Source organism: Acetobacter fabarum, assembly GCF_029069195.1.
Classification (GTDB): domain Bacteria; phylum Pseudomonadota; class Alphaproteobacteria; order Acetobacterales; family Acetobacteraceae; genus Acetobacter; species Acetobacter fabarum_A.
The window spans coordinates 115,344-230,686 of the sequence record NZ_JARDYK010000002.1 but is presented as its reverse complement, the minus strand read 5'-3'; the positions used below and the strand labels follow the sequence as shown (position 1 = coordinate 230,686).

Genomic DNA, 115,343 nt, shown 5'->3' with positions numbered 1-115,343 from the left:
GCAGTTGGGAAGCATGCTGGAAGACGTGCATGCGCGCCTAAGCCGCGTGGTGGTGGAATGCCTAACATGGCAGGAAGTGTTGCGACGCTATGATAGCGACAACACCCTGTTTTATCTGGACCCGCCGTATTGGGGATGCGAGCGGGATTATAATGCCCCGTTCTCTCGAGATCAGTTCATTGAGATGGCTGACCGCCTGGCACAGATCAAAGGACGCTTCATTCTGTCGTTGAATGATCGGCCTGAAGTGAGGGAAGTGTTTGCTGCCTTTGATGTTGAAGCAGTGACTGTCAACTACTCGGTAAGCTCCAAGGGCTCAGGACGAGGGGGACGAGGAGAAGTTTTAATCAGCAATTAAGAGCCATTTTAGGGGGCCTTTGTTGACCATTTTCCCGGCGTCGGGGAAATGGTTTTAGGGTTCCAAATTATGTGGCTGTTGGTTCCAAATCATTCGGCCCGCTACACCTCAGACTCTGAAACCGTGATAAAATCAAGGAACGATTGAAAACTTGCAGCCGCGGCACGTTTGAGGGTGCTATCGGGTGCGGCTGCTGGTAGCAGACACTCTTCCATCTTCCGCGGGCAAAGACGACCAGAAGGTTTCAAAACACCCGCAGCAAACGCCGATACGCATCAAGGGCAGCCTCTCTGCCTTTGAGACGTATCGGCCTGACTGACTAAAGGATTGGACGCATCAGACCATTCTGAGAGCCCGGAAGTTTTTTATAAACCACGTCACGAATTTCTGGTGGTGCATCCGCAGGGTTTCCCGCATGAAACGGTGGTTGCGGATCGTACTGGACGAGAAGCTGCACTTCCTGCGCGGCCTGCGCTCCACGAAGTTCAGCCGCGATCGCCAGGCCGAAATCAATACCGGCCGTCACCCCGCCGCCACTCATGAAGCGGCCATCTTTCACGATACGTGCCGGGTCCGGAATGGCTCCATAGTCCTTGAGCACATTCAGAAATGCCCAATGGCAAGCACTCCGCCGCCCCTTCAGCACGCCTGAAGCCGCAAGGATGATCGAGCCGGTACAAACCGAAGTCACATATTTTGCAGTCGCGGACAAACGCCGCACATGCCCCAGCATTTCAGGCTTCATCATGGCTGAAAGATTCAGGGCACCAGGCACGCAAATGACATCGACCCTGTCAATATCGGAGAGTTTTTCCGTTGGCCCAAAGACAATACCTTTTTCCAGCGTGACGAAACCACCCTCAGGACTGGCAAAACGAACGTTCGTGCCGGGAATACGTGAAAGGATTTCGTTAGGCCCCGCAAAGTCGAGAAGTGTCCCGTTCGGATAAATCGCAAACAGAAAATCAATCGGCTTTTCGGCGGTACCCAGCTCTGCTGCTCGTACGCTGTCTGGCAGAAGATGCGTTGCCGCCGTTGTGGCAATCGCAGCGCCCCCCATGAGCATCACGCGCCGCCGCGTGCTCCCTGCCTCGCTCAACTCTTTCTGGACCGTCTTATCGAAAATTTCAGGCATCTCCGCCTCCTCATCTCTCCTGCCCCATAGGGCTGATTGCTGGACAGTCTTGAGACGTAGTGCCCTCCAAAGATTTCCTAAAGGACCAAATTCCCTTGTTTTACGCCACGCCCTGAGCGTCAAGCCACCTATGTCTTTAAAAGAGGGAAATACGTCCTTTAGGTCATGACCCGTTTTGCTAGGATCAGTGGGAACCGTGATCACGTCCGGGATGGCGGTCACGTTTTTCTAAGATGAGGATATGATATGAGACTTTTGGGAAAAACCGCCCTTATCACGGGTGGTACGAGCGGTATCGGCCTTGCGACCGCAAAGCGATTTATCGAAGAAGGTGCCCGCGTTGCCGTTACAGGCCGTGACGAAACCCGGTTTGCCGATGTGCATGCAGAACTGGGCGGCGAGGCGCTGGTGCTTGCTGCCGATGTCCGGTCTGCTGACGCCATGCAATCCGTTACCGACAAGGTTCAGAAATCTTTTGGCGGCCTCGACATTCTGTTTGTGAATGCAGGCTATGTCATTCCGACACCATTACAGTCAATTGATGAGCGTCAATACGATGATGTCATGGATGTCAGCGTCAAGGGTGCGGTGTTTACGATGCAGGCGGCACTCCCTGTACTGCGGGAGGGATCATCCGTTATTCTGACAACCTCGTTTATCGACCAGACCGGCAGGCATGGTCTGTCACTGGTCGCAGCAGCCAAAGCAGCAGTCCGCTCATTCGCACGAAGCTGGTCCTATGAACTGCTTGATCGCAAAATCCGCGTTAACGCGGTCGCCCCCGGCGGGATCGAAACGCCACTCCTGAACAAGATCGGTCTTTCTGAAACCGAAGTGGAAAATTTTAAAACACAGTTCGCTGCGAGCGTCCCTCTGGGGCGCATGGGCCGGGCTGAAGAAATTGCTGCCGCCGTTCTTTACCTGGCAAGCGACGAATCCCGATACGTCGTCGGCACAGAACTGGTCGTCGATGGTGGTTGTTCACAGCTCTGAAACACGGATCCGATTGCCTCCACGGCCATTTACTACCGGGACAACCGTCATGACATTTACAAAATCACTCTCCTCTTTTCTGGGCGTCTCAATGGCTCTCGCTTTGCAATGCTCCCCTGTCCTGGCGGCTGTTACGCAATCGCCGGATGTGGCGGCAGTGAAGGCTGTGACCGAGCAGTTTGCTGCTGATCTCGCCAAAGGCGATCTCAAGGCCATTTCACGCCTCTACACCGATGATGCTAAATTGCTACCACCCGATGAAGACGCAGTTTCCGGTCGCGCTGCAATCCTCGCCTATTTCGAAAAAACCCTGCGACCGGATATTATCGGAGGCGCTCAATTTGATCATTACGAGGTTTATGGTGGTGGCGAGGCCGCAGTCAGCGTCTCTCAGATCAGGATGATGAACAGTAAAGGTCAGATTGTCGAACGCGGCAAACAAACCATTGTCCTGCTCAAGCAACGCGGTGAGTGGAAAATTCATCGGGATATGTGGTCAGACAATTCTCCTGAAAGTACTGCTAAATAACAACTACCGAAGATCGACAACCGGAGCCAAGAGCACGAAAAACTCCCAGCCCGTTGCTGGCTGCCCGCTATCTGGACGCCAAATTATTGGACTTAAGGGCTGATACGTAAGCGATTACCGCCTGTCTGCTGGATGTCCACTGAACAGACAGGCAGCTAAAGGGGAGAGCGGAAGGTCGGCTTTATGTTTGCATGCTGTTTGCTATAATGGCTCCATGAAACGTAAGAAGTATACAAAGGGTGCATCAACCGGACAAATGTCTCTTTTCAGACAGCAGGAGTGGAAAAAAATATTTCCTCTGCTTGGTATCCTCTTGTTTCTGTTTTCTGGGGCTGCGGGTCTGAGACTACTTCTGGCATCGCAGCAGCATACACGGATCGGCGGGCCTTACACTTTAGTGAATAGTCAGGGGCAGACCATCACTCAGGCAGCTTTTAAGGGGCGTCATACGCTTCTGTATTTTGGCTACACGCACTGTGTGGACGTCTGCCCGTTAACACTTGCGACTGTATCAGCCGCTCTTGATGAACTTGGCTCGCAGGGACAAAGCATTATTCCCGTCTTTATTTCAGTTGATCCCGAACGTGATACTCCTAAAGTTTTACAGGAATACGTTGAGCGTTTTTCCCCCCGTATTGTCGGCCTGACTGGCTCCGAAGTGCAGCTTCAGCCGGTTGTGAAGGCCTTTCATGTCTCGGCACGACGCCATGCCCCCAATGGTTCCGGCTATCTCGTCGATCATAGTTCGCTTCTTTATCTCATGGACGGACAAAACCATCTGGTTGGCATGATCCCCGTTGATTCCAGCGCCCACCAGATTGCAAGCGAACTCAGACGGCTTTTACCACCATCCTGATATCAGGTGGGACATAATTTCGTAAAAATCCTGTTGGTAAAAGCCAGAATAAGTAATGCGGACCCCAGTTCTGGTAGCAGAATCCCCAGAATGACGAGGATCGCAATACCGGCAATCCCATATTTCTGGGAGTGCAAGGCAGGCGGAGCACCCAAGGATCCCGCAGGTTTGCGTTTAAACCACAATACAGTTGCTGCACTGCTCATAACCAGTAAGCCTGTTGCCACGAATAGATTGATGACCTGATTTATCCATCCAAAAAGCTGGCCCTCATGCGCCGCAACGCCGTAGCCAATCACCCGGTCCATAAGGCCTTTCCCGGCGAACGTTGTCTGTGTCCTCACATGGCCGTCTGGGGTCACCGTCACACTTTCTCGCAAAGGGCGGTTTTGCGTGTCGGAACGCACGGTCCATAGAGAGCCAGACGGTGTAATGATCACCGGAGCTGGCAGGGAAAGGGTGCTCGCAGTGTGCGTAACAGTATCCAGACTGCTTAATAAGTCTCCTTCAGGAAAAGAAGTGGATACGGCTGGCATGTCCATACCGGGCATATCCATACCGCCTTTTACGGGAAGATTCTGTGGTTGCCCGAGCGGGTGCCCGGCAATGACTGTGGCGGCTGGAACCGCGCCAATTTCCCAGTCCTTGACAGAGATCAGGCGGCCAAGCGTGTTTTCAACCGATTGTAAACTGTGCCCCCAGACAAAGGACCACGGAAGACCTGAGACCAGAAACAGCACCAGAAACACAGATATCCAGACACCGGTGACAGCATGCATATCCCGCCAGCGGGTTCGCCCATGCCTTGTAAGGCGTGGATAAACGGCACCCGCCAGCCCTTGAGGATGGCGTGGCCACCAGAGCAGCAGACCTGTCACAACGAGCACAATGGTCCATGAAGCAACCATTTCCATAATGACAGAACCCACATTGCCCAGCAGCAACTGACCATGCAGCCGAAAAACCAGCCGCTCAAATCTGTCTTCTTCCAGAATGGTTTTCAGAACGGCGTGGGTGTTCCTGTCCACATAAACACGCACGGCCTCTCCGTCCGGCCTGCTGACAAGAACACGCGCAGCACTCTGCAAAGTCCGGGGGAGTTCATAAGCCAGAAAAGCCCCCTGCGGCACTGCTGATAAGGCTGCCTGAACGTCACGCTCGGGAGAGGGCGACAGGGCTGTGGGCAGATGATCGTATCGCCAGTCAATCCAGTCATCAATCTGGGGTTTGAAGAGATAAACCGCTCCGGTCAGAGAGAGAAAAGCCACAAAAGGCAGGCAGAAAATCCCTGCGAAAAAGTGCCAGCGCCAGAGCGTGCGACGGTCTGGCCAGAGAGTAGCAATGTGTATGGTCATGGCACTATCCCTCAGAACCTGATCCGTACGCCGCCGAAATACGCGCGGGGCGAACCTGCGTAGATGGAGCCTGTACTGTTCACGAGTGTGGCAGCACCTGCCTGCTGTCCATCTGATTGCAGCTTGTCGCTGATGTTTGTGGCACCCGCGATATAGGTCTGGTTTGCCACGTTTTGTACCTCAAAATACCAGTGCAGACGATGTGCCCAGCCATACCGGGCGGGCGGATCATAATGCATTTCCAGATTAAGCAGCGCATACCCCGGCGCTTTCAGGCGATTGGCGTTATCCAGCCAGTAAGAATCCCGCCACGTGACTTCCGCGTATCCACCCAGCCCTTCCAGTGGGCCATCAGGCTGGTCGTAGAGAAAGCGGGCATTGAGGAAATTGGGAATGACCCCGGGGATATAATGCCCTTTACGGCTGAAGCTGCGTGAGAGCACACTATTGGAAAGAACCTCGGTATAATTGGTATAAATCTGATTATCGTAGGTGTAACTCAGTTTAACCCGGCCACCGGGAAGCATTTTTGGCAACGGTTTCCACTCCACACCCAGAACAACACCCCGATGTTCAGACGCAGGCGCGTTGAAAGTGTAGGAACCAACCGTGTTAACGCCAGCAGACTGGCTGACCAGTTCGTTTTTATAAAACTCGTAAAAACCCGTTGCCTGGATGTTGATCGTCGAGGAGGGATGCCAGTCGGCGCCCAGATCAATGCCGACACTTGTCTGGCTGTTCAGTTGTGTGTTGTTTCCGTATTCCCCCTGCGGGGTAATGAAAAGATTGGAAGAGGATGGGGTGCCATAGGCTGTGCCAACACGGGTATGGAGTGTCCAGTCTTTTGATGGCGTGTAAATCAGTGCCCCTTCTGGCGCGAGATTGAAATAGAAACGATTGGCTGTGATGGCACGCTGGGTGCTGGCCGTCGCGGAGTAGCCATAAAGTGTTTCGGTTGCGCCGATATCGGAATATGTACCGCCAAGCCCGGCGACGATGTGCCAGTCAGGTGCAAAATGCCAGTCTTCCTGAAAGCGCGCACCAAGATTCCACTGGTGTCCATAGCTTTCGGAACTCATGGCCCCCCGTGTTGCACCGCCAAGAGGCATGATGTTGTAAGTCTGCGCACCAAAATCGAGATAATCGAAACTGATACCAGCAAATGTTTCCAACGCTCTGCCCGCGAGCCGGGCATGATTGGTAATGTCGCTACTGACATTATAGGAATTATAAGGACCGACATATCCCATAGGGGACGTCGGTTGGTCGATATGGCGCTGATCGTATGTAAACTGGTTTCGCCACGTTGTATGACTGTTAAAATCATGCTCCCAGCGCAGGCCAACCACGGTACGCCGATCAAAGCGCCCCAGACCTGCGGCTTCAGGGCTCATGGCAACCTTCGCACCATAGCGGCCATTGACCAGCAGACTGACAGACGCACAGCCAACTGCCGCGCTGGACGCATTGGCGCATCCCTGCTGGTAGGGGTTGGCGCGATACTGGTTGAGTGACAATCTTGCAGGCAGAAAAGCATCCGTAACGTTGTTGACAAATTTCAGGACAAGACGATCTGATGACGTCAGATTGACACGAAGACGCATATTTTCTGTCGAGGTATTATAACGGCTGTTGGCAATAAAGCCGTTCCCACGCACATCGCTGCCGAAGATCATCAGGTCGTAGCGCCTGTTGCCAAAGCCGAGGGTTGCATAGTTATTGAACATCCCGAAACTACCAAAATCGGAGCCCAGTTCCAGCCCGTGGACATCCGCTCCCTTCCGGGTACGGAAATTGATGGCGCCATTAATGGCGTAATTGCCATACAGGGTTGAGGCTGGCCCCTCGAAAACATCAACACCCTGATAAGCGTGGGGGTCAATCAGGTCGGCCCGGGCTGTCCCATCGGGTTGGGTCATGGGGAACCCATCTTCCAGAACCTGAATATTTTTAAGCCCCCATGATTGACGATCACCTGATCCACGAATGGAAACATTCGTATCACGAGGGCCATTCCCCTGCGTAAAGCTGACGCCGGGAATGGTCACCACCATATCCGCAACGCTCTGGCCAATCTGGTTCGCAAAATTACCTCTGTCGGAACTATAAGTCGTCTGGCCTGCCGGACGCGTAAGGGCAGAAGATCGGCTTGATCCCGTTACAAGAATCTGTTCGGTCTTGACGGGAGGTTTTTTTGGTTCTGGGGGCCGGGGCTTCTCCGCACCGATGGCAGCGTGCGCAGTGGTGACCGAGAAAATGGTGGCAGCCGTCAGTATCCCGTAAGACGGGCGTGAAAAACAAGCAGTCCGAAACATGTGAGGAACCCTGAAGAGATAGCACAAAAAGCTCACATGCATGGCAGGTGAGCAGCTCTTTCAATTCAGGTCAGGCAGGAGGTCCCTGAGGGCAGAGAGAAGTCCGTTTCGGTGTTGGCGGGCCCCGGATGGACGTGAACATCCATGCCTGACGCATGTTAGCAACACGCAATCCCACAAAAAGGCAGAAAACGATGCTTACAATAAGTAGGTCAAATACCTCGGACAGAAGAAAGCCGTCATCATCGGGAGCGGTTGAGCGATGGTGTTGTCCGTCTGGACCGGGCAACCTGCTCTGATCGTCGCAAAGAATACTCAGCTTTGTAAGCGTTTTGAGAGGATCGTCGATCAGCCCCGCTGGGGAAGCAATTCCGCCAAATGTCAGGCGTGCAATCAGTACAAGCAATACGAGAGGCCAGAAGGCCAGCAGGTAAGTTGAACTGTGAGCCCGCGGAGTCATGTATCACCGTTACATCAAGTTCTTTCTATTAACTAGGTGGACGGTTCTAAAACCCCCCGTGGTTTTGCATGTGTGTCCGTAATTCCATGCCTCCTGTGGTAATTGGGAGGATCAGCTTGAAGCTTTGACCCGGACTGTGGATTTTGAGATATTCTGCTCTGGTCCGGACAAGGCTCTGGCCTACTCCGATGGGAGCAAAGGCGGGCATCCGCCGTTTAATCCGGCGTTGATGTTTAAAATCCTGATGACCCAGACGCTCAACAATCTCTCTGATGAACGGACGGAATACCTGATCAACGACCGCCTGTCGTGCATGCGTTTCCTTGGTCTGGGCCAGTCGGATAGGCTCCGCCTCACACAAAAACAGGAATTAAAAACTTCAATCAATGCTTCTTCGACCCCTCCATGTCCGGGGTCAGCAGGAACCCTTAACCGGAGATGCCAGTTTGGTGCCTTCGAAGCCTGTTAAGAAGTAGCCAGAATCTTGGTCGCCTCTGTAACACAGGACTGTATCACACAGCGGGAAGCTAAAAATTTTGTGCTGTAAAATCAATCACTTATGTGGTGTGGCGGAGAGGGAGGGATTCGAACCCTCGGAACTATTGCTAGCTCAACGGTTTTCGAGACCGAAAATGAACCCCTTTCCTATCAAAGGGTTATCGAATTATGTTGTTGTTTTACAACGATTTTATCTACCCCTAGATGTATGATGATGGATAGAAATACCCTCAAATAGAAAGTCGATTGTCGCAAATTGTCGCAAGATTTGCCCCGTAATGTTCCTTTTCTGTTCCTAATAAATATTTCCTTAATCACGTATTTGTTATCAGACTCCCCTAAATACCCCTAGCTACCTCTAAATGCCCTAGCACTAGACTTCCTAACCCCTAGCGCGTCGCAACACCCTAACGCCTGAATCTTCGTCTGAGAGATGCCCTGAAACGCTGTGGAATGAGCAAAACTCAAATTTATGGACGTTTTTTAATAATTGAATTTGCAGTTCATAACAAAAAAGCAAAGAAAAACATTACAACAGAAGTCATCTATGCTTGGTCGCGATCAATTATCGCACTTTCTTATTACCCCCTTATTATAAAATGAATTTCCTTAAAAAGGAATTCGATACGAAAAGCATAATTGTACAAAATCAGTTATTTTTTTGACCGTTTTTGCACAATAAGATTGTCACTTTTTGCACAATCAACCTAAAGCAATTTGCTCTTTACTTATTCCACAAATTTGCATCATGCTTGTTTCAAGCGCCAAGGCAAAAAGCCCAGCCGCAACCTAAATAAATCATGAAATATAAAAGGAACACTAGCCATGAATCTTCCGAAAGACGATTCACGTCTGCTTCTCACTGAAGACCAGGCCGCCGCTATGTTGGGGGTCTCTCCTTCGATGCTGATCAAATTGCGTGCCGCGTGCCGTCACAATACCAACGGGCGGCAAGGCCCCGCGTATGTAAAGCTAGGAAAATCTGTCCGGTATCGAATTGCTGACCTGGAAGCATGGGTTGAGAACAGTATCGTCCGCCCAGCGACATCACCAACCCGTCCGACAAGGGGGCGTCCACGCAAAACAGAACCCAGTGATGCTGTTGCAGCGTAAAGGGTCAGCGCGATGATAATAAAAAGAAAACGCTGACCACTCCCGCCACAGGAGCGCTTGTCGTCGATGGCAAAACGAGAAAAGCGAGATTGGGTGGACGGGGAATAACGCAAAAAAGTCGCGGAGGGGTCGTCTTCAACAAATCTCTTTTGCCTGATGCAAACATAAGAAATATGAGCCTGCTGCACGAGACACACCGCAGGCAGTTGTGGAGACGTAAAATGGACATAGATTTTAATTATGACGACATTCGTAACCTTCGTCGTGGAGGCGAAGACTGTCCGCTCTGGACTCAGGCTCAAGCAGCAGACATCGCTGGGGTCAATGTTTCGACATGGCGGCGATGGGAATCAGGGCGTCACCAGATGCCCAAAAAAGTATTCAACGAGATGCGTGAGCAAGCGGCTATCGAAGATTTGGCCGTCATGGCTGATGCAAGTCGTTTTATTGTCGAAGCGATCATCAGCATCCTGCCGCCTTCTGATGCCCAGATTTGGGCGGATGATGCTTGGTGGCGTGTTTACGGAGAGGAGTATGATGCGGGCGTAGCGCTCCATGACGATTGTGTCTGGCCCTCTCATCCCAGTTGTGTCATTCGCCGCGCGATTTACGCCGATGAGTCAGCAGATTTGAGCGCAGTGAGAAATGTCCCTTCCGCCTCCGACCCAATTTGGGGCGGAGCATGGAGGACAATCGAGAATTACGCAAAACTATATGATTCAGCGTCAAAAATCGATATTTACGGATGTTGGCCGCCGCATCCGCGTTATGTGATCGCACTGGGGATATGCTACACTCAGCCTACCAACCTGAAGCAGACGATCAACATGATAGCCAAGGCGCGAGCAGAACGATGGATGATCGCTACCCCAGGCCGTGAGATGCCCGTCATGAGCGGTGGACGATACGATCTCTGGTCTATCCTTCGAGATCGCCACATGTTGGAAAGAGAATTAAAATCCTTGATTCGCGCCTGCCACATAACCTTGCGGTTATCCAAAACAGAAGGCGATCTACTATATAGAAGGCCGCCTTTTTCTTTCACGCAAAAACCAGAACCAATTCAAAGAGACAACAAGTAGAAATAGAAATTATTCTATTTTTATTCGTTTTTTTCTTAATTTTTAGGATACTTTGTCCTACTTAAAAAAGGCAGAGAGACGCAAAATGGATACAAAAACGACTTCGATGCTTGTGTTGCTACCGCGATCGAATACATGCGCCGCGAGACCATTTGCCAGGCATATTTGGTTACGCAGACCGCTGATATGCCGATGAGCTCACAAGCGCTACTTGATCATGCCGATTCCCGTCTCGGGCCTGACCATTCAGAGAAATGAAGATAGCACCGACAGCCACAGAAGTATTTGAATTACTAGTAGGTTTTCTCTGCAAGGAAATCGCCATCCAGAAGGTTGGCTACACTATCAGACTGGTGGTGGCTACCAATTATCATCTTGTGGCGACGGGTGCGCACGACCTGGAGGGTTCGAAAAACCCTCGGGTTATGAGGCTCTGTCTGTGACTCCATGTCTTCTGAGTTGATTGGAAGGATAGATGATGAAGCAGACGGGATTTTTTGATGTTGAAGAGCGGCTTGCTCGGCTGAGCGGGCTTGGTGATCAACTCGAAGCCTTTTCCCGGACTGGGGATTTTGAGGTATTCCGCCCGGAGCTGGACAAGGCACTGGCCTATTCAGACGGGAGCAAAGGCGGGCGCCCGCCGTTTGATCCGGTGCTGATGTTCAAGATCCTGGTGATCCAGACACTCAACAATCTGTCCGATGAACGGACAGAATACCTGATCAACGACCGTCTCTCCTTCATGCGCTTCCTTGGTCTGGGGGTGTCTGACCGTGTGCCTGAAACGGTGTGGCTGTTTCGCGAGCGTCTGACCCAGGCTGGTTCGATTGGTGGTCTGTTCAATCGCTTTGACGCAACCCTGCGTAACGCTGGTTATCTGCCGATGTCAGGCCAGATCCTGAATCCAACGCTGGTAGCGGCTCCGAAGCAGCGCAATACCAATGCGGAGAAGGCGGATCTGCGTGAAGGACGGATCCCACAGGACTGGCAGGACAAGCCGTCAAAGCTGTCCCACAAGGACAGGAATGCGCGCTGGCCCCTGAAGTTCACGAAAGCAAAGCGACAGGAAGATAGGACCATGCCGGCAACAGATCTGGCCATCCCGTTCTTCGGCTATAAATCGGACATCTCCATCGACCGGAAATTTCGGCTGATCCGCAAATGGAAGACGACAGATGCGGCCGCCAGTGATGGCGCGCGATTGAGAGAGGGAGCTGCTTGATAAAAGCAATACAGCCTCAACAGTCTGGGCAGACACAGCCTACCGCTCAAAAGCCAATGAGGACTTCATGGGAAAGAAGGGCTTTGTCTCCAAGGTTCACAGGAAAAAGCCGCACCTCAAGCCTATGCCCCGCCATATCCAGAGATCCAACGCTGGAAAGTCCGTTATCCGGTCGCGTGTCGAGCATGTCTTTGCCGATCAGAAATCACAGACGGGACTGTTCGTCCGAACCGTAGGCATAACGCGGGCCACCATGAGGATCGGCCTGGCCAATATCGTCTATAATATGCGTCGCTTTCTCCTTCTGCAGCGGATTAACGCCGCCGCGTAGCAACCCAGAGCACGAAACCCTCGCTCTGCTCAAATCGCAGAGCGAAAACCAGGATAAGAAAGCAGAAATCAACATGTCAAAAACCTAAAATCAGGCACAAGAGCAGTCAGTTAAAGGTTTTTCGAACCCTCCACCTGTTTCCGCCTCCAATCTCAGTGTACTGACCGGCCATGGGAGTCTCGTCATGGCCCATTTATCTGCCCCAGACAGGATCCTGGCAACGTGATGCACAGATACTTCTCATCTTCTATGCAGCTAATCGGCATTATCCTAAAAATTAGCGTGACAGTTCCATGGAATGAAGAAGTGCTTCTGCATGAATTACGAGCGTATCGAGACATGGTATCGAGAGTGTGACACCGTCAAACAGAAGCGGCAGTTCTGTACATCCCAGAACAACAGCATCTATGTCGGATTCAACGGTCATTCTCTGAATGATGTTCAGAAACTCGGTCTGCGTCGCCGATTTGACTATTCCATGTTCCAGTTCAGTCGATATTTTCTCCACCACGAAATCGAAGTCATGTCCTGTGGGGATTACCACGTCTATTCCGACTTCCCTGAAAGGCTTCTTGAAGAAATCCTCTTCCATGGTGAAACGGGTGCCCAGCAGGCCTAACTTTTTCAAACCCTGCTTTTTTGCTTCATCGCGGGTTGTTTCGATAATGCTGACAAGCGGCACAGACGAGTGTTCGCGCAAGGCATCAAAAACAATATGAGGCGTATTGCCCGTAAGCGACACGATCTCGCAGCCCGCTGCTACCAGATTATTGATGCCGCCCACGAGATAACGCGTTAACCCATCATAATCTCTGTCCGAGCAATATTTGAGAACATTGAAAACATTCAGGCTTTCTATCGTCAGATTAGGAAAAAACTCCTTTCCAACCCGCTTATTGGCTCCATAAACAATTTTCTTGTAATAAATGAGCGTGGATTCTGGACCTGTTCCACCAATTAAGCCAAGTTTTTTCATATCCACCTCTCCCAATACCCAGATTTCCGCATCAGAATGCAGAATGTCAGCCCGTTATCGTAACGCGTGGCTTTCGGTCACTCAAGATTGACCTGTGTCGGCATAAACACAAAACACTCTGGGCCACCCGATCAAAAATCATGCCGCTTTTTCGAAATAGGATGTTTTTACGCCTCGCATTGTACCTTCAGTCCCTGGAAGTGTTTATCTGTGGGTAAGTAATATGGCGGCTGCTATCAATAATCGCAGATTCAGTGAGGTGCGCGGGAACGGCATCCGTCATGGACATGATATGAAAGACTGCCACCCCGTGGGCTAGGAGATAGTCTGTAACGATGCGCCTGTGACAGCGCCACCAGAGCACTTCCGCGCACATGATCGCAACAGTCGCCTGCTGTCCCGCTTCGATAAGCCGGATGAGACCTCGGTGAAAATCTTCCCCAAGCGCATAATCAGCATAATTATGAAAACTCTGGACACGCCAGAATGCGTTGGTCTCCGCAGGCACCGTCTTCGACCGTGGCCGTCGTCCACCAAGCTCTGGAAAATGACTATATCCGATCCCCTGTGTCGCCAGTTCCGGCTGGAGACTGGCGCCATCATAGTCGCGATTACGTCGGGAATACGGAAAAGCCCTCACATCCGCGATCAGTGTCACGCCATAATGACGCAAAAGCGCTATAAAATCAGATAGCGCAAGCGTGGAATGCCCAATGGTGTAGAATGGATGGCAAGAAGATGATCTTGCCTCCCCTGCGAGGTTCACATTGGATACGGAGTTTTCCATGCCGTCACAAACTTTCCAGATCGGAGATATCGTATCCTGGAACTCGGAAGCGGGATACGTCAGTGGACGGATCAGAGCCATTCATACGGAGCCCTTTCTGGTCAACGGCTATCAGCATCACGCGACGGCAGAACACCCTCAATATGAAATAGAAAGCCTTAAAACCAGCCATATCGCCTTTCACAAAGGCACGGCCCTGACCCTTGCAGAGTAACTGGATCACCTCCTGAGTCAGCATGATGACTGCGCCGCAATATCCATCAACGCAGAGACAGCCGGATTAGCTGAGGCAATCGGAGCGCAGAGCACCACATCCAGCGTCGGGGCGGTCCTTAAAGGTTTGGAGACAAGGTTCTCATCAAGCATACTGCACAGGGATTCCGGAATAAGTGCGACCCCCAGTCCCTCGGCGACAAGTTTTATGATCGTATGTTGCAGTCTGGGTTCCAGGACAAAATTGGGGGAAATCCCACCAGCCGCAAAATAACTGGCAATCGCTGACCGCAGGGTCGGGGCGACAGACGTGGGTGTCGCAATAAGCCTCTCATGACACAGATCGTCCGGCCCAATCACTCTTTTATTGGCGCACGCATGATCTGCTCTCAGGATCATTCGTAATTTTTCTCTTGCCAGATGGATTGTCCGTAAATGCGGAGAATAGCCGGGGGCGAACGTCACTGCGGCATCCAGTTTTCCTGCCATCAGCATGTCATCGATTTCCGTAGGTGTCCGTTCTTCCAGAACAAGCCGCACGTCAGGTCTGATCTCCGAATAGCGCTGCACAAGTCGCGGTACGACGCTATGGGCCGCGTGCATCATAAATCCAAACCGCAACTCGCCCTTCATGCCGCTCGCCACCAGCCTGACATCCCGACAGGCGCCATCAAACTGTGCAATGACAGTGCGACAATCGTCCAGAAAGTGTTTTCCGGCTGGCGTGAGCGTGACGTGTCGCGAATTTCTTTCAAACAGCTTAACACCCAGTTTCTGTTCGATCAGGGCGATCTGACGACTGAACGGCGGCTGGGTCATATGCAACAATTTAGCCGCCCGACCAAAATGGAGCGTTTCCGCGAGCGCCATGAAATAATGCATATGCCGCGTGTCCATCTGATACCTTCAAAGTATTATTTGAGCCAGAACTGCGCATTGGATTATATCAATAAGGTCGCATAGTGTCACACGCTCTTAAGACCTTCAGAGCCTCCTGATGTTCACGAATATTCTGATCGTTCTGCCAATTTTCGCGCTTATCCTGACCGGATGGATCGCCCGCAAGACCGGAGCGCTTGGTCCCAACGCCACACGGGAAGTCAATCGCCTGGTGGTCTATCTAGCACTGCCTGCAGTGCTGTTTGACATCGTGGCCAATGCGAAACTGGCCGACATCTGGGAGCCCGGGTTTACCCTGGCGTTTGCAGGCGGCTGTTTCATCATATTCGGCGCGACCCTTTGGTGGAGGGTCTCTTCTGGTCATGCTCTTGCTGACGCCGCAATTGATGGCCTCAACGCCAGCTATGCCAATACGGGATTTGTCGGGTTTCCTCTTGTTCTATCCCTCGTTGGTGACAGAGGCATAGCGCCAAACCGTGCTGACACCGACAGAATGCCGAAAGAATGTGAACATGGGTGCATCATTCGTTGAATCACCCGTGTAAAGCACCGCGTCAGGATCGGTGCTGATATCGAGGTCATAATGTTCCAGAAGAATGCGTCGTGACATCGACAGTTTATCGTACTCGCCGATCCATCCGAGAACCCACAAATTATTGACCGTTATATTCAGGGGGGCCGCCTTCAATGCTGCAAGAATGGCGTCTCTTTCTGCGGGATCGTGCGGCTGTGAAAACGCAGAACGAAAATCACCTAGAGCGGTTCCACTTTAATCTGGCTCATATCCGGCGGCTGTAAAGAAACTGGCGCATTGGCTGAGAGTGAAAGCCGGAAGCAGCGCGCCAACGGTATCCCACAGAGCACCGACAGTCCGTTCGGCTCTGGCGCACAGCAAGGCCTTGAGTTTTGAGAAGGCCATCTCGATGGGATTAAAGTCCGGGCTGTATGGCGGCAGGAACATCAGTTCCGCCCCTGCCTGCTCAATGGCCTTCTGTATCGCCGGCAGCTTATGCGCCGGAAGATTGTCCATCACGACGATATCGCCCGATTTCAGTGTCGGGATGAGAACCCGTTCGACATAGACCTGAAAGATCCTGCCGTTCATGGGACCATCATGCACGAAGGGCGCGGTCAGGCCTGTCAGACGCAGCCCCCCGGTGAAAGTCGTGGTTTTCCAGTGCCCATGCGGCACACCGGCGCGGCAGCGTTCCCCGCGCAAGGCACGTCCGCGCAGACGGGTCATCTTCGTGGAGAGGCCGGTTTCGTCAATGAACACCAGACGCTTCGGATCGAGGTCAGGCTGGAGATCAAACCACTCCTGTCGTCGCTTCAGGACGTCTTCACGCTCCTGCTCCAATGCATGAGCGGTCTTTTTTTGAATGTCCATCCGTGTTGCCGCAGCCAGCGACTGAGCATGCTGCGACCGATCCCGACGGCCCGTTCGCTTTCCAGACGCGCCATCATTTCGTGAAGCGTGATGTCTTTCTGCGCTTCAATCATGCCGGCAATGAACGCTTCATGCGCGTCCAGCCGTGATCCGCGTGGTTTGTCCTGGCGACGGGGCGTCCGCTCGCCGCTCTCACGTTCCCGACGCAGCCAGCGGATCGCCGTCGAAATCCCAACACCGAACCGTGCCGCAAGCGAGCGAGCTGACGCTCCCCCAACTCCAGCTTCCAGAACCCGCTTCCGAAGATCATCACTCAATGCTCGTGCCATCACCGTCTCCATCAAGGAAAATGGTGAATCACATCGCGCCTTCACTGTCACCTCTCGATTCAGGGTTCAGTGGAACTGCTCTAGATAAGCTTCGATCAACATACTCAAGCTCTGAAATCAAAAGCTGAGCGCAGCAACAAAAGGCTCTTCAATCCTTCCTGTTCCGCCTCCCTTCTAAAATCATTTTGACATCGGATTGTTTCACTTATACTGTCCAAATTCTAATCTCCTCTCTGTCAATGGCGGCGGACTGGGCACGCACCCCTTGGGGTAGAGATAGCACACAGAGCGGATCAACGGCGGTTCGCTGGCTCTGAAGAGCAATGGTTTTTGTGTTTGACGCACAGACCATTTGAAAGTTGTTCTGTGGATAAAGGTTTTCTGAAAGCCGGTCACGCGCCAACACTGGTCGCGGCATTTCTCTACTTTGATGTTTCTTTCATGATCTGGGTGCTGCTTGGACCATTGGGCATTTCAATTGCCCATGATCTCCACCTGAACGCTGGCCAGAAAGGCCTTCTGGTTGCCACACCTGTTCTGGCTGGTGCAGGCCTGCGTGTTCTGGCTGGCGGGCTGGTGGATGTGTTTGGGCCACGCCGCGTGGCCATTGGTGCGCAAATCAGTGTTATTCTGGGTCTGCTGCTCACATGGTTTCTGGCCCCTCATACGTATCTCAGCATGTTCTGGGTAGCGCTTGTGCTTGGCATTGCGGGAGCATCCTTCGCGATTGCTCTACCGTTGGCCTCCATGTGGTATCCCCCCCGTTATCAGGGCACTGCGCTCGGTATCGCTGGCGCAGGGAATTCCGGGACGGCGCTGGCCTCCTTGTTCGCGCCGGGCTTGGCGGCAATGGTGGGCTGGCTGAATGTTCTCGGCCTTGCCACCTTGCCTCTTATTGCCGTCCTTATTGCCTTCCTGTGTCTGGCCCGTGAACCCGCTACACGGCCTGCAAGCCTCCCGCTTTCATCTTGGGGTCCCATCCTCAAATCGGGTGGATGCTGGGCGCTCATGTTTTTTTACAGCGTGACGTTTGGTGGATTTGTCGGTCTGGCTGCGTTCCTGACCATTTATTTTAATGACCAATATCACCTCTCTCCCGCTGTAGCCGGAGCCTGCACAGCTTTTGTGGTCTTTGCCGGTTCCTTCATCCGGCCTGTTGGAGGGGCTTTGGCAGACCGGGTAGGTGGCACAAAAGCACTTATGCTTCTTTACAGTCTAGCTGGTGCCGTTTTTCTGGCTATCTCCGCAGGCTTGCCCTCTGTCTATCTGGCGTTTGCTGCATTTTTCATCGGCATGCTGACACTGGGGTTGGGTAACGGCGCAGTTTTTCAGCTTGTTCCTATCCGCTTTCCGCAACAGGTTGGTATTCTGACAGGGCTTGTCGGTATGGCCGGAGGCGTGGGCGGGTTTTACCTTGCCTCTTCTCTCGGTGCCGCACGTCAGATGACTGGCTCCTACGGCCCGGGCTTTTTTATCTTTGGGCTTATCTGCCTTATAGCATGCGGATGTGTCACTCTATGCCACCGCAAATGGGCAGGAAATTCTTGATGAAACATGTTACCCGCACCTTACGTTATTGGAAAAGCAGTGGTCTTGCCCTCAGCCTTGCCATGACTGGCCCCGCATGGGCTGACAAATTGACTACACCAGCTCCCACGCCTCTTTTGCCGGTTGTCCCTGTCCCAGTTCTACCTGCGCCAGACAAAACAGCCATGGTTAAGGGGGCCCTGTATCATCCGGACTGGCACCTGTTTAACGCAGCCAATAGCGGTGCGTCAGGCTTTGGTGTGGTGAACGGATATGGCCAAGCCCGCTGGGCGGAAGACTGGAGTGCACTTGAACACACACCACGCACCCAGCGGCAAAAAGACTGGTTCAACCGCCTGAAATACGTGAAGCTGAACGATAGCGGTAGCATCTGGATGAGCTTTAGCGGTGAAGAGCGGCTAAGGTATATTTTTGAAAACCAACCCATGCTGGGGTACGCTGGCAAAACAAATGCAAGCCGCGTTCTGTTACGTAACCAGTACGGTGCGGACCTGCATTTAGGCGAGCACGTACGCGCCTACGCCGAGTTTTTATATGGTGTAGCCGGTGGATCCAACACGTATGGCTATCAGACAGGGGCACAGCGTGAGAGCTTGGACCTCCAGCAAGGTATTCTGGAAGTAAAAGGCAATCTGCTAGGTGCCAAGATGGGCGTTATCGGGGGGCGACAGATCTTTCTGGATGCACCCGTCTCCATGCAATCCCCACGCGACCTGACAAACGTGCAGCAAACTTGGGATGGTTTCCGCGGTTATGCCGTGTGGAAGAGATTCCGAGTTGACCTGTTTGACTTCATGCAGACCAATAAACTGCCGCAAAAAGTATTTGCAGATGGCACAAATTATAGCGCCCGCCTGTATGGTGCCTATACCTCCACTGCCCTGCCGGCCTTTCAGTTTATGGGCCAGAAAAGCCAGATGTTCGCAGATGTCTTTTTTCTGGGGTATTTATATAATGGCGCAGCAGCCGCTATTCCGGCAGCAGCATCTGGCAGTTTGCAAAAAGGCTCCTCCCGTCGCGATAACGTGGGCCTCCGTCTGTGGGGCAATGTTGGTCCCTTCAGCACGAACCTGACAGGCATTTTTCAGGGCGGTGAATTTCGGCCTGCGCAAGCCAGCCAGCGCACACGGCCTGTGCGGGCTTACGCCATTAACGGCAGCATAACTTACACACGGGCTGACTGGGCGGGCAAACCGGGTTTTGGTGTGCAGGGAGACCTTTTTTCAGGAGGGTCAGCACGGAGCCAGGACGGCGCAGTTGGCACTTTTTCTACGCCATTTGTACCGTTGCCGTATTACAATGACATGTCTCTGTCACTCACCTCGCAAAATCTGATTGGTGTTGGCCCTATCGCCAACTTTACAATACGACCCACACTGCACCTCAAGCTGCATGTGCCGTTCTTCTGGCGTGCAAGCACTCAAGATGCCGTCTATGGCGGCAACAGCAAGGTGTATAACTGGCGTAACGACCTGCATGGCGGGTTTACCGGCGTTATGCCCTATACGCAGCTATCATGGAATTTTGCCCCCCCACTGGGCATGGACGCATGACATTGAAGGCATTCTCCTCTCCCGCGGTATGAGAGATGTCGGGGCCAAAGAGGGCGCCTTTTACATGCAAACCCTTGAGTTCAAATTTTAAACACAGGAACCAAACCCCATGACCACCAAAGACAATATCATTATTGTTGGCAACGGTATGGTTGGGCACTACTGTGCCGAACAACTCGTGATGCACGGCCTGCACGAGAGCCATCAAATTCATGTCTTTGGTGAAGAACGCCATCATGCCTATGACCGTGTCCATTTAACGGACTACATGACTGGGCAAGATGCACTGGCCCTTCGGCTGCATCAGGATGACTTTCATACTGCGCATGGGTTAACGCTCCATCTCAACACCCGGATCACGCAGATAGACCGGGCAGCAAAAACTGTCACAACGGCGGAAGGCACCCTTCCCTACAGCACTCTTATTCTTGCCACAGGCTCCCTTCCCTTTGTACCGCCGGTGCCCGGCAATACCGGCACGGCGGGTCTTGTTTACCGCACATTGGAAGATTTGGACCTGATCCGCGCTGCGGCACAAAACGTGCAACATGGCACTGTTATTGGAGGTGGCCTATTAGGGCTGGAAGCCGCCAATGCGCTAAAGGTGCTGGGGTTGAATGTCAGTGTCATTCAACTTGGCTCCCACCTTATGCCCGCTCAGCTTGATGCCGAAGGCGGTCAGGCGTTGAAGCACCGTATTGAAGCACTGGGCATTGATGTGCGGGTGCGCCACACCACACAGGAAATACAGCCCGGCACCACCCACCGCCACAAACTTGTTTTTGCTGATGGAACAAGCCTGGAAACGGATATGGTTGTGTTTTCAGCAGGCATTCAACCGCAGGACAATCTGGGGCGGCAATGTGGCCTGCACATTGGCCCGCGTGGGGGCATTGTGGTCAACAACCAGTGCCAGACATCAGACCCGCATATTTTTGCGATCGGTGAATGCGCGTTGTGGGAAGGGCAGATTTTTGGTTTGGTTGCCCCCGGCTACACCATGGCCCGCACGGTCGCTGCGCTATTGGCTGGTGACACGGAAGCCAGCTTTACCGGTGCAGACATGTCCACAAAGCTCAAACTACAGGGGGTGGATGTCGGCTCTATCGGAGACGCACATGGTCTGGAGGCCGGTTCGACAAGCTATCGTTTTATTGGCGAGGCCGATGGCTCCTACCGCCGCCTTGTGCTGTCTGCTGACGGCAAGCGTGTTACCGGCGCTGTGCTGGTTGGGGATAATTCTTACTACGACACCATTTTTCAGTATGTGCAAAACAGCATAGCTCCTCCTTCAGACCCCGCCGTACTGATTTTGCCACGCGGCGAAGGCGCTGAGCTACTGGGCGCTGATGCCCTGCCAGACACAGCGATGATCTGCTCGTGCCATAACGTGACCAAAGGCGCTATCAGCGCTGCTATTGAGCAGGGCTGCACAGACCTTGCAACACTCAAGAAGGGCACAAAAGCCAGCACGGGCTGCGGTGGTTGCGCCGCCCTTTTGAAAAATGTTTTTGAAACAGAACTGACCGCTCGCGGCATAACCGTTGATCGCAGCTTGTGCGAACATTTTTCCTACACTCGGCAGGAGCTTTACTCTCTGGTTCGTGTTCATAACATCCGGACCTTTGAAGACCTTATGCTCCAATTTGGCAATGGTGGCCTTGGGTGCGATATCTGCAAACCTGCCGCAGGGTCCATTCTGGCGTCTGCGTGGAACAAGCCTATCACGGACCCGCTCTACATCCCGTTACAGGATACCAATGACACGTTCATGGGGAATATCCAGAAAAACGGGACCTATTCTGTGGTGCCCCGTATTGCTGGCGGAGAGATCACGCCTGATAAACTGATTGTTCTTGGTGAGGTCGCCAAGAAATACAATCTCTACACAAAAATCACTGGGGGACAGCGTGTTGACCTGTTTGGTGCACACCTGCACCAACTCCCGGCAATCTGGACAGAGCTGCTTGATGCCGGGTTTGAGACAGGCCACGCCTATGGCAAGTCAACACGCACTGTCAAATCCTGCGTAGGCAGCACATGGTGCCGCTATGGCGTGCAAGACAGCGTTGGTAAGGCGCTGGATCTGGAAAACCGCTATAAAGGGCTGCGTTCCCCCCACAAGCTCAAATTCGCCGTGTCTGGCTGCACTCGCGAATGTGCCGAGGCGCAGAGTAAAGACGTAGGCATTATTGCTACAGAAAACGGCTGGAACCTTTATGTATGCGGCAATGGCGGGATGCGCCCCCGCCACGCAGAACTCTTTGCCACAGACCTCGATTCAGAAACTCTCGTAAAATACATAGACCGCTTCCTGATGTTCTATATCCGCACGGCTGATAAACTACAGAGAACTTCTGTCTGGCGGGAAAATCTGGAAGGTGGGTTGGATTACCTGAAAGACGTCATTATCCATGACAGTCTTGGCATTTGTGCAGAGCTGGAACAGCAAATGCAGCATGTGGTGGATACCTACCACTGTGAATGGAAAGATGCCCTGACCGACCAGGAAAAGCTCAAACGCTTCCGTACTTTTGTCAATGACAGCCGCCCGGACCCCAACATCCGCACTGAACTGGAGCGCGACCAGATAAAACCTGCGGACAATTTGCCTGAAATTGCGCTGTCTTCTGGCCCGGTAGACTGGACGGACCTCTGTGCACAAAGTGACCTTGTGGCACGTTCTGGCGTTGTGGCCCTTCATCAGGATGCCCAGATCGCGCTCTTCTATTTGCCCGATGCCTCAGGTGGCGGACGGGTCTATGCTGTTGATAACCATGACCCCTTCTCTCACGCCAATGTTCTAGGCCGTGGGTTGATGGGAGACCTCAAAGGTCAGCTCGTTGTCGCGTCACCACTCTACAAACAGCACTTCAACCTTGAAGATGGCACCTGTCTGGAAGATGCAGACAAGTCAATTCGTGCATGGGATGCCCGCCTGAATAATGGCCGTGTGGAAATTCGCGCACGGGCGGTTACGGCGAAGGCAGAAGCTGTTCTGGCGTAACCTGCCATGACGTGCAAGGAAGTCCGCTCGGTCTGCCCCTATTGCGGTGTCGGTTGTGGCATTGTGATGGAGGTAAAAGACCAGAAAATTGTTCGGGTGCGGGGTGATACCACGCATCCGGCCAATAAAGGGCGCCTGTGCACTAAAGGAAGCTCCTGCGATAAACCCGTTACATCCTCCGCACGTCTGGACACGGCACTTGTTCGGGCAGACCGGACAGGTTCCCCCGAACCCGTTACCCTAAACCATGCCATCCAGCAGACTGCCGCTCGGCTTAAAGCCATTCTGGACACAGACGGGCCAGATGCCATTGCACTCTATGTGTCGGGCCAGATGTCTCTGGAAGCCCAGTATCTCGCCAATAAACTGGTGAAGGGCTATTTACGCACACCTCATATCGAGTCCAACTCACGCCTCTGCATGGCCGCCGCTGGGACCGGTTACAAGCTCTCTCTGGGGGCAGACGCACCGCCCGGTTCTTACGAAGATTTTGATTGCACCAATCTGTTTTTTGTCATTGGCGCAAACATGGCGGACTGCCACCCCATTTTGTTTCTGCGCCTCATGGACCGTAAACGGGCATCTGGCGCAAAACTTATTGTTGTAGACCCGCGCCGTACGGCAACTGCAGACAAAGCCGATCTGTTTTTACAAATTCGCCCCGGCACGGATCTGGCACTGCTTAACGGGCTGCTGTTTCTGCTCAACAAACTTGGCGCTATTGACCCGCACTTCATTGCCTCCTGCACCACGGGGTGGGACGATATGGGTGCTTTTCTGGCAGACTACACCCCCGCGCATGTTGCCCGCCTGACCGGCCTTGCAGAAGCAGACCTGCACACCGCCGCACGCTGGATTGCCGAGGCAGGAGACTGGCTCTCCCTCTGGACAATGGGCCTCAACCAAAGTGTTTCTGGCGCGTGGCACACCAATGCATTGTGTAACCTGCACCTTGCAACCGGGGCTATTTGCCGGCCCGGTGCCGGGCCGTTCTCTCTTACCGGGCAGCCTAACGCCATGGGCGGACGCGAGATGGGGTATATGGGCCCCGGACTTCCGGGCCAGCGTAGTGCCTTGTCCGCGCAAGACAGGGCTTTTTGCGAAAAACAATGGAACCTGCCATCCGGTACCATCCGGGATAAGGCCAGCGACGGTGCTATTGCCATGTTTGCGGATATGGCAGCAGGCGGCATCAAAGCCTGCTGGATTATCTGCACAAACCCCGTTGCCACCGTGCCCCGGCGGAGTGTGGTTAAAGCAGCTCTGGAAAAAGCCGAACTCGTTATCGTTCAGGACGCCTATGCCGATACCGAGACCGCACACTATGCTGACATTCTGCTACCGGGTGCCTTGTGGGCGGAGGGAGACGGCGTACAGGTTAACTCTGACCGTACACTCACCCTCGCGCCACAAGCTGTACCACCACCCGGAAGTGCTACGCCAGACTGGCAGCTTATTGCGCAGGTTGCCTGCGCCATGGGGCTTGAAGAGGGATTTTCCTTCGCCTCCGCAGCAGACGTGTTTGCTGAAGCAAGCCGCTTCGCAAACCCCATAACGGGGTATGATATCTCTGGCGTCAGTCATAATCGGCTCAAAACAGGCCCTGTACAATGGCCTGCTCCTGCGGGTGACACGGCTGCACGCCACCCTATCCGCTACTGCCCCACCCCCGGTGCACCACCCGTGTTTGCAACACCGTCCGGCAAGGCCGCATTTTTTGCCCGCCCGTGGATGCCTGCGGACGATGCTCCTGATGAAGAGTACCCCTTTCTGCTGAACACGGGGCGCGTGCAACATCAGTGGCATACGCTCACCAAAACAGGCCGCGTGGCGCAGCTTAACAAACTCAACCCCGGTCCCTTTATAGAAATTGCCGCAGAGGACGCAGAGCGGTTGGGTTTGAAGGACCAAAACCCTGTTGAAATCCGGTCTCGACGCGGGAGCGCAACCCTGCCTGTGCGCATCTCCTCCACTGTTGCGCCGGGCACCTGCTTTGCACCTTTTCACTGGAATGATCGGTTCGGCACGCAGCTCTGCCTTAATGAACTGACAACGGATCAGGTTGATCCGATCTCACTCCAGCCCGGCATCAAGCAGTGCGCTGTCTCCCTTACCGCTGCCCGCACGCCCCCTCTCGCTGTACAGGAGGAAACCACCCTCATGCCTACTCAGCAAATTGCACAGCATTTCGGCCTCGCGCCCTATAAAGCACCAGTGCTTTCACAAGATCATAAAAACTGGCTCACCGGATTTCTGGAAGGCCTGCAACTGGCACCCCCAAGCAACACACTCCCGGTTATTCCGGCTTCCGCCCCGCTTTCCGCAGAGCAGATCACTTATCTGAATGGCTTACTGGCGGGTTTGTATTCTCGCGCCCCTACGGCAACCACCGTTCTGACATCTTCCTCCGCCACACCGTCTTTGACTATCTGGTGGGCGTCCCAAACCGGGCGAGCAGAAACCTTAGCATCTGACTTAACAGCGTGGCTTCGTGAAAACGGGCATGATGCACCGGTTGCCGGGTTGGATGACTGCAAGCCTGACGCCCTGTCGGGTACAGCAGTTTTTGTGGTTTCTACTTTTGGCGATGGGGAACCCCCAGATAATGCCACCACCTTCTGGGACGCGCTGAAACAGCAGCAGGCACCTATTCCAGCCTTACGCTACGCGGTCATTGCATTGGGAGATTCCACCTATGCCAGTTTCTGTGGTTTTGGTCGGATGCTTGATGAGCGGCTGAAAACGCTGGGGGCAATCTCTCTCCTGCCGCGCGCCGACTGTGAACCGGATTTTGAAGACACGCTGGAAAACTGGCGACCACAGTTTCTGACTGCATTGGGTGACACTGTTACACCCAACGCTCCTACCACGCCAGCCGTGCCCGCAGCCCCAGCCGCTATTACCCGTAATACACCCGCCTTGGCCCGCCTTGTTGCCGTCAAGCGTCTGACAGGTGATGATGCGGAAAAAGAAACATGCCATATTGTTCTTGATGTTTCTGGAACAGGTTTACAGTATTCTGCCGGAGACGCACTGGGCGTGTGGCCCCGCAACAATGAAAGCGTGGTGCAGCGTGTGTTGCAAGCCTTACAGCTTTCAGAAGATACACCACTTATACTGAAGCGCAAAGGGGCCTGTACATTGGGTCAGGCTCTACGGTCCTCGTTTGACCTCTCACGCCCAAATCCAGCCCTATTGGAGCGGATAGGCGGCGGAGACGGTGGCTATCTGCCAGACCTTCTGACGCCCTTTGTAGCACCACCAACCCCTGATGAAATTCCGACCCTGTTCCGCCGAATGCAACCAAGGCTTTACTCCATTTCCTCTTCCCCGCGCACTGTTCCGGAGCAGGTGCATCTCACGGTTGGTGTCAACAAAACCCCCTTCCCCGGTGTCTCCTCCACGTGGCTGGCAGGGCTGAAACCGGGCGATGAAGTGCCTGTCTTTGTGCAACCAACCACTCATTTCCAGCTTCCGGTAGATGATAGCCTTCCCGTTATCATGGTCGGGCCGGGCACGGGCATTGCCCCCTTCAGGGCATTCCTACAAGAGCGCGCCGCACGGCAGGCCACAGGCGCTAACTGGCTATTTTTTGGCGAACGGCACGCAACAACTGGCTTCTATTACCATGAGGAGTTGGAAGGCTTTCTGGCGCAAGGAATCCTGACACGGCTGGATACTGCCTTCTCCCGCGACCAGTCAGACCGTATTTATGTGCAGGACCGTATGGCAGAAAATGATGCCACGTTATGGGAGTGGCTGTGCCGTGGTGCCCATGTGTATGTGTGTGGTGACGCAGCACGCATGGCGCGGGATGTTGACAGCACCCTTAAAAAGATTATCGCACAGCATGGACAGATGAGTGCCGAACAAGCAGAGTCCTTTTTGGCCGAATGTTCCCGCACTGGTCGTTATCTCCGGGATGTGTACTAACAGGAAGACTGTACATGATGAAAGTCCTTCTGGCAGATGAAAACTCCCACCGTGCCGGAGCGCTGGCACGACTGCTGGAAGCTGACACTAGTCTGGATGTCATTCTGTTAAACCCGCATGCCAGCCTGATAGAAGCCGTAAGATGCCATGCCCCTGATATCGTTCTGGTAGACATCAGCCGTGCGGATCGAGACGCACTGGATAGCGTGCGTGCGCTGGCGGCCTCTCCGTTGGAGCGACCGGTTGCTTTGTTTGTGGATGAAGACGATGAAAGCTTGATGGAAGATGCGTTTGCCGCAGGTGTCTGTTCCTACAATATACTTGATACACCAGTAAAAAATGTAAAACCGCTTCTACGCTCCGCTATCGCCCTTTATCATCGATTTCAGAAAACGAATGCGGAGTTGCTCGCTGCAAAGAAAACCCTTTTCGAGAGAGAGACCATAGATCGTGCCAAATTGTTATTCATGAAGCACGAATGCTGCAAGGAAGAAGAAGCCTACCGTTGGTTTCGGAAACAGGCCATGCAACAATCACGAAAAATAATAGAGATTGCTTCAGATTATCTATCTAACAATGCCGGGAAACCTGTAGAATGAGTGCTCCATGCCGTATTGGCCTGCTGCAATTAGCAGATAGTGCTCCTGTTATTGTCGCACACGCGCTCGATATTTTTTCTAAATATGGGGTGAAAGTGGAACCAATCATTGTTCCCTCCTGGGCTAACATTGCTGATGGGCTTGTCTGGAATGGGCTTGATGGTGCCATTATGTTTGCACCCCTTGCCATTATGACCACACTTGGGCAACGTGGCCGCGCCATAGCGTTACGCCCTGGCCTGCCACTGAGCCGCGAGGGCAACAAAATTGTATTACGAGGCCAGCAAACTGAACAGGAACAGTGGTACTCAGACGGTGATAAGCACAGAGCGTTCCAACTCTGGGCAGCTACTCTTAATCGCAAACCGCGCCTTGGGGTCGTCCATCTTTATTCTACACACTATCTTATTTTGACACGTTTTCTTAAGAGCATTTCCATTTGTCGGGACACGAAAACGGAAATTGTTATTATGCCACCAGCCAACATGATTGAGGCTCTGGCCACTGGAGAGATTGACGGTTTTTGCGCAGGGCCGCCCTGGGGAACTGATGCAGCACTCAAACATCTGGCTTTCCCTGTTGCTAGCTCTGCTTCCATTGTCCCTGGGCATCTGGAGAAAATGCTGTTTCTGAAAGAAACATGGAAGACTGAAAATCCAGACGCCACTCACCGCATCTACAATGCCGTGTGCGACGCTGCCAAAATATGCACTGCACCAGAACAAACCGCATATATTACCAACTTGCTCAGTGCCCCACTCACTGCATGTGGACTAGACCTGCCAACAGAAGCCGTCGCCACTGTTATGCCCGCCTCCCCCGCAGTGCCAGATACGATGATATTTGATACGATGCCCCGCAGTGCAGCATCCTCTTTCGGCTGGATGATCCAAGACATGCAAACAGAAGGCTGGTTAACAGCCCCGTTACCGGAAACACTCAGCAATCTGAACTGGTTGTAAGTTCCATAAGTGAGTCCGACATCACTGAATAATAAACGGGTTCTGAACGATATTATTTATAGGATCCGCACAAATGGAGGATTAGAAAAGCCCCTCTGTTTATCAGTATCTGTTTATGATTCTATCGTTTATCTTACGATAAAATATAGATGACGAAGCAGTTCTGTTTCTTTTATGTTGAAGCGTGACTTGCTCGTCTGGCGGTCTTGGTGACCAACTTGAGACTTTTTCCCTGACTGTGGATTTTGAAGTATTTCGTCCTGATTTGGAGCAAAGGCGGTCGTCCAGATGATGGGACATGGCTTTATTTCGGGCCGCTAGAAGGTTCATGGTCTCGGATGCCGACGGCCTTGCTTGATGACCCAACCGTTTCTCCAGAGACACTCGCCACCGCCGTCCAGCCTTGGGCAGATTTACCCCCGATAGGTGGCAGCGCCATGGATGCAGATGGCACACTTATTTTACCAACCTTAAAGAGAACAGCCTCTATCGGCGGAATAGTTCCGGACAGATCAGTAAAGTGATGTCTGACCCACGCCTGCACTGGGCTGATGCTCCGGCTTTGGCACCAGATGGGCGACTATGGATCCCTGTCGCACAACTGGATCGTCCGCCCCAGTTTCATCAGGGGCACTCCTTAATCAAGCCACCATTTCTTCTGGTATCGATTGACCTTCCGACTACTCCGCAACAGGCACGACACTAGGTCTTGTATCCTCAGCACGAAAAGACACAGGCTGGTCATGAGAAACCCAACAAAAGAGTAAGGCTGGAACCCATTCTGACAGACTTCGTTTTGGAAGAAGAAGGAGTCAAAAACGGTGGTTTTCGGATTGCCGTCAAGCACTCATCTTTGTCAGTCATGATGACATACCCAAAATGCGGCTTTTTGATGAGTCGATTGCTGCTGTCAGACGCTGGATGGTTGAGACAGACACCCCCATGACCTGAGCAATCTGACCATTGGTCTGACCTGTTGTTGCCAGCATTCTGACATGGGATTTCTGCGCCGCCGTGAGCTTGGGTTTACGCCCAAGCCTCACCCCGGCCTCACGGGCGGCTGCCAGACCAGCAATGGTTCTCTCCCTGATAATCTCACGCTCAAACTCCGAAAACCCAGCAAGAATGGTCAGGAACAACCGCCCATTGGGCGTATGTGTTTCAACACCAATATTGATAATCCTTAGCTTGATACCGCGCTCATTCAAGATCCGGATCAGGCCAATGACATCCACGGTATCCCGACCAAGGCGATCGAGTTTGGCCGCCACCAGACAATCTCCTGACTGAAGAGTTTTCAGAAGACAGGAGAGGCCAGGCCGGTGAAGGGCCGGCACACCCCCTGAAATCACATCCTGTGTAATCTGCTCATCAGAAAGACCTTCCTGCCGCAAAACCAAAATCTGCGGATCATTGGTCTGATGCTCTGTCGACACCCTGACATACCCATAACGTCGCATGACCCATAAACCCCCTTTTTGACCCGGAATTTCTTACATCTTCCGCATGACGCGAGAGATGTTCAAAAACCACGGATTCTGCTCACACCATTCAGTGTAGCGTGGCGTGAGAAGGATTTCATATTTCCGGAACACGGCACGCCGTCTCAAAGTGTGTTGGTAAAGGTCAGAAAATAATGTGTCGTGATTTAAAGAAATCCCGTTTTATGCACCTCTCGATTGCAGCCCTGTCCTTTTTGACTATGGGCGGGGTGAGTTTGACTTTGGCATCGGCAGACTCACCGAGAGAAGCCCAGACCCGTTACGGACTGGCCTCTGGAACCGGTCCGCTCAATACCTTGCTGATTAACGGCCAGCCCACAACGCCGAAAATTGCCGGGAATAGTGCGCTTTTCGTCCAGAAAATCGCGGAATCCGGCAACACGGATGTCGTTCTTTTAACATCCGTTGGCGGTCAGGCTTGTGACGCTCAGTATTCACTCCTTCAGGTCACGCCGAACGGAATCAAGACGCCCACACCATTCTTCGGGAATTGCTCAACTGCCAAGCCGTCCATTTCCGGGAGCAAGATCACACTGAAATTTCCGCGCAATATCGGGAAATACGTCACCACGCCGGCCGAAGTCTATGTTTACGACCTTACGACCGGAATCCTGACGAAGAACGGCAAGACCATCCCCGCTGCCTGCAAGCTGGATGATGGCGTTTGCCAGGGTTGAGCGCATCAAGACAGTATTAAGAGATACGGAGCGGGGCATGGATTTTCAGTTTAACAACCAGACGATCTGGTTCCACGGAATTACGGGGACAGTTAAGAGCGTCCAGAAATGGAGTTCTACCAGTGTTTCCTCATCAGGCGGCGGGGGGTTTGTCCATCCGGAGTATGGTGGGCATGTGCAATCCGCGCAAGTAAGTTCAACTGTGTCACAACACCAGTCGTTCTGGATTGTCGCGCCTGACGGGCGAGAAAAATCCGTTGAAAATGCTGATCTCCCGTGTCGTGATGGACAATCTGTGACGTTAATCTGGGGTGCTGTTAAGGGAGCAAAGACTGGACAGTTCCTCGTTGCAAAGAATAACACGACTGGGGAAACGGTTTACTTCGATGTTACGAATTACACTGACTCCTTTCCCAGCATTCGGAGTGGCAGCGTTCTGCTCGTGTGGTTTCTTTATGCTGCACTTTGCATTATGCTCGTCCCTACGCTCATTTTATGGATTGTCGTGCCTCCCATAGCAAAGGCGCATCTAAACAGCATACTCAATAAACGAGCCGACCCATATCGTCGCTTTGCTACGAATCTTCTCTCAAACAAAGAGTTTTTAGCGACTATCTAAAAGAATGGAGTAGTGTTATGGGGCCTGAAGAATTAGCGATCATCATGAGTCCCCAGTTCATCAACGCGACATTTCGTGCGGGTGAAGACTGGTATCACTCAATGGTTGCTCGCAATCAAGAGGCCCGTCGCCGCAATGATTTCGAGAACGCTAATGCAGAACTGGTAAGGGTGAACCATCTGCTTATAAGCAGAGCGCAAGAACAGAACCTGCGCTGGAAGCGGTATGCCGAAACCCTCGACCAGCGTATCGAAGTACTAGTGCGGCAAGTCAACGCTCGCGGTGAATTTGGCGAGCGTGTCGCTGGCGAGTTGGATGTTGCCAGTCGCAACCTGGAAGCCATGACGACCCTCTGTTCTCAGAAGGACGCCTCCATCTCCCATGAACGACAGAAATTGGCGGCTCTCCATGCAGAGAATGAAAAATTGAGGGCAGCACTTTCTGCAGCGGAAAGCGATCGTCAGCGTCTTCATGAGGACAACGCGGCGTTCCTGTCTGCCGCTGATCATTTTGAACAAAAATGCAAAGGCCTGAAATCTGATCTGGCGCGAAGCCAACAGGCTCTACACGAGGAAGAAGCCGAGCATCTGAACCTTTCTCATGATCTTCGAGACGCCCGCCTAGTCAATGAAGCGCTTTCATCCGCTCCCCTGTTGGCCCTCTCGTTAATGGAACAGACACGCGCGTTGTGGGCGGCTCAGGGCAAGCCTTCCATGATGGAGAACTCTTTGGCGTCGCATTACCGTGTCGACGGTCACCCTTTAACCGTGCGTGAGTATCTTTGGTTTGCAACGCTGATGCGGGAGATGACGGCCCATAATGTCCCAGATCACCTCGTCAGCGCACATTGCCCTGTTGCACAGAGAGGCGATTTCCTGACTCGCCCCGTCACGATCCAAGAGAAAAGACCCGATTGATCCTCCTGACACCGGAATAAAATGAAGGAATAACCATGGCACAGACTGATCATGCGTCCTCTCGGATGAACCTCTATGCCGGGTGGCTGACGGTTGACGGGCAGTGTTATCCCTTTGGAGCCGAAACCAAGCGGCGTTGCCTCCAGATGATTGCGCAATTCATCTGCTCCATGGCTGAAAAGCACGCCGATCTTCAGCGTGAAGAGCCGGATTTCGCATTGCTCTGCCCTTATTGGTATTCAGGTGTTTATATAAGTTCCGATATACGCAGGCTTGCATCAGATGAAGCGATTGATCCAGATACGCTCGACGAAATAATGCAAGATGTTGTTGATGACTATCTGGGTAATCAAGCCACCAAAATCACAGCGTTTGTTTTGCCAATGCTCGTGCCTGTCTTCGGTCAGATGGTTGGAGACACTTTGTTTATCGCAATGTTGGACAAAGACGACGACTTTGCTGGCTATGTCACCACGGAGGAGGAAGTGGCCGAACGCTGGCTGACTGACTATGTCGCGCAAGTCTTTGGGCCATCTGTGGGGAAACCCGGTATGAGTGTTGATGCAGCAAAAAAATATCTTAAGAGCAAAGGGCTTATACATATCTGCCCCCTCCCCCTTTCTCCTAACCTCAAGATGGTCCTTTCCTTGGCGGCCCTGACCTCACAGGCCGCCTGAAAACAGCGTCCTTATTCTCTTAAATCTGAACTTTCGATTCCGTGCGTCTACACACGGAAAACGAGAATTTTATGGTCAGAATATCCCAGAAATCCGCCATTTTCTGAAAAATTATTTTCTCTGAACAATTTTTTTGACAGAAAAAATTTGCACGAAAAATGAGATCCAACCGCACATCTCTTAGACTCAAGGAGTGTATAACGTTTTAAGGAAGCCTATATCATGTCTAATACTTACCCAAACTGGAATGGTTACGACTTGCGCCTGTCTGTCACAACACAGCAGACCCTTCAGGCCATGCAGGCACAGGCTGCCGAAAACGCGTTCCTGAATGATCTGCTCTTCATCACCCTTGACGACAGACCTGTCCGCAAGCTTCTGGGCAATCTGGAAGCATTGCGTCCGGATCCAGAAAACACACTGCTGATCCAACCTCTCACAAGTCTCTCAGGTGCCAGTCTGGTCTCCCTCAACCACCCCCACACCGCCCTCGACTTTAAGGATGAGCAGAACATCCTGACCGTCCATGAAACCAAAATCCTCCAATGGGCCTCAAAAACCCTTGATCAGGACGGTGAAAACATCTTCATCGCCATGATCGCTGCCCGCCTGTTCATGGGCGCACGCCCTGGTGCCCTTCATACCTATCGGGCACAGGTTGATGTCGACCGGATCCTCCCGGCCCTTCCTAATACAATGACCCTTATGGCGTTTCTGGGAGAACGACCCGAGGAGGTCCCAAACTGGGAAGATCTGCTGGATGCTTTTGCCCGCGCAACAGACATCGGAGATAACAGGATCGGGCGTTTGTCTTTCCTTTTGGCCAGTGTCCTGTTTTCTGTCATGGAAAAGCTGCCTAATGCCTATCATTTTGCAGAGCGCTCCAAAGGTTTCCTCGACAGAACAGGGGAGATCGAAAATCGTCTTTTCAGCATTCTGGACACAATCCCACACTGCTATTTCCAGCCCTTCATGACTCCGCCGACACATTTCACACGCCCCCCTCTGGGAAGCAGTGGCAGAATAACAACCAGCAAAGGACCAGGCCCCAAACAAGTCCGTTCTCGTTCTCCAAGGCCCCGGTGGGGATAACACCACCCCATATTTACTACTCTGGTTCATGGCGCGGCCCTTGAGGCCGCGTTTCTTTTATCGCTTCCTTTTTCCACACCTCTTCTTGCCTTTGGTCCTGTACAGACACACGATGTGACACTCCATCTGACCTCTGTTTGGCAAAAGGCCTAGAAATTTGCGGTAGAAAAGAGGGATCTTGTTTTGGTTGGGCAAATACGGCCTCTGACGCGATCGTCCGCGTCCTGATCTCATGCGCCACGGCCTCTTCAGCCGAACGCGCCTCGGCCCATGCCTGCCGGTTCACCACGAAGTCAGCCGCATTCTGTTTTCCTGAAGACTGCTGTCCTTCCAGAATAATCTGCCTGATGGCCATTTCTGGTGTCAGGGTCTGCGTGTGTTCGTCCTCCTGATCCAGCGCATCAGGCGCCTCCAACCGACCTGCGCCATCAATATCCACAACCACCCCGTCACGCCGGATCTGGTTCTTTTGATAAAGAAGCGCCATGCGCGCCGTATCGGTATAGAGTGTGCAGGCCTGACGATGACGCGTCATGGCCACATAAAGCAGTTCCCGATCCAACCCCGCACGATTGAAGACAAAGGCCCGATCCACACTGGCCCCTTGTGCAGAATGAAGTGTCACCGCATAGGCATGTTGCACCTTAATCGGACGTTCTTCTTTGTGCCCCTTGGAATGGTGGCCAACAGGGATCAAATCTGCCCAACGTGTCGTCACCTCAAAACCCCGGTCAAAAACAAGACAGAGAACCGGTTCTCCATCAGGGTCCCGATACGCCGCCTTCACCGTTGCCAGATCATTATTGCGCACCAGATGCGCCCCGGCCTTTAGGGTTTCTCCAAAGATGAGCCGATCACCAGCAACCAAAGGCAAGGCTTCGACGACGGATTTGCGTCCACGCGCGGTTGCCTCAACAGTAATCTCACACGCGCCAGCATGGTCCCCCTTGCTGATCAGCACAGAACGTAACGCCTGATTAAGGGCTTTCACTTCGGCATGGGTACGGGCCAGAACCAGCCGTGTATCATTGGGGTTTTCACTGACATCCTGACAGACCGCATCAACCAATGTCTGCTGCAACGCCTCGCCGTCCCCTATGATGATGCGACCATGGGCGTCATAAGATCTTACCGCCTGTTCGACCTGCCCGGCGGCCAAAGCCTGACTGGCCTGTCTTTGCCACATCTCTTTCTGGCGCCTAATGGCTTCCAGTCTTTGTGTCCCCAGTGTCTCCGCCAATAACCGCATGGGAGATCCGGGAGCCACCGGTTTGAGTTGCCGTGTGTCCCCCGCCACAATGACCTTGGCCCCGGCTTTGGACGTCACCTCAAGAAGCTCCGCCATTTCCATGGTGCCAACCATGCCGCCCTCATCAAGGATCACCACATCATGGCGCGCTAATGTTATGGCCTGCGCATGATCAGGATCCGTCAGACGATTCAGAAAACTCCGCAGAACAGCAGCCTGTGCCAGGGGTGTTTGCGTATCCTGCGCAATGACAGAGACCGCTTGATGGGAAGGCGCTGTTACCCAGACCCGACAGCCCGCCTCCCGTGCCACGGCTGCCGCTGTTCCCAGACTGTAGGATTTCCCAGTGCCGGCTGATCCCTCAACGACACTCACCCCATCGCGGTTCAGAGCATGACGCACCAGATCGGCCTGTTCCTCTGAAAGGGTTTCTCTCTTTGCCAGAACGCCTTCCAGTCTGTCTCGTGACACAAAGACCCGTTCATCGCGACGATTGGTGGCAAGACGCACAAGCGCACGTTCCGCATTGATCACCTCTGGTGTGGCGTAATGCAGGTTTCTGGTCTGGGAGAGAGCATTCCCCGTTAACTCAATCAGATGCTCCGACCGACGGGCCGCATGGGCTTCTTCCAAGGCCTGTGCCAACGTCAGCCTGCGTCCCTGACAGTGTTCCAAAACGGTGCCGATCAGATGCCGATCTTCAAACACGGCGTCTGTCTGGGTCAGTTCCTCAAGGGCGCAGGCAAATACCGTTTGGGGATCCTGTGATGGAATATCTTCCAAGTCTGTCGCGGCCAAAGCACACTCCCATAGAGCCTCTGGTGTCCATCCCTCCTCCCGGACTTCCTGTTCCCACCGCGTCCGCAAAACGGCCCGTGAGGGCAGGTCTGACTTGGCTCCACGCGTGTTCCGGGAAATATGTTCAGCCGCTTCCCTATGATGGGCTGTCTGTATCCCTCTATGACGCGCTTCCTGTTCAATGGCCGCCCGTCTCTTTGAGAAGCGCTCTTCCACACTGGGTGCCACACCGGCCACACGGAAATTCCGACCATCCTTGAGTGTTGTCAAACCAAGATCCCGCTCCAGCGCCTCACTCAATGCCAGACGATAGACGGCGCCCATTTCCTGTTGGTGCAAAAGCAGTTCCCGATTATCGAGCGTGCCGGTTGAGCCATCTTTACGGCGACACACATTCATCAACACGGCATGCGTATGGATCTGGGGATCCCCCGCACGACTGGTGGTGTGCAAAAATGTGCCGGCCATTAATTCGGCGGGTGTTTCTCTCTGACCGCCATTGTGACCCCTTCGCGTGACAATCAGGCCTGTTGTAAAGGCATACTCAAGTGCCGCAAAAACGGCCTTTTCTTGCGCGGCCTCAATACGATTACGTTGGCTCTCTGTTCCCATGCCCCACAAAACCGATACTGATTTGGGGGCCGCAAATTGCAGATCATACCCCACACGACGTTGCCCTTTGCTCTGAACCAGAGCCTGCCCCGTCAACGGATCGCATCCCCTCGCCAATGCCCTGAAATCAGATGGACTGACCTCTGCCTTTTGCTCAACAAACGGAAGGCTTTGTCCCGGAAGTTTACAAACAGTGGTCCACCAGATGCCAGGTTTCTCACCGGTGCCATTATCCAGATAATAAGCAGCCCGATCCCGTCCTGACCAATCACCACGTTTCCGAGGGGCACGCGCAGGGCGTTCCCCCTTCACTGTCAAAACGCTTTGCGCCGTGAGATCCTCATTCACTGCGTCAATATAATATTCGACATCCGATAAGGGCGTGCAGGTAAACATGCTTTTATGTCCTGAGCAGACTACTTGTCTGATCAGGATAGCGCCGCCTGAAGAGGATCAGCTGTTCCCCTCAGGCCACATCAGGAAGACCGGCAGAAAGCTCAAAAGAATTCCACCTAATGCTCGGAATCATCCGCAAAACCATCTGAAATGCTAGACACCTCTTCACAATGGATTCTGCAAAACAAACGGCTCTTTCCTGCCGGAAAATATGCACCGTCTCTTCCTAAAAGCATCGAAGATGCGTGGTGTGTTGCTAATTTCTAAAGGGAACGGGAACAATACAAAGGAAGGTATGAAACCAGACCATGTCTCCGAAGATGTGAAGGTCGCAGTGAGGGCGGATACACTCTGCGTATCAGGATCCTGTCAGGTCATGGAAAAAGAAACACACTCTTTATTCTATGACACCCTGTTCCCTGAAACTCTGTTGCATCACAGGAGGGATACTCATGCCCCGCAAAGACAAGATTTCTTCAGTTACAATGGTCGGCACGATTGAAGATCTGATTGCTGATCTGGAAAATGAACGCAAAGAGCGTGCCGCCAGAAAACCGGCTACAGCCTTTGGCGTCATCACACAGATTTATCCAACCCTTCTCAGAATGAAGGCCGATGGCTGGTCAGATATGGAAATCTGCACCACGCTCAAAACACGGGGCATCACCCTCAGCCCCGGAACACTCTCCACATACATGAAGAAAATTGGTCGGGAAAAACGCACCATAAAGCCAAAACCACCGCGCACACCCAAAGTGGATTCCGCGACACCGTCTCCTCCCTCGCCCTCCATGCGCGGCTTTACCTCCCAGCCACCGCCACTTCTGGACGCCTGAGGTCATCTTGACCTCCCAGTGTCGTCTCATCACCCCTGTCACGATCTGAGTTTTTCATAAGACGATCCTACACTTTTGATTGGGAAGGCACTGAAGCCCTCCCAATCAAAAGGACATAGGTTATGAAACAGGCTGTCAAACGCCTCGTGCTGATTGTTTCTGGCAAGGGCGGTGTTGGGAAAACAACCTTTGCCCGCCTTCTGGTCGATACTTATCACACCCGAAAAATACAGGCCTCCCTCTTTGACGCTGATGGTCAGGTGGGAGGTCTGGCTCGCACCTATCAGGATATGGGTGTTCTGTTTTACGACCTGAGGCAGGAGAGAGAACGCGACACGCTTCTCAATTCGATTGATACCGACAGGGCCGTCATTCTGCATGATCTGCCAGGTGGATCACGGTTTGAAATTTCGAAGATCATTGATACCGGCGATGGTAAAAGCGTCGAGGGATTTCTGACCGCCCTGACGGAAAACCATGTCCGTCTGACCCTTGTGCATCTTCTGGATCATGAGATCGAGAGTGCCCAATCCGTCGGCCAGTATCTGGAAACCTTCGGCACAGATCTGGTCGACCATGTCGCCGTTCTCAATCTCCGGGAAAGCCGCGACCTGCGCAATGACTTCCCATACTGGTATGGTCATGAGGTCTCAGGGCAACGCCGTTACGGTAAAGCGCGAGAGCGCCTCCTCTCTGCGGGCGGTGTGGAAATCACCATGCCCGGTCTCCACGCGGCCACCCGCGCCAAGGTCAACGCCCTGAACCTTCGATATGCTCAATGTCTGAAGCACCCGGACCTGACCATTACAGAACGGAGTGCCGTCTCTCGCTTTCTGCGCGACTTTCATAAAGGTCTGACCCCTGCAGCAACCTTTCTTGGTCTGGCATGAGGGAGGAGACAACCATGACAATTTTTGACGACACGGCCACGGCCCTGAAGATGTCTCCCAAAGACCGCAAATGTGTCTGGGCCACTCTGGGGGAGCTGGGCCTGAGCCCGGATGATCCGGAAGTCGTGCGCCTTTTGGTCACAGAATACACTAAAACAACCCTGAGCGCGCTCTCTGCCGATCTGGAACAGGCGACGACCAAAGCCCTCCGCGCTTTTGAAACCGCCCAGTCTCAGACAGAGGCAAGCGCTCAGGCCCGTCTTGCCGCCCGACAGGCTGAACTGGCCCAGACCCTGGCACAAACGATTGCCACCTGCCTCGAAGACAGTCTGGAACGACAGACATGCGTGAAAGAGCAACACCTCATGATCACACAGTGGGGCATAGGGCCGGTTTTGGTCGGGCTGGGAGTCTGGTTGGCAAAACTCTGGGAAGGCGGTTCTGCCGGCACGCATAACACACCCTCCGTCTGGCTGGCGTCTTACGACCCGTGGGCGCTTTTGGCCGCAGGTCCAATGCTGTTTATGATCCTGCGCCTTCTCATTGGCTGGACGGTTAGAAACCGCCTGATCAGAGCCCTTCTGGTGCTGCCTCCCCTTGACGAGGTGCGAGGCTGGAGAAAACACCGCGATTGAGAACCTTCATCACTGACAGCCCTATTCAAATAAAGGGAATTAAAAAATGTTTCTCCAACAATCTCTATTTTATAGAGCCATGGTTCCTATAGCTCACAGATATGCACGCCCGCCTAATAACACCATGTCCCGTGCTCCGATATGCATGACACGGTCAACTATGCTTGGGTTCTCATACCGCATCAGCATACGCAGATCTTTATCTCCTGTGATCGTTGCCAGTTCAAAGCAATCACGATGTAACGGGATCACCCTAGCATATGAAAGAGCGCTTAGGTCATTTTAACAAACACTACATATTGATATTTTCACCAGAAAATGTATATATGTAGTAAGTCTAGCGGGCCGATGTGTGCGCTGGGCGGTTTATAGGGGATAGACTCGCGTCCGTTCCCGGAAGCAATTCCGGCAAGCGCGTTATAAATTGAGAGTTGTGGAGCCAAACGGTTGAAACCTCCTGCATGAAAGCCCCCTTGGGGCATGCAGGGCCAAAGGTAGAGACCTCGCCTGCGGAGTAGCAGCCGCCGTTAGGCGCTCGACAAGAGGCCACCCCGTGACCGACCCAGCAGTAACCTCTCAGGAGGGCACGCTAGGTCATGTCTGCTCATCAGAATTCTTTATCTCCACTTCGTCTCCGTGAAGTCGAGACCGCTTCGTGCTTACCGCCTGCACAACAATGCACCCCGAAGATTTGGAAGCCGGATCAGGTGCTCACGCAGAAAAAAGAGCAAGAGGCGCAGAATGACGATCTGGATCGTCCATATCCGCCGATTACTTACAAGTATGACTCCGCATCTTCCAAGAAAACAAGAAGCACTGTCACATGGTGTCGCACTCTGTGCCCCTTCGAGCCTGATCCTCTATCCCGTCACATCGTCGAAGCAACCTTCGGACAAGGTGCTATCGTGGAGACATTACCAATCGCCGGCCATACAGCGGTAAGATTATACGAAGCAGCATTCGAGGTGACGAACGGAGAAGGGACACAACGTCAGGGTGCGGCAAGCCTGGTCATCAGTGTTGACACAGAGTACCAGCAGTGGGGGCATGAGAATATAGCACTCTCTTATCAGGTAACAGCCGCACATAAATCAGGACGACTGATCCAATTCATCGTATTCCCGATGCTAGGGCAACGTATTTCTTTCGGTTCATTACCAGATTTTTCCATGCGTCTATTGGGGAAACATTCCCGTTGCCGCGAGACAGTTCTGACAATCGCCCATTTTAACGCTGCCGAATGGACGATGTTTGCGGATCGTGACGAGCTTGCGCCATTTTTGGATGGCGTTCGGAAATCGGTGGTGACGTTGCTGGCCCCCTTCATAGCCAGAACTTACGACCCAGCGACCCGTAACCCGCGCGTTTTTACCTGCAGCTTTGTAGATACGATCCTGATCTCGCCAGCAGGCAACGGGTCGCTTGCCGAATGGGGCCATTTGCTGAATCACGAAAAATTCGTTTTACCATCAGGAAAAATAGAAAAAATGAAGAATTTTCTAAAAGACAACAGACTGGGCTTCATCGATTACGCGATAAGGGATACAGAGGTTTGCCTGTTGGCACTTGGCCACTTTATCAAATGGTGTAGCAAACAGAGTTATTCCCATCGCGGATTTAAAGCAGGCATTACACTGGGAGGCACGAGCGTCAATCTGTATACAGCGTTTGAAGGAGGACCGGAGTTACTGGATAAAATGACCGGCATGGAGAAAAGGCAAATCAGGACGGACTGGGGGTACACCAAATGGGTAAAAGAGCCATGTGATGCACGTGTGATCCACGATCCCCTCGCGGCAAGATGCTACCACGGGGGCTTGAACGTCGCATACGTGCACGGTGAGAGGAAGGCACCGCCGGGATACGCAGTCTATGATATAGACTTGAGTGGCGCCTACGCTAGTGCGATGGCCTGCCTCCTCTGTCCCACCTTCCAGATCACACGCGCCATGCGGGTCGATGAAATTGTAGAAGCTGTCGAGGCCGGGCACCACGTTGTCGCACGTGTAAAGTTCCAGTTCCCTAGCGATTGCAAGCATCCATGCTTGCCAATCTCCACCAAGAACGGACTAATTTATGTATTGAAGGGAGTCTCCTTCTGCACAGGACACGAAATCATAACAGCCATCGGCTTGGGGGCGCAGATTGAGATTATCAACGCCGACATCTGGCATGTGAAGAATAAGCCTATGTTCGCGAGATACATCGGGAGCATAGTAAGAGAACGGTCGAAATACGCGAAAAAGACGCTGGAAAACTTACTTTACAAGGAAATGATCAATTCACTCTATGGTAAAATCGCACAAGGGATAAAGCACAGAAAAATCAGCAATTTTTCAATACCTGAGGACGGTCCACGCATGCTGGAAGCGTCCGCGATTACCCTCCCGATCATCGCCGCGGAAATCACAGGGCTCATCCGTGCAGCCTTGTTCGAACTTAACGCCCTCTGGCGTGCCGACGGCGTTAAAATTACATCCACGACAACCGACGGCAGCCTCGTCGTGGCACCTGTAGGCTATAATTTTAACACCGTAGCTACACGCTCACCAGCGGCGGCCCGATTGCAGACAGGGCGAGACACCGCAGGGATCACCGGAGACCTCCTTGAAATAAAGGCAATAGGATCATCATTAACTGTTTATCGGACAAGGGCGAACGTCGTGTACGATCAGGATGGAAAATGCGTGTCGAAAGCTGGCGCATCGATGAAATTCCAAAGCAAAAATCTGGACGATATCGCAGCGGAAATGCGCAGCATCGCGGCACACGACAAAATAGAAACCCGGGAATCAACACAACTGACATCGGCCTTCGCGGCCAGAACGCGTAAAGCTCGCGATCTCGTATCGATATCGATCCATAAAAAGGAACATCTCGACTATGACTATAAACGCCAACTCGGCAGAGATGGTGAGACGACACCATTTACGACTATCGAAAAACACGACAAGAACCGTGAAATCGTTGATAAACTACATAAACAGCAGGTGCGCGCGACACCCGAAGCAATAGCGCTCAAGGCCTCCGGCACACGCATGCGACGCGACCATCAAAACGATGTCGAAACGACAACCATCTACCGCGCGATCCGGCGACTGGCTGCAAAAGGTATTGGCGGGTGGCAATGGGACAAGACCCATCCAGCGTTTGACGTTGACCGTTTCGTGAAAGCGCAAGACGCAAAGAGGCCCCCAATCCGACTACCAGTCGAGGCAGCCGATACAGTATTCAGGATCGCGGCGGCACAGGCCGAAAACTATATTGACGCCACCCTAATGCTTGAGGCTGCCATTCCGTGCGCCAAGACGCATCTCCAAAACCCCGAAGCAGTATTCGCGTCTGTGAAATCCAAGGACCTTCAACACGCCAACGATGCACCTATTAAGATTAAAAACACGAAATCTAACGAACAGTCGTGAGCATGTTGACGCAAGTTGCGAGGTAACGGGATAAAAAGTGACGAAAATTAGAGATTTTCGTCACTCCAAAAAATAAGATGTTAGAAAATCTTCTTGATATAATCAGGAACAAATAAAATGTTGACAAACCGGCACAGGGGGAACCCCAATGTCTGGCACGCAGCGTTGCAGCCACGGATGACACTCCCTTCGCCTATAACCTCCTGGTGTCGCCCCGTCAAAATAAACTGGTTTCCAAGCCTCTGTGGCCAGTCTCCCATGTTTTTCGAGTATTGGATCGGAGAGGCGCATTGGACGCCTGTAGCCTGCTTAAAACGGCCTATATGCAATATAATATTTACAACAATAGGTGCACTGATCTGATTACTAAAATGCAAGAGAGAATGGCCTCCCCAAAGCGTGGTTTACAAAACCATAGGTGCCATTCCTGCTCTAACTACCCTAGGTGTTTAGTCCCGTGGTTTGATGGATTGGATTGATGATGAATCTTTCTGGCTCTGAAGTCCATATTTTGCAGACATATTCGTAAGGTGTGAGGCCACTGAGGGTCTTGAGCCTTCGCCCGTAATTATAGGCTGCCATGAAGTCATTGAGGTGTGTCCTCAACTGCTCATGACTATCGTAATGGAAGCGTTTGACGGTTGCTTCCTTGATTGTCCGGTTCATCCGCTCAACCTGACCGTTCGTCCAGGGATGATTGGGTTTCGTCAGACGATGTTCGATCTTGTGAGCTTCGCAGATCATGTCGAAGCGCATGGGGCGAGACCAGGCCATATTGCGGTTACGGGGCTGATCAGCGAACTGGATGCCGTTATCGGTCAGAATGGTATGGATCCGATAAGGAATGATGCTCAGGAGATATTCGAGGAATTCCCAGGCGGTCTTCCGATCGGCTTTTTCAACCAGTTGTGTGACAGCGAATTTGCTGGTCCGATCGATGGCGACGAAGAGATACAGCTTGCCTTCAGCAGTTTGGACCTCGGCAATATCGATGTGAAAAAAGCCTATGGGATAGCGTTTGAAGCGCTGGCGTTTGGGCTTGTCTCCCTCGATATCCGGAAGCCGGGATATCCCGTGGCGCTGAAGGCAGCGATGCAGAGCCGAGCGTGTCAGATGAGGGATGCTGGCCTGCAGGGCATAAAGGCAATCATCCAGCGGCAGCAACGTATGCCGGCGAAACGCCACGATCATCGCTTCGTCCGTCTCGGACAGAACCGTGGATCGCGGCTCTTTGGGACCTGTCTTCTGATCCTCAACCGTTTGACGCTTCCGCCATTTTGCAACTGTTTTCGGGTTGATCCCGAACTCCTTGCTCAGCGTCGCGAGCGAAGCCTGCGATCGCTGTATTGCTGCTCGCACGGCGTGCGTGGTCGTGGCGCTCCCATGACGTATCTGTCCCATAATGCTTCCTTCCACTCTCGTGAAAATACCACACCATCAAACCACGGGACTAAACACCTAACTTTGCGTTCTGAAAGCAGACATTCAGCTTACCCCCCCTAAACTGTCTGTCAGCTCAGCAGAAACAGAGCAGACAGGCAGCAGTCGCCCTCTCTCCGGACATAGAGTTTTCCGGTCTTTTTCCCGATAGCGGACATAACTGGTTCAAAGCTAATCAGCCGACTTGCGCAGGAGTGCATCTCGGGTCGGTGAGGTCCTCACCGGCTCTAACTGTTGCTGCCTGCCCATTCGGACACTCGAAATAACTTCGCAATGCTGCGACGCGGCCCGCCAAACCGGGCTTACGCCACATTCACACAACCACGACAAGACTAGAGGGACAGCCAAACGCAAGCAGAAGTCTATTGATCAAATTGAAAGTTCGGCATCGTTTGGCTTCATCTGGTGCAAAAGGCCATCGTCTTTAAGACGGTCGTATGCAGCCCGGATCGCGTCCTCACTAAATTGGTTCCGCTTGGCCTCACTCCATCCCTGCATCTCGCGAATGATCGTCTCAACTGGAAAATGGCCTTCGTGATGGGCAAGCAAATGGACCGAGGAAAGAAGCTCCAATCCGTAAGGGCTTTCGTAGCCCTGAACCAGCTTGTTCAAACGATCAATAATGTCACTTGCAGCAGTTCCGGCTTGGTTCAAAAACTCGTTCGCAACGGCACACCCACTGGGCGTCACATGCGATTGGCGCTCGCCGCTTAAGAAACCGTCGATCATTCCACGACGCTCCATCGAGATGTAGGCAAGCTTCAAGGTTTCTGAATAAGGGCCGTGAAGATTGCGGGCAAACCTGAGTTTGAAGTCCACGCCCAAAGCTTGCAGGAAATATGCGATTTTTTGCAGCGAAATTCTGTCAAAAGACCCGTTGAAGTAGCGTTCGAGATCGTTGAGAGCTTTGAGCAAAATCGCACGCTGGAAAGTCATCGGCAGGCTCGAATGAACGTGCTCAGGGACGTCGGTGGCATTCTTGGGCGCGAACAAAACAATCTCGACGTCACTAAGGGACGAAAGCTTCGCTTCGATCAAAGGGCGCACATCCGTCCAGTCCAGTCCGCCATTTCCGCAACCAAGAGGGGGGATCGCAATGGACGTTATGTCGTGTTCTTGAATCGCCTCGACGAGTGCATCGAGACCGTCTTCAATGTACTCAATCTTGGACTTCGAGCGCCAATGGGCCTTCGTTGGGAAGTTGATCAGGTATCGCGGTCCTTCTGAGGCAAACAACTCCTTGGTATCGAAGACGAATACTTGTCCTGGACTTAAACCTTTGGCATCGCACAAAGATTTGTAGGCACGGAAATTTGCGGGCCATCTGTTCTTGAACTCCAGAGCGACGCCTTTTCCCATAACGCCGACACAGTTGACAGTGTTCACCAGAGCCCCCACAGGCTCGGAAAACATGTCTCCTTTTTTGGTTCGTATCGTCATCCGTAGAAGCACCCATGCTGTGTCAAAATCGGGATGTTCCATGTCGAAACAGCCATCATCCCCTCCAAGGTAGCTCGCATCCTATCCGTTTTCACCACTATACACATAATTTTGTCCAGCGGTACCGCGCCATAAACCAAAAATTCTGCCATACGCTTCGCGCTACGCGTCATGCGCTCCGGCGGGGTTGCCATGTTGTGGTACCACTTGCAGACACCCGCGTAGCCGATGTCTGGTATCGCCGAAATCATCGGAGCCTCATCGAAGACGTCCCAGTGGACGTGGTCTTCGAGCTTGGTAAGGTCGGATTCAATCGTTGGCATCGGCGCTTTCGAATTCAGTGCATAGTCGCTAAAGCAAGTGAATAAACCGGAACCTATGAATGATTGTGGTGAACTGACCAAAAAGATCCGATCATCCTCGCAAGCTTTACGAAGTTCCACCCCCGCCGGAGAAATCAATGGTACGTTCCCCATGTAAATGGTGTATGTGAACGGCGTTATTGGGCTAAAATAAAACGGTACAAAATCGTTAACCACACGACCGTGCGGCATCTGAAACTCGTCTGTTCCACGACGGTCCACAATTGCTCGATATGACGTTTGATGACAGCGTTGAGGGCATTGATGTCGCTTGGCTCTAACTTCACCATCCATAAGAAAGGTCGATAGGTCTTCATAATGAACCTGTCGAAAAATGAATCGGTTCGGCAAGTCTGCACTCCTCGTTTAAGCACCCTCAGATACTTGATACGGTTTCCCCAAGCGTTGCAGCTAGGTATCAGGCTTGGTTGTCCTCTCCATGAAACTCTACTGAATATCAGCTTCCTCTAACCGGACAACCCACCAGTTCCACGTAGCGAAAGTCCGTAATCCGCCCTTTGTGTCTGCCCAGAGCACCACGCCGCGCGGATCATGAAGGGCTACTTCGGGCTACGAGCCGCCCGAAGCGTTCTAAAAAATGTCAGCTTTCCGGTGTATTCCACCTCAATAGCGGACTTTCCGCTCTCCCCCCCAATCAGCCTATCGACCCTCAAGAGAGACTTATAACAATATCCCTCCATATAGGCCTCACCCTGAACCGGCATTTGCCTTTCCCATAATGTTTGGCGTAGACATTTCACTATTCGAAACAAAGGGGAATTTCCCTGGGTAAAAGCCTATGGGCGACTACAATGTGCGGGTTCGAGTCCCGCAGTTCGCACCACTAACCTATTGAAAATATTGAATAAAGTACCAGCTTGGCAGGACAAAAGGACCGTGTCCCGTTCACCTTCCCATAATGGGAACCGACATGCTCCGTCTGCTTGGCTCACACTACCACTTCCGCCGTGCCATTCCCCACACCCTTCGCCCCCTGCTGGGCCGCACAGAAATCTCGCTCTCTCTCCAGACCAACAGCAAACGGGTTGCACGCGAACGCGCAGCCGGGCTTTATGCCAGAACAGGACTGTTCTTTAGTAAAGCCAAAGCCATGTACGAAGACGCCTCTCCAGAAGAACTGAGAAAGCTTCTTGCCCACTATGAGGACCTCATACGCGATACAGACCGTATGATTGCTATTGAAGAAAAGAAAGTGAGACTCGAACGCACTTATGAAAAGGCAAGATTCTACCTCGACAAAGCGCACAGCCTGAAGCAACTGCAAGAGTTTATTAAGATATCCAATGACGGCATAGACAGGCTGATGGCAGGCTTCAAAAAACTGCACGCCACGGCCTCCAAAGACTATCTACGCAACGCCACAGAAAAAACCATGCTGCGCGAGCAGATTGCCAACCTAAGCGCCATCGTGGTGTCTATCAAAAATTCAGCACAGGAAACGGAGGCCGCCTTCATGCCTGTGCAGGCAGAGCCCTCAGCCCGCATGGCTCCCAACAAAGTCACACCCAACGCTAAGAAGACGACAGCGCCGACCATCACCGAAATGGCTGAGCAGTTCATTTACCGCGATAAAACCAAAAGCCCCGGCATTATTCGCGATACCGGCAAGACCATCGGTCTTTTTGTGGAAGCCTTTGGCGACAAGCCTGTGGACCAGATTACCGGCGGGGTGGCTGGGGAGTTCCGGGATATGCTCTTCGCCCTGCCCTCGACGCACGGCAAACATAAGAACTCTCCTGGCATTCATGACGCGATTGTGCGCGCCAAGGAGCAAGAGCTGGAAACCCTCAGCGGTAAGACGGTCAAAAACCATTTCTCCCGCCTCTCCGCCCTCTGGGGGCATCTGGTTCAACGCGAAATCGTGACCCGTAATCCCTGGGCCGGGTGGAGCTATGATGTCACCCAGAAGATTGACCGTCGGGACTGGACAGACCTCGAACTGGCCCAGCTTTCCACAGCACGCTGGACAAGCACCACAACATCCTTACGCAGTTATGTCGGGATGATTACCATCGCCCTGTATACCGGCATGCGCCTTGGGGAACTCTGCAACCTGCGCACGCAGGATATTGTGACCGTCAATGGCATTCGCTGCTTCCATGTCCGCCCTCACCCGGAGGATAACTGGTCACCCAAAACAGTAGCTGGAACACGGCTTATCCCTATCCATAGCCATCTTTTGCAATGGGGTGTGCTCGACCTTGTGCAGGAGGGAGAACATTACCTGTTCCCAGACCTGAACTCCTCCGCCCGAGGCCGCGGAACGGACTTTGCCCAAGCCTTTTCAAAATTCAAGAAACGCCTTGGCCTGCCAGAAAGTGTCACCTTCCATTCTTTCCGGCATACAGTTTCGACCAAACTGCGAAACCAAGGTGGCAATATCAGAGAACTCTGGATTGATACCTTGCTGGGCCATGAAGCCAGCCATCGGTCTCAGGGTACCACAACCTACACAAGCGGCATTGCTGTACAGAACCTGCAACAGGTCGTAGAGGCTCTGAACTATCCCACCTTTCATATTCCGCTGCCTGAATAAGCTTAACCCAGCCACAAAGAGCAACATGAAGGAATTGCCCCCTCAAACCGCACCAAAGGAAGTGGAGCGGAAAAAATCTATTGACGACACCCGTTTATGAGAGCATCTACACCACATGAAAGACAATGGTGTGAAAAAACTACCCCTCTCAGCGCAGGTAACAATCATAGCAGGCCACCCCTTTAGAGGGCGGATTGAGCCTGTTGCGGGTGCTGAGACACTAGTTGTGCAAATGCGCGATACTGCGCCCGATGGGGTCAACTGGGCCTCTTGCGTGCGCACTACCGTGCCGGGGCGGCGTGAACCAGACTGGTTGCAAACGGGGGATGTTCTCTTTCCGGCCCGTGGCAACGTGTCTCGTGCTGTTTTAATTGATGAGCAGATTGGCACCCTTAAGGCCGTTGCTGCCCCCCATTTCTTTCTGCTGCGCGTTAAAAAAACCAACCTACTGCCCGCTTATTTGGCATGGTGGCTTAACCAAGACCCCGCACAGCGCCATCTGGAGCAAAATGCCCAGAGTTCTACCCTTGTGCGTAACATTGCCCGTACAGTGTTGGAAACCACGCCCCTTGCGTTACCCCCCCTTGCTGAACAGCAGAAGCTTGCGGGTTTGGCGTTAGCCATGCACCAAGAAGAGGCCCTTCTGATACAGCTTCGCCAGAGCAACCAACAGATTATGACCGGACTAGCCAGAGACCTTCTGGCACGCTGATTTGAAAGCAGGACAACAGTGATGACCGAACAAATTTCACAAGATACCGTTAACAGAACCCTATGGAGCGCGTGCGATACCTTTCGTGGCACCGTCAGCCCTGACACCTACCGCGATTACGTGCTGACCCTGCTGTTCCTGAAATACATCTCCGATGTGTGGCAGGACCATTATGATGCTTACAAAAAGGAATATGGGGACAATCCGGACCTGATTGAAGCCATGCTTCAGCAGGAACGCTTTGTTCTACCAAAAGGTGCTGATTTCTATACGCTCTATAAAGAGCGCAACGCCCCCGGCAATGGCGAGCGGATCGACAAGGCGCTGCATGCCATTGAAGAAGCCAACGGCACCAAGCTGAAGGACGCGGGCAAGAGCGTGTTCCAGGATATCAGCTTCAATTCTGACAAGCTGGGCGATGAAAAGCAGAAAAACACCATTCTGCGGCATCTTCTGGAAGATTTTGCCAAGCCGGACCTGAACCTGCGCCCCTCCCGCGTTGGCAATCTGGATGTGATTGGCAACGGCTATGAATTCCTGATCAAGAACTTCGCCGCCAGCGGTGGGCAGAAGGCGGGCGAGTTCTATACCCCGCCGGAAGTGAGTGAACTGCTGGCCCGTATTTTAAGCCCTCAGCCGGGTGAGAGCATTTGTGACCCGGCCTGTGGTTCGGCCTCCCTGCTCATGAAGTGCGGCAAGCAGGTGACGCAGAACCACAACGGCAGCAAGGACTACGCCCTGTATGGGCAGGAAGCCATTGGCTCCACATGGTCTTTTGCCAAGATGAACATGTTCCTGCACGGCGAGGACAACCACCGCATTGAATGGGGCGACACCATCCGTAACCCCAAGCTGCTGGATGACAAGAACCACCTGATGCGCTTTGACGTGGTGACCGCCAACCCGCCCTTCAGTCTCGACAAATGGGGGCATGATGAGGCTGAACAGGACGTGCATCATCGCTTTGCCCGTGGCGTGCCGCCCAAGACCAAGGGCGATTACGCTTTTATTCTGCACATGATTTCCACGCTGAAAGACCGCACAGGCCGCATGGGCGTGGTCGTGCCGCATGGCGTGCTGTTCCGGGGCAGTTCGGAAGGTAAAATCCGCCAGAAGCTGATTGAGGAAAACCTTCTGGATGCCGTGATCGGCCTGCCGGAAAAGCTGTTCTTCGGCACGGGCATTCCCGCCGCCATCCTGATCTTCCGCAAGGACCGCAAGACGAAGGACGTACTGTTTATTGATGCCAGCCGCGAGTTCAGGGCGGGCAAGAACCAGAACGTGCTGACCGAAGACAACATCACCAAGATTGTTGAGACCTACCGCGCCCGCAAGGACGTGGACAAATACGCCCACCTCGCCACACCGGACGAGATTAAAGAGAACGACTACAACCTGAACATTCCGCGTTATGTCGATACGTTTGAGGAAGAAGCAGAAATCGACCTGAACGCTGTGCGGGCCGAACGGGCGGAGATCAAGGCAGAACTGGCTAAGCTGGAAGCGCAGATGGACGTTTATCTGAAGGAGCTGGGTTATGCTTCCTGAGGGGTGGAAAAAAATCAGTCTAGCAGATGCCGTAAGACAAAAGATTTCCTACGGAATTGTTCAGGCTGGTCCACATGTGAACGGTGGCGTCCCATACATCAAAAGTTCGGATGTAAGAGACGATATTTCACTTGCTTCTCTACAGCGCACGTCTACTGACATCCACAGAAAATACATCAGGTCTTCTGTTCATCCCGGTGACATCGTATTTTCTCTGCGTGGAAATATTGGAGCAACATGCATCGTCCCGCCAGAAATTTCTGAAGCAAACCTTACACAAGGCACTGCCAGAATTTCATGTAGCCAGAAAGTTTACCCTAGCTTTCTGATTCAGGAATTGAGAACCTCATCCTGTATTCAACAGGCCCTCAATTTAAGTAAGGGGAGCACTTTTAAAGAGATATCATTAGAGTCATTAAGAACACTTAAAATAATCCTCCCCCCACTCCCCGAACAGAAGAAGATCGCGGCGATCCTCTCGAGGTGGGATCGTGCGATTGAGGGGACGGAGAAGCTTCTGGCCAACAGCCAGCAGCAGAAAAAAGCCCTCATGCAGCAACTCCTCACAGGCAAAAAGCGCCTCCCGGGGTTCACGGGGGAGTGGAAGAATTACAAATTATATGTAGTAGGAAATATAACAACAGGAAACACACCTTCTACAAAAGATGAAAGCCTGTACGGAGAAAAATTTCTATTTATTACGCCCGTTGATTTGGGCAGCTGCAAGTATGTAAAAAAATCAGAACGGATGTTGAGTGAAAAAGGTGCATCGATCTCTCGTATGATCCCTGCAGGATCCATATTTTTCTCATGTATCGGAACCATTGGAAAAATGGGAATTGCAACACGGGATTGTATTACAAATCAACAAATTAACGCTATAGAGGTTAAAAAAAATCATAATAATGAGTTTATTTATTATCAGATTTTTTCTAATAAAGAACAAATAGATAAGCTCACAGCCAAGCAGGCTGTTCCAATTATAAACAAAAAAACGTTTTCAAACTTTATAATTTCATCTCCATCACTCCCCGAGCAGAAAGCCATTGCCGCTGTCCTGAGCACAACAGACGAAGAAATCGCAGCGATTGAATCCGACCTCTCGCGCCTGCGTCAGGAGAAGAAAGCCCTGATGCAGCAGCTTCTCACGGGCAAACGCCGCGTGAAGGTCGATTAAGGTATTTCAGCTTACAGGATATTTGAAAACATGACTCCCGCTCCCAAATTTCAGGAAGAATACAGCGCCAAACTTCCGACGCTGGCGCTGCTCAGCACGCTCGGCTGGCGGTTTCTGCCTCCATCCGAGGCGCTGGCTTTGCGAGGCGGCAAGCAGAGCGCCGTGGTGCTGGACACTCTCCTACGGGCAGAACTGAAAAAGCGGCGCTTTACGTTCGAAGGCCAAGAACACAGCCTGTCCGATCAGGCCATTGATGCGCTGGTGTCACACGTCACGCATCCGGATTTCGTGTCCGGCCTGCGCGATGCCAATGACAAAATGACCACGCATCTGCTGTTCGGCATCGTTGCACATGAACGCATCAATGGACACAAGGCCAGACCCACCATTCCGCTCATCGACTGGCAGAACCCGGAAAACAACAGCTTTACCTTTACCGAAGAATACAGCGTCCTACGCACCGACCTGACGCAGACGCGCAGGCCGGACATCGTCTGCTTCGTCAACGGCATTCCGCTGGCGGTGATCGAGGCCAAGCGCCCCGATGGTCAGCCGGGCAAAAGCCCGACCGTGGAGGCCGGGATTTCCCAGAATATTCGCAACCAGAACAAGGACGAAATCCCCCAGCTTTTTGCCTACAGCCAGCTTCTGCTCTCCATTACCGGGCATGACGGGCGCTATGGCACCTGCGGCACGCCCAAAAAGTTCTGGGCAAGCTGGAAGGAAGAGGACATTCCCGAAAGCCGGATGGAGACGCTCAAGAACACGCCGCTTTCGGGTGCGCAAAAAGACGTGCTGTTTGTCGATCGAAAACCCCCGGCCCGGATATGGTTCGAGGACTGGGCCTCCCGTCCGCTGCATGTCACGGATCAGGATCGGCTGCTGATCGGCCTGCTCTCGCCCCAGCGCCTGCTGGACATGGCGCGGTTCTTTACGCTGGTCGACCGCAAGGCGGGCAAGATCGTCGCCCGCTATCAGCAGGTCTTTGGGATCAAACGCCTGCTGGAACGCATCAAGTCCCGCCGCAGCGATGGCGGGCGTGAAGGCGGCGTGGTCTGGCACACTACGGGATCTGGCAAGTCCTTCACCATGGTGTTCCTCAGCCGCGCCCTCATTCTGGATGACGATCTCAAGCAATGTCGCATTATTGTCGTGACAGATCGCAAGGATCTGGAACGGCAGTTGAGCACCACCTTCTCCACAGGAGGTGAACTGGCGGACAAGAAGGACAAGGAAGACGCACTCGCCACCTCAGGCCGCCGTCTGGCGCAGCAGATCGGGCATGGGCAGGAGCGGATCATCTTCTCGCTCATCAACAAATTCCACACCGCCACCACCCTGCCCGAATGCCATAACGACAGCGCGGACATTATCGTGCTGGTAGATGAAGGCCATCGCAGTCAGGGCGGTGAAAACCATGCCCGCATGAAGCACGCCTTGCCCAACGCCGCCTTCATCGCCTTTACCGGCACGCCGCTGCTCAAAGGGAGTGAGACCACCAACCGTTTTGGCAAGATCATCCACTCCTACACCATGCAGCAGGCCGTCGCGGACGGGACGGTGACGCCCCTGCTCTATGAAGAGCGCAAGCCCGATCTGGACGTGAATGACCGGGCCATTGATGCGTGGTTCGAGCGTATCACACAGGGGCTGACCGAGGAGCAGGTCACGGACCTCAAGAAGCGCTTCGCCCGCGCCAATCAGGTTTACAAGGCGGATGACCGCATCCGGCTGATCGCCATGGATCTGGCAACGCATTTCGACAACAATATTGATAAAGACCTCAAGGGCATGCTGGCCTGTGACAGCAAGCTCTCCGCCATCCGTTACAAGCAGTATTTGGATGAGGTCGGTCTGTTCGAAAGCGCCATCGTCATGAGCCCGCCCGATACACGCGAGGGCCATACGGAAGTGGATGAACGCAGGCAGCCGGAAATCCAGACCTGGTGGAAGGACAATGTCGGCAGCCAAAGCGAGGATGACTACACACGCGGCGTCATTGAGCGCTTCGAGAAAGACCCAGACCTCAAGCTGATCATCGTGGTCGACAAGCTGCTGACCGGCTTTGATGAACCGAAGAATGCTGTGCTGTATATCGACAAGCCGCTGAAGCAGCACAATCTGCTTCAGGCCATTGCGCGGGTGAACCGGCTACATGACCAGAAAAAGCACGGGCTGCTGATCGACTATCGCGGCATTCTGGCGGAACTGGACACCACACTGGCCAAATACGACGAACTGGCGGCCGAGAATGTCGGCGGGTATGACCCGAAGGACATTGCCGGGCTGTATAGCCAGATGAGCACGGAATACCGCGAACTCCCCGCCCTGCACAAAGCGCTCTGGGCCATTTTTGACGGCGTGAAGAACAGGAGTGACCTCCAGCAGCTGCGTGCCGTGCTGATGCCGCGTATGGTGGAGGAACACGGCCAGATGGTGGACGTGAACCTCAAGCGTCGGGATGATTTCTATGAAGCGCTGACGAAGTTTGCCGCCTGCCTGAAAGTAGCCCTGCAATCCGTGGCGTTCTTTGAAGACACCAGTTTCACGGAAAAGGACCGCGCCACCTACAAGGAGACGCTGAAGCAGCTCACCAGCCTGCGTCAGATCGTGATGCAGGATACCGGTGAAACCGTGGACTTTGACCAGTATGCCGAGCAGGTGAAGAAGCTGCTGGACCGGCATGTGGCAGGCGTGAAGGTCCATGAGTCTGGCGGCCTGTATGCTGTTGGCAAAATGGGCCAAAAACCTGAAGACGAAAAACCAGAAAACTGGACAGAAGAAAAAACCCGTAACGAGACAGACCTTATTCGCACCCGCATTACAAAGGTTATTGACCATGAGATGCAGGATGACCCCTATGCCAAAGAGGCCTTCTCCGCCCTGCTGCGCAAGGTTATTGAAGAAGCAGAAAGCCTGTTTGACCACCCTTTAAAGCAACTCATGCTGTTTAAGGAGTTTGAGGAACAGGTTACAGAACGCAAACTCGATACTATTCCGGCAATTTTTGAAGGCCACCGCCATGCACAGGCTTACTATGGGGTGTTCCTCAAAACCTTTGCAGCAATTTTTAACCATAAACAAACAGAAGAAGAGCAGCAAAGCTGGATTGATCTGGCCTTTCAAATTGACAGCATTGTCAGCAAAGCCGTGCGGGAAAACTCTCTGAGCCGTCCGGACATGGAAAAAACTGTTACACTGGCGCTCATCTCCCTTCTTTTTCCTGTTGGGCAAAAAATAGGATTTGGTCTGGATAAAATTACCGAAATTACCACACAGGTTATTCAGATTATGCGGGCAGGCCCTGCTGATACCTTACGCGGCTGAGCATGGCAGAGCGCATTTTAACCTATGGGGGAGACACTATCCATGTGGAGCTATTGCCGCGCCCCCGCCTTGGTTCAACACTACGCCTTAAAGTCTACCCAGACCTGAGCGTGCAGGCTTTTGTACCTGAGGGAACCTCTGACACTGCTCTAGAGCAGGCGTTACACCAGAAAACCCGCTGGATATGGCAAAAACTGCGTGACTTCCGTGCTGTGCAGGAACAGGCCACACCACGCGCCTATGTAAGTGGCGAGAGCCATTTCTATCTCGGGCGGCGGTTTCTGCTGAAAGTGTATCATCAGCCTAACACCCCAGAAACCGTGCGTATGCTGCGTGGGCGGCTAGACGTTTGCGTACAAGAGCCCCACCCCTTACGTATTCAAAAGCTATTAGAGCTTTGGTATTTTAAGCGGGCACAACAGGTGTTTCAGGCACGGCTGCAAGCCTTACTGCCCTCCACATTGTGGGTTACACAGGCCCCGGCTCTCAAGCTTCAGATTATGCAAACCCAATGGGGTAATTGTTCACCGGGCGGTACCATTACACTCAACCCCCATCTGGTTAAAGCGCCAAGAGACTGCATTGATTACGTGATCCTGCATGAACTGTGCCACCTCAAAGAACATAATCACGGCCCTACCTTCTGGACGCTCCTTGAGCGCGTTATGCCAGACTGGGAACGACATAAGGCTCGGCTAGACGATATGGCAGAACTGTTGCTCACACGCTGATGCGGCAGATCTAGGGGGGGGAATGTGGTCTGTCGGCTTTGCGGAGGCCAATCAGAAAAACCAGACATCCAAAGAGATGATCTTCACGAAGGCTCCCTCCTATTTCAGTCCTTCCACGAACGTGTGAATTCTTTCACAAAGCACCATTTGATTCACAAAACGTTAAAGAGCAAAATATGGGTATTTGAATTCAATTTATACCGAAAAATTGCCACTTTGTCCTATGATCGGATACTGGGTTGCGAGTGCCGACATTACAGTAACTTTTGACTAAACTACGTCACAATTAGCCATTCACTTGTTTCTAGTAAAGGTCGAAGAGTTTGGGGACGCCATCCCATGGCGAATACAGGTCCCGACCGTTCCAATACCTTACTTTCCCGTTGTAGAGGGATCTTTTCGCACGAAATACGGTATCGGCCGTCAAGCGTTCAAGGCACGCTGCTCCAATCTCGGGCACCTCATATCCCCTCTGCCCGTAGCCGTCATCCGAGATCGTCTGTGAAGGAATGACCATTAGTAGCGCCGCGTGCTTCGTTTCTTTCAGGATGATCGCGAACTGGTTCATGATAACCGAGTAGCCAATTGACGCATGGACGATGCGCGGGTCTCGATGGGCGAGATTTTGGAGTAACAAAGAGACTGCTTGGGGCGTAACTAGCTTCGATTTGTCGCGGATGATCCCTTCGCTCGCGTCGCGACACCAATCGCGAACATCAGCTGAAGTCGCAAGCGTCATAGGGATGCGAGTACGGCCAGCAAACCTTCTCGCTGAGGGAAGGTAGTTGGAGGTGGTGACAAAAATACTCTTCTGAGCCGCTTCGACATCGGCAACACCATGGAGCGCTGCGACCGCAGACATATTGATCTTATTTTTCGGCGCATAGCGCTTGGCTTGGACCAGTGTCAGTATGTCGCCCAATGGATCCCGCTGTAGTAGGCGGACGTCGATGCCACCATCATTCGAGCCAGGGCCAAGCTCGCATGTAAATCCTTGGGACTGGAAGATTCGGAAAAGCAGCGTCTCGAATTCCCTCCAGTTCAGACGGTGGAGGTCCTCCGGACGTTTCGCGAAGTGCGAATACAGCTCCTCATAGACGTCCGCGACGTACTGTTGGATTAGTCCGCACACCCACTGCCAGTTCTCTCGATTGAGGAAAGACTGGAACAACGGGCTAGTGTCCTGGGGATATATGTGAGCGCTGAAACTATCATTTCGCTCATACCAGAAACCCTGACGCTCAAGCAGTTCGCAGAACTCCATGTCAAGGCCATGAAAGTCACCGTCGAGCGCGCGTCCGAGGTCCCCATTGAAGTATAGGATCGTGACGACGGGGGTCTCTTCGGGTTCTCCTTCGGCCCGATCAGCGTAGGACTGGAAGCCACAGTCGAACCACAATTCGTGATGTGTCGCCCACTCCTGTATCGAGCACTGCAGCTTGTTGACCACACCGTCAAGTTCGGCATCGGATGGTGCCTGCGAGGCGGGGCTGGGATCCTGTCCTCCGTCAGACATGGTCACGTTCCGCCCCCCAATTTACCGCTTGGCTCTGTTTCCGCTGTGCGCCGATCGACAGTCATCTACCTTCTTCTCGCGTCCTCATGAGGCGGCAGGCAAGCATCTGCTTACCCCATCGCGTGGCAAACGTCTCGGAAATTTCGAACCAACTCCCGTCGTTGCCGACTCCGTGGTTGCGCCCCATACAGGAGCATTGACACTCGTGTCCAACAGCGTTGAGGCAGGCTGGGGAACACTTCTCCTGCTCGCGGTAAGGCTGGACTACGTAGACTGCACCGAAGGTTGCGAGGGCTCGTTCCACGAAGTCATTGAACCACGACTTGGGTATTTCCCAGTAACGCTCGTCGGCAATCCAGACGGGCGAGGTACGTCGGTTGTTCCGCAGCCAAGCCCGGTTTGTCTCTGCGTAGGGTACCCGCAGTCGCAGCAGTTCGCCCTTGCCGGTCCTACGAAGAATCACGGGGATTTCCCGTTGGTTCCAGATATCGGTGAGTTGCTCTGCGTTCATCTGTTGTCCCATAGGTTTATCTCGGAACAGGGGGCGGTCAAACCACGATAAAGGGTAGCTTGACCTTGCTTCTTTTGCACCTGCCTGACATCACTCACCGCAGTTGAATAGGCGCTCGTCTATGCGGTCTCCATAGAGATTAGGAGACACAAAGTATTCTAAGTGAAAAGTTAGATACACAAATTTTGTCTGAGTAGAATGCGCATATGAGCCTTTTATTCACTCATCGCCGTCAAATGGTTAGATAAATCATGTCTGCTATGCAGAAAATGAACTGGGCAATTCTCTGTCAGAGGTGAGGCGACTGCTGCCTGTCTGCTTCTGTATCACTGAGCAGACAGGCAAGTCAGGAGGGGAAGCGGAAAGTCGGCTTTACGGATAAAAAACTTGAAAGAAACATTTAGCCGCATAAAATCGATCGCGCCTACATGAGCGTAGATGATGAATAAGGCGATCAGAATTTTAATAATCAAGATAGCTCTAAAAATTTTCCCTGCTTAGGAAGCATTTCATATATTGGACCTTCCATACTTTTTGCCTTTGATATAACAAAAAGGCATTCTCTCAAACACTCTATAAGTTTCATGATTATTTCATTTTCACTTGTATCTTCATTAGGCATATAGAAAATTCCATAATGTACCGCGTCATCATAATTGTTTTTTTCTTCCTCAGTTAAACAGTTATAATCAGCGTCTTGTAGTTTTATCTCTACGATCAATCCTTCAGAATTTATTTCACCAAGCAATGCTTTGATATCAAGCTCTATAAATCCAAATATATTTGGAAAACTGTTTCTCCTCTTCCCCAGCCAATTGAAGCATTGATTTATTCTAGGTAAGCGGTCTTCTTTATTTGAATATAATACCGATATATATTCTTCCAAAATTCCATTTTTTATTTCCCTCATAAATACTTCTGGCAAGATAAAATCTTTAACCTGCTTTATTTCTAGTGCACTATCATTCCAATCAACAGATTTATTTAGTCCATTAGCTTTAACATATCTGTAAAGGATAATATTTTTGGAAATATCAGGATTCTGAACGGAACTTACAATTGAGCATGCATCGTTCATCGGATAAAATCCAAAGCATGTTTTATATATTGAGAGTTTTTTTGATGTTTAGTTATTTTTATACGGCCGTCTGAACTAGGCATGCCACCATGCTTCGATTTTAGCGCATGAGTATATTGAGCAATATTTTCTTTTTTAAATTCTATATTTAAAGTTCCGTTGCCGTATATAATAACCCCAACAGATTTTGTTTCAGTATTAATGAAATATATTCTTGAATAATTTTCCGGCAAAATAGAAATAAAATTTACGATCTTTAGCATGCTCCTTATTTGACCAATATAAGAAGCGACCTCTCCATGAGAGGAAATTTCCTCAATTTTATTTTGACAATCATTCACAAATCTTTGCACTTCATCCTTACAAGAAGGAATCTCTAACAAGGCATCGAAATACGTATAAAGTGAATGAAAAGGCAAATCCCCTTCTATTCTAGAGTAAAATTTATCAGATTCCAATTTCCTATCAGAATAATCTACATCAGAAATACATTGAATATAATGTATTTTTAGTTTTTCACTATTTTTTGAATAAACATCTGGCGTAATATTTTTGGAAATATATTGCGATGCAAGTTTCGGAATATATGTTTTAATTTCCATCTTCTAAAAACCTCTGAATTGCCTGCCCAAGGGAACCTGCGGTGTCTTTTGTAAGGGCAACAGAGTTTATAATTTCTCCCTGAAACTCAGGGTCCAAGAAATCAATAATCATTATTTCTTTCGCGTGGCCTGCACGAATCCCCATAGGGAAAAATACCGATGATTTTCGAACTAATTTTTTGTCGCCTTTTTTAATATAATCAGACATTTTTATTACTCCGTTCCAAAGGCTCATATCGCCTGATAAAAATCATCGAAAAACATAACCCGAAAGACAAACCAGGGAAAGCCTTTCGGTAAGCTTCTACAAAGCGGTCAGTAGATAAACCTTTCGCAGCGTTTGGGGTTGCGTCCTTCACCACACAAGCCTTCCAGCAATGTTGAGTCTGCTTTGCGACGGCGAATTGGTAGGCTACCATGTCCGACATGAAGGCGTTAGCCGACCATAACCATGAAGATGTTTGACAGCAAAACCAGTTCAGGCCCCCGCAAGGCCAGAACCTACAGAGACCGTCTCCAGCAGCGGTAATTTTGGCACAGCGTGACCTGGCACACGCGGCTCACTTCTTAGACTCATCACTGCCTCTCCCCATGATCCGGCCCGCATCGCCTGCCGCGTTACCGGATTGGCTGACACCAGGCACTGCTTCAAAAGCCTGCGTTCTTTCAGGGCGGCCTGCACTTCTGGTGACGCAAAATGCTCCTGCACGTCCTGCTGCCGTAAATAGGCAGCCTCCGCGCACGCTGTTGCAATCCGCTCTCTGGCCTCGTCTGCTGTTATGGGGGGCACCTCTATAGATAACCCAAACAGTGCCTTCAGCATTCGGGCAATAAGGGCTGCCAGCAGCCGCTCCAGCATCTCTCCCAGCGTGCTGTTTTCCAGCCGTCGCACCATGTTTTGGTAGGGCACGGCAATTAATTCCGCCCGACACTCAGACCGTTTCCACCTGGGCCGAATACGTTGCCTTAATGCTTCAAGCTTTTGGGCATAGTCCGGTGGTACGGCTATTGGGGGTGGTTTGTTCGCTTTGACAGCTTGTACCGTCAAACGCGGTGGGGATAGGGGAACAGGTCTATTGGCATCCGACAACAAGGCGACGAGCTCTTTTTTCTTCAGCCCTAGCACACGATGCAAAGCCAGATGAGCGCCTCCATTTTTGCCAATCAACCAGACGTCAGGCTTGTCTCCCTCTCGAATAAGATACCCCTCCTCAGCTACCCTTTCGATAAAAGAAAGTAAGACCCTCCCCTCTTCCTGCCAACGTTTGCGCAAGTGCGTTCTCATGGCTGGCAACACTGATTTCCCAGCTTTGCGCTTCGTGACCTGATGGGCCTTGTCCGTAAATGTTGACTGTGGCGTATGGCCTTCTCCCCAAAATGCCTGCTTGAGGTCTGTGGCGGCCCGCTGCATATGGGGATTGGAAGACGCTTCCAGCGCCCTGATGACCGCATCATTATGCTTGCCTGATGTCAGAGGCTGACCAAAGGCCAGTTCTGTAAACCGGGCCACTTTCTCGTTCCTGATACGGATAAAGCGAGAGTCCAGACTGCGTCCGTTAGTGAGGGTTTCAGCAAACACTACATGCCAGTGCCGGTCATAGCTTTGACCATCAGCCCGCTTTTTCTGGTGCTCTACAATCATCAAGGGTGGGTCAGCCCCAAATTCACTTTGGTAAAGTGTCACTATTTTCTGAAATGTCTCAGGTAATGTCGCCTGTTCCGGGCTGAGGATAACATGACGCAGACCATACCGCCGTTTGGCGTGACGTGCATCTTTGACCGCCTCGGCAAGGGCAAACTCCCTGCCCTGCACGATCCTGACTTCTTCATTCTCGTCAGTCCGCATAAGGTGGCGGAACAGATGCCGGTGCGTGCTTTCGGCTGTGATACGAGAGGCCTTGATAATCATACCCGTATCTCCCGTAGCAAAGAACGGGCATAAGCCGTGGCGTTATCGACGGCCAGGAGGGTTTGCCCAACATCGGCACTGCGGCCACCGTTTAAAACATGGGCTATCTGATTCAGATTATTGCCAATGGCCGAGAGCTGATGCGCCACCTCCTGCAAGGCAACAACAAGGGCATCATGTCGGCTTTTTGTGGCGACAACAGCCAGCATCACAGACCGCAGCCATGACGAACAGGTGACACCAGCGGCACATGCCGCACGCTTTAAAACAGCATGTTCCGCATCGGACAGGCGGATACGCATATCATGGCACCGGCCATGGGTTTTTGGGGATTGTCTGACAGACATGGCAAGGCACTCCTTCACCACAGAAAAGGGGGTTCACGGGGGAAAGCAACGCTTTCCCCCTGACCAGTTTGCAAACCATCGGAACACAACGTGTCCGCTGGTTTGCACGGCTGGCTTTAAGGTAACCAACTTTTCTGCAAGTGACCGGGCCGAGAATGTGATGCCCCTCAATCCGTGGCAGGCTCTAGCGCCGGAAAAGGCTTTTTAGCTCGTGATAGGTTCTCAACAGCCTACCTTAAAAAGGTATTTTCAGAAGACTGTTAAACGAGGGACGACGGGGAAAGGGGCGCTCAGGGAATGCTTTTTTAGCGGAGATTTTCTAAGGGTGTTTGAATAACAATATGGTCTTTCTGAATAATGTCGCGAAAGACTGCATCTGTTGTTGCCCAGTCCAGCACATCGACTTTCCAAGGTAGCAGAGAGGAAGAAAAAGCCTCTTCCAAACCGACACGCACCCGTAAAGGCAGCGGCTCTTCGCCAATAACCGCAAGGTCCAAATCTGAATACGGCTTGGCAGTTCCTTTTGCTCTAGAACCAAACACCCAAACCTCTTTGTCTGGCACAAACTCTTTGAGAAGAGTTGTGACGATAAGTGTTTCTTTAGGGGAAAGAGCCAAAGCAGATGTCATGCTGTGCGTTCTTTTAGGACCTGCAACAAGAATGCAGCCTCTTCTATAAAGTCAGGGATACCTGCCACAACCTGCCGTGCCGTTATCTCGTTATAGGTATGGCTCGTTAAATTGCGCATCTTCCGATACACGCTCCATTCAGCCCACGAGCCTTTTAGAAGACCGGCTTCATTGGCGGAGCGAATAAGGTCTGGAAATCCCATCCGGTCATATTCTTCTGGCGAGGCCGCGTTCTGTTCCAAAAACCGCTTCAGGGTTTTGTGGCTAAGTTCATAGGTAAATTCAAAGCGCTGTATCAGACCATCCCGTAGCTGTTCATCTGTTGGTGCGCCCTCATGCCGAACCCAGCCTTCTTTCAAGCGGTCAAGAGCCCGTTCCAATGGCGTGAGATACAACATGCTGCTCTTTACCCTTTGCTACGCTTCATACCTTCATGCAGTCATAGCGTATTCGCACACTCTGCAACACCGCGAATGCGGCCCCTTTGCCCGGCTTGACCTTCCCATAATGTTCAACCAAAATGCCTACCAGAAATTCAACCCCGAAGGTGACGGCAGAACACTTTGTTCGTCTTTTCAAGAGGTTAACTGCGGGACAGTGCAGGACTATGAAGGTTCGAGTCCCGCAGTTCGTACCACAAGCTATTGAAAAAACAGAGGTGTTTTGTCCGAGAGGGAGTTTTCCCATAATGGGAAAACTCCATGCTCCGCGCCATTCCGTCCCGACGCACAGGATAGCCTCGTTGTCACTTCCGCCGCATCGTCCCGGCAATGCTCTGTCCTCTGTTGGACAAGACCAAGATTTCCCTTGCCCTTCATACCTCTGATAAACTATCGCCCGCGAACGTGCAACTGCCCTGTACACCAGAACGGGACGGCTTTTCTTTTCAGAGCAGGCAAGACGCAACACCCCACCAAAGACGGACCTTCTGGCTCTCTACCACGACCTGATTGAAAGATACGAGACGGCTATGAAGGCTCAGGAGGAGAGCTGCGACAGTCTGTCAGCCATTCTATCAGAAATGAGCATGATGCCACAGACAGCACATGACCAAAAACCGGATGCTGGACTATACCCGCCGTTATTGTGTTACAGAAACCACTTGAAGGTGTTTTATTTAGTGCTGGCACCCAATCACCTAGACGTGTTTCGTGGTTATCCATGATCTCGTCAGATAAGACTTCCACAAGTCAGCGGTTCTGGCCTTGGAAAGGAGATGAAATAGCACCTACGCCCGTCACCCAGTCACTAACGCCCTTTCTCTGGCCCTGATTTGTGCGACACGCTCAACAATGCTGGGGTTGTAATACCGCATCAACATGCGTGGGTCTTTGTGTCCTGTAGTTTTCGCGAGTTCAAAGCAATCTCGATGCAATGGTGCAAGGCGGGTACATCCGACATGGCGCAGATCATGGAAGGTCAATTCACCCGCCAGACCGGCACGCTTTATCGCAGTACGGTAATGATACTGGACGTGCCATGTTGTGAATCCGCCATCATCCGCATCGGCATCAGGATCGCCGAAAACCCAACCATCCAATCGGCGCGGCAGGATATTTCGCATAGCGTTGATGCACGCTGAAGCAGCACTGGTAAGCGGCACATCGCGGGCAGAGCCGTTTTTGGATCGAGGGATGTGAATATGTGTCTCGTGGACATCCTTCCATTTCAAGGCGCGTATCTCACCCTGGCGCATGGCGGTGTGCATGGCGATCTGGACGACCCATATCAGCCAGATCGGTCCATCGTCACAAGCGGACAGCAATCTCTTTTCGTTCGCGTCCGTCAAATCGACACAACGCCCTTCATTGGCTTTGGGCCTGGCCACCCCCTCGCATGGATTATCGACCTTGTATCCATGCTGACGTGCCCATTTGAAGACAGCCGACAGGAGATTCAGTGAATTATATATAGTGGAGGGCGCCTTGCCTTCACTGACACGACGATCTCGCCATGCGACAATATCCGTGATTTCAACCGAGATAATGGGATAAGAGGCGATGTCTTCTTTTTTCCATGCAAGAAGACGGTTGATCTCTTGCTTGACGCCGCGTTTCTTCGGGCTTTCCTCTGTCATGTAAAGATCAATGACTGTGGATAGCCTTGTCCGCCTCTCCCGCGTTTTGTCGATGAACGTGTCACCGTCAATTTTACTGACTTTCGTCGCTTTGAACTGGAGAGCGTCAGCAAAAGTATCGAATGTGCGGCTTACAGCCACGCCTTTACGTCGGATTTTGACTTCATACTGAGCCGGGCCGCGATAGTAAATTCCCGGCTCTTTCGTCTTCGTATGCTTCGCCATTTTTGTCATCTCCATGACGAACAGACCTTGCTCGTTTCTGGGGATGATTTTAGCGCTTGTCGCAAATTGTCGCAAAAAAGCGGGTTTAATAACCTTGGACGGATCAGGAACATCCATCTAAGTCATTGGAATCATTGGCGGAGAGAGAGGGATTCGAACCCTCGGTACGATTGCTCGCACAACGGTTTTCGAGACCGCCCCATTCGACCGCTCTGGCACCTCTCCGTGGGAATGCGTTATAGGTGTGCTGGCGCGAATACGCAAGCGTTGATCCGCAGGAACATGAACCGGTTTCCTGTGGTAAATAACCGGCCTGTGGCAGAGCCTGCTCCTGTTGCATCACCTCCACTGGCCCAGCAATCGCAGCCTTTCCTTCTCCTGCGGGCAAGACGGTCAAGATATGTGTCAAACATCCATATTAAGTGAGAGTTTATGTGTTTGTTCAGACCCTTACTGAGGGTGTTTGCGTCTTGACGCTATGCGCTATCTGGTGCAAGTCAGCGTGCACTATAGATGTCTTTACCAAATGCTGAATAGAATTGAGGTGTGTTTGTGGTAGCCGGGTTATGGTGCCCGCGTCCCAAGAGGAAAGAGCCGCAGCTTGACCTATGTGCCTGTGCCGCCATGTTTTTTCGATATGACAGATCATCAGAAACACCTTCAGAGTATGGAGCGCAGTCCTTATGGCGTGTCGGCAGCACAGACACCGCCACAAAGCGCCCTTAAAACGCTAAAAGTGGTTTTTCTGCTGATTGCCCAGCCGCACCAGACGCTCCACTCCCTTCCCATCGCTTTTGAAATGGCAGCCCGCCACCCCAATGCGGAAGTGCATGTTGCCTGCCCAACCCAGAATCATCTTGATTATGCCCGCTCGCTAGGTCGGCTCTACCCGGCGGCAAAGATCATCTATGACCTGCTCCCCATTCCCGCATGGCTTGGCAGACTGGTCGAGCGTAATGGACCCGGCCCGCTTGAACGGCTGGCTTCCCTGTTTTTCAGCCGCCATTACTTCAAACAGTTTCAGGCTATTGTCGTACCGGAGCGGACATCGCTCTACCTCAAGCGCATGGGGGTGACCAAGCCCCTGTATATCTGGACACGCCACGGTGCGGGAGACCGCGCCATTGGATTTGCTGACGATATCAAGCAGTTTGATTTTGTGCTTCTCTCCGGCAAAAAAGTGGAACAGCGGCTGCTTGAACGGGGTCTTATAACCCCCGGCGACTACCACATGGGCACTTACGCCAAGTTCGATATTGTGGAACGTCTGCACAAGCAGCAGGCCCGCCTGTTTGATAACGACAAACCCGTTGTGTTGTACAACCCGCATTTTTCGCGCAGTCTGACATCATGGTACCAGTTCGGTGAAACAATCCTGAACTACTTTGCCAATCAGGACCATTACAATCTGATCTGTGCCCCCCATTACCGCCTGTTCAATGGCCACAAAAAACAGGCCGAAGCTCTGGTCAGGCGCTTTGCCAAATATCCCAACATCCTGATCGATACCGGCAGCACCCGCAGCATAGACATGACCTACACCATGGCGGCTGATCTTTATCTGGGGGATGTCAGCAGTCAGGTTGCCGAGTTCCTGATCCGGCCCAGACCATGCATTTTCCTCAATGCCCATCATGCGCATTGGCAGAATAACAAGGACTACCGGTTCTGGACACTGGGGCAGGTAATCGACACCCCCAATGAACTGGGCAAGGCACTTTCTGATGCCTTTATCCGTCAGGATGAGTTCGAGGGCAGGCAGCGCGCCTATGTTGCTGAAACCTTTGAACATCAGGACAGAAGCCCGACATCCCCCGGAGCGGCGGATGCCATTATGCGTTTTTTGCAAAAATCACACCGATGAAAATCGCATACATTATAAACTCCGTAGAAAGCGGTGGTGCGGCGCTCCCCGTTCCGGCCATTACACAAGTCATGCGGGACGCCGGGCACCATGTTGAGGTTTTTGCCCTTACGCGGCGCAACGGTCTGGCTATTGAGCCGCTGGAAAACGCAGGGCTTGAACTTCATATCCGCCCCGGTTCACGCAAGGACCATCTCGCTGCCCTGCGCTGGCTGCACCAGCAAATGCGCGCCTACAAACCCGATGTTATCTGGACATCGCTCAGCCGGGCCACTCTGCTGGGGCAGGTGATTGGCCAATGGCAGCACATTCCCGTTGTGAGCTGGCAACATTCTGCACGGCTCAAACCCCTGAATGCCGCCCTGCTGCGCCGCTTCAAAAACAGAAGCGCCCTGTGGGTGGCGGACTCTTCCTGCGTGGCGGAACAAACGCGCCGCACCCTGGGCATTCCCCCGGACAGGCTTGTGGAATGGCCCATTTTCAGGGCAGACCCCACGGTTCCCACCGCACATCCCTGGCAACCCGGCACACCTGTACGCATTGGCACGTTGGGCCGGCTGCACCCGGTCAAGGGGTATGACACGCTATGCGCGGCCATTGCCATACTGCAAACCCGCTCTGCTCTCCCCCCTTTTGAAGTGCTGATTGGCGGAGAAGGAGAAGAGCGGCCCCATCTTGAGGCCTTGATCGCTCAGGGCAGGCTGCCCATACAGCTCGTGGGGCACATCAGGGACCCATCGGTTTTTCTGTCCCGGTTGCATCTCTACGTCCAGCCTTCCCTGTGGGAAGGTTTCTGTCTGGCCGCGCACGAAGCCATGCTGGCATCCCTGCCGGTCGTTGCCTCCAATGCGGGGGAAATCCCGTCTTCCATTACCCCTCAGACTGGCCGTATTGTGTCACCGCAGGATAGCGCGGCCCTTGCCGATGCTCTGGAAGACCTGCTCAAACAGCCCCAGCATCTGGCAGCCATGGGCCAACACGCGCGCACCACAGTACTGGCCCGTTTTGGCCCGCAGCATTTTGACCGGATCGGTCAGGATATTCTGGCCCGCGTCGAGCAGATTGTGGCCCGGAACACCAAAACCGCAACGGCCTGACCCTGCCCCACTGCCAAAATCATGCCAGACCGCAAGTTCTTTATTGACGTGGCTGCGAGTCTGCCAGTAAAAGCCCCGCTAATCCACACAGATGGAAGCATGTCGTGCAAAGTCGCGGCCAAAGAATAAAAAGCGAGCTGATTTTTCGCCTGTGCCCAAGGTGCCGCGAGAGTCAAGAGATCGGAAAGAGAGACAGTTTATGTTCGCAGTTATCCGCACTGGCGGCAAACAGTACCGGGTTGAGCCCAACATGGTGCTGAAGGTTGAAAAGCTGGAAGTCGAAGCAGGCTCCACCATCACCTTTGATGACGTTCTGGCCGTTGGTGGCGAGAGCGGCACAACCATTGGCGCTCCCACAGTTGCTGGCGCAAAGGTAACGGCCACCGTTATCGCTCAGGACCGCCTCAAGAAGGTCATTATCTTCAAGAAGCGCCGTCGGCAGAACAGCCGCCGCAAAAACGGCCACCGTCAGCCGGTTACCGTTCTGCGCATTCAGGAAATTAACGCCGCCTGATTTCCCCTAGGGGAAACAACAGGCCGGTTAGACCACGGAGGACTTAGGTCATGGCACAAAAAAAAGCTGGCGGTTCATCCCGTAACGGGCGCGATAGCGCCGGACGCCGCCTTGGTGTAAAAAAGTTTGGTGGCGAGCAGGTTCTTGCTGGCAACATTATCATTCGCCAGCGTGGCACAAAGGTAAAGGCTGGCGTGAACGTTGGCGTTGGCCGCGACCACACGCTGTTTGCTCTGGTTCCGGGCAATGTGCGTTTTGAACGCCGCGCAGAAGGCCGCGTCCACGTTTCTGTTGATGCGCTGCCCCTCGCAGCCGAATAAGCAGGCTGGGGTTTTTCCAGCCTACGTTTTAGCGTAGCTGGAACGCAAAACAGGGCCGGGCCGGAAGGTTCGGCCCTTTTTCGTGTTCCGGGGCGGAAGGTATGTCATGAAGTTTCTAGATCAGGCTAAAATCTACGTTCGCTCAGGCGACGGTGGAGATGGTGTGACAGCCTTCCGTCGGGAAAAATACATCGAATTCGGTGGCCCCGATGGCGGCAATGGCGGTCGTGGGGGGGACATTATATTCGAAGCCGTTCCCAACCTGAACACGCTGATCGATTTTCGGTACACCCAGCATTTCCGCGCCCGCAAGGGCGGCAATGGTGCTGGCTCGGACCGCACGGGTGCGGCATCCCCTGCTGTTGTCATCAAGGTACCCATTGGCACCCAGATCATGGATGATGACCGCGAAACCCTGCTGGCCGATCTGGACGAGGCAGGCAAACGCGTAACCCTGTGCCGTGGGGGAGATGGCGGGTTTGGCAATGCCAACTACAAAAGCAGCACCAACCGCGCCCCCCGCCGCTCGGACAAGGGTTGGCCGGGTGAAGAGCGCTGGGTATGGCTACGCCTTAAGCTGATTGCGGATGTCGGGCTTGTGGGCCTGCCCAATGCTGGCAAATCCACCTTCTTGTCTGTTGTGTCCGCAGCACGCCCAAAAATTGCCGACTACCCCTTTACCACCCTGCATCCCCAACTGGGCGTTGTACGCCTGTCCATGACCGAAGAATTTGTGGTGGCGGATATTCCGGGGCTGATCGAAGGCGCGCATGAAGGCACGGGTCTGGGCGACCGCTTTCTGGGCCATGTGGAACGCTGCGCCGTGCTGCTGCACCTGATTGACGGTGCCGCAGGCAACGTGGTGGAGACATGGCGCACCATCCGCCACGAACTGGCGGCTTATGGCGGCGGTCTGGCCGAGAAACCGGAAATTATTGCCCTGAACAAGACAGACGCCATGACCCCGCGTGAGGCGTCTGCCCGCCGTGCGGCGTTGCAAAAAGCCAGCGGCGCCCCTGTGCTTCTGATTTCTGCAGTAACACAGCAGGGTGTTCCAGAACTGTTGCGCATGTTGCAAGATAAAGTGACCGCCGCCCGCAAGGACGCGCAAGACCAGTCCTGACCCGCCACTCTGCAATGCCATAGCTGGAGGGGGCCTTGTCCCCCAACGGATAAGCCCATGACCATAGACAGCCCCCGCCCCTCACTCCTGCATGCAAAACGGCTGGTTATCAAAATCGGCAGTGCTCTGGTTGTGGACCCCCAAAAAGCTGCTCCACGGCAGGAGTGGCTGGCCAGCGTTGCCGCAGACATAGCGGTTTTACGCAAACAGGGGGTGGCGGTCAGCGTTGTGTCTTCCGGGGCCATAGCGCTGGCGCGGCATGCGCTGGGACTTGCAGGCGGGCCGCTACGGCTGGCGGAAAAGCAGGCAGCCGCAGCCGTGGGCCAGATCAGCCTTGCACAGGCCTGGAGCCACGCCCTTTCCGCCCACGGGCTGACAGCCGCCCAACTGCTGCTGACCCCCGAAGACACCGAAGACCGCAAACGCTACCTGAACGCCCGCGCCACCTTGAATACCCTGCTGGAACTGGGTTGTGTGCCGGTAATTAACGAGAACGACACCATTGCCACAGCCGAGATCCGCTTTGGAGATAACGACCGGCTGGCCGCCCGCGTAGCGCAGATGACCGATGCAGACCAGCTTGTACTGCTCTCCGACATTGACGGGTTGTACACAGCCGACCCACGCACCAACCCCAGCGCACGGCACCTGCCTGTTATTGAAACCCTGACGCCAGAAATCGAAGCCATGGGTGGCGAGCCGCCACCGGGGTATTCTTCAGGCGGCATGCGCACCAAACTGCTGGCGGCCAACATAGCCACACGCTCGGGCTGCGCCATGGCCATTGCCATTGGCAAAACCATGCACCCGCTTCAGGCTCTTATGGATGGTGCGCGCTGCTCGTGGTTCCTGCCCCAGAGCAACGGGCATACGGGCCGCAAGCAGTGGATCGCGGGCAGCCTGAACCCCGCGGGGGAAATCAAGGTGGATGCCGGGGCAGCCGAAGCCCTGCGCAAAGGTGGCTCCTTGCTGCCTGCGGGCGTTCTGCACATACAGGGCAGCTTTACACAGGGTGATCTGGTGGAGGTGGTGGATGCCAGCGGGCGCATACTGGCCCACGGCCTTGCCGCCTATGATGCGGAAGATGCGCGCCGCATAGCCGGGCATCATTCCAGCGAGACAGCCAGTATTCTGGGCTGGCAGGGACGTGATGAGATCATCCACCGTGATGACCTTGTTATGGTCTGACGTAGCAGACCACGGCCACCACAGCGACCGCCCCGCAACACTCGACCTCAGGGCCTGTTACGGGAGGGAAAATGCAGCACGGGCTCGGCCCGGCCTGTGTGGTCATCGTAGCGCGGACTGGATGTGGCAGAACGGGGCTGCCCGCCCTCCCGCGAGAAATCGGGCCTGTAAGCTTCCTGATTGGCGTCCGGCGCTCTCTGGCGGCGCTGGGTTTCGGCATTTTTTTCCGGCGGTCCGTCCCCCTCTTCATGCCAGGGCATGCGCCTGACCGGAGAAGACCTACAGGTATCGGCCTCCATTGAGGGAGCCGGAGGTGCTTCCTGCCGGGCCTCATAGGCATCCGACACCCTTGGAGCGCGCAGTTCCGCAAAAACAGGCACACCGCGTGAGGTGGCTGGTTTTTCTGCCACAGGGGGGCGCACCTCCTCCACCACGGGCCTGCTCCCGTTCTCCGCACGGCGGGTAAAGGGGAGAGGCGGCTCCGCCTCATACCCCGCATACCCATCCGGCACGCCATTGGCCTGCATGGCGCGCGCGCGCAACTCCGCCTGAAGTTCCTCCATCTGGAGGGAGAGTTCAGCCAGCCTGCCTTTGACGCCAAAAACGGCAAAAGGCATCATCATAAACGCAAGCCCGAACACAATGCCCACCGCCAGAACCAGCAACTGGCCCCATAACGGCACCCATTCGGGAAAAGACAATGTCATCATCAAAAGCCGTCCCGACCCTGTGTTGCGCCTGCGTGGATGATCTTACATACCCAGCGCACGGCGGTAGATGTCCAGCAGGGTTTCCTGCTCTTCCACTTCCGAAGGCTCCTGTTTGCGCTGGCGAATAATCTGACGAATGACCTTGACATCAAACCCGGCGGATTTGGCCTCGGTAAAAATGTCCTTGATGTCGCCTGCCAGCGCCTTGCGTTCTTCTTCGAGCCGTTCAACCCGTTCGATAATGCTTCTCAGACGGTCTGCGGCTATACCGCCTACTGCTGCGTCTTCTTGTTCGCCATCCATGTTCGGCTCCCTTTGTTGCACATCGTATCTCAGACACAGAAATACGGAAGACCCAAAACCCGTATCCTGCGGCTTGCCAAAGGCGCGGGCTTATCGTGCTGTGTGCACGGGGTCAATGATCACACACCATTCTAGCCCTTGCAAACACGTCCTGAGCCTTCCATAAGCGGAGCAGCCTTTGTGCGCTGTGGCATAACAGCGCCTGCAAACGCCTTATATTGACGGCGGCCCTGCCCACCACCCTTGCGGGAATGTTTTTCCATGGCTCTGGTCAATCACACGGGACCTTTTGATTTTGTTATTTTTGGCGCAACGGGTGACCTGTCGCGCCGCAAGCTGCTTCCTGCTTTTTTGCGCCGCTTCCATGCGCAGGAGTTCAGTGATGACGCGCAGATCATCTGCATTGCCCGCACGGAGCTGAACACGGAGCAGTTCCGTGAACAGACCGAGGCCGCCCTGCGCGAGTTCGCCCCCGAGAGCGCGCGGGACGAACAGACCCTGCGCCATTTTCTGGGCCTGCTGACCTATATTACGCTCGATGCCCTCAAACCCGGCGGAGACTGGCAGACACTTGACGCCCTGCTGGGCGACAACGATCGCCCCCGTGTTTTTTATCTGGCCACCGCCCCCGCGCTCTACTCCCCGCTCTGCGAAGCACTGGCCCGGCATAACCTGATTAACCAGCACTCCCGTGTGGTGCTGGAAAAACCCATTGGCGTTAATCTGGGCACCGCACGCGCCATTAATCAGGGTGTGGGGCAGTTCTTCCCCGAAGCGTCCATTTACCGCATTGACCATTATCTGGGTAAGGAAGGGGTCCAGAACATTCTGGCCCTGCGCTTTGCCAACCCCGCACTGGAAAAACTGTGGTCGTCCGAGGCTATAGCCCATGTACAGATCACGGCGGCAGAGACCGTGGGGGTGGGCAGCCGCGGCTCCTATTACGATGAATCGGGCGCCCTGCGCGACATGGTGCAAAACCACCTGTTGCAGGTCCTGTGCATGGTAGCCATGGATGCCCCGGCCTCGCTCGGCTCAGATGATCTGCGCAACGAAAAGCTGAAGGTGCTCAACGCCCTGCGCCCCATGACACCGGACATGGTGCGCCGCAACGTTATTCGCGGGCAGTACGTGGCAGGCGAGATCAAACGCCAGGACGTCCCCGGCTATAATGAGGATTTGGGCACCGGTCGTGCCAGCAACACGGAAACCTTTGTAGCCATCCGCACCAAAATCCGCACTGCGCGCTGGGGGCATACCCCCTTCTACCTACGCACCGGCAAGCGACTGGCCACCAAAACCACCGAAATTGTCATCCAGTTCCGCCCGCAGGTATGGCCAATCTTTACCAACATGCCCTCTCCGGGGCGGCTGGTTATCCGCATTGCCCCGCGTGAGGAACTCTCGTTTGTCATGGCCGTGCGCGACCCCGGTGCAGGCGGGTTCCGTGTGCGCAATGCCACACTTGGCATGTCTTACGAAAATGCATTTTCGGTCACATATCAGGATTCATACGAACGCCTTTTACTGGACGCCGTACGCGGGGACCCCGCCCTGTTTATCCGCCGTGACGAGGTTGAAGCCTCATGGCAGTGGATTGAACCCATTCTCAACTCATGGCGGCATGCCATGACCCCGCTGGAACCCTACCCCGCCGGAAGCTGGGGTCCAGCCTCCACCCGCTCCCTGCTGGCCCGCGATGGCGCCCTGTGGCACGAAGATATGCTGACATGACAGACACCAACACACCCGCCCCCAAGCCGAAACGCGGCCCCTTTGCCCAGCGAACCCTGCGCCAGCATGTTCTACGCCGGTTGGCCATGGTGCTCCCGCTTACGCTGCTCATGATCGTGCTGGCCAAAAGCGGCATACTGGAGCGCATGGTGGACCGGTACACGTTTTCTGCCCAGAGCTGGTACGATGATACGGCTCTGATCCAGCATCTGCGGCTCAGAATCACCCAGAACGGCATGACGCATGACAGGCCCGACTGCCTGCTGTTTGTAGTCAACGGCAATGACCAGCCCACGGCATCGCGCATTGACGTGATGGAAAAAAGCACCGGCACATGCCCTGCTCCCAAGGGGGAACTGCCCAGACTGTTCACACTCAAGGTGGACCGCATGAACCGGATTGTCCTCTCCGACCAGGGCTCACCCGGCCAGTTCCACCCCATTCCCTGAGCAGAACCCCATCCGCCCCCACGCAGGGCCTTATGCTCTGGCAGCAAATGCCTTGCGCAATGCGCGCGCGCCAAAGCGGAGTGCCGCCTTGCCGTGGGGCATGACTGCATAAAAGTTAAGAAACGCATGCAGGGTTCGGGGGTAGCAGCGGTACAGAACCGGCACCCCCGCCCGCTTAAGGGCTGAGGCATAGGCCTGTCCCTCGTCCCGCATGGGGTCACATTCCGCCGTCACAATAACTGCCGGGGCCACCCCGCCCAGATCAGCCGTGTGGCCGGGCACAAAGTGCGGGTGCGTCCAGTCCTCCTCACGCTGGATGTATTGGGTGGCATACCACTCCATGGAGCGGCGGGAGAGAAAATACCCTTCCCCATATACGGTCTGCGATGGCAGATTATTACGCCCGTAAAGCGATGGGTAATACAGCAGTTGCAAGGCCGGATTGGGGCATACGCCCGCCCGCCCCTCCTGCGCCAGAACGGCAGCCAGATTCCCCCCCGCACTATCCCCCGCAACCGCCACCTGCCCCCCCCAATGCCGTGCAGAAGCACCAGCCAGCCAGACCAGTGCCGCACGGGAATCTTCCACCGCTGCGGGAAAAGGATTTTCAGGAGCCAGTGCGTAATCAGGCAGCAGCACTGCCGCACCCGACCCCCGCGCAAGACGGCAGCATATGCCGTGATGAGAGCTCAGGCCGCAATGCACAAACCCGCCTCCGTGCAGGTACAGTACCGCCCCACGCACACGCCCATACGGAATGTAAAGCCGTGCCGCCAATACGCCTGTCGCCCCCGGCACCTGCACACTCACCACCCTGCGCAGCGGCAGGGAGGACAGACGCTGCGGAAAGGAAGGCGTGTCCATAGCCTTGCGCAGCACTTTTAAAAAATGCTGCGGCCCGGATAGTGACGCCACAGGCTGTGCCCCGCCCGGCCCCTGATCTTCGTTACCCTGCCCTGCGTTCTGTCTGGACCGGCGTTTTTGACGATGCTCCTGCCAGCGGATCAGCCCCAGCAGCACGCGTGAGGGCAGGTTGGGCCGAAGTGGGGCTGAAGCGGATGCGGGAACCAGAAAATCAGACATAGGCGCATGATGTGCAGCCTTGCCTGCTCCTGCCAAGAGCGCTTTTCCAACATAAAGCCCTTGACCTGCGCCAGCCGTCAACGCAGGGTGCGCGGGCCAGACGGTCGGACGGTCGCTGTTGTGCGTTTTTGCGTATGATGGAGGAAAGTCCGGGCTCCACGGGAAGAACGGTGCCGGTTAACGACCGGCGAGGGTGACCTTAGGGAAAGTGCCACAGAAAACAGACCGCCTTCCAGGTTCCATACCATGGGAAACCATGGGACGGGCTGAAGGTAAGGGTGAAACGGTGCGGTAAGAGCGCACCGCTCCGCTGGCAACAGGGGAGGCACGGCAAACCCCACCGGGAGCAAGACCGAATAGGAACGGCAGAAACCTTAGGGTTTCGGGGGTTCTCCCGCCCCGTCGTTCGGGTTGGTCGCGTGAGGCATGTTGCAAGACATGTCCCAGAGGAATGATCGTCCAGGCCCTTTTTGGGCTAGACAGAACCCGGCTTACAGACCGTCTGGCATTTTCCCTTCTTTCTCCCCTGTAAAACAGGCTGCGCATGGGTGTTTACAGGTTATTTTGACTACAAAAGAACATAACATGAACAAACAATGTCTTCCCCGCGTTCGATTCTACGCGATCAATACATCCACGCGACTCTCCAACAAAGTATGAATACTTTACAAACGGCAGTTTTCTGCTGTTTTTTCTTCGCTTTTAATTTGCGTCCCATGCTATCCCATGCTATCCCACGACAGACCATAAAAGTGGTTGCGGTCCCATGTTCCCCGCGCCTCCAAGGAACCGAAACCATTGGCTCAAAAGGACTTCTGAACTTCGTGAGTGTGTTCCTCGGCACGCATGAAAATCGATTCGACGCAAAAGGACGCGTCTCGATTCCTGCTGGGTTCCGCTCCGTTCTCAAGTCACAGCAGAAGGAAGGCGATGCGCTGGTGATTCTCCGCCCCTCCCATACGCTGCCCTGCATTGAGGCATGGCCAGCCGTGGCCTTTGCCCGCCTGACCGAACCACTGGACCGGCTGGACATGTTCTCCGACGAGCATGACGACCTTGCCGCCGCCATTTATGCCGATGCCTACCCCATGGAACCCGACCGCGAAGGCCGCCTGATTCTGCCCGACTTCCTGCGCGAACACGCCGGGTTGCAGGACGTCTCTACTGCCGCATTCATGGGTGTGGGGCGCATCTTTCAGATCTGGGAGCCAGAGGCCGCGCGCCTGCGCCGGACCGAAGCACGCCAGAAGTCCCGCCGTGTCACCATTCCCGCGGCATCGCAGACCAGCCAGAGGGAAGACTAGGCCATGAACGCGCTCCCACTTCCCTCCTCCATCAAGCCACCCGGCAGCGGGCATGTGCCGGTCATGCTTGATGAGGTGCTGCACTATCTGGCCCCCACCCGTGGTGAGGCCATTCTGGACTGCACCTTTGGCGGTGGCAGCTATAGCTGCGCCATTTTGAACACGGCGGAATGCAACGTCTGGGCCATAGACCGCGACCCGGACGCCATTGCCCGCGGGCTGGTGCTGTGCGCCGAGATGGAAAAAGTGGAAGGTCGCTCCCGCCTGCATATGCTGGCAGGCAGTTTTGGCCACATGGCCGAACTGGCGGCACAGACCAATGCCCCCCGCCTGGATGGCATTGTCATGGACCTTGGCGTGTCCTCCTTCCAGATTGATGAAGCCGAGCGTGGCTTCTCTTTCCGGTTTGATGGACCACTGGACATGCGCATGGCCAGGCAGGGCCGCAGCGCGGCCGACATCATCAACACCGCACCCGAAGCCGAACTGGCCGATATTTTCCATTTTTACGGGGAAGAACGCCACGCCCGCCGTGTGGCCCGTGCTGTTGTGGCCGCACGGACGGAAACCCCGCTCCACACCACACTGCAATTAGCCGAGATCATCCGGAGCGTGGTGCCACAGGACCGCTCGGGCATTGACTCCGCAACCCGCAGCTTTCAGGGCCTGCGCATTGCCGTAAATGATGAGCTGGGCGAGATCGAACGTGGGCTGGAACAGGCCCTGACCCTGCTGAACGATGGCGGTCGGCTTGTTGTTGTCTCCTTCCATTCGCTGGAAGACCGGCTGGTCAAGCGCGCCATACAGCGCGCTTTGGGCAAGGATATCAGCTTTTCCCGCCATGACCCGCGTGCATCGCTTGCTCCGGCCGCCCCGGCTGCCTTTGTGGGCCTGACCAGCAAAGCCATTCGCCCGAGCGATGCCGAATGCCGGGCCAACCCCCGCGCCCGCAGCGCCCGCCTGCGCGCCATGATGAAACGCCCTTCTCCGTCCGCTTCTTTGACTAAAGGATTGAGTGCATGATCCCCCGCCCATTCACATGTTGCTGCGCTGTTCTGGCGATTGCATCGGGGTTCTTCCTTTATACAAAGAAGCACCAGACAACCCTGCTGGACCAGCAGATTTCCGCCATTGTCAGCGAAACCGAGCACGTACGCGGGCAGACTGCCATGCTGCGTACAGAATGGGCACTGGAAAACCAGCCAGAGCGGCTGGCGGCTCTGGCCACCAAACATGCAGCTTACCTGCAGTCCATGAACCCAACCCAGTTCGTGCGCATGGCAGACCTTGCGCAGCACCTGCCCGATGTGGTCCACGAACCCGTGGCCGTGGCCCAGACCAGCGTACCCGCTCAGGCGGCCAAACCCGCAACCCCGCCCGCAGCCCCCGTGGCGGTTGCCACCACCACCACCACGCACCTGCCCCCGCCGCAGCCTGAACGTGAACACACTCTGGCTGTAGCCGAGGCAGCCCCAACGCCCCAACGCCCGCAGCCTGTGCGCGCCATACGCCCACGCCCGGTCGTTGTAGCCATGGAAAGCACGGCACAGGCCCCGCATGTTCTGGTTGCGCCAGCACCGCTGCCGCCCCCGGTTGCCCAGCATGACGCACCCGCTGCCCGCACAGCCATTGCACCCCGCCGTCAGCCCGTGCAGGTGGCCGATGCCCCCCGGCCCAGCCTGCGCCAGAACATTGCCACAGCCAGCGCGGATGATACGGATACCTCCCCCTCCCGACATGCAACGCTGGCCGCTGCCAGCAGGGCGGAAGCCATGGCCCCACGCCGTCTGACCCAGAACAGCGATGACATAACACCCGTACGTCATCCCCTGCCTGTGGCCGCCGCAAGCTGGCACCCTGTTCGCACACATCGAGCGCCCATGACCGAGGGTTATATGGAAGCCCGCGCGACTTCCGGTTATACGAACGGGTCCCTGCTGAGTCGCGGTAGCGATGCCCTGCCCGCCCCCGTTCCTGTAACCAATTGATTGTTTTGGCTGAAAGTCCTCCTGATACAATATGGTCGTCTCCCCACGCCATGATTCCGAAACCACGCGCACAATCGGTGTAACGGGGGATGACCTGCGCGCCCGCGCGCACAGGGAAAAGATGCATGTGCGGCTGCTGTGGGTGTCCGCCGGATTTTGCGCACTGTTTACCTGCGTTGCCATCAAGCTGACAATCGCTACGGTGTTGCACCCCATGGTGCCAGAACAGCGCCAGATTGCGCCGCAGGTGCCCAAAATACCCAAAATAGACCCCAAGGGCAGTCTGGCGGGGGACTATGCCCTGCCGCAGGTCCACCGGGCCTCCATTGTAGACCGCAACGGGCAGACCCTCGCCCTTTCCCTGCCGGTCGCACAGGTTTACGCCAACCCGCAGGAGCTGATCGACCCGGTTGACGTTGCTCACAAGCTCAAATCCGTACTGCGTGACCTGAACGAGCCCGAAACCGCCGAACGTCTGGCACGACACAAGCAGTTTGTGTACATCGCGCGCAATATTACGCCGCAGCAGGAACTGGCCATTAATAATCTGGGCATTCCCGGCATTTATTTTGAACCGGGGGAACAGCGGCACTACCCACTTGGCCACATGGCCGCCCAGATTATGGGGGCTGTGGATATTGACGATAACGGTATTGCCGGTGTGGAGCGCTTTTTTAACAAACGTCTGCTGGTGGACCGCAAGCCGCTGCGACTCTCGCTGGACATTCGCGTGCAGTCCGCCGTGCGTGAGGAGGTAGCCGCCGCCAAGGATACATTCCAGGCCATTGGCGCATGCGGCATTGTCATGGACGTGCGCACGGGCGAAATTATCGCCATGGTCAGCCTGCCCGATTTTGACGCCAACGCATTTTCCCACGCCACAAACGATGAACGGTTCAACCGCGCAGTGACCGGGCTGTACGAACCGGGCTCCACCTTCAAACTGCAAACCACCGCCATGGGGCTGGAAACAGGCACCATTCATATATGGGACAGTTTTTCCTCCATCCCGCTCAAGATCGGACGCTTTACCATCCGGGACATGAAGAACGACCATTTTGCCCCGTGGTTGTCCCTGCCCGAAGTCATGGCCTATTCCTCCAACCCTGCCGCAGCGCATATCGCACTTGATGTAGGGGGCAAGCGGCAGGCGGATTGGCTGCGTAACATGGGCTTTTTTGCCCCTGTGCCAGTAGAACTGCCCGAAGCCGCCCGCCCGCTGGTACCCCGCCAGTGGGGCCTTGCCACAACCATGACCGTAGGGTTCGGGCATGGTGTGGCCGAACCTCCGCTGGCTATTGTACGCGGCACTGCGGCCACGGTTAACGGTGGCATTCTGGTTACCCCCACCCTCCTGGCCCAGGAAGACCCCGACCCACCCGCGCCAGACGCCCTTGCCACCCCCGCAGAGGAGTTCCAGCAGGGTGTGCAAAGTGCTGCCCTGCGGCAGACACTACCCGCCATGCCAGCAGGGACCGGCGCACCCCTGCCCGAAGCCCCGGTGATTCCGCAAGGAGTGCGCGTTCTCTCCGAAAGCAACTCGGCCCTGCTGCGCAGGCTGCTCCGGCTGGACGTCACGCAGGGCACCGGCCGAACGGCTGAGTCTCCCGGGTATTTTGTAGGTGGGAAAACCGGCACGGCAGAAAAAATCGGCCCGCATGGCGGCTACCTCAAGCACGTCAACATTTCCGCCTTTACCAGTATTTTCCCCATGAACGCACCACGCTACGCCGTGTATGTCATGCTGGACAGCCCACAGCCCACACCCCAGACCCACGGCTGGACAACGGCAGGCTGGAATGCGGCCCCCACAGTCTCCCGCGTGATCTCACGCATTGGCCCGATGTTGCAGATTTTCCCCGATGTGGAACACGCCCCCCAGATTGACGCCCAGCTTGCCATTCCCATGCATCCGGCAGTGCCACGGGGCGTCCGCCCGTTAGGCCCGGGGAACGATCCCGGAGACCCACGCAAGCTTGAGGCCGAACACCGCGCCACCCGGCAGGCAGAAAAACTGGCGCGCACGACTGCCGCACATACTCTGGCAATCCGCAAAAAAACAGCAGGGGAAAACATGGACGAATGAGTATACACCTCTCCACCCTGCTGCGCGCCCTCAGCCTGAACGCCGCCACTACCGACCCACATGTTCACGCCATTACGGCCGATAGCAGGCAGGTGGGGCCGGGCGTTGTCTTTGCCGCCCTCCCCGGCACCCGGGCTGATGGCCGCACCTATATTGCCACGGCAGTACAACAGGGGGCGGCAGCCATTCTGGCCCCAACTGGCACATCATGGCCGCAGGATGTGCCTGAACGGCCATTTGTTACCTGTCCCGACCCCCGCCATGTGCTGGCTTTGTGGGCTGCCATGCTGGCTGGCCCGCAACCGGCACATCTGGTTGCGGTCACCGGCACAAACGGCAAAACCAGCACAACCGACTTCCTGCGCCAGATATGGGCATTACAGGGCCACAGGGCGGCAGGCATTGGCACATTAGGGCTAACCGGGGCCGAAGGTACGGGGGTCACATTCCCCTCCCTGACAACGCCGGACCCCGTGGCACTGGCCAACGGGCTGGCCGCGCTGGAGCGTGCTGGCGTGCATTACGCGGCACTGGAAGCATCATCCCACGGGCTGGAGCAGGGGCGGCTGGACGGGCTGCACCTGCAAGCCGCCGGATTTACCAATCTCACCCGTGACCATCTGGACTACCATGGCACCATGGTGGCCTACCGCACGGCCAAGCTGCGGCTGTTTGACACCCTGCTGCCTCAGGGGGGTATTGCCGCCGCCAATGCGGACATGGATGCCACAACCCTTGATGCACTGCATACCATTGCCAAAAACCGCAACCTGCGCCTGCGCCTGACCGGTACCAACGGCACAACCCTGCGCCTGCTGGGCTGCCACGCCGTACCCGCCGGGCAGGAACTGCGCCTAGACTGCAACGGTCTGGTCAAAACCGTCATGCTCCCCCTACCCGGTCGTTTTCAGGTCGATAACGCTTTGCTGGCTCTGGCTCTGGCTGTGCAGGACGATGCCGCCTTACCCGCAGCACTGGACCTGCTGCCCGCTCTGGTCGGGGTACGCGGGCGCATGGAGCGGGCAGCCGTATTACCCAATGGCGCCAGTGCATATGTGGACTATGCCCACACGCCAGATGCACTGGCCCGCCTGCTGTCCTCCCTGCGGCCACATGCGCGCGGGCGGCTGGTGGTGGTATTTGGCGCAGGAGGGGACCGCGATAAGGGCAAACGCCCCCTTATGGCTCAGGCCGCTGCACATGGCGCTGATATTGCCATAATCACAGACGATAACCCCCGCTCGGAAGACCCCGCACAAATCCGTGCAGAGGTCCGCGCAGGTGCGCCCGATGCGCTGGAAATCGGGGATCGCAGGCAGGCCATAACAGAGGCGCTGTCCATGCTTGAAGCAAAGGATGTACTGGTGGTGGCAGGCAAAGGCCATGAGCAGGGGCAGATTATAGGCACAACCGTGCTACCGTTTGATGATGCAGCAGTCATTCGCGCCGTAGTGGGGCAGCCATGACCGCCTTGTGGACACGCACGGAACTGGAACAGGCAACGGGGGGATATTTTCTGCCCTCCGCAGGCTCCTCCACATCCACGGACACAAAACCTGAAGCCTCTGCCATAAACCTGAGCAGTCAGGTCATAACCGGCATTTCCATCGACACGCGCACCCTTGCCCCCGGTGATCTGTTTATTGCCCTCAAGGGGGATACAAGTGATGGTCACGCCCATGTTCAGGCCGCACTGGACAAGGGGGCGGCCTGCGCCATGGTGCATGCCACAAACGGGCCAGCCGACCCGCGCGTGCTGGTGGTGACCGATACAATGCTGGGCCTGCAACAGCTTGCCCAAGCCGCCCGTGCACGGTTTGCCGGCAAGGTGGTGGCTGTTACCGGCAGCGTTGGCAAAACCACCACCAAGGACATGCTGCGCCTGTGCCTGAGCGCCAACGGCCGGACCCATGCGGCCGAAGCCTCCTATAACAACCATTGGGGCGTGCCCCTCACCCTTGCCCGCCTGCCGCGTGATGCAGCCTTCTGCATTAGTGAAATCGGCATGAACCACCCCGGCGAGATCCTGCCCCTTGCCCGCATGGTCCGCCCTGATGTAGCGATCATTACCACCATAGGCTCCGCCCATCTGGGGCATATGGGAAGCCTGGACGCCATTGCTGCGGAAAAAGCCTCCATCATCACCACCCTGCCAGCCCATGGCGTGGCAGTGGTGCCAGACGATGCGCACGGTGCATCTTTTTTTGCTCAGGCCGCGCAACAGGCCCACGCAACCCTGTGGCGCACAGGCACGAACCCAAACAGCACCACGCATATGGGCAATATACGCACCGGGGCCGACGGCACCCGGTTTACCGCCACTATCGCAGGGGTAGAAATAGCGGTGCATGTGCCAGCACCCGGCCTGCATCTGGCCCGCAATGCACTGGCTGCACTAACCGCCTGTGCGGCCCTTGGGGCCGACCTGCCTACAGCAGCCACAGCCCTGCAAGGCTTTGCCCCTGGCAAGGGGCGGGGAGCACTCAGCCACATTGCAGGCGGAGCCATAACCTTGCTGGATGAGAGCTACAACGCCTCCTCCGCTTCCATCCGCGCGGCTCTGGACGTGCTGCACCACCTGCCCGCCAGCCGCCGCATTGCCATTCTGGGCGATATGCGCGAACTGGGAACATTCTCCACGACTGAACACGCAGCCCTTGCTCCAGCGGCTGCCGCCTCGGCCGATCTTGTTTTTTGCTGCGGACCTTACATGAAAACCCTCTTCGACGCCCTGCCCCCCGCCAGACAGGGCGCATGGGCAAATAACGCCGCCACCCTTGCCCCCCTCGCCTGCGCAGCCCTGCGCGGGGGAGATGCAGTGCTGGTCAAAGGCAGTCTGGGCAGTCGCATGCGGGATGTGATTACAGCCCTTGAAACCCTTGGCACCGTGGAGCCCACCTGAATGTTGTATCTACTGGTCTCTCACGCGGTGCATGACGGGCACATCACACTACTCAACCTGCTGCGCTATATTTCCTTCCGGGCGGGCTGCGCCTTCATGACCGCACTGGGGATCAGCCTGCTTCTGGGCAGGCCGCTCATTACCATGCTGCGCCGCATCCAGCGTTACGGGCAACCCATCCGCGCGGTCGGGCCTGAACGGCATCTTATTGAAAAAGCCGGAACCCCCACAATGGGGGGCGTGCTCATTCTGATCGCTCTCACAGTGGCCACGCTGCTCTGGGGTAATCTGGAAAACGGGTTTGTATGGGCCGTGCTGCTGACAACCCTGGGCTTTGGCCTGATCGGTTTTGCCGATGATTACCGCAAACTGGCACGGCGCAACACGGATGGGCTTTCCAAGCGCGCGCGCCTTGGCTCGGAATTTGCCATATCACTGATATGCGGGGGGTGGATGCAGTATCTGATGCCACCTGAACTGGCCAACCATCTGGCGTTCCCCTTTGCCAAGGAACTGCTGCTCCCCCTTGGCCTGCTATACCCCGTATTCGCCATGATCGTGATTACCGGCTTTGGCAATGCGGTCAATTTTACAGACGGGCTGGACGGGCTGGCCATTGGCCCCGTGGTGGTGGCGGCACTGGTGTTTGCCATTCTGTCCTATGTGGTGGGCAACCATGTTTTTGCAGACTACCTACAGGTTCATGCCGTGCCCGGCACGGGAGAACTGGCAGTATTCTGCGCAGCCCTTGTTGGGGCCGGGCTTGGTTTTTTGTGGTTTAACGCGCCCCCTGCCGCCGTGTTCATGGGGGATACGGGCTCACTCTCCCTTGGGGGGGCACTTGGCTCGCTGGCCGTTGCCATCAAGCACGAACTGGTGCTGTGCATTGTAGGTGGCCTGTTTGTGGTGGAAACACTCTCGGTCATTATTCAGGTGTTCTGGTACAAACGCACGGGCCGCCGTGTGTTTCTTATGGCGCCCATCCACCACCACTTTGAAAAAAAGGGCTGGGCTGAACCCAAGATTGTCATCCGGTTCTGGATTGTTTCCATCGTGCTGGGCATGTGTGGTCTGGCCACGCTTAAACTGCGATGAGCACTTTCCCCCCCACTGTGTTTGCCGTGAAACGTTTTGCCGTGCTGGGCCTTGGCCGCAATGGTCTGCCTGCCGTACAGACACTGGCCGCATGTGGCGCGCATGTTCAGGCATGGGATGACGCAAAGACCGGGCGCCACGGCCTGACCGAAGCACTGGCCCTGATGCCCCCCGAACAGGCCGCCCGTGTCACCTGCGCCCCGCTGGATGATCTGGCGGGGTTTGACGGGCTTGTTCTTTCCCCCGGCATTCCGCACCACCTGCCGCGTGTGCACCCGGTCGCCGCACTGGCTATTGCCGCGGGGGTGCCCATTCTGTCCGATGCGGAACTGCTTTACCGTGCAGTCCGCGCCACTGGCGGCAAGGCACGTTTTGCGGGCATTACCGGCACCAACGGCAAATCCACCACCACCACCCTGCTGGCCCATATTCTGGAACAGGCCGGTGTGCCGGTTGCGGCAGGTGGTAACCTTGGCCCCGCAGCACTGGCCCTGCCCCTGCTCCCCGATCATGGCGTATATGTGCTGGAAATGTCGTCCTACATGCTGGAACGGCTGGACACCCTGCACTTTGATGCCGCCTGCCTGCTCAACCTCACCCCCGACCATCTGGACCGCCACGCAGGCATGGCGGGGTATGCACAGGCCAAGCAGCGCGTATTCGCTGGCCAGACGGCGCGCGATATTGCCGTTATCGGCATTGATGATGCTGACTGCACCCGCATTGCCGCGCATCTGGCCCTGTCAGCCACACCATGCATAACCGTATCCGGCACCAGCCCCGCCGCCAGCTATTACGGCCAGAATGGCGCGATCTGGCACAATAACGCAGCACAGGCCGCACTCCCCCCCGCTCTGCCGGGTGCACATAATGCCCAGAATGCAGCCGCCGCACTGGCCATGGCCCGCTTTCTGGGCGTAGCGAATACCGTGGCGGCACAGGCCATTGCCTCCTTTGCTGGTCTGCCACACAGGCAGATGCTGGTTGAAACCTGTAACAACATCACCTTCATAGACGACAGCAAGGCCACCAACGCCGATGCCACCTCCCGCGCATTGGGGTGCTACGACCGGCTGGTATGGATTGCCGGTGGCATGGCCAAGGAAGGCGGAATAGAAAGCCTGAACCCTTATTTTGGCCGTATCGAGCATGCCTTCCTGATCGGGCGGGATGCCGTGGAACTGGCAGCAACCCTTACGCGCCACAACGTGCCCCACACCGTGGTGGACACACTGGAAAAAGCGGTCCCTCAGGCCTACAGTCTTGCACAACAGACCCATACGCCGGTTATCCTGCTCTCACCTGCCTGTGCGAGCTTTGACCAGTATGCCGGGTTTGAGGCGCGCGGGCAGCATTTTCAGGCTTTGGCCCACGCTGTACGCAGGCAGCAGATGAGCACAACGGGGCAGTAGGACAAGCATGGCCGGTTATTCCCGCATTGATGATTCGTCTTTTGGCCGCTGGTGGCGGAATGTGGACCGGACAACGCTGGTCTGCACCTTCATTCTCATCGGCTTTGGCTACATTCTCATGCTTGCGGCCAGTCCGGCGGTTGCGGTGCGCATTGGCGCCTCACGCAACATGTTCATTTTCAAGCAGGTCATGTTCCTCAGCGTGGCGGGGGTTATCGTTACCGGGGTTTCCATGCTCTCGCGCCGTACGGTGCTGCGGCTCTCTGTGCTCGGGGGGATACTCATGCTGGGCGCGACCATGCTGACGCTGGTCCACGGGATCGAGATCAAGGGGGCAAGACGCTGGATTGCGCTGCCGCTCATGTCCCTCCAGCCATCGGAATTTCTCAAGCCCTGCTTTGCCGTGGTGACGGGCTGGCTGCTGACCGAGCGCCGTATTTCGCGCTATTTTCCGGGGATGCTCATCGCGTTCGGGCTGTATGGGCTTATCCTGCTGCTGCTCAAGTCCCAGCCCGACATTGGCATGCTTACGGTTATTAGCGCCGTTTTTCTGGTCCAACTGTTTGTGGACGGGCTGAACCTGATTTTTGTCGGCTTTGGTTTTGCCTGCATGATTGCCGCAGGCATTGCCGCGTTTTTTATTTTCCCGCATGTGCGCTCCCGCGTAGAGCGGTTCCTGCACCCCAATGTGGGCGACCATTACCAGATTGATACAGCCCTGCGCGCCTTTGGCAACGGCGGGCTTATGGGCCGTGGGCCGGGCGAAGGCCGGGTAAAGGACCTGCTGCCCGACGCCCATGCGGACTTTGTGTTTGCCGTGGCGGGGGAGGAATACGGGCTGGTAATCTGCCTGCTGATCATTTGTGTTTTTGCCGCCATTGTGGTGCGGACCCTGCTGCGCCTGATCCGCGAGGATGACCCGTTTGTGGTTATCGCCACCACCGGACTACTGACGGGTTTTGGCCTTCAGGCGTTTGTAAACATGGCTTCCACCTTGCATCTTATCCCCACCAAGGGCATGACGCTGCCATTCATTTCCTATGGGGGGTCTTCGGCCATGTCTGTTGCTCTGGCTATTGGCATGGTGCTGGCCCTGACCCGACAGCAACCGGGGGGCCTGCGCCCCGGTAATGGCTTTATCTCCACTCTCAGACAATGGCGCTCAGCATGAAGCCACAAACTCTTGTGATCGCGGCCGGGGGCACTGGCGGTCATTTTTTCCCCGCCGAAGCACTGGCCGAGGCACTGGTTGCCCGTGGCCACCACATTGTGCTGATGACCGATGCACGCGCAGGCAAACGCACCAGCGGCGTATTTGCCAATGCACCGCAGTTTGTGCTGCGTGGCGCGGGTGTGGCCGGGCGTGGCCCCATACGTGCCCTGCGCGCGGGGGTTACGCTGCTGGCCAGCGCATGGAAGGCGCGGGGCATCCTGCACACTCTTCAGCCTGATGCAGTCATTGGTTTTGGCGGCTACCCCTCCATCCCGCCCCTGCTGGGGGCGCGGCTTCTGGGGCGCAGGCACCCTGCCCTGATCATTCATGAAGGGAATGCCGTTCTGGGCAAGGCCAATGCCGTGCTCTCCCGCTTTGCCGATGTGATTGCCACCTCCTTCCCCACCGTGGCCAAACTGCCCATGGGGGCCAGAACCGTACTGACCGGCATGCCCGTACGCCCCGGCATTGCCGCACTGGCGGGGGAAGCATGGCCCACCCCGCGCGAGACGATCAATCTGCTGGTCTGGGGTGGCTCTTTGGGAGCGCGCATTTTTTCACAGGTGGTGCCCGCAGCCATTGCCCGCCTGCCCGCAGCCCTGCGTGCACGTCTCCACATTACCCAGCAGGCCCGCGCGGATGACGTGGACAGCGTGCGTAAAGCCTATGCCGATATTGGCGTACAGGCCCGCGTGGAAGCGTTTTTGAACGATGTACCCGACATTTTGCGCACAGCCCATCTGGTCATCGGACGGGCGGGCGGTTCCTCGGTGGCGGAAATTACCACCGCGGGTCGCCCGGCGCTGATGGTCCCCCTGCCTATTGCCGCCTCCGATGAGCAGACCGAAAACGCCCGCGCCATAACGGACGCAGGCGCAGGCTGGATGATCCGCCAGCCAGACTTTACCGCACAAACACTTGCAGCACGCCTGCAAGACCTTTTCACCGCTCCGGACGATCTGGCCCATGCCGCCGCTGCCGCCGCTACACTGGCCCGCCCGGACGCTGCCCTCCGTCTGGCTGATATAGTAGAAGAATGCCTCCAACTTTCTCCTTCACCCGCCCATCCGCCCTCACACGAGACGGAGACACGCACATGAGAGCCCTGCCCCTTTCCATCGGAACCATCCATTTTGTCGGCATTGGCGGCATTGGCATGTCCGGCATTGCAGAGGTTCTGTGCCTGCTGGGTTACTCCGTACAGGGCTCGGACATAGCAGAAAACGCCAATGTCAAACGCCTGCGGGCTGCGGGTATTCCGATCACTATCGGGCATGACGCCGCCAATCTGGGCAATGCGCAGGTTGTGGTCATCTCCACCGCGGTCAAGCGTGACAACCCCGAGGTCGTCGCGGCCCGCGCCAAGCTGATCCCTGTTGTCCGCCGGGCGGAAATGCTGGCCGAACTCATGCGCCTGCGCTGGTCCGTAGCCATTGGCGGCACACATGGCAAAACCACCACCACCAGCCTTGTCGCTGCCGTGCTGGAAGCCGCCAGACTGGACCCCACCGTAATCAACGGCGGCATTATCGAGGCTTATGGCACCAACACCCGTATGGGCAAGGGCGACTGGATGGTGGTGGAAGCCGATGAGAGCGATGGCTCGTTCCTGCGCCTGCCCTCCGTTATTTCGGTCGTGACCAACATGGACCCCGAACATCTGGACCACTGGGGTTCAGCCGAGGCCATGGAAGCCGCATACGACCAGTTTGTTTCCAACGTGCCGTTCTATGGTTTTGCAGTGCTTTGCATAGACCACCCCGCCGTACAGCAGATGATCCCGCGCCTGTCTGACCACCGGATTGTCACCTATGGCTTCTCGCCACAGGCGGATGTGCGGGCCGAAAAGGTGATTACCGACAAGCTGGGAGCCACGTTTGAAGTAACGCTGACAGACCGCGTTACCCGCCGCACCCGCAAGGCCGGGCCTTTCCGCCTGCCCATGCTGGGTGCCCACAATGTGCAGAACTCCCTTGCCGCCATTGCTGTTGCCACCGAGATGGACATCAGTGACGATGTTATCCGCTCCGGACTGGCCAGCTTCCGTGGGGTCAAGCGCCGCTTTACCCGCACGGGGGAAGCTGGCGGTATTACCGTGATTGATGATTACGGACACCACCCGGTGGAGATTGCCGCCGTTCTCAAGGCCGCCCGTCAGGCCGGGGCCAGCCGGGTTATTGCGGTCATGCAGCCGCACCGCTATTCCCGCCTGAAAACCCTGTTTGCGGATTTCTGCACCTGCATGAACGATGCGGACACGGTTATTGTCTCCGACGTATACGCCGCAGGCGAAGACCCCCTGCCCGAGGCCAGCCGCGACAGGCTAATAGAAGGACTGCGCGAACGCGGGCACCGCTCCGTTGTCCCGCTTTCCAGCCCTGAACATCTGGCGGAAATGATCAACGCCATTGCCAGACCGGGGGATTATGTTGTGTGTCTGGGTGCGGGCACCATCACCAACTGGGCGCAGGCCCTGCCCGCCCAGCTTGCCGCTTTGCAAGCTGAACAGAAAGGTGGAAGTGCGGCATGAACGGCACGCCTGCAACCACGCTGGAAGATATGGTCCGCCACGCCTTTACCGGCACGCGTGGACGCGTAACCGCACAGGCCCCATTGGGGGCGCGGACGTGGTTCCGCGTGGGTGGTCCGGCGGAATGGCTGTTCCAGCCCAGGGATGCGGATGATCTGGCAGGCATGCTCCAGCGCCTTTCCCCCGAACTGCCCGTTATTGCCCTTGGAGCCTGCTCCAATGTGATCATCCGCGATGGCGGGCTGGACGGTATTGTAGTGCGCATGGCCCGTGGTTTTGCCGATATTGCAGCGGAAGCGGACGGGCTTGTGGTAGGGAGCGCATGCCTGGATGCAACAGTGGCCGAACACGCCGCACAGGCCGGGCTTGCGGGGCTGGAGTTTCTGGCAGGTATTCCCGGCTCCATTGGTGGTGCCGTGCGTATGAACGCCGGAGCCTATGGAGCGGACATTGCCAGCGTGCTGGACTGGGCGGAAATCGTGACCCGTGATGGCAATATGGTCCATCTTGGCAACGCCGCCCTGCGCTTTGGCTACCGCCGCTCCGGCCTGCCCGAAGGGGCCATGGTCGTCCGTGCGCGCCTGCGGGGCACACCCGCCAACCCGGCGGACATAGCCGCGCGCATTGCCGATATCCGCACCGCGCGAGAGCAGTCCCAGCCTGTGCGCGCACGCACGGGTGGCTCCACCTTCCGCAACCCCGAACCCGAGGTGTCCGCCCGCAAGGCGTGGGAGCTGATTGATCAGGCGGGCTGCCGTGGCCTACGTCTGGGTGATGCTCAGGTCAGCGAAAAGCACTGCAACTTCCTGATCAACCTCGGCCATGCCACCGCCCATGACCTCGAAGCACTGGGGGATACGGTGCGCCAGCGCGTTGCCCAGCATTCGGGCGTGCAACTGCACTGGGAAATCAAACGTCTTGGCCGCACACAGGGAGCCCGCGCATGAGCACCTCCAAACGGATTACCGTACTCATGGGCGGCATATCCTCCGAACGGACGGTCAGCCTGTCTTCCGGGCAGGGTGTGGCCGAGGCGCTGCGCAGTCTGGGCCATACGGTCAGCACGCTTGATGCAGGGGCTGATCTGGGCGCACTGGTTGCCGGGCTGGGCGCGCAGAAGCCCGATGTCGTATTTAACGCACTCCATGGCCGCTTTGGCGAGGATGGCTGCATTCAGGGCATTCTGGACTGGATGGGTCTGGCCTATACACATTCTGGCGTGCGGGCTTCCGCCACTGCCATGAACAAGGCCGCAGCCCGCGCCGCTTTTGTTTCTGCGGGCCTGCCCGTGGCCGAAGGCCGGGTGATTGACATTACCGAACTTGCCCTGGGCGACCCCCTGCCAGCCCCCTACGTGGTTAAACCCGTTAGCGAGGGCTCGTCCGTTGGTGTATCCATCGTGCGGCCTGGCGCCAATGTGCGCGAATGCATTGTACGGGACTGGACGTTTGGCCCGCAGGCGCTGGTAGAGGAATTTATCCCCGGGCGCGAAATTACCGTGGGCGTCATGGGTGAACGCGCCCTGACCGTGACAGACATTACCCCCACAGGTAATGGGCACGATTTTTACGATTACGACGCCAAATACAACACCGGCGGCTCGCGGCATGAACTGCCCGCCCGCATTGCCCCCGATGTGGCGCAACATGCGCTGGACGTGGCCGTGGCGGCCCACAAAACGCTGGGATGCGCCGGAGCATCGCGCTCGGATTTCCGGCTGGATGACACAGACCCGGCCAACCCGCGCCTGATCCTGCTGGAAGTCAACACCCAGCCGGGCATGACCGCAACATCGCTCCTGCCCGAACAGGCTGCCTATTGCGGCATAAGCTACCCCGCATTGTGCCACTGGCTTGTCGAACAGGCCACCTGCCGCCAATGAAGCGCCCCGCCAGCCGCCCCTCCCGCACGGGATTATTCCTCAAGCGCCAGAAACGTCTGCTGCGGTCCGTTATCGGGATTATGCTGCTGGCCGGGGCCGGGGCAACGGTTTATCTGGCGGTACCTCTTCCGACCCTGGAAAAGCAGATTGCCCCCCTGCGGGACAAAATACTGGGCACCTCCACCCTGCGCGTGACCAGCATCCGGATTGAAGGGGCCAGCCTGACGAGTGATGCAGCCATTCACACGGCCCTGAACATTGCCGTGGGCGACCCTGTTCTCAACTTCAACGTCACCCGCGCGCGTGAGAACCTGACAGCCCTGCCGTTTATTGACCATGTCAGCGTTGAGCGTCACCTGTCTGGCGAGATTGACGTACATATTACCGAGCGCCCCCCCTATGCGGTGTGGCAGCATCAGGGCCATTTTATTCTGATCGACCGACAGGGGCAGCGGGTGCCCGATCAGGGTGCAAACGACAAAGACGCCACCGCCTTTGCCAAACTGCCGTTAGTTGTAGGCGACGGCGCGAACGAAAACGCTGCCGCCCTGATAGACGTGCTGGCACAGGAACCGGACGTAAAATCCCACGTAACAGCCGCTGTACGTGTGAGCGACCGCCGCTGGAACCTGAGCCTGAAAGATGGTGCCACCGTGCTCCTGCCCGAAGGGGAGGAAGCCCCGGCCATTCACCGGCTGGCCAGAATCAACGCCACAACACAGCTGCTTAACCGCCCCGTCGAACTGATCGACATGCGCCTGCCCGACCGGCTGACCATAAGGGAACGCCCGCCCGAACCACCCCCCACCCCTCCTGCGCAGGCGGGGGATGGTGCAAAAGGCAGCCCGCACACTCCCCACCATACCCAGCCCCCCACGGAGGAAAGCCGAGATGAATGACACCGCACACTCCCCTGCTTCCTCCGTACTGAGTCTGGCGGACCGGCTGCACAAAAAACGGACCCATACCTCAGCCAGCCCCACGCTACGCATGAGCGGGGGAGAGACGTCCCTCCCGCTCCCGCCCAGTGAGCGCAACAAACGCCCGCACACATGGCGCAACGGCTACAGTGCCGTGCTGGATATTGGCTCGACCAAAATTACCTGCCTGATCGGCAAGGGAGAACCCAACGGCATGCTGCGCGTAGCAGGCTTTGGCTGGCGTCGCTCCGCTGGTGTGCGCAATGGCGCCATTACCGAACTGCAGGAGGCCGAAGCCGCCATACGCGCAACCGTGGCGCAGGCCGAAAACATGGCCGAGCGCACCATAGACAAGGTGGTGGTCAACCTGTCCTGCGGGCATCCGGCCAGCCGCCTGTTCAATGTGCGCTGGCCCATTGGCGGGCGGGTGGTGACCGAGGCGGATATCCGCCGTGTGGTTACGGAGGGACGCGTACAGGCCACCGTGCAGGGGCGCGAGGTCATTCATACCCTGCCCATAGATTTTACGGTGGATGATACAGAAGGCGTGTCCGACCCACGAGGGCATCTGTGCGAAACGCTTAAGGCCCGCCTGCATATTATTGATGCCGCCACCACCGCCCTGCTGAACCTTGAAACCGTGCTGAGCCGTGCCGAACTGCGCATGGAAGCTCTTGTATCCTCCCCTCTGGCTTCCGGCCTGTCCGTGCTGGACAGGGATGAGCGTGACCTTGGCACAACAGTTGTGGACATGGGCGGGGGCACCACATCGTTCGCGGTGTTTGGTGAAGGCCAGATCCTGCACACCGCCCAGATCGGGGTTGGTGGGCTGCATGTCACGCGTGACATAGCCCGCGGACTTGGTACATCGCTCGACAATGCCGAGCGCCTGAAAACCGTTTATGGCAGCGCCGACCTGTCCTCCGATGTGGAGGACGAAATCCTGACCGTGGAACTGCTGGGCAATGACGTACCCCATTTTGAGCAGATATCCCGCGCCCAGCTTGGCCGCATCATCCGCCCCCGCATGGAGGAAACGCTGGAACTGGTGCGCGAAAAACTGGATGGCGCAGGCCTTGGCATGGCCGCCAGTGGTCGCATCGTACTGACCGGGGGTGGTTCCCTGCTGGATGGAATCCGCCCGCTGGCCGAGCGTATTCTGGGGGTTCCGGTTAGTGTAGGCCGCCATTCGGGGCCCGGTTTTACCCGCTCGGTCCGTCTGGGCAGGCCCAAGAACATTGCCGGTCTGCCAGAAGATACGGCAGCCGCGGCAGGCTTTGCCACGGCAGCGGGCCTGCTGTTCTGGGCAGCCAGTGCGGAGCGTCCGTTCAGTGATGTCGAATTCCGCGAAGCCGCACCAACTGGTTTTTTACAAAAACTGGTTGCTTTTATTCGTGAGAGGGTTTGATTTGCCCCTCGAAAAGTTGGTAAACTATTCGCAATCTTATCTGCAACGCCCCTGTTAACCCGCAGTCGTCTGGGAGAGACACATGACACTCAACCTAACCGTTCCACCCCAGACTCATGCTGATTTTTCGCCCAGAATCACCGTTATAGGTGTTGGCGGTGGCGGAACGAACGCGGTTGACAACATGATCGCCTCCAATCTTCAGGGCGTGGAGTTTGTCGTGGCCAACACCGATGCGCAAAGTCTGGCCAAAAGCCTGGCCGACAGCCGCATCCAGCTTGGCCCGCATCTGACCCATGGCCTTGGCGCTGGTGCCAAACCCGAAGTAGGCCGCGCCGCAGCAGAAGAAGCCTCGGACGAAATTGCCCGCTATCTGGACGGCGCACATATGGTGTTCATCACCACCGGCATGGGTGGGGGCACGGGTACGGGGGCAGCTCCGGTTATTGCCCGCATGGCGCGTGAGCGGAACATTCTGACCATTGGCGTGGTCAGCAAACCCTTCGCCTACGAAGGCAAGCGCCGCGCACGCGTGGCGGATGAAGGTATTCAGGAACTTCAGCAGTATGTTGATACGCTGATTGTCATCCCCAACCAGAATCTCTTCCGTATTGCCAACGAACGCACCACCCTGCGTGAAGCCTACAAGCTGGCTGACGAAGTTTTGAACATGGGTGTGCGCGGCGTTACCGACCTGATGATGGAACGTGGTTACGTCAACCTCGACTTTGCCGATATCCGCAGCGTCATGGCGGAAATGGGCAAGGCCATGATGGGCACGGGCGAAGCTGAAGGTGAAAACCGCGCAGTGGAAGCAGCCGAAGCCGCCATTTCCAACCCGCTGCTGGAAGACACCTGCATGGCCACCGCCAAAGGCCTGCTGGTCAATGTAACCGGTGGTGAAGACATGACCTTCTTTGAAGCGGAAGAAGCCTTCAACCGCATCTGCCGCGAAGTGCCTGAAGACGCCAACATGATCTTCGGCACGGTCATTGAAGAAAAAATGAGTGGCCGCATCCGTGTATCCGTTGTCGCAACCGGCATTGATGTCCCCGCAAACGGCGTGGAACGCCCGCATCTGATGGCAGTGGAAGCCGAATCCCAGCCAGAACAGACCTACGCAGCTCCCGCAGCACAGCCCACCGCCCCACCGCCCGCACAGCCGCAGGCGCCTGTGGCCGAACAGAACATTCCCGTGCAGCAGGCCTATGCACCTCAACCCGGCCATGCGGCCCCCCCGGCGCACACGGTTCCCGGTCAGGTTGCGGCAGCGGCGGCGCAACCCCGCCCGCCAGCACCGGCACCAGCCCCCGCACCAGCGGCATCCAAACATGCCAATCTGTTCAGCGAGCCGCCACGCCCTTCGGCCTATCCTGTACAGGACCCCAATGCACGCAGCCTGTTTGGCCGTGTAACCGGCGCATTCCGCCGTGCAACCACGCCCGAAACACGGGAGGAGCCTGTAGCGCAGTCTCACCCCACCATCAGCCAGGCCGAGCAGGGTGCTCCACGCCATGGTGAAGGCGATAACGGGCTGGAAATCCCAACTTTTCTGCGCCGCTAATTTTTGCGGGTCATCCTCTGCCCGGCCCATACGCGCCACATGGCGGGGGATGAAACAGATGGCAATAATCATTGACTCGCATCTGCCCCAAACAGGCCCTAGCGTTGGTGTAACGTAACTTTCCACACTAACACGGGGCGATCAGGATCATGGATAATCTGCCTGGGGAGTTTACCCCATGTTCCAAATCTGTGGAGGTTTTCCCCACCACCATGCGACAGATACGCCAGAAAACCGCACCAGCCCAGCACACGCTGCACCACGCCATTTCTGCCGTGGGTATTGGCCTGCATACGGGCCGCTCCATTAACATGACCCTTGCTCCTGCTCCCGCAGGGCACGGCATCATGTTCCAGCGGACCGATCTGCCACAGGCAGCCCCCCTGCCCGCACGCTATGACTATGTGGTGGAAACGCATCTGAGCACCGTGCTGGGAGAAAAAGCACGCCCCGAAAACCGGGTCGCGACCGTTGAGCATCTGATGTCCGCCTTTTGCGGATGCGCCATAGACAACGCACTCGTTCTGGTTGATGGACCGGAAACCCCGGTGTTTGACGGCTCTGCCACCGATTTTGTCTTCCTGCTCGACTGTGCCGGACGCAAAACGCAGGACCTGCCACGCAAGGTCGTACAGGTGCTCCAGCCCGTTCGGGTCGAACACCAGAATGCCTGGGTGGAACTGCTCCCCCACAGCAGCCCAAACCCGCATCTGTCCATGAGCATTGATTTTCCTGCCCGCGCCATTGGCGCACAAAGCTATGCTCTGGACCTGACCCCCTCCTCCTTCCGCAACGAACTGGCGCGCAACCGCACTTTTGCCATGCGGCAGGAAATTGAAGCTCTGCATCAGGCCGGGCTGGCACTGGGCGGCTCTTTGGACAATGCCATTGTTGTGGATAATGACGTTGTGCTCAATCCGGCGGGCCTGCGCTGCCCGGACGAGTTCATTCGCCACAAGGTCATGGATGCGGTGGGCGACCTGTATCTGGCTGGCTGTGTGCTCAACGCCAGCTTCCGGGGCAACCGCTCCGGCCATACGCTGAACAACATGCTGCTCAAAACCCTGTTTGCCCAGAGCACTGCATGGCAGGACACCACGGACCTGCGCTCCACATCTGCTGCGGCCTGACCAGCTTTTTGCACGGCGCTTTCAATAATCGGCGTTTCTTTGCTTTTCTTGACCCGCTGACATGCTATAAGATTTTGTCTCGATCTGAAGAGCCGGTATGTTTGATATTTCTATAAAAACACAGTCAGTCCGTCGTCGTCTGCCGTTCGTGCTCTCAGCTCTGGTGCTGACCGGGCTTACGGGGTGCAGTCTTTTGACCGGTAGCAAAAAAGGGCCAATCGCGCCCAGAATTGCAGCACCAGAGACGCTCTACAACAACGGCATCGATGCCCTGCGCACCCGCAGGTACGAACTGGCTGCCGCCGAGTTTGAAACACTCCAGCAGAACTACCCCTATTCGGGCTACATCCCCAATTCGCAGTTGATGGAAGGGTATTCCTACTACCTTAAAGGAAAATACCCCGAAGCCGTGCAGCAGTTGAACCGTTTTATCAGCCTGCACCCCACCAGCACCGATTCCGCCTATGCCTATTATCTGCGCTCGCTCTGTTTTTATGAGCAGATTGCAGATGTACAGCGTGACCAGCAGGGCACGGCAGAAGCCATGGACGCTCTGGAAGAAGTGGTCACCCGCTTCCCCCAAAGCAAATACGCCCGGGACGCCCAGCTTAAAATCGACCTGTGCCGAGACCATCTGGCGGGCAAGGAAATGCTGGTTGGCCGTTATTACCAGCGCGAACGCAATTATGAAGGTGCGATTAACCGCTACCAGCGCGTTGTGCAGGACTTCCAGACCACCAACCATGTACCCGAAGCACTCGAACGAATGATGGAAGTGTATCTGGACCTTGGGTTGACCGATCAGGCCCGCAAATCCGCCATTGTCCTAGGCTACAACTATCCCGGCAGCCAGTGGTACCATTACGCGTACAACAAACTGAAGAGCTACCACCTGCTCGATGGCAAGCTGCCGCCTCCGGGCACTGCGGTTACCACCCCTGTCAAACCGGACCTGCTCAAAATGCAGGCATCGGATACACGGGATGAACGTATGGCAACCCCGGCAGCCATGCAGCAGTCCGCCACAACCGCACCGGCTGCAAATTCCCCCACACCATCAGCCAAGACGCAACCGGCCCCGGCGGCAGCCACCAAAAAGTAATACGGCTTTTTCACTTTCACTCTTGAATTAAGAACACAACAGGAACATACAGGACTCGCCTTTCCTGTCCGCAGCAAGGTATGCCTGTTTCAGGCTCAGGCGGGGGCAGGCATATTTGTTTAGTCTGTTCCGCAGACTCCAGTCATTTCAGGTGTGAACCTAGAAGCCGGATGTCGCCATGCTGACACATCTTTCCATCAGAGACGTCGTGCTGATCGAGGCACTGGACCTTGCTCTCCATCCCGGTTTTACCGCCTTAACGGGGGAGACCGGGGCTGGTAAATCCATCCTGCTGGATAGTCTGGGCCTTGCCATGGGCGAGCGCGCCAATGCGGGTCTGGTTCGCTCCGGTGCGGAAGAAGCCCGCGTAACCGCCTGCTTTGAAACCCCGGCGAGCCATACGGTCTACACCCATCTGGAAGAACAGGGTATTCCGGCCGACAAGGGCGAACCCCTTGTGCTCCGCCGGGTTATCTCGCGCGAGGGGCGGTCACGCGCATGGATCAACGACCAGCCCGTGGGCCTGACCCTGCTGCGCAAAACTGCTTCCGCCCTGATAGAAATTCAGGGCCAGCATGAGCAGATGGGGCTGGCGGACGCTTCCACCCATCGTGGTCTGCTCGATGCCTATGGCATCAAACCTTCCCTCCTTAAAAAAGTGGCACAGGCTTTTACCCACTGGCAGGACCTGCGGCAGAGCCTTGCCAGCGCGCAACAGGCTCTTGAAGACGCCGCCCGTGAGGAAGAATGGCTGCGCCATACGGTGAGCGAACTCTCCACTCTGGCTCCCCAGCCGGGGGAAGAAAGCCAACTGGCACAACAACGCCACGCGCTCCAGCAGGCCGAACGCCGGGGCGAGGCCGTGGCAGCCGCCCTGTCCGAGCTGACCCCGCGTGACCGCCGCTCCAGCGGACCGGCCGCTGCCCTGCGCGCTGCCAACCGCGCCCTTTTGCGTCTGGTTCCATCCACCACATCAGACAACATGCCGCCTGAAACCGATGGGTTGGCAGGCCGCATCGCCGAAGCCCTGAGCGCACTGGAAAACGCAGAAAACGCTCTTGCCGAAGCCGAGAGCCTACTTTCCCGCCTTATGGCGGATACAGAGGCCAACCCACGGGAACTGGAAGAGACGGAAGAAAGGCTGTTCACCCTGCGTACCGTTGCACGCAAGCACAATGTGCCAGTGGATGAACTGGCAGCTCTGCTGGCGCAATTAACTGCGCGCATCCATGCGCTGGACAATGGCGCCACCGAATTGGAAAGCCTGCGTAAAGCCACGGAAGACTCCCGCCTGGCCTATATGGAGGCGGCACACGCCCTGACTGATGCCCGCGCCCTTGCTGCCAAAAAAATGGAACAGGCCGTAACAGCCGAGCTCAAACCCATTAAACTGGAGAAAGCCCGTTTTCTGGCCGAACTGCAGCCCCTCTCCCCCGAGCAGTGGAGCCGTTACGGCATGGAACAGGTCACGTTCCTTATTGCTGCCAACCCCGGCCAGCCTCCCGGCCCCATTGCCAAGGTGGCATCAGGGGGCGAACTGTCCCGCCTGATGCTGGCGCTCAAGCTGGTTCTGGCCGGACAGTCAGGCATTGGCACACTTATTTTTGACGAAATTGATGCCGGTGTCGGTGGTGCAACCGCAGCCGCCATTGGTGAACGCCTGCACCGTCTGGCACTGAATGTGCAGGTTCTGGCCGTTACCCACAGCCCGCAGGTCGCAGCCAGTGCGGATGCGCATTTACGTATTGGCAAACAGACCCGTAACGGCCAAACCGCAACCCACGCCATAGCTCTGGCAGAAACCGAACGCAGGGAAGAAATCGCACGCATGCTGGCAGGAGATACAATTACCGATGCAGCCCGCGCTGCTGCCGCCAGCCTGCTGGACTCTAAAAAATGACAAGCAGCACCACCCCGATCGCAGACATGGACAGTGATCAGGCCCGCAGGGAACTGGCGGAACTGGCCAGCCAGATTGCCTACCATAACACCGCCTATCATGGTCATGATGCCCCTGAAATCAGCGATGCGGATTACGATGCCCTGCGCAGGCGTTACAATGATCTGGTAACCCGCCACCCCGATGCCGAACCACAGAACAGCGCAGCCAACGCGGTGGGGGCCAGCGCGGATACGGGGCTTGGCAAGCATATCCACCTTGCCCCCATGCTCTCGCTTGACAATGTGTTCGACCGTGAGGAATTTGAAGGCTTCATAACCCGTGCAGCCCGGTTTCTGGGTCTGGAACAGGCGGATACTTCCAGCCTGCGTCTGGTAGGTGAACCCAAGATTGATGGCCTTTCCATCAGCCTTACTTACGAATCCGGCAGGTTCGTCCGGGGCACCACACGCGGGGACGGCACGGAAGGGGAGGACGTAACCGCCAACCTGCGCACCCTGCGCACCCTGCCTATGGCACTTCACGCCCCCTACCCCGACCTGATCGAAATTCGTGGAGAAGTATTCCTCTCCAAAGCCGACTTTATCGCACTCAATGCCGCGCAGGAGGCCGCGGGTAAACGCCTGTTTGCCAACCCGCGCAATGCGGCTGCGGGTTCCTTGCGGCAACTGGACCCCAGCATTACGGCCCAGCGCCCGCTCTCCCTTTTTGCCTATGCACAGGGGTTCTGCTCGGACAAGACAACCCGTAGCCACTGGGCTTACCTGGAGCAGCTCAAGGCATGGGGGTTTACGGTCAACCCGTTCTCTCGCCAGATTGAAGGCGCAGCGGATGCCGAAGCTTTTTTTGCGGAAATCAACCGCGAACGCGCCAGTCTGGCCTATGACATTGACGGCGTTGTTTACAAGATAGACGACCTGAGCCTGCAGGAGCGTCTGGGCTTTGCCGGACGGGCCCCCCGCTGGGCCATAGCGTGGAAGTTCCCGGCCGAGCAGGCCATGACGCGCCTGAACACCATAGAAATTCAGGTCGGTCGTACAGGTGCCTTGACCCCGGTTGCCCATCTGGAGCCTGTGAATGTTGGCGGGGTGCTTGTGACCCGCGCCACCTTGCATAATGAAGACGAAATTACCCGCAAGGACGTGCGCGAAGGCGACCTTGTTCTGGTCCAGCGCGCGGGGGATGTTATTCCGCAGGTGCTCGGCCTTGCCCCGGCAGGTCAGGCAGCATCCGGGCGGCAGCCTCTTTTCCACTTCCCCGATCATTGCCCCGCATGCGGGGCGCTGGCCGTACGCGCTGAAGGGGAGGTCGTGCGCCGCTGCACCGGCGGGCTGACCTGCCCCGCGCAGGCGGTGGAACGGCTGATCCATTTTGCCTCCCGCCTTGCCTTCGACATTGAAGGGCTGGGTGAGCGCAGTATTCGCGAGTTCTATGAAGCCGGGCTGATTCATACCCCTACCGATATCTTCCGGCTCCGGGCACAGGCCGCAGTTCTGGAACAGCGCGATGGATGGGGCGAACAGTCCGTACGCAACCTGCTCCAGGCCATAGAGGAGCGGCGCACAATCCCGCTCGCACGCTTTATTTACGCTTTGGGTATCCGCCGGATTGGGGAAAGCAACGCCCGCCTGCTGGCCCGTCATTACGGCAGCTATGCCAACTGGCTGCGACAGATGGAGGCCGCCACCATTATCGGATCTGACGCCCGGCTGGAACTTGGGTCCATTACCGGCATTGGCAACGCCATAGCAACGGATGTGGTGGCCTTTGTAGCCGAGCCCCACAACCAGACCACTCTGGCTGAACTGAGCGCCGAGTTGACCATTACCGAGGAAAGTGCGGCCAGCGATGGCCCTCTGGCGGGCAAGACCATTGTGTTTACCGGCACGCTGCTGACCATGACCCGCCCGGAAGCCAAGGCCACGGCCGAACGCATGGGGGCCAGGGTATCCGACTCCGTCTCAAAAAAGACCGATCTGGTGGTGCTGGGAGAAAAAGCAGGCTCAAAGGCCAAAAAAGCAGCCGAGCTGAACATTCCCACCATGGATGAGACAGAATGGAACGCCTTTTGCATCACAAACGGATAGAACCGCCACACCCGCAGTTTTTTACCATTTACGTGTAAAAGGGAGATTGCCCGGCGGCCAAATCTGCGCCATGCTACCGGGCAACGAAGGGGTGGAGTTCGTCGTCCAAACTAAAAATAAAAATTCCGTGCCCAGTTCGGCTGCTGTTCCGGTATCCCCTGTTCCCATCCCCTCGGTCGGAACTTCAGCCCCGCTGGCACAAAAGAATGAAGTGAACGGCAAAATGACCAAGTGGATCTACAGTTTCGGCGCTGGCCAAAGCGAAGGCAACGCCGGGATGCGCAATCTCCTCGGCGGCAAGGGCGCCAATCTGGCGGAAATGGCCAATATTGGCCTGCCGGTGCCCCCGGGATTTACCATTACCACTGAAGTCTGCACCGCCTTTTACGATAACGGACGGAAATACCCCGCCGAGCTGGAATCCCAGCTTGAAGCAGCTATGGGGCTGGTAGAACAGGCCATGGGCCTGCGCTTTGGCGATGCCGAAAACCCGCTTCTGGTTTCTGTCCGCTCCGGCGCCCGCGTGTCCATGCCCGGTATGATGGACACAGTGCTCAACCTTGGTCTGAACGATGCAACGGTTGAAGGGCTTGTCCGCTCCTCGGGCGATGCCCGCTTTGCATGGGACAGCTACCGCCGCTTCATTCAGATGTACGGCTCCGTTGTGCTCGGCGTGCCGCACCACGAATTTGAAGACCTGCTTGAACAGGCCAAACGCGCTGCCGGCAAGATTGATGACACCGCCCTGACCGCCGAAGAATGGCAGGACGTTGTTAAAAGTTACAAGCAGATCGTCCTGTCCGAAACGGGAACTCCCTTCCCCGAAAACCCCAAGGACCAGTTGTGGGGCGCCATCGGAGCCGTCTTTGGTTCATGGATGAACCCGCGCGCCAACACCTACCGCAAACTGCATGATATTCCCGCCAACTGGGGCACGGCTGTCAACGTTCAGTCCATGGTGTTCGGCAACATGGGGAATGACTGCGCAACGGGCGTATGCTTTACCCGCGACCCGTCCACGGGCGAAAACATCTTCTACGGCGAATACCTGATCAACGCGCAGGGCGAGGACGTTGTGGCCGGTATCCGCACCCCGCAGCCGATGGCGGAGTGTCGTTCAGTCGAGGGGCAGACCTCGATGGAAAAAGCCCTGCCCAACGCCTACGGCGAGCTGCTCAAGGTACGTGACCTGCTTGAACGCCACTACCGCGACATGCAGGATATTGAATTCACGGTGCAGGCCAACAAGCTTTACCTGCTCCAGACCCGCTCGGGCAAGCGCACCGCCGCCGCCGCACTGCGCGTAGCCATTGACATGGCCAAGGAAGGCCTGATCACGCAGGAAGAAGCAGTGACCCGCGTTCCTCCCGCATCACTCGACCAGTTGCTCCATCCTGTGCTGGACCCCAAGGCCGAGCGCCAGCTGCTAACCCGCGGCCTGCCTGCCTCCCCCGGCGCTGCAACCGGCGTAATCGCTTTCTCCGCCGAGGATGTGGAAGACCGCGCCGCCAAGGGTGAAGACGTTATTCTGGTGCGCATTGAAACCTCGCCAGAAGACGTGCACGGCATGCACGCAGCCCGTGGTGTACTGACAACCCGTGGTGGCATGACCTCCCACGCAGCCGTTGTGGCCCGTGGCATGGGCCGTGTTTGCGTGGCTGGTGCTGGCAGCATTGCCGTGGATTACAAGGCCCAGACCATGACTGTGGACGGCCACACGCTCAAAGCAGGGGAGTGGGTCACTCTTGATGGCGGTACGGGTGCTGTCTACAAAGGCCGCGTTCCCACCATTCCGCCTACCCTGTCGGGAGATTTTGCAACCCTTATGGGCTGGGCAGACAGTGTGCGCCGCCTTGGCGTGCGCGCCAACGCCGAAACCCCTGAAGATGCACAAACCGCCCGCCGCTTCGGTGCGGAAGGCATTGGCCTGTGCCGGACCGAGCACATGTTCTTCGGCCCTGACCGTATTGGTCATGTGCGCCAGATGATCATGGCCGATGACACACAGACACGTGCCCGCGCCATTGAAGCCCTTCTGCCGTTCCAGCGCAGCGATTTTACGGAACTGTTCCGTATTATGGCAGGCCTGCCGGTCACCATCCGCCTGCTCGATCCGCCGCTGCACGAGTTCCTGCCGCATGGTGAGGCCGAACTGGCTGATGTGGCCAAGGCACTGGGCAAGGATGTGGAAAGCCTGCGCGCACGCCGCTCGGCTCTTTCCGAATCCAACCCCATGCTGGGTCATCGCGGTTGCCGCCTTGGCATTACTTACCCCGAAATCTACGCCATGCAGGTGCGTGCCATTACCGAGGCCGCGCTGGACATTGCTAAGGAAACCGGTAAGGCCGTGGAACCCGAAATCATGATCCCGCTCATCGGCACCAAGGCCGAGCTGGATCTGGTACGTCAGTCCTGCGAAGGTGTTATCGCCGATGTGCTGAGCGAACATGGCGTCCAGCTTGCCTACAAGATTGGCACCATGATCGAGCTGCCCCGTGCAGCGCTGACTGCGGACCAGATTGCACAGAGCGCCGACTTCTTCTCCTTCGGCACCAACGATCTGACCCAGACAACCCTTGGCCTGTCGCGTGATGATGCAGGCTCCTTCCTGCCTGAATACGTGGAAAAAGGGCTGCTGCCCCAGGACCCCTTTGTGTCCATCGACCGCGAAGGCGTGGGCGCTCTGGTACGCATGGGCGTGGAAAAAGGCCGTGCTACCAAACCCACCCTCAAGCTGGGCATTTGCGGTGAACATGGTGGGGACCCGCTCTCCATCGCCTTTTTTGAAGAAGTCGGGCTGGATTACGTGTCCTGCTCCCCCTTCCGTGTGCCGGTCGCCCGTCTGGCCGCAGCACAGGCGGCTCTTGCCGCACGCAATAACAAGGCTGTTAAAGCCTAAGGAAAAAATGGCCGCCTCCCTTTGGGGCGGCCATTTTTCAATCTGATACCATGCAAAAAATCCTTACTCTCCACCTTGTGTCCGAAGCTACGGGGCAAACGCTCGATTCCGTGGCGCGGGCCTGTATAGCGCAGTTCCCCAATACCGAAGTCAGGCTACGGCACTGGAACCTGATCCGTACCCAGATCCAGCTCCGGCGTGTTCTGCGGCATATTGCCAATAACCGAGGGCCGGTCATGTCCACCCTGACTGACCCGATCCTTCAGGCGGATATGGAAGCCGGTTGCGCCAGCCTGCAGATCCGGCTTCTGGACGTACTGGACAACGCCCTGAACTTTCTGGCCGAAGAGACCGGGGAGGAAGCAACCCGCCACCCCGGTGGCCAGTATATTATGGACGAAAACTACTACCAGCGCATCGAGGCCATGCATTACGTGCTGGCCCATGATGATGGTCAGGAAACACGTGGCCTGAACAAGGCGGATGTTATTCTGGTCGGTGTCTCCCGCGTTTCCAAAACACCGACCTGCTTCTATCTGGCCAACCGCGGCATAAAGGCGGCCAACGTGCCGCTGGTGATGGGTATAGAACCGCCAGAAGCCCTGTTTACCACCACCAAGCCGGTCATTGGTCTGACCATAGACCCCGAACGGCTGATTGAAATCCGCCGTAACCGTCTGAACCAGATGATCCCGGGCAAATCCCGCCCTGAGGCCATAACCGATTACGCCTATATTGATCTGGAAAAAGTGCAGGAAGAACTGCACTGGGCCAGACGGTTATGCCGACGCCATAACTGGCCGGTCATAGATGTGACGCGCCGCTCCATTGAGGAATCGTCCGCCTCCATCCTGGAACTGATTGCCACAACGGCCTGAGAACACGCCTCTGCTGCTCTTTTGATCGGGGCAAAGCAGGGGGCTCACGCCAAACCCCTGGCTCTGGTTCAACAGGGCCGTGGGTTTGGGGGCCGGGTAGTCTTTAGTCGTTCATTTCCTGTGCTGTCAGCCTTTGCACCCGCACGGCCTGCCCCTGAGCGTTGTAATAAATCACGCTGCTCCCGCGCCGCTGGGCATAACCATCGGGCTGCCCGTCTCTGCTCCAGAACAGCAGCCGGTTTGTATCCGGCTGCTCTACCACCCTGTCCCCCGGCGGGACAAAACGGTATTTGCTAAAATCCTTGTGCGCCCGTGGCAGGGGCAGCTTGCCCGCCAGATTATGCATGCTGGAAGCCTGATGAGCATCCGTATCATCATCATCCCCGCCGTTCAGCAGATCACCATCGGCATGGGCGGGCACACCGGCCATAAGGGGCAGTGCAAGCGCACACAAGCCAAACAGGATTTTCCATTTTTTGCGGAATACCGGCATCATGTGGGTGCTGTCTCCTTTAATTCATGCCTCTGGGGGCAAGGCTTGCCAGTTATGGGCTAGCATACATTCTTTACCGCGTTACTCCTGTTACAAAAGACTGTCAGCCCCCAGTTTTGACATATGCCCTTCCTGATGCTGCACAGTGCGGCTGCCCGACTTGCCCGAACCGGAATGGAAAGGATAAGAAGAGTGCATGACACAAACGCTGGTCGGCTCTTTTTTGCTGGAACGGGATATCAAAAAAAGCCGCTTTCTTGCGCGCGCAATCCCCATTGCCAGCATTGCGGAAGCCGACGCGTTTATTGCCCGCATTGCCGCAGCCGAGCCTGACGCCACCCACCACTGCTGGGCATGGCAGTTTGGCCCCCATTGCCGCTGCCACGATGCGGGAGAACCCTCGGGCACGGCAGGCCGCCCGATCTTGCAGGTGGTTGTCGCCCAAAAGCTGGACCGCGTAGCTATTGTGGTCTCACGCTGGTTTGGGGGGATCAAACTGGGCGCGGGCGGGCTGGTACGGGCCTATGCCGGAACAGCGGCCGAATGCCTGCGTGAAGCCCCGAAGGAAGAGCTGATCGAGCGGATCAGGCTTGGGTTTCACTGCCCGTTTTCATTACTGGGACTTATTCAGGCACGCCTGCCTGAATGGGGTGTGGAGGCCGAACCACCCGTTTTTGATGAAAACGGGGCGTGGTTCCAGCTTCTGCTCCCCCAGGCTTTGCAGCAGAACGTCTGTGCAAAGCTGACCGACCTGACCTGTGGCCAGGCCGACATTCGTCTTATAGAGGACGAACCCATACCAGCCTAGCGGGGGGTAACCCAGCCATTGCCTGTGGAATCCCCCACCTGCCCCGAACCAAACGGACCGGAATTCTGGTAAGCGGAACCATAGCGGGACAGATCAGACCCCGTGACCGAATCCCTGTGCACCTTGGCCAGATGGTCCGGGTCATCCCCATGCTGGAACTCCATGGATGGAGCATCCTGATAACCGGGTGGCAGGCTGCGGTGCCCGTGTACGGTCTTGGCTTCGGTCGATTTGCCCGCACTAACTCCCGCATCCGTGTTGCCATTCCCCTCGGAAAAGGAAACATCATCACTCGGGGTCATCAAGGGGTCCGCGTGAGCAACACTTGCTCCCCCCCCAAGGCTTGCCGCCATCAGAAGGCCGGACATCACGTTTACAAACGGTCTACGCAGCTGCGCCATTGCGCGTTACCCCGCAAGAGAAAAGGAAAAAACACCCACACGCACCATAAAGCAAATGGCTTTGCGGGTTCCATACTGGCAACCCTTATCACACCAAAAGTGCAAAAATCCAAATCCTCTGGCCAAGAGTGGAGCAGATGCCACACCATTGACCAGAACATGGCTTGAGCCCGCAAACGCTATTTGCCTAATCCGTGCATATTAGACATAAAGGCAGCCGCCTTTGGCAAATTCATGCCCAAGAGAGCATTGTTTTTACCCTTCTGCTTACCATTTTGTGTGTAACCAGCCCAACTGAACAGGAACGCGTTATGAGTGCTACGCTCACCCAGCCCAACCCGACGTCTGCGACCTGGATGCCGGATAGCTGGCGCTCGTTTCCGTTCAGGCAGATTCCCACCTATCCGGATGCAGCAGCCCTCAAAAACGTTGAGGACCGGCTGAGCGCCTATCCCCCACTGGTTTTTGCAGGGGAAGTACGCCGCCTGCGCAGCCATCTGGCCCAGGCCGCACAGGGCAAGGCTTTTGTACTGCAGGGCGGCCCATGTGCTGAAAGCTTTGGCGAGTTCAAGGCCGACATCGTGCGCGATACCTTCCGTGTGCTGCTGCAAATGGCCGTGGTACTCACCTTTGGGGCCAAGGTACCGGTTATCAAGCTCGGCCGTATGGCTGGCCAGTTTGCCAAACCGCGCTCTGCCGATATGGAAACCGTGGATGGCGTCAGCCTGCCATCATACCGGGGGGACATCATCAACGGGCCGGAATTCACCCCTGAAGCCCGTATTCCCGACCCTGCCCGGATGGAAACAGGGTATTTCCAGTCCACCGGAATCCAGAACCTGCTGCGCGCTTTCTCGCGCGGGGGGTATGCCAACCTGCACGAAGTACACCGCTGGAACCTTGGCTTTGTGGAACGCTCCCCATTAGCCAACCGCTACCGCACCATGGCCGAACGCATTGGCGAGACCCTCGCCTTCATGCAGGCATGCGGGATTGACGCAGCCTCCTCCGCGCAGGTGGACGAAACCGAGTTCTACACCTCGCACGAAGCCCTGCTGCTGCCTTACGAGCAGGCTCTGACACGCGTCGATTCCACATCGGGCGAATGGTATGACTGCTCGGCCCATTTTGTATGGATCGGGGACCGCACCCGCCAGCCCGACGGCGCACATGTGGAGTTCCTGCGTGGGGTGCGCAACCCCATTGGCATCAAGGTTGGCCCCACCACCAGCGTGGAAGACATCAAACGCCTGACCGCCATCCTCAACCCCCAGAACGAGGCAGGCCGCATTACCCTGATCTCACGCATGGGGGCGGAAAAGATCGAACAGTTCCTGCCCCCGCTCATGCGTGCGGTCAAGGAAACCGGGCAGCCTGTGACATGGATCAGCGATCCCATGCACGGCAACACCATTTCCACCGGCAACAACGTCAAGACCCGTTCGTTCGATGCGGTCATGAAGGAAGTCAAAGGCTTTTTTGCCGTGTGCGCAGCCGAGGGCGTACCCGCTGGCGGTGTTCACCTGGAAATGACCGGCCAGAACGTGACCGAATGCGTAGGCGGTGCCCAGCGCCTGACCGAAGCAGACCTTGGTGCACGGTACGAAACCTTCTGCGACCCGCGCCTGAACGCCGAACAGTCTCTGGAACTGGCGTTCCTGATCGCGGAGGAGTTGACCGGCCGCAATTAAGGCCGCCCGCTCTTTGCCTGATCACAGAAGCGGGGGGTGGTCTTTACGCCACCCTCCATCACACCCATCATCTGTGTAGTGTTTGGCAGAAAAGAGCATTTCAGTAATGACGCAATCCCCTTCTGGCGCAACGGCTCCCGGTATTCCCACGGCGCAGGCCACAACCGCCCTGACAGATGCAGACATCCGGGCACGCACGGATTCCTACTTCAACCGCACCTGTCAGATTGTCAGTCACTTTGGGGATTGTGAGGTCACTTACGCGTTTTTCCTGCGCTGCCCTGTTATTTCCGCCCCCGGCATCATGCTGGAATGGCTGAAGAACGTCATGGCCGAGCGTGGCAGCGACTACACCGTGGACCTGCTCCACCCCGAGGGAGAATGGGTCGGGGCGGGGGAGCCGCTTGTCTATGTCACCGGTTCGTTCCTGCATCTGGCGGACCTGGAAACACTCCTGCTTCAGAAGCTGGGCAGTTCCTGCGTTGCCGCCCTGCGGGCTTACCAGATGGCGCTCTCTCTGCCGCAAACCCGTTTTCTGGCTATGGATGCCCGGCATTGCGCAGGGTACGAAATGCAGGAGCTTATGGCCTATGCCGCCTCCGTTGGCGGACGGGCTGCACAGCAGGACGGAGCAGTGGGGTTTGTTGGCACAGCCAATGATGCGGTGTCCGCCTTTTTTGGCACAACACAGGGTGCGGGCACCATGCCCCATGCGCTCATTGGTTATGCGGGCTCCACCGTGCGGGCGGCGGAAATGTTCCATGAGACATTCCCCGCCTCCGACCTTGTGGTGCTGGTAGACTATTTCGGGCAGGAAATAACCGATGCGCTGGCCGTATGCCACCGGTTTGAGGAACTGGCCAGAACTGGCCGCATTGCCGTACGGCTAGATACGCATGGCGGACGGTTTATGGAAGGGCTGAACCCTCAGGAATCCTATGCCGTGGTCAACCGCCATGCCCCCGAGGCCCTGCGCCGCTACCGCTCCGACCGTGAGCTGCGCTACCTGATTGGCACAGGTGTTTCCGCCGCATCCATCTGGAAAATGCGCGAGGCACTGGACGAAGCCGGGTTCAGACAGGTGCGGATTATTGCCTCATCGGGCTTTGGGGTCACCAAATGTGCCTGTATGGCCGATGCCCATGCTCCCATAGATGTCGTGGGTACAGGCTCGTTCATTCCCGAAATATGGAACGAAACTTACGCCACAGCCGATATTATTTCGTACAACGGTGTTGAGCGGGTTAAAATCGGACGCGAATTCCTGTTTGCTTCCGCCCGCAACAGAAAAGACAGCTAGGAAATCCTATGAACGAAACCGAAGCCCCTCAGGAGCAGAGCTGGAAAGTCCGTATTCTGGACCTGTCCGGCGGTGCCGAAGACAATATTGTGGAAGAGGTTGGCGTTTTTCATGACCTTGCCCACGCCAACGCCTTTGCCCGCGCCTATGTGCGCGACAGCGTGGAACGCTGCCGCATGCCCGGCGCCTCCGCCAAGGACGTGCTGGACACATGGACCAGTTTTGGCGAGGACGCCGTAGTGGTGGACGCCGAAGATGATGGCTGGCGCTCCGCCAACGAACTGGACGACTTTACCGCAACCCCCGCAACATCCATGGAGCGCGACTGGCGCATGCTGGACCCCCGCCGACTGGTGGACGGTGAAGACATCCTGCTGGAAGATGAAGATAACGCCGGAGCGGAAGAGGACGACACGGACACGTTCGACCCCGGCCTGCACAACCTGCACTAACCCCCGCCCACAGGCAGCAGAGGCAGGCAAGCCCACCCGACATGCCGCCCCTGCCCTTGTTTTATGTTTCCTTCGTGCTGGTCTTTCCAGCCCATTCACGGCATAAGCCCCTGTTATGAAACTCCGCTTTGCGCCCAGCCCTACGGGCCTTCTCCATGTGGGCAATGCCCGCCTTGCCCTTGCCAACGCCCTGTTTGCCCGCCGCAACAAGGGCAAATTCCAACTGCGTATTGATGATACGGATACCGCCCGCTCACGCGAGGAACTGGTAGGTGCCATCCAGCAGGACCTGGAATGGATGGGCATTACGTGGGACGAGACCTTCCGCCAGACCGAGCGGCTGGACCGCTATGCCGCCGCCATTGAAAAGCTCAAGGCATCCGGCCACCTGTACCCCTGCTTTGAAAGCGAGCAGGAACTGGCCGCCAAGCGCGAAACCCAGATCCGCCAGCACCGTGCCCCCGTGTATGATCGCGCCATGCTGCGCATGACCGAGCAGCAGCGCGCACAGGCCGAAGCCAATGGCAAGGTGCCTTACTGGCGCTTCAGGCTCTCTGGCCGCATTGTGCGCTGGCGCGACCTTGTTATGGGAGAATGTCAGGTCAAACTGCCTTCCGTCTCCGACCCGGTTCTGGTCCGCACCGATGGGACGGTGCTGTACACGCTGGCCTCGGTTGTGGATGATCTGGAGACAGGGATCAGCCACATTATCCGTGGGGAAGACCACGTTACCAATACCGGCGTGCAGATTGACATTGCCGAAGCTCTGGGCGCTCGCCCCGACCACTTCCGCTTTGCCCACCTGCCCCTGCTGCTGGACGAAAACGGCGGCAAGCTGTCCAAACGGTTTGATGCCTGTTCCCTGCGCACCCTGCGTCAGGATGGGGTTGAGGCGGAAGCCCTGATTTCCTACCTTGCGCGCCTTGGCAGTTCGGACGACCCGGCACTCATGCCGTTTGATGCACTGGCCCAGAGCTATGACCTGTCACATATCTCGCGCTCGGCTGCCCGGTTTGACACACGCCAGCTTCTGGCCATGAACCACCGCTATCTTGCCCAGTGTCCCTTTGCCACTGTAGCCGGGAAGCTGCCCAAAGGTGCTACGGACGCCTTCTGGCTGGCCATTCGCAGCAATATCGACCTGCTTTCGGAAGCCAGACTATGGCTGAACGTTGTCGAGGGGGACATTATCCCCCCCGTGCAGGAGGAGGACGAATCCTTCCTTCAGGATGCCGCAGCCCTGCTCCCGCCCGAACCGTGGGATGTGGAAACATGGAAGGCCTGGACAGCCGCCATCAAGGACAAAACAGGCCGCGGCGGCAAAAACCTGTTCCACCCCCTGCGTGTTGCACTCACGGGGGAAGAGCACGGGCCTGAACTGCGCGACCTGCTCCCCCTTATCGGCCGCAAGCGCGCACTGGCCCGCCTGCTACCATCTCAGGTTTAAGCTACAGGCCGCACCATATGGCCCCGGTTGGCTGCCGGGGCTGTTGATGCACTCCCCCGGTTGCGGGTCTGGACAAGTCTCTTTTGGCCCGTATCTTTTTACCCGTGTCTTTTGGCGCGTGTATGCATAACATGGCTTGACCTTCCGTGCTCCCGCCTTTCAATAAAGGGCAGCACGGATTTATCTGTCAGTCTGGAAACTGTATGCGCCCCGTTCTGCACCGCCGTACATTTGGTTTGGGCCTGACCGCGCTTCTGGCCACCCCCACTGCCGGACGGGCAACTGGCATGCCCGACCTGATGGACCGCCCCCCTCCCGAACTGGAGGAATTAAAGTGGCACCCCCCACTCCGGGAGGCCATTCAGGGGCTGATCAACGCGCATGGCCATTATTCCGACACCTATAATAGCAATGCTCCCCCTTATGTGGTGGTGGACTGGAACAACACCGCCGTAGTGGGCGATGTGCAGCAGACCCTGTTCCTGTTCATGCTGGAGCACTTCTGTTTTCTTCTGCCCGCCCAGAAGTTCCGCAGCCTGATCCATGTGCACGCAGCCAGCCACCCCCTACCCGCCCCTTTTGCAAACATGGCAGGGCAACCCGTTACTTTTCCCGATCTTGTGACCGATATTGTAGAGGACTACAGCGCTCTGGCCGCCCGCTACGGGCACATGCCCCACCCCATTGCGCGTGAAGAATTGCAAGACAACCCCGCCATGCAGGCGTTCAGGGCGCGCATGGCGTTCTGCCATCAGGCGGTGGCTGCCCTGCACGGCCCCGATGCGGCGCAGCAATGGATGATCCGGCTGGTTGCCGGGCAAACCCAGACCGATGTGATCACCCTGAGCCGAGCCGCCAATGAATGGGGTCTTGGGGCCTCCGTTAGCAACCAGAGATGGGTCTGCCCCACCTCCCGCCCCGGCAAGGCTGGCCCTGTGCAGGCAGACATCACGCAAATGCTGCGGCTGACACCTGAAATGGGCAACCTGTTCCAGATTTTGCAAGAACATGGCATAGACCCCATTATCTGCTCTTCCGCACTGGAGGACCTGATTGCCCTGTTCGCCACCTCGGCCGAATATGGCTACAACCTGCGGCACGAGCATGTGTTTGGCGCACGGCTGGTAGAGCGCAGGGGGGTTATGGAATCCACCGAGGTCTCTCGTTACCCTTTTCCCGCAGGGGTTGGAAAAACCGAGTTGATCCGCCTCCATTTTGAACAGAAACGCAAACAGCCTCCCCTGATGATCTTTGCGGGGGAAAGCAGCACGGCGAACCTGCTCGAATCTTTCCCCGACACACCGCTATGCTGCCTGATCAACCACAAGCAGTCCGATGCCATGCAGGTCTTCCTGCACGAAGCCGCACCCCCCCCCAAGGCTGGTACGCCCCGCAGACTCTACCTGCAAGGGCGGGACGAAAACACGGGCGAATGGCGGCCCCATGCCAGCAGCCTGCTACTGGGCAGCACAACCCCCACCCTGCCAGCCTGAACAGCCAAGCACAGGAAGCAAGGGGGCGGGCAGGTTATGCGGACCAGACCTTACGCGGCTTCCAGCGGTTGAGCAGCAGGGAGTTACCGACAACCGAAACGGAGCTCATGGCCATAGCCGCCCCTGCAAAGACCGGGTCCAGCAGGCCAAAGGCAGCCAGCGGCAAACCCAGTATGTTATAAATAAAAGCAAAAAACAGGTTCTGCCGGATTTTGAAAACCGTTGCACGGGAGAGCGAGAGCGCGTCCACCAGTGCCGTCAGCTGGCTGCGCACAAGTACAATATCTGCCGTTTCCAGCGCAATATCGGCCCCCGCGCCAATAGCAAAGCTGACATCGGCCAGTGCTAGGGCTGGAGCGTCATTTATGCCGTCCCCCACCATGCCTACGCAATGCTGGCCATCGGCCCGCAACCGCGCAATCTGGGTCGCCTTGCCATCTGGCAGCACCTCGGCCACGACTTCGTCTATGCCCACCTGCCGGGCTACGGCCTGTGCGGCACGCACGTTATCCCCGCTGAGCATGACAACACGCAGGCCTTCACTCCGCAGGGCGGCAACGGCAAGCTGGGCCTCCGGTCGTACCTGATCAGCCAGTCCAAAATAGGCAACCACCGCACCGGTCCGGGCCAGCGCAACAATGCTTTGCCCCCGCGCCTGCCAGCCATCAGTCAGGGTACGGTCAACCGGGTAGCCAAGCTGGTGCATGTAAGCCAGCGAGCCCATATGCACCTCCTCCCCGTTCAGCCGGGCCTGCACCCCCAGCCCCGGCAGGACTTTAAAGTCACTCAGGACCGCAGGCTCCGCATCCCGTGCCGTAGCATAGGCCACAATGGCGCGGGCCAGCGGATGTTCGGAACTCTGTTCCAGCGCACGGGCCAGCCCCAGCATAGCCTGCTCCTCTACACCCGCAGCACTTTGCACCTGCACAACACCGGGCCGCCCCATGGTGAGCGTACCGGTTTTGTCCGTAACCAGAATATCCATCTTACGCGCCTGTTCCAGCGCATCCGCATTGCGGAACAATATCCCCGCCTGTGCGCCAAGGCCCGTGCCAACCATAATGGCCGTAGGCGTTGCCAACCCCAAAGAACACGGGCAGGCAATCACCAGCACGGAGACCGCATTGACCAGACAGGCCCCAAAATCATGCGTAACAACCCAGCCAAGGCCAAGGGCCAGCAAAGCCAGTACCAGCACGGCAGGCACAAATACGGCGGCCACACGGTCAGCCAGACGCTGCACACTGGCCTTGCTGCCCTGTGCCTGCTCCACCATACGCACGATACCCGAAAGTACGGTTTGCGCGCCAACCTTGGTCGCCTGCACACGCAACACCCCGGTCTGGTTGAGCGTACCTGCAAACACGCGGTCTCCCACGGTTTTGGCAACGGGAGCACTTTCCCCCGTTAACATGGCCTCATCCAGATCGGACTGGCCATCGAGCACCTGTCCGTCCACGGCAACGCTCTCACCGGGGCGGACCATAAACACATCACCGGGCACAAGCTGTTCCACCGGCTGTTCCACCCACTGACCATTGCGCTGCACCTGCGCCGTGCGGGGTTGCAGGTGCAGCAGACCCTGCATGCCAGCACTGGCACTGGCCTTCGCACGGGATTCC

The 115,343-nt window shown here is 55.9% G+C and carries 93 protein-coding genes, 2 tRNA genes, 1 other RNA gene and 3 pseudogenes (2 of these 99 cut by a window edge); 68 read left to right on the top strand and 31 right to left on the bottom strand.

The genetic code is table 11. The features are described from left to right. Positions 1–358, top strand: partial view of a DNA adenine methylase gene (locus PY793_RS04240; protein ID WP_275176860.1) — the end only. 440 nt of this gene lie to the left of the window's left edge; 358 of the gene's 798 nt are visible here — the last part of the coding sequence; its start codon lies beyond the left edge, outside the window; its stop codon occupies positions 356–358. A 319-nt stretch (positions 359–677) separates the two neighbouring features. Here the strand turns inward: PY793_RS04240 and PY793_RS04235 are convergent, their stop codons facing one another. Then, positions 678–1,715: a DJ-1/PfpI family protein gene (locus PY793_RS04235; protein ID WP_275176859.1), complete on the bottom strand. Its 1,038-nt coding sequence runs from the start codon at positions 1,713–1,715 to the stop codon at positions 678–680. A 24-nt stretch (positions 1,716–1,739) separates the two neighbouring features. Here PY793_RS04235 and PY793_RS04230 point away from each other — a divergent pair, with 24 nt between their 5' ends. The 3 genes from PY793_RS04230 (at position 1,740) to PY793_RS04220 (ending at position 3,871) form a co-directional block, all read left to right on the top strand. After that, positions 1,740–2,486: an SDR family oxidoreductase gene (locus tag PY793_RS04230; RefSeq protein WP_275176858.1), complete on the top strand. Its 747-nt coding sequence runs from the start codon at positions 1,740–1,742 to the stop codon at positions 2,484–2,486. Positions 2,487–2,535: 49 nt separating this feature from the next. Then, the gene (locus tag PY793_RS04225; RefSeq protein ID WP_275176857.1) at positions 2,536–3,015 is read left to right on the top strand and encodes a YybH family protein; all 480 of its coding nucleotides are present in this window, start codon (positions 2,536–2,538) and stop codon (positions 3,013–3,015) included. A 214-nt stretch (positions 3,016–3,229) separates the two neighbouring features. Beyond that, complete coding sequence (locus PY793_RS04220; protein ID WP_275176856.1) at positions 3,230–3,871, top strand: SCO family protein; 642 nt, start codon at positions 3,230–3,232, stop codon at positions 3,869–3,871. 2 nt (positions 3,872–3,873) lie between these two features. Here PY793_RS04220 and PY793_RS04215 read toward each other — a convergent pair whose 3' ends face one another. The 3 genes from PY793_RS04215 to PY793_RS04205 form a co-directional block, all read right to left on the bottom strand. Beyond that, the gene (locus PY793_RS04215) at positions 3,874–5,226 is read right to left on the bottom strand and encodes a PepSY-associated TM helix domain-containing protein (RefSeq protein WP_275176855.1); all 1,353 of its coding nucleotides are present in this window, start codon (positions 5,224–5,226) and stop codon (positions 3,874–3,876) included. 11 nt (positions 5,227–5,237) lie between these two features. Then, on the bottom strand, positions 5,238–7,541 hold the full coding sequence (locus PY793_RS04210; protein ID WP_275176854.1) for a TonB-dependent receptor family protein: 2,304 nt from the start codon (positions 7,539–7,541) through the stop codon (positions 5,238–5,240). 70 nt (positions 7,542–7,611) lie between these two features. Beyond that, positions 7,612–8,001: a hypothetical protein gene (locus PY793_RS04205; protein ID WP_275176853.1), complete on the bottom strand. Its 390-nt coding sequence runs from the start codon at positions 7,999–8,001 to the stop codon at positions 7,612–7,614. Positions 8,002–8,110: 109 nt separating this feature from the next. On the opposite strand from PY793_RS04205, the pseudogene PY793_RS04200 reads away from it, so the two are divergent. After that, positions 8,111–8,344, top strand: a pseudogene (locus tag PY793_RS04200) (transposase); the annotation flags it as partial. A 224-nt stretch (positions 8,345–8,568) separates the two neighbouring features. On the opposite strand, the gene PY793_RS04195 reads toward PY793_RS04200, so the two are convergent. Next, positions 8,569–8,647 (bottom strand) — tRNA-OTHER (locus PY793_RS04195). Positions 8,648–9,324: 677 nt separating this feature from the next. On the opposite strand from PY793_RS04195, the gene PY793_RS14180 reads away from it, so the two are divergent. The 3 genes and pseudogenes from PY793_RS14180 (at position 9,325) to PY793_RS04185 (ending at position 12,247) form a co-directional block, all read left to right on the top strand. Then, complete coding sequence (locus PY793_RS14180; protein WP_126621485.1) at positions 9,325–9,612, top strand: helix-turn-helix transcriptional regulator; 288 nt, start codon at positions 9,325–9,327, stop codon at positions 9,610–9,612. A gap of 221 nt (positions 9,613–9,833) precedes the next feature. Beyond that, positions 9,834–10,694 carry a hypothetical protein gene (locus PY793_RS04190; protein ID WP_275176852.1) on the top strand — a complete coding sequence of 287 codons (861 nt, stop codon included), beginning with the start codon at positions 9,834–9,836 and terminating at the stop codon, positions 10,692–10,694. A gap of 475 nt (positions 10,695–11,169) precedes the next feature. Beyond that, a pseudogene (locus tag PY793_RS04185) lies at positions 11,170–12,247 on the top strand (IS5 family transposase). Between the two features lie 277 nt (positions 12,248–12,524). On the opposite strand, the gene PY793_RS04180 reads toward PY793_RS04185, so the two are convergent. Further along, a complete protein-coding gene (locus PY793_RS04180) occupies positions 12,525–13,223 on the bottom strand; it encodes an aspartate/glutamate racemase family protein (RefSeq protein ID WP_275176851.1) in 699 nt (232 codons plus the stop codon). A gap of 187 nt (positions 13,224–13,410) precedes the next feature. Beyond that, positions 13,411–14,010, bottom strand: a complete 600-nt coding sequence (locus PY793_RS04175; protein ID WP_126621482.1) for a DUF488 family protein — start codon at positions 14,008–14,010, stop codon at positions 13,411–13,413. Here PY793_RS04175 and PY793_RS04170 point away from each other — a divergent pair. Further along, positions 14,009–14,224, top strand: coding sequence for a hypervirulence associated TUDOR domain-containing protein (locus tag PY793_RS04170; RefSeq protein WP_126621481.1), 216 nt, complete (start codon positions 14,009–14,011; stop codon positions 14,222–14,224). The genes PY793_RS04175 and PY793_RS04170 overlap by 2 nt on opposite strands. A gap of 17 nt (positions 14,225–14,241) precedes the next feature. Here the strand turns inward: PY793_RS04170 and PY793_RS04165 are convergent, their stop codons facing one another. Further along, positions 14,242–15,105 (bottom strand): LysR family transcriptional regulator, encoded by an 864-nt coding sequence (locus PY793_RS04165; RefSeq protein WP_232015061.1) that lies wholly within the window; start codon positions 15,103–15,105, stop codon positions 14,242–14,244. A 115-nt stretch (positions 15,106–15,220) separates the two neighbouring features. Here PY793_RS04165 and PY793_RS04160 point away from each other — a divergent pair, with 115 nt between their 5' ends. Further along, the gene (locus tag PY793_RS04160; RefSeq protein WP_275176850.1) at positions 15,221–15,655 is read left to right on the top strand and encodes an AEC family transporter; all 435 of its coding nucleotides are present in this window, start codon (positions 15,221–15,223) and stop codon (positions 15,653–15,655) included. 237 nt (positions 15,656–15,892) lie between these two features. On the opposite strand, the gene PY793_RS04155 is transcribed toward PY793_RS04160, so the two are convergent. Beyond that, positions 15,893–16,839 (bottom strand): IS630 family transposase gene (locus PY793_RS04155; RefSeq protein WP_408744661.1). Its coding sequence is split into 2 segments (ribosomal slippage): positions 15,893–16,503 and positions 16,503–16,839, totalling 948 coding nucleotides; the frame shifts between segments, so codons are not numbered across the junction. Positions 16,840–17,205: 366 nt separating this feature from the next. Here PY793_RS04155 and PY793_RS04150 point away from each other — a divergent pair. The 6 genes and pseudogenes from PY793_RS04150 (at position 17,206) to PY793_RS04125 (ending at position 28,441) form a co-directional block, all read left to right on the top strand. Continuing rightward, entirely contained in the window at positions 17,206–18,387 is a 1,182-nt protein-coding gene (locus tag PY793_RS04150; protein WP_275176848.1) for a nitrate/nitrite transporter, read from the top strand. Next, positions 18,387–20,031: pseudogene (locus PY793_RS04145) on the top strand (alginate export family protein). The gene PY793_RS04150 and the pseudogene PY793_RS04145 overlap by 1 nt, the downstream one beginning before the upstream one ends. 18 nt (positions 20,032–20,049) lie before the next feature. Beyond that, positions 20,050–22,947 (top strand): nitrite reductase large subunit NirB, encoded by a 2,898-nt coding sequence (gene nirB, locus PY793_RS04140; RefSeq protein WP_275176847.1) that lies wholly within the window; start codon positions 20,050–20,052, stop codon positions 22,945–22,947. A 6-nt stretch (positions 22,948–22,953) separates the two neighbouring features. Beyond that, complete coding sequence (locus tag PY793_RS04135) at positions 22,954–26,880, top strand: bifunctional nitrate reductase/sulfite reductase flavoprotein subunit alpha (protein ID WP_275176846.1); 3,927 nt, start codon at positions 22,954–22,956, stop codon at positions 26,878–26,880. A 17-nt stretch (positions 26,881–26,897) separates the two neighbouring features. Next, positions 26,898–27,479: an ANTAR domain-containing response regulator gene (locus tag PY793_RS04130; RefSeq protein ID WP_094755508.1), complete on the top strand. Its 582-nt coding sequence runs from the start codon at positions 26,898–26,900 to the stop codon at positions 27,477–27,479. Then, positions 27,476–28,441, top strand: coding sequence for a CmpA/NrtA family ABC transporter substrate-binding protein (locus PY793_RS04125; protein WP_126621478.1), 966 nt, complete (start codon positions 27,476–27,478; stop codon positions 28,439–28,441). The genes PY793_RS04130 and PY793_RS04125 overlap by 4 nt, the downstream gene beginning before the upstream one ends. A gap of 860 nt (positions 28,442–29,301) precedes the next feature. On the opposite strand, the gene PY793_RS04120 is transcribed toward PY793_RS04125, so the two are convergent. Next, positions 29,302–29,901, bottom strand: a complete 600-nt coding sequence (locus PY793_RS04120; RefSeq protein WP_025825621.1) for a recombinase family protein — start codon at positions 29,899–29,901, stop codon at positions 29,302–29,304. Between the two features lie 176 nt (positions 29,902–30,077). On the opposite strand from PY793_RS04120, the gene PY793_RS04115 reads away from it, so the two are divergent. The 5 genes from PY793_RS04115 to PY793_RS04095 all read left to right on the top strand — a co-directional run bounded on the left by PY793_RS04115 (position 30,078) and on the right by PY793_RS04095 (position 33,925). Beyond that, positions 30,078–30,620 (top strand): hypothetical protein, encoded by a 543-nt coding sequence (locus PY793_RS04115; protein ID WP_275176845.1) that lies wholly within the window; start codon positions 30,078–30,080, stop codon positions 30,618–30,620. After that, entirely contained in the window at positions 30,598–31,239 is a 642-nt protein-coding gene (locus tag PY793_RS04110; RefSeq protein WP_275176844.1) for a hypothetical protein, read from the top strand. Before PY793_RS04115 ends, PY793_RS04110 begins: the two co-directional genes overlap by 23 nt. A 17-nt stretch (positions 31,240–31,256) precedes the next feature. Then, a complete protein-coding gene (locus tag PY793_RS04105) occupies positions 31,257–32,156 on the top strand; it encodes a hypothetical protein (protein WP_275176843.1) in 900 nt (299 codons plus the stop codon). A 35-nt stretch (positions 32,157–32,191) separates the two neighbouring features. Next, positions 32,192–32,833, top strand: a complete 642-nt coding sequence (locus PY793_RS04100; protein ID WP_275176842.1) for a hypothetical protein — start codon at positions 32,192–32,194, stop codon at positions 32,831–32,833. 222 nt (positions 32,834–33,055) lie between these two features. After that, on the top strand, positions 33,056–33,925 hold the full coding sequence (locus tag PY793_RS04095; protein ID WP_275176841.1) for a hypothetical protein: 870 nt from the start codon (positions 33,056–33,058) through the stop codon (positions 33,923–33,925). Positions 33,926–33,941: 16 nt separating this feature from the next. Here PY793_RS04095 and mobF read toward each other — a convergent pair whose 3' ends face one another. Continuing rightward, the gene (gene mobF / locus PY793_RS04090; RefSeq protein WP_275176840.1) at positions 33,942–36,980 is read right to left on the bottom strand and encodes a MobF family relaxase; all 3,039 of its coding nucleotides are present in this window, start codon (positions 36,978–36,980) and stop codon (positions 33,942–33,944) included. A gap of 452 nt (positions 36,981–37,432) precedes the next feature. Between mobF and PY793_RS04085 the strand changes: the two genes are divergently transcribed. The 4 genes from PY793_RS04085 to PY793_RS04070 all read left to right on the top strand — a co-directional run bounded on the left by PY793_RS04085 (position 37,433) and on the right by PY793_RS04070 (position 42,763). Continuing rightward, on the top strand, positions 37,433–37,816 hold the full coding sequence (locus PY793_RS04085; RefSeq protein WP_086657972.1) for a hypothetical protein: 384 nt from the start codon (positions 37,433–37,435) through the stop codon (positions 37,814–37,816). A gap of 122 nt (positions 37,817–37,938) precedes the next feature. Beyond that, positions 37,939–38,706 carry a nucleotide-binding protein gene (locus tag PY793_RS04080; RefSeq protein WP_275176839.1) on the top strand — a complete coding sequence of 256 codons (768 nt, stop codon included), beginning with the start codon at positions 37,939–37,941 and terminating at the stop codon, positions 38,704–38,706. A 14-nt stretch (positions 38,707–38,720) separates the two neighbouring features. Further along, a complete protein-coding gene (locus PY793_RS04075; RefSeq protein WP_275176838.1) occupies positions 38,721–39,341 on the top strand; it encodes a hypothetical protein in 621 nt (206 codons plus the stop codon). A 596-nt stretch (positions 39,342–39,937) separates the two neighbouring features. Next, positions 39,938–42,763: a DNA polymerase gene (locus PY793_RS04070; protein WP_275176837.1), complete on the top strand. Its 2,826-nt coding sequence runs from the start codon at positions 39,938–39,940 to the stop codon at positions 42,761–42,763. A gap of 441 nt (positions 42,764–43,204) precedes the next feature. On the opposite strand, the gene PY793_RS04065 is transcribed toward PY793_RS04070, so the two are convergent. The 3 genes from PY793_RS04065 to PY793_RS04055 form a co-directional block, all read right to left on the bottom strand. After that, positions 43,205–44,164 carry an IS481 family transposase gene (locus PY793_RS04065; RefSeq protein ID WP_275176836.1) on the bottom strand — a complete coding sequence of 320 codons (960 nt, stop codon included), beginning with the start codon at positions 44,162–44,164 and terminating at the stop codon, positions 43,205–43,207. A 408-nt stretch (positions 44,165–44,572) separates the two neighbouring features. After that, positions 44,573–45,685, bottom strand: coding sequence for a type II toxin-antitoxin system antitoxin DNA ADP-ribosyl glycohydrolase DarG (gene darG / locus PY793_RS04060; protein WP_275176835.1), 1,113 nt, complete (start codon positions 45,683–45,685; stop codon positions 44,573–44,575). Further along, positions 45,640–46,356 (bottom strand): DUF4433 domain-containing protein, encoded by a 717-nt coding sequence (locus PY793_RS04055; protein WP_275176834.1) that lies wholly within the window; start codon positions 46,354–46,356, stop codon positions 45,640–45,642. The genes darG and PY793_RS04055 overlap by 46 nt, the downstream gene beginning before the upstream one ends. 580 nt (positions 46,357–46,936) lie before the next feature. Between PY793_RS04055 and PY793_RS04050 the strand changes: the two genes are divergently transcribed. The 6 genes from PY793_RS04050 to PY793_RS04025 all read left to right on the top strand — a co-directional run bounded on the left by PY793_RS04050 (position 46,937) and on the right by PY793_RS04025 (position 56,057). Next, positions 46,937–48,562, top strand: coding sequence for a tyrosine-type recombinase/integrase (locus PY793_RS04050; protein WP_275176833.1), 1,626 nt, complete (start codon positions 46,937–46,939; stop codon positions 48,560–48,562). A gap of 115 nt (positions 48,563–48,677) precedes the next feature. Further along, positions 48,678–49,274: a restriction endonuclease subunit S domain-containing protein gene (locus tag PY793_RS04045; RefSeq protein ID WP_275176832.1), complete on the top strand. Its 597-nt coding sequence runs from the start codon at positions 48,678–48,680 to the stop codon at positions 49,272–49,274. Between the two features lie 21 nt (positions 49,275–49,295). Continuing rightward, positions 49,296–50,822, top strand: coding sequence for a type I restriction-modification system subunit M (locus PY793_RS04040; protein WP_275176831.1), 1,527 nt, complete (start codon positions 49,296–49,298; stop codon positions 50,820–50,822). After that, positions 50,812–51,999 (top strand): restriction endonuclease subunit S, encoded by a 1,188-nt coding sequence (locus tag PY793_RS04035; protein ID WP_275176830.1) that lies wholly within the window; start codon positions 50,812–50,814, stop codon positions 51,997–51,999. Before PY793_RS04040 ends, PY793_RS04035 begins: the two co-directional genes overlap by 11 nt. Positions 52,000–52,029: 30 nt before the next feature. Then, a complete protein-coding gene (locus PY793_RS04030; protein WP_275176829.1) occupies positions 52,030–55,326 on the top strand; it encodes a type I restriction endonuclease subunit R in 3,297 nt (1,098 codons plus the stop codon). A 2-nt stretch (positions 55,327–55,328) separates the two neighbouring features. Beyond that, complete coding sequence (locus PY793_RS04025) at positions 55,329–56,057, top strand: M48 family metallopeptidase (protein WP_275176828.1); 729 nt, start codon at positions 55,329–55,331, stop codon at positions 56,055–56,057. A 304-nt stretch (positions 56,058–56,361) separates the two neighbouring features. On the opposite strand, the gene PY793_RS04020 is transcribed toward PY793_RS04025, so the two are convergent. The 10 genes from PY793_RS04020 to PY793_RS03975 form a co-directional block, all read right to left on the bottom strand. After that, positions 56,362–57,573 (bottom strand): restriction endonuclease, encoded by a 1,212-nt coding sequence (locus tag PY793_RS04020; protein WP_275176827.1) that lies wholly within the window; start codon positions 57,571–57,573, stop codon positions 56,362–56,364. A gap of 980 nt (positions 57,574–58,553) precedes the next feature. Then, on the bottom strand, positions 58,554–59,162 hold the full coding sequence (locus PY793_RS04015; protein WP_275176826.1) for a hypothetical protein: 609 nt from the start codon (positions 59,160–59,162) through the stop codon (positions 58,554–58,556). Then, complete coding sequence (locus tag PY793_RS04010; protein WP_275176825.1) at positions 59,159–59,764, bottom strand: hypothetical protein; 606 nt, start codon at positions 59,762–59,764, stop codon at positions 59,159–59,161. Before PY793_RS04010 ends, PY793_RS04015 begins: the two co-directional genes overlap by 4 nt. After that, complete coding sequence (locus PY793_RS04005; protein WP_275176824.1) at positions 59,754–59,972, bottom strand: hypothetical protein; 219 nt, start codon at positions 59,970–59,972, stop codon at positions 59,754–59,756. The genes PY793_RS04010 and PY793_RS04005 overlap by 11 nt, the downstream gene beginning before the upstream one ends. A 270-nt stretch (positions 59,973–60,242) precedes the next feature. Continuing rightward, positions 60,243–61,274 (bottom strand): hypothetical protein, encoded by a 1,032-nt coding sequence (locus PY793_RS04000; RefSeq protein WP_275176823.1) that lies wholly within the window; start codon positions 61,272–61,274, stop codon positions 60,243–60,245. Positions 61,275–61,669: 395 nt separating this feature from the next. After that, a complete protein-coding gene (locus PY793_RS03995) occupies positions 61,670–62,020 on the bottom strand; it encodes a plasmid mobilization protein (RefSeq protein ID WP_275176822.1) in 351 nt (116 codons plus the stop codon). 305 nt (positions 62,021–62,325) lie between these two features. Next, a complete protein-coding gene (locus PY793_RS03990; RefSeq protein WP_275176821.1) occupies positions 62,326–62,649 on the bottom strand; it encodes a nucleotidyltransferase family protein in 324 nt (107 codons plus the stop codon). Beyond that, positions 62,646–63,047: a nucleotidyltransferase substrate binding protein gene (locus PY793_RS03985; protein ID WP_061490355.1), complete on the bottom strand. Its 402-nt coding sequence runs from the start codon at positions 63,045–63,047 to the stop codon at positions 62,646–62,648. Before PY793_RS03985 ends, PY793_RS03990 begins: the two co-directional genes overlap by 4 nt. An 839-nt stretch (positions 63,048–63,886) precedes the next feature. Next, a complete protein-coding gene (locus PY793_RS03980) occupies positions 63,887–65,068 on the bottom strand; it encodes a tyrosine-type recombinase/integrase (RefSeq protein ID WP_275176820.1) in 1,182 nt (393 codons plus the stop codon). 18 nt (positions 65,069–65,086) lie between these two features. After that, positions 65,087–65,176 (bottom strand) — tRNA-Ser (locus tag PY793_RS03975). 412 nt (positions 65,177–65,588) lie between these two features. On the opposite strand from PY793_RS03975, the gene PY793_RS03970 reads away from it, so the two are divergent. The 6 genes from PY793_RS03970 (at position 65,589) to proB (ending at position 71,057) form a co-directional block, all read left to right on the top strand. Continuing rightward, the gene (locus tag PY793_RS03970; protein ID WP_275176819.1) at positions 65,589–66,815 is read left to right on the top strand and encodes a CDP-glycerol glycerophosphotransferase family protein; all 1,227 of its coding nucleotides are present in this window, start codon (positions 65,589–65,591) and stop codon (positions 66,813–66,815) included. Continuing rightward, a complete protein-coding gene (locus PY793_RS03965) occupies positions 66,812–67,912 on the top strand; it encodes a glycosyltransferase (RefSeq protein WP_275176818.1) in 1,101 nt (366 codons plus the stop codon). The genes PY793_RS03970 and PY793_RS03965 overlap by 4 nt, the downstream gene beginning before the upstream one ends. Before the next feature lie 199 nt (positions 67,913–68,111). Then, positions 68,112–68,426: a 50S ribosomal protein L21 gene (gene rplU, locus PY793_RS03960; RefSeq protein ID WP_025826492.1), complete on the top strand. Its 315-nt coding sequence runs from the start codon at positions 68,112–68,114 to the stop codon at positions 68,424–68,426. A 50-nt stretch (positions 68,427–68,476) separates the two neighbouring features. Beyond that, positions 68,477–68,746, top strand: a complete 270-nt coding sequence (gene rpmA, locus PY793_RS03955; RefSeq protein ID WP_048854263.1) for a 50S ribosomal protein L27 — start codon at positions 68,477–68,479, stop codon at positions 68,744–68,746. A 106-nt stretch (positions 68,747–68,852) separates the two neighbouring features. Continuing rightward, positions 68,853–69,869, top strand: a complete 1,017-nt coding sequence (obgE, locus tag PY793_RS03950; RefSeq protein WP_275176817.1) for a GTPase ObgE — start codon at positions 68,853–68,855, stop codon at positions 69,867–69,869. A gap of 57 nt (positions 69,870–69,926) precedes the next feature. Further along, positions 69,927–71,057 (top strand): glutamate 5-kinase, encoded by a 1,131-nt coding sequence (proB, locus tag PY793_RS03945; protein WP_275176816.1) that lies wholly within the window; start codon positions 69,927–69,929, stop codon positions 71,055–71,057. A gap of 47 nt (positions 71,058–71,104) precedes the next feature. Here proB and PY793_RS03940 read toward each other — a convergent pair whose 3' ends face one another. The 3 genes from PY793_RS03940 to PY793_RS03930 form a co-directional block, all read right to left on the bottom strand. After that, complete coding sequence (locus tag PY793_RS03940) at positions 71,105–71,767, bottom strand: hypothetical protein (protein ID WP_275176815.1); 663 nt, start codon at positions 71,765–71,767, stop codon at positions 71,105–71,107. A gap of 42 nt (positions 71,768–71,809) precedes the next feature. Beyond that, on the bottom strand, positions 71,810–72,070 hold the full coding sequence (locus tag PY793_RS03935) for a DUF2312 domain-containing protein (protein ID WP_086645576.1): 261 nt from the start codon (positions 72,068–72,070) through the stop codon (positions 71,810–71,812). Between the two features lie 131 nt (positions 72,071–72,201). Continuing rightward, a complete protein-coding gene (locus PY793_RS03930; protein WP_275176814.1) occupies positions 72,202–72,333 on the bottom strand; it encodes a hypothetical protein in 132 nt (43 codons plus the stop codon). On the opposite strand from PY793_RS03930, the gene zwf reads away from it, so the two are divergent. Both zwf and PY793_RS03920 read left to right on the top strand, forming a co-directional pair. Continuing rightward, complete coding sequence (zwf, locus tag PY793_RS03925) at positions 72,332–73,804, top strand: glucose-6-phosphate dehydrogenase (protein WP_275176813.1); 1,473 nt, start codon at positions 72,332–72,334, stop codon at positions 73,802–73,804. The two genes, PY793_RS03930 and zwf, sit on opposite strands and share 2 nt — an antisense overlap. Next, a complete protein-coding gene (locus PY793_RS03920; protein WP_275176812.1) occupies positions 73,801–74,253 on the top strand; it encodes a hypothetical protein in 453 nt (150 codons plus the stop codon). Before zwf ends, PY793_RS03920 begins: the two co-directional genes overlap by 4 nt. Before the next feature lie 30 nt (positions 74,254–74,283). Here the strand turns inward: PY793_RS03920 and PY793_RS03915 are convergent, their stop codons facing one another. Further along, a complete protein-coding gene (locus PY793_RS03915) occupies positions 74,284–75,336 on the bottom strand; it encodes an alpha/beta hydrolase (RefSeq protein WP_275176811.1) in 1,053 nt (350 codons plus the stop codon). 96 nt (positions 75,337–75,432) lie between these two features. On the opposite strand from PY793_RS03915, the gene rnpB reads away from it, so the two are divergent. From rnpB to PY793_RS03800, 23 genes are all read left to right on the top strand, one after another. Then, positions 75,433–75,846, top strand: an RNA gene (rnpB, locus tag PY793_RS03910) — RNase P RNA component class A. Positions 75,847–76,160: 314 nt separating this feature from the next. Further along, a complete protein-coding gene (gene mraZ / locus PY793_RS03905) occupies positions 76,161–76,640 on the top strand; it encodes a division/cell wall cluster transcriptional repressor MraZ (protein ID WP_275176810.1) in 480 nt (159 codons plus the stop codon). Between the two features lie 3 nt (positions 76,641–76,643). After that, positions 76,644–77,663 carry a 16S rRNA (cytosine(1402)-N(4))-methyltransferase RsmH gene (gene rsmH / locus PY793_RS03900; protein ID WP_275176809.1) on the top strand — a complete coding sequence of 340 codons (1,020 nt, stop codon included), beginning with the start codon at positions 76,644–76,646 and terminating at the stop codon, positions 77,661–77,663. Beyond that, positions 77,660–78,628, top strand: a complete 969-nt coding sequence (gene ftsL, locus PY793_RS03895; RefSeq protein WP_275176808.1) for a cell division protein FtsL — start codon at positions 77,660–77,662, stop codon at positions 78,626–78,628. Before rsmH ends, ftsL begins: the two co-directional genes overlap by 4 nt. 31 nt (positions 78,629–78,659) lie before the next feature. Beyond that, positions 78,660–80,714 carry a peptidoglycan D,D-transpeptidase FtsI family protein gene (locus PY793_RS03890; protein ID WP_275176807.1) on the top strand — a complete coding sequence of 685 codons (2,055 nt, stop codon included), beginning with the start codon at positions 78,660–78,662 and terminating at the stop codon, positions 80,712–80,714. Continuing rightward, entirely contained in the window at positions 80,711–82,180 is a 1,470-nt protein-coding gene (locus PY793_RS03885) for a UDP-N-acetylmuramoyl-L-alanyl-D-glutamate--2,6-diaminopimelate ligase (protein ID WP_275176806.1), read from the top strand. The genes PY793_RS03890 and PY793_RS03885 overlap by 4 nt, the downstream gene beginning before the upstream one ends. Continuing rightward, positions 82,177–83,616: a UDP-N-acetylmuramoyl-tripeptide--D-alanyl-D-alanine ligase gene (locus PY793_RS03880; RefSeq protein WP_275176805.1), complete on the top strand. Its 1,440-nt coding sequence runs from the start codon at positions 82,177–82,179 to the stop codon at positions 83,614–83,616. Before PY793_RS03885 ends, PY793_RS03880 begins: the two co-directional genes overlap by 4 nt. Further along, positions 83,617–84,711, top strand: coding sequence for a phospho-N-acetylmuramoyl-pentapeptide-transferase (gene mraY / locus PY793_RS03875; RefSeq protein ID WP_275176804.1), 1,095 nt, complete (start codon positions 83,617–83,619; stop codon positions 84,709–84,711). Beyond that, positions 84,708–86,123 carry a UDP-N-acetylmuramoyl-L-alanine--D-glutamate ligase gene (murD, locus tag PY793_RS03870; protein ID WP_275176803.1) on the top strand — a complete coding sequence of 472 codons (1,416 nt, stop codon included), beginning with the start codon at positions 84,708–84,710 and terminating at the stop codon, positions 86,121–86,123. The genes mraY and murD overlap by 4 nt, the downstream gene beginning before the upstream one ends. A gap of 7 nt (positions 86,124–86,130) precedes the next feature. Further along, a complete protein-coding gene (locus PY793_RS03865; RefSeq protein ID WP_275176802.1) occupies positions 86,131–87,294 on the top strand; it encodes an FtsW/RodA/SpoVE family cell cycle protein in 1,164 nt (387 codons plus the stop codon). Next, on the top strand, positions 87,291–88,436 hold the full coding sequence (gene murG / locus PY793_RS03860; protein WP_275176801.1) for an undecaprenyldiphospho-muramoylpentapeptide beta-N-acetylglucosaminyltransferase: 1,146 nt from the start codon (positions 87,291–87,293) through the stop codon (positions 88,434–88,436). Before PY793_RS03865 ends, murG begins: the two co-directional genes overlap by 4 nt. Further along, entirely contained in the window at positions 88,433–89,866 is a 1,434-nt protein-coding gene (gene murC / locus PY793_RS03855; RefSeq protein WP_275176800.1) for a UDP-N-acetylmuramate--L-alanine ligase, read from the top strand. Before murG ends, murC begins: the two co-directional genes overlap by 4 nt. Then, positions 89,863–90,813: a UDP-N-acetylmuramate dehydrogenase gene (gene murB, locus PY793_RS03850; protein WP_275176798.1), complete on the top strand. Its 951-nt coding sequence runs from the start codon at positions 89,863–89,865 to the stop codon at positions 90,811–90,813. Before murC ends, murB begins: the two co-directional genes overlap by 4 nt. Then, positions 90,810–91,748 carry a D-alanine--D-alanine ligase gene (locus PY793_RS03845; protein ID WP_275176797.1) on the top strand — a complete coding sequence of 313 codons (939 nt, stop codon included), beginning with the start codon at positions 90,810–90,812 and terminating at the stop codon, positions 91,746–91,748. Before murB ends, PY793_RS03845 begins: the two co-directional genes overlap by 4 nt. Beyond that, positions 91,745–92,647, top strand: a complete 903-nt coding sequence (locus PY793_RS03840) for a cell division protein FtsQ/DivIB (RefSeq protein ID WP_275176795.1) — start codon at positions 91,745–91,747, stop codon at positions 92,645–92,647. Before PY793_RS03845 ends, PY793_RS03840 begins: the two co-directional genes overlap by 4 nt. Then, complete coding sequence (ftsA, locus tag PY793_RS03835; protein ID WP_275176794.1) at positions 92,640–94,076, top strand: cell division protein FtsA; 1,437 nt, start codon at positions 92,640–92,642, stop codon at positions 94,074–94,076. Before PY793_RS03840 ends, ftsA begins: the two co-directional genes overlap by 8 nt. An 82-nt stretch (positions 94,077–94,158) precedes the next feature. Beyond that, the gene (gene ftsZ, locus PY793_RS03830) at positions 94,159–95,640 is read left to right on the top strand and encodes a cell division protein FtsZ (protein WP_275176793.1); all 1,482 of its coding nucleotides are present in this window, start codon (positions 94,159–94,161) and stop codon (positions 95,638–95,640) included. A gap of 149 nt (positions 95,641–95,789) precedes the next feature. Further along, a complete protein-coding gene (lpxC, locus tag PY793_RS03825; RefSeq protein WP_275176792.1) occupies positions 95,790–96,770 on the top strand; it encodes a UDP-3-O-acyl-N-acetylglucosamine deacetylase in 981 nt (326 codons plus the stop codon). Between the two features lie 97 nt (positions 96,771–96,867). Beyond that, on the top strand, positions 96,868–97,872 hold the full coding sequence (locus PY793_RS03820) for an outer membrane protein assembly factor BamD (RefSeq protein ID WP_275176791.1): 1,005 nt from the start codon (positions 96,868–96,870) through the stop codon (positions 97,870–97,872). Positions 97,873–98,050: 178 nt separating this feature from the next. Further along, entirely contained in the window at positions 98,051–99,772 is a 1,722-nt protein-coding gene (gene recN / locus PY793_RS03815; protein ID WP_275176790.1) for a DNA repair protein RecN, read from the top strand. A 26-nt stretch (positions 99,773–99,798) separates the two neighbouring features. After that, on the top strand, positions 99,799–101,859 hold the full coding sequence (gene ligA / locus PY793_RS03810; protein ID WP_275177103.1) for an NAD-dependent DNA ligase LigA: 2,061 nt from the start codon (positions 99,799–99,801) through the stop codon (positions 101,857–101,859). A gap of 223 nt (positions 101,860–102,082) precedes the next feature. Next, positions 102,083–104,758 (top strand): pyruvate, phosphate dikinase, encoded by a 2,676-nt coding sequence (gene ppdK, locus PY793_RS03805; protein WP_275176789.1) that lies wholly within the window; start codon positions 102,083–102,085, stop codon positions 104,756–104,758. A 50-nt stretch (positions 104,759–104,808) separates the two neighbouring features. Beyond that, positions 104,809–105,636: a pyruvate, water dikinase regulatory protein gene (locus PY793_RS03800; protein ID WP_086645597.1), complete on the top strand. Its 828-nt coding sequence runs from the start codon at positions 104,809–104,811 to the stop codon at positions 105,634–105,636. Positions 105,637–105,739: 103 nt separating this feature from the next. Here the strand turns inward: PY793_RS03800 and PY793_RS03795 are convergent, their stop codons facing one another. Further along, positions 105,740–106,132, bottom strand: coding sequence for a hypothetical protein (locus tag PY793_RS03795; RefSeq protein WP_275176788.1), 393 nt, complete (start codon positions 106,130–106,132; stop codon positions 105,740–105,742). A 193-nt stretch (positions 106,133–106,325) separates the two neighbouring features. Here PY793_RS03795 and PY793_RS03790 point away from each other — a divergent pair, with 193 nt between their 5' ends. Beyond that, positions 106,326–106,937, top strand: coding sequence for an IMPACT family protein (locus PY793_RS03790; protein WP_275176787.1), 612 nt, complete (start codon positions 106,326–106,328; stop codon positions 106,935–106,937). Here PY793_RS03790 and PY793_RS03785 read toward each other — a convergent pair. Then, entirely contained in the window at positions 106,934–107,338 is a 405-nt protein-coding gene (locus tag PY793_RS03785; protein ID WP_275176786.1) for a hypothetical protein, read from the bottom strand. The two genes, PY793_RS03790 and PY793_RS03785, sit on opposite strands and share 4 nt — an antisense overlap. A gap of 311 nt (positions 107,339–107,649) precedes the next feature. Between PY793_RS03785 and PY793_RS03780 the strand changes: the two genes are divergently transcribed. The 5 genes from PY793_RS03780 (at position 107,650) to PY793_RS03760 (ending at position 113,721) form a co-directional block, all read left to right on the top strand. Beyond that, positions 107,650–109,029 (top strand): class II 3-deoxy-7-phosphoheptulonate synthase, encoded by a 1,380-nt coding sequence (locus PY793_RS03780; RefSeq protein WP_275176785.1) that lies wholly within the window; start codon positions 107,650–107,652, stop codon positions 109,027–109,029. Positions 109,030–109,135: 106 nt separating this feature from the next. After that, positions 109,136–110,329: a nicotinate phosphoribosyltransferase gene (locus tag PY793_RS03775; RefSeq protein WP_275176784.1), complete on the top strand. Its 1,194-nt coding sequence runs from the start codon at positions 109,136–109,138 to the stop codon at positions 110,327–110,329. Positions 110,330–110,337: 8 nt separating this feature from the next. Next, entirely contained in the window at positions 110,338–110,781 is a 444-nt protein-coding gene (locus PY793_RS03770; protein ID WP_275176783.1) for a hypothetical protein, read from the top strand. Positions 110,782–110,896: 115 nt separating this feature from the next. Continuing rightward, complete coding sequence (gene gltX / locus PY793_RS03765; protein WP_275176782.1) at positions 110,897–112,228, top strand: glutamate--tRNA ligase; 1,332 nt, start codon at positions 110,897–110,899, stop codon at positions 112,226–112,228. 203 nt (positions 112,229–112,431) lie between these two features. Next, on the top strand, positions 112,432–113,721 hold the full coding sequence (locus PY793_RS03760; RefSeq protein WP_275176781.1) for a lipoprotein pyruvate-formate lyase: 1,290 nt from the start codon (positions 112,432–112,434) through the stop codon (positions 113,719–113,721). A gap of 34 nt (positions 113,722–113,755) precedes the next feature. On the opposite strand, the gene PY793_RS03755 is transcribed toward PY793_RS03760, so the two are convergent. Then, positions 113,756–115,343, bottom strand: partial view of a heavy metal translocating P-type ATPase gene (locus PY793_RS03755; protein ID WP_275176780.1) — the 3' portion only. It continues 797 nt past the right edge of the window; only the last 1,588 of its 2,385 coding nucleotides appear in the window; its start codon lies off the right edge, out of view; it ends in the stop codon at positions 113,756–113,758.

Coding starts and splice junctions, on each gene's coding strand:
- PY793_RS04230 (WP_275176858.1), top strand. CDS start 1,740: ATGAGACTTTTGGGAAAAACCGCCCTTATCACGGGTGGTACGAGCGGT.
- PY793_RS04225 (WP_275176857.1), top strand. CDS start 2,536: ATGACATTTACAAAATCACTCTCCTCTTTTCTGGGCGTCTCAATGGCT.
- PY793_RS04220 (WP_275176856.1), top strand. CDS start 3,230: ATGAAACGTAAGAAGTATACAAAGGGTGCATCAACCGGACAAATGTCT.
- PY793_RS04215 (WP_275176855.1), bottom strand. CDS start 5,226: ATGACCATACACATTGCTACTCTCTGGCCAGACCGTCGCACGCTCTGG.
- PY793_RS04210 (WP_275176854.1), bottom strand. CDS start 7,541: ATGTTTCGGACTGCTTGTTTTTCACGCCCGTCTTACGGGATACTGACG.
- PY793_RS04205 (WP_275176853.1), bottom strand. CDS start 8,001: ATGACTCCGCGGGCTCACAGTTCAACTTACCTGCTGGCCTTCTGGCCT.
- PY793_RS14180 (WP_126621485.1), top strand. CDS start 9,325: ATGAATCTTCCGAAAGACGATTCACGTCTGCTTCTCACTGAAGACCAG.
- PY793_RS04190 (WP_275176852.1), top strand. CDS start 9,834: ATGGACATAGATTTTAATTATGACGACATTCGTAACCTTCGTCGTGGA.
- PY793_RS04180 (WP_275176851.1), bottom strand. CDS start 13,223: ATGAAAAAACTTGGCTTAATTGGTGGAACAGGTCCAGAATCCACGCTC.
- PY793_RS04170 (WP_126621481.1), top strand. CDS start 14,009: ATGCCGTCACAAACTTTCCAGATCGGAGATATCGTATCCTGGAACTCG.
- PY793_RS04175 (WP_126621482.1), bottom strand. CDS start 14,010: ATGGAAAACTCCGTATCCAATGTGAACCTCGCAGGGGAGGCAAGATCA.
- PY793_RS04165 (WP_232015061.1), bottom strand. CDS start 15,105: ATGCATTATTTCATGGCGCTCGCGGAAACGCTCCATTTTGGTCGGGCG.
- PY793_RS04160 (WP_275176850.1), top strand. CDS start 15,221: ATGTTCACGAATATTCTGATCGTTCTGCCAATTTTCGCGCTTATCCTG.
- nirB (WP_275176847.1), top strand. CDS start 20,050: ATGACCACCAAAGACAATATCATTATTGTTGGCAACGGTATGGTTGGG.
- PY793_RS04135 (WP_275176846.1), top strand. CDS start 22,954: ATGACGTGCAAGGAAGTCCGCTCGGTCTGCCCCTATTGCGGTGTCGGT.
- PY793_RS04130 (WP_094755508.1), top strand. CDS start 26,898: ATGAAAGTCCTTCTGGCAGATGAAAACTCCCACCGTGCCGGAGCGCTG.
- PY793_RS04125 (WP_126621478.1), top strand. CDS start 27,476: ATGAGTGCTCCATGCCGTATTGGCCTGCTGCAATTAGCAGATAGTGCT.
- PY793_RS04120 (WP_025825621.1), bottom strand. CDS start 29,901: ATGCGACGTTATGGGTATGTCAGGGTGTCGACAGAGCATCAGACCAAT.
- PY793_RS04115 (WP_275176845.1), top strand. CDS start 30,078: ATGTGTCGTGATTTAAAGAAATCCCGTTTTATGCACCTCTCGATTGCA.
- PY793_RS04110 (WP_275176844.1), top strand. CDS start 30,598: ATGATGGCGTTTGCCAGGGTTGAGCGCATCAAGACAGTATTAAGAGAT.
- PY793_RS04105 (WP_275176843.1), top strand. CDS start 31,257: ATGGGGCCTGAAGAATTAGCGATCATCATGAGTCCCCAGTTCATCAAC.
- PY793_RS04100 (WP_275176842.1), top strand. CDS start 32,192: ATGGCACAGACTGATCATGCGTCCTCTCGGATGAACCTCTATGCCGGG.
- PY793_RS04095 (WP_275176841.1), top strand. CDS start 33,056: ATGTCTAATACTTACCCAAACTGGAATGGTTACGACTTGCGCCTGTCT.
- mobF (WP_275176840.1), bottom strand. CDS start 36,980: ATGTTTACCTGCACGCCCTTATCGGATGTCGAATATTATATTGACGCA.
- PY793_RS04085 (WP_086657972.1), top strand. CDS start 37,433: ATGCCCCGCAAAGACAAGATTTCTTCAGTTACAATGGTCGGCACGATT.
- PY793_RS04080 (WP_275176839.1), top strand. CDS start 37,939: ATGAAACAGGCTGTCAAACGCCTCGTGCTGATTGTTTCTGGCAAGGGC.
- PY793_RS04075 (WP_275176838.1), top strand. CDS start 38,721: ATGACAATTTTTGACGACACGGCCACGGCCCTGAAGATGTCTCCCAAA.
- PY793_RS04070 (WP_275176837.1), top strand. CDS start 39,938: ATGTCTGCTCATCAGAATTCTTTATCTCCACTTCGTCTCCGTGAAGTC.
- PY793_RS04065 (WP_275176836.1), bottom strand. CDS start 44,164: ATGGGACAGATACGTCATGGGAGCGCCACGACCACGCACGCCGTGCGA.
- darG (WP_275176835.1), bottom strand. CDS start 45,685: ATGGAACATCCCGATTTTGACACAGCATGGGTGCTTCTACGGATGACG.
- PY793_RS04050 (WP_275176833.1), top strand. CDS start 46,937: ATGCTCCGTCTGCTTGGCTCACACTACCACTTCCGCCGTGCCATTCCC.
- PY793_RS04045 (WP_275176832.1), top strand. CDS start 48,678: ATGAAAGACAATGGTGTGAAAAAACTACCCCTCTCAGCGCAGGTAACA.
- PY793_RS04040 (WP_275176831.1), top strand. CDS start 49,296: ATGACCGAACAAATTTCACAAGATACCGTTAACAGAACCCTATGGAGC.
- PY793_RS04035 (WP_275176830.1), top strand. CDS start 50,812: ATGCTTCCTGAGGGGTGGAAAAAAATCAGTCTAGCAGATGCCGTAAGA.
- PY793_RS04030 (WP_275176829.1), top strand. CDS start 52,030: ATGACTCCCGCTCCCAAATTTCAGGAAGAATACAGCGCCAAACTTCCG.
- PY793_RS04025 (WP_275176828.1), top strand. CDS start 55,329: ATGGCAGAGCGCATTTTAACCTATGGGGGAGACACTATCCATGTGGAG.
- PY793_RS04020 (WP_275176827.1), bottom strand. CDS start 57,573: ATGTCTGACGGAGGACAGGATCCCAGCCCCGCCTCGCAGGCACCATCC.
- PY793_RS04015 (WP_275176826.1), bottom strand. CDS start 59,162: ATGAACGATGCATGCTCAATTGTAAGTTCCGTTCAGAATCCTGATATT.
- PY793_RS04010 (WP_275176825.1), bottom strand. CDS start 59,764: ATGGAAATTAAAACATATATTCCGAAACTTGCATCGCAATATATTTCC.
- PY793_RS04005 (WP_275176824.1), bottom strand. CDS start 59,972: ATGTCTGATTATATTAAAAAAGGCGACAAAAAATTAGTTCGAAAATCA.
- PY793_RS03995 (WP_275176822.1), bottom strand. CDS start 62,020: ATGTCTGTCAGACAATCCCCAAAAACCCATGGCCGGTGCCATGATATG.
- PY793_RS03990 (WP_275176821.1), bottom strand. CDS start 62,649: ATGACATCTGCTTTGGCTCTTTCCCCTAAAGAAACACTTATCGTCACA.
- PY793_RS03985 (WP_061490355.1), bottom strand. CDS start 63,047: ATGTTGTATCTCACGCCATTGGAACGGGCTCTTGACCGCTTGAAAGAA.
- PY793_RS03980 (WP_275176820.1), bottom strand. CDS start 65,068: ATGGATGTTCCTGATCCGTCCAAGGTTATTAAACCCGCTTTTTTGCGA.
- PY793_RS03970 (WP_275176819.1), top strand. CDS start 65,589: ATGACAGATCATCAGAAACACCTTCAGAGTATGGAGCGCAGTCCTTAT.
- PY793_RS03965 (WP_275176818.1), top strand. CDS start 66,812: ATGAAAATCGCATACATTATAAACTCCGTAGAAAGCGGTGGTGCGGCG.
- rplU (WP_025826492.1), top strand. CDS start 68,112: ATGTTCGCAGTTATCCGCACTGGCGGCAAACAGTACCGGGTTGAGCCC.
- rpmA (WP_048854263.1), top strand. CDS start 68,477: ATGGCACAAAAAAAAGCTGGCGGTTCATCCCGTAACGGGCGCGATAGC.
- obgE (WP_275176817.1), top strand. CDS start 68,853: ATGAAGTTTCTAGATCAGGCTAAAATCTACGTTCGCTCAGGCGACGGT.
- proB (WP_275176816.1), top strand. CDS start 69,927: ATGACCATAGACAGCCCCCGCCCCTCACTCCTGCATGCAAAACGGCTG.
- PY793_RS03940 (WP_275176815.1), bottom strand. CDS start 71,767: ATGATGACATTGTCTTTTCCCGAATGGGTGCCGTTATGGGGCCAGTTG.
- PY793_RS03935 (WP_086645576.1), bottom strand. CDS start 72,070: ATGGATGGCGAACAAGAAGACGCAGCAGTAGGCGGTATAGCCGCAGAC.
- zwf (WP_275176813.1), top strand. CDS start 72,332: ATGGCTCTGGTCAATCACACGGGACCTTTTGATTTTGTTATTTTTGGC.
- PY793_RS03930 (WP_275176814.1), bottom strand. CDS start 72,333: ATGGAAAAACATTCCCGCAAGGGTGGTGGGCAGGGCCGCCGTCAATAT.
- PY793_RS03920 (WP_275176812.1), top strand. CDS start 73,801: ATGACAGACACCAACACACCCGCCCCCAAGCCGAAACGCGGCCCCTTT.
- PY793_RS03915 (WP_275176811.1), bottom strand. CDS start 75,336: ATGTCTGATTTTCTGGTTCCCGCATCCGCTTCAGCCCCACTTCGGCCC.
- rsmH (WP_275176809.1), top strand. CDS start 76,644: ATGAACGCGCTCCCACTTCCCTCCTCCATCAAGCCACCCGGCAGCGGG.
- ftsL (WP_275176808.1), top strand. CDS start 77,660: ATGATCCCCCGCCCATTCACATGTTGCTGCGCTGTTCTGGCGATTGCA.
- PY793_RS03890 (WP_275176807.1), top strand. CDS start 78,660: ATGGTCGTCTCCCCACGCCATGATTCCGAAACCACGCGCACAATCGGT.
- PY793_RS03885 (WP_275176806.1), top strand. CDS start 80,711: ATGAGTATACACCTCTCCACCCTGCTGCGCGCCCTCAGCCTGAACGCC.
- PY793_RS03880 (WP_275176805.1), top strand. CDS start 82,177: ATGACCGCCTTGTGGACACGCACGGAACTGGAACAGGCAACGGGGGGA.
- mraY (WP_275176804.1), top strand. CDS start 83,617: ATGTTGTATCTACTGGTCTCTCACGCGGTGCATGACGGGCACATCACA.
- murD (WP_275176803.1), top strand. CDS start 84,708: ATGAGCACTTTCCCCCCCACTGTGTTTGCCGTGAAACGTTTTGCCGTG.
- PY793_RS03865 (WP_275176802.1), top strand. CDS start 86,131: ATGGCCGGTTATTCCCGCATTGATGATTCGTCTTTTGGCCGCTGGTGG.
- murG (WP_275176801.1), top strand. CDS start 87,291: ATGAAGCCACAAACTCTTGTGATCGCGGCCGGGGGCACTGGCGGTCAT.
- murC (WP_275176800.1), top strand. CDS start 88,433: ATGAGAGCCCTGCCCCTTTCCATCGGAACCATCCATTTTGTCGGCATT.
- murB (WP_275176798.1), top strand. CDS start 89,863: ATGAACGGCACGCCTGCAACCACGCTGGAAGATATGGTCCGCCACGCC.
- PY793_RS03845 (WP_275176797.1), top strand. CDS start 90,810: ATGAGCACCTCCAAACGGATTACCGTACTCATGGGCGGCATATCCTCC.
- PY793_RS03840 (WP_275176795.1), top strand. CDS start 91,745: ATGAAGCGCCCCGCCAGCCGCCCCTCCCGCACGGGATTATTCCTCAAG.
- ftsA (WP_275176794.1), top strand. CDS start 92,640: ATGAATGACACCGCACACTCCCCTGCTTCCTCCGTACTGAGTCTGGCG.
- ftsZ (WP_275176793.1), top strand. CDS start 94,159: ATGACACTCAACCTAACCGTTCCACCCCAGACTCATGCTGATTTTTCG.
- lpxC (WP_275176792.1), top strand. CDS start 95,790: ATGGATAATCTGCCTGGGGAGTTTACCCCATGTTCCAAATCTGTGGAG.
- PY793_RS03820 (WP_275176791.1), top strand. CDS start 96,868: ATGTTTGATATTTCTATAAAAACACAGTCAGTCCGTCGTCGTCTGCCG.
- recN (WP_275176790.1), top strand. CDS start 98,051: ATGCTGACACATCTTTCCATCAGAGACGTCGTGCTGATCGAGGCACTG.
- ligA (WP_275177103.1), top strand. CDS start 99,799: ATGGACAGTGATCAGGCCCGCAGGGAACTGGCGGAACTGGCCAGCCAG.
- ppdK (WP_275176789.1), top strand. CDS start 102,083: ATGACCAAGTGGATCTACAGTTTCGGCGCTGGCCAAAGCGAAGGCAAC.
- PY793_RS03800 (WP_086645597.1), top strand. CDS start 104,809: ATGCAAAAAATCCTTACTCTCCACCTTGTGTCCGAAGCTACGGGGCAA.
- PY793_RS03795 (WP_275176788.1), bottom strand. CDS start 106,132: ATGATGCCGGTATTCCGCAAAAAATGGAAAATCCTGTTTGGCTTGTGT.
- PY793_RS03790 (WP_275176787.1), top strand. CDS start 106,326: ATGACACAAACGCTGGTCGGCTCTTTTTTGCTGGAACGGGATATCAAA.
- PY793_RS03785 (WP_275176786.1), bottom strand. CDS start 107,338: ATGGCGCAGCTGCGTAGACCGTTTGTAAACGTGATGTCCGGCCTTCTG.
- PY793_RS03780 (WP_275176785.1), top strand. CDS start 107,650: ATGAGTGCTACGCTCACCCAGCCCAACCCGACGTCTGCGACCTGGATG.
- PY793_RS03775 (WP_275176784.1), top strand. CDS start 109,136: ATGACGCAATCCCCTTCTGGCGCAACGGCTCCCGGTATTCCCACGGCG.
- PY793_RS03770 (WP_275176783.1), top strand. CDS start 110,338: ATGAACGAAACCGAAGCCCCTCAGGAGCAGAGCTGGAAAGTCCGTATT.
- gltX (WP_275176782.1), top strand. CDS start 110,897: ATGAAACTCCGCTTTGCGCCCAGCCCTACGGGCCTTCTCCATGTGGGC.
- PY793_RS03760 (WP_275176781.1), top strand. CDS start 112,432: ATGCGCCCCGTTCTGCACCGCCGTACATTTGGTTTGGGCCTGACCGCG.